At 68.2% G+C, this 108,216-nt stretch carries 116 protein-coding genes and 3 pseudogenes (1 of these 119 running past the window's edge); 50 read left to right on the forward strand and 69 right to left on the reverse strand.

Translation table 11 applies throughout. The annotated features are described in order from the left end of the window. Window positions 1-529: the 5' portion of a SigB/SigF/SigG family RNA polymerase sigma factor gene (locus B0I29_RS19460; RefSeq protein ID WP_111650433.1), read on the reverse strand. 293 nt of this gene lie to the left of the window's left edge; 529 of the gene's 822 nt are visible here — the first part of the coding sequence; the start codon lies at window positions 527-529; its stop codon lies beyond the left edge, outside the window. 264 nt (window positions 530-793) lie between these two features. Here B0I29_RS19460 and B0I29_RS19465 point away from each other — a divergent pair, with 264 nt between their 5' ends. Then, the gene (locus B0I29_RS19465; protein WP_146616818.1) at window positions 794-1,480 is read left to right on the forward strand and encodes a hypothetical protein; all 687 of its coding nucleotides are present in this window, start codon (window positions 794-796) and stop codon (window positions 1,478-1,480) included. A gap of 51 nt (window positions 1,481-1,531) precedes the next feature. Here the strand turns inward: B0I29_RS19465 and B0I29_RS19470 are convergent, their stop codons facing one another. Beyond that, entirely contained in the window at window positions 1,532-2,374 is an 843-nt protein-coding gene (locus tag B0I29_RS19470) for an SDR family oxidoreductase (RefSeq protein ID WP_111650435.1), read from the reverse strand. Between the two features lie 271 nt (window positions 2,375-2,645). On the opposite strand from B0I29_RS19470, the gene B0I29_RS19475 reads away from it, so the two are divergent. Further along, window positions 2,646-3,095, forward strand: a complete 450-nt coding sequence (locus B0I29_RS19475) for a hypothetical protein (protein ID WP_111650436.1) — start codon at window positions 2,646-2,648, stop codon at window positions 3,093-3,095. 6 nt (window positions 3,096-3,101) lie between these two features. On the opposite strand, the gene B0I29_RS19480 is transcribed toward B0I29_RS19475, so the two are convergent. Next, window positions 3,102-3,302: a hypothetical protein gene (locus tag B0I29_RS19480; RefSeq protein ID WP_245972618.1), complete on the reverse strand. Its 201-nt coding sequence runs from the start codon at window positions 3,300-3,302 to the stop codon at window positions 3,102-3,104. A gap of 209 nt (window positions 3,303-3,511) precedes the next feature. On the opposite strand from B0I29_RS19480, the gene B0I29_RS19485 reads away from it, so the two are divergent. After that, the gene (locus tag B0I29_RS19485) at window positions 3,512-5,089 is read left to right on the forward strand and encodes a COG1361 family protein (protein ID WP_146616819.1); all 1,578 of its coding nucleotides are present in this window, start codon (window positions 3,512-3,514) and stop codon (window positions 5,087-5,089) included. A gap of 167 nt (window positions 5,090-5,256) precedes the next feature. Here B0I29_RS19485 and B0I29_RS19490 read toward each other — a convergent pair whose 3' ends face one another. After that, window positions 5,257-5,676, reverse strand: a complete 420-nt coding sequence (locus B0I29_RS19490) for an ASCH domain-containing protein (protein WP_181557890.1) — start codon at window positions 5,674-5,676, stop codon at window positions 5,257-5,259. 420 nt (window positions 5,677-6,096) lie between these two features. On the opposite strand from B0I29_RS19490, the gene B0I29_RS19495 reads away from it, so the two are divergent. Both B0I29_RS19495 and B0I29_RS19500 read left to right on the forward strand, forming a co-directional pair. Next, on the forward strand, window positions 6,097-6,405 hold the full coding sequence (locus B0I29_RS19495) for a DUF7677 family protein (protein WP_181557878.1): 309 nt from the start codon (window positions 6,097-6,099) through the stop codon (window positions 6,403-6,405). 61 nt (window positions 6,406-6,466) lie between these two features. Beyond that, complete coding sequence (locus tag B0I29_RS19500; RefSeq protein ID WP_146616820.1) at window positions 6,467-6,997, forward strand: SMI1/KNR4 family protein; 531 nt, start codon at window positions 6,467-6,469, stop codon at window positions 6,995-6,997. 170 nt (window positions 6,998-7,167) lie between these two features. Here B0I29_RS19500 and B0I29_RS19505 read toward each other — a convergent pair whose 3' ends face one another. The 8 genes from B0I29_RS19505 to B0I29_RS19540 all read right to left on the reverse strand — a co-directional run bounded on the left by B0I29_RS19505 (window position 7,168) and on the right by B0I29_RS19540 (window position 12,758). Next, window positions 7,168-7,605, reverse strand: coding sequence for a hypothetical protein (locus B0I29_RS19505; protein WP_111650440.1), 438 nt, complete (start codon window positions 7,603-7,605; stop codon window positions 7,168-7,170). A gap of 323 nt (window positions 7,606-7,928) precedes the next feature. Next, entirely contained in the window at window positions 7,929-8,393 is a 465-nt protein-coding gene (locus B0I29_RS19510) for a hypothetical protein (RefSeq protein ID WP_146616821.1), read from the reverse strand. Between the two features lie 6 nt (window positions 8,394-8,399). Then, window positions 8,400-8,840: a nuclear transport factor 2 family protein gene (locus tag B0I29_RS19515; RefSeq protein ID WP_111650442.1), complete on the reverse strand. Its 441-nt coding sequence runs from the start codon at window positions 8,838-8,840 to the stop codon at window positions 8,400-8,402. Window positions 8,841-9,015: 175 nt separating this feature from the next. Then, window positions 9,016-9,726 carry a hypothetical protein gene (locus B0I29_RS19520; RefSeq protein ID WP_111650554.1) on the reverse strand — a complete coding sequence of 237 codons (711 nt, stop codon included), beginning with the start codon at window positions 9,724-9,726 and terminating at the stop codon, window positions 9,016-9,018. Window positions 9,727-9,910: 184 nt separating this feature from the next. Then, the gene (locus tag B0I29_RS19525) at window positions 9,911-10,561 is read right to left on the reverse strand and encodes a DUF6518 family protein (RefSeq protein ID WP_111650443.1); all 651 of its coding nucleotides are present in this window, start codon (window positions 10,559-10,561) and stop codon (window positions 9,911-9,913) included. A 623-nt stretch (window positions 10,562-11,184) separates the two neighbouring features. After that, window positions 11,185-11,745 (reverse strand): dihydrofolate reductase family protein, encoded by a 561-nt coding sequence (locus tag B0I29_RS19530; RefSeq protein ID WP_111650444.1) that lies wholly within the window; start codon window positions 11,743-11,745, stop codon window positions 11,185-11,187. 27 nt (window positions 11,746-11,772) lie between these two features. Then, window positions 11,773-12,201, reverse strand: a complete 429-nt coding sequence (locus B0I29_RS19535; protein ID WP_111650555.1) for a (R)-mandelonitrile lyase — start codon at window positions 12,199-12,201, stop codon at window positions 11,773-11,775. Window positions 12,202-12,302: 101 nt separating this feature from the next. Next, window positions 12,303-12,758, reverse strand: a complete 456-nt coding sequence (locus B0I29_RS19540; RefSeq protein ID WP_111650445.1) for a MarR family winged helix-turn-helix transcriptional regulator — start codon at window positions 12,756-12,758, stop codon at window positions 12,303-12,305. 64 nt (window positions 12,759-12,822) lie between these two features. Between B0I29_RS19540 and B0I29_RS19545 the strand changes: the two genes are divergently transcribed. Beyond that, window positions 12,823-13,191: a VOC family protein gene (locus B0I29_RS19545; RefSeq protein ID WP_111650446.1), complete on the forward strand. Its 369-nt coding sequence runs from the start codon at window positions 12,823-12,825 to the stop codon at window positions 13,189-13,191. 4 nt (window positions 13,192-13,195) lie between these two features. Here the strand turns inward: B0I29_RS19545 and B0I29_RS19550 are convergent, their stop codons facing one another. After that, complete coding sequence (locus B0I29_RS19550) at window positions 13,196-14,728, reverse strand: diguanylate cyclase domain-containing protein (protein ID WP_181557879.1); 1,533 nt, start codon at window positions 14,726-14,728, stop codon at window positions 13,196-13,198. A gap of 327 nt (window positions 14,729-15,055) precedes the next feature. Continuing rightward, window positions 15,056-16,339, reverse strand: a complete 1,284-nt coding sequence (eno, locus tag B0I29_RS19555) for a phosphopyruvate hydratase (RefSeq protein ID WP_111650448.1) — start codon at window positions 16,337-16,339, stop codon at window positions 15,056-15,058. Window positions 16,340-16,459: 120 nt separating this feature from the next. On the opposite strand from eno, the pseudogene B0I29_RS46775 reads away from it, so the two are divergent. From B0I29_RS46775 to B0I29_RS46785, 3 genes and pseudogenes are all read left to right on the forward strand, one after another. After that, window positions 16,460-16,585: pseudogene (locus tag B0I29_RS46775) on the forward strand (MerR family DNA-binding transcriptional regulator); the annotation flags it as partial. 98 nt (window positions 16,586-16,683) lie between these two features. Continuing rightward, a complete protein-coding gene (locus tag B0I29_RS46780; protein ID WP_245972633.1) occupies window positions 16,684-17,061 on the forward strand; it encodes a thioredoxin domain-containing protein in 378 nt (125 codons plus the stop codon). Window positions 17,062-17,168: 107 nt separating this feature from the next. Continuing rightward, window positions 17,169-17,330, forward strand: a complete 162-nt coding sequence (locus B0I29_RS46785; RefSeq protein ID WP_245972619.1) for a hypothetical protein — start codon at window positions 17,169-17,171, stop codon at window positions 17,328-17,330. A gap of 33 nt (window positions 17,331-17,363) precedes the next feature. Here B0I29_RS46785 and B0I29_RS19570 read toward each other — a convergent pair whose 3' ends face one another. The 6 genes from B0I29_RS19570 to B0I29_RS19595 all read right to left on the reverse strand — a co-directional run bounded on the left by B0I29_RS19570 (window position 17,364) and on the right by B0I29_RS19595 (window position 23,771). Continuing rightward, window positions 17,364-17,924: an O-methyltransferase gene (locus B0I29_RS19570; RefSeq protein ID WP_111650449.1), complete on the reverse strand. Its 561-nt coding sequence runs from the start codon at window positions 17,922-17,924 to the stop codon at window positions 17,364-17,366. Between the two features lie 63 nt (window positions 17,925-17,987). Beyond that, on the reverse strand, window positions 17,988-18,248 hold the full coding sequence (locus B0I29_RS19575) for a hypothetical protein (RefSeq protein WP_181557880.1): 261 nt from the start codon (window positions 18,246-18,248) through the stop codon (window positions 17,988-17,990). A 111-nt stretch (window positions 18,249-18,359) separates the two neighbouring features. Beyond that, entirely contained in the window at window positions 18,360-19,748 is a 1,389-nt protein-coding gene (gene chrA, locus B0I29_RS19580) for a chromate efflux transporter (protein WP_111650450.1), read from the reverse strand. A 37-nt stretch (window positions 19,749-19,785) separates the two neighbouring features. After that, window positions 19,786-21,240 carry a sensor domain-containing diguanylate cyclase gene (locus B0I29_RS19585; RefSeq protein ID WP_146616823.1) on the reverse strand — a complete coding sequence of 485 codons (1,455 nt, stop codon included), beginning with the start codon at window positions 21,238-21,240 and terminating at the stop codon, window positions 19,786-19,788. 42 nt (window positions 21,241-21,282) lie between these two features. Beyond that, on the reverse strand, window positions 21,283-22,503 hold the full coding sequence (locus tag B0I29_RS19590) for a GAF domain-containing protein (RefSeq protein ID WP_111650452.1): 1,221 nt from the start codon (window positions 22,501-22,503) through the stop codon (window positions 21,283-21,285). Window positions 22,504-22,547: 44 nt separating this feature from the next. Further along, entirely contained in the window at window positions 22,548-23,771 is a 1,224-nt protein-coding gene (locus tag B0I29_RS19595; protein ID WP_181557881.1) for a multidrug effflux MFS transporter, read from the reverse strand. A gap of 20 nt (window positions 23,772-23,791) precedes the next feature. On the opposite strand from B0I29_RS19595, the gene B0I29_RS19600 reads away from it, so the two are divergent. Then, entirely contained in the window at window positions 23,792-24,169 is a 378-nt protein-coding gene (locus tag B0I29_RS19600) for an ROK family protein (RefSeq protein ID WP_146616824.1), read from the forward strand. Between the two features lie 18 nt (window positions 24,170-24,187). On the opposite strand, the gene B0I29_RS19605 is transcribed toward B0I29_RS19600, so the two are convergent. From B0I29_RS19605 to B0I29_RS47800, 5 genes and pseudogenes are all read right to left on the reverse strand, one after another. Then, window positions 24,188-24,367, reverse strand: a complete 180-nt coding sequence (locus tag B0I29_RS19605; protein ID WP_220091361.1) for a Flp family type IVb pilin — start codon at window positions 24,365-24,367, stop codon at window positions 24,188-24,190. A 208-nt stretch (window positions 24,368-24,575) separates the two neighbouring features. Next, window positions 24,576-24,755, reverse strand: coding sequence for a Flp family type IVb pilin (locus B0I29_RS19610; protein WP_220091362.1), 180 nt, complete (start codon window positions 24,753-24,755; stop codon window positions 24,576-24,578). A 255-nt stretch (window positions 24,756-25,010) separates the two neighbouring features. After that, window positions 25,011-25,550 carry a hypothetical protein gene (locus B0I29_RS19615; RefSeq protein ID WP_146616825.1) on the reverse strand — a complete coding sequence of 180 codons (540 nt, stop codon included), beginning with the start codon at window positions 25,548-25,550 and terminating at the stop codon, window positions 25,011-25,013. Between the two features lie 361 nt (window positions 25,551-25,911). Continuing rightward, the gene (locus B0I29_RS19620) at window positions 25,912-26,271 is read right to left on the reverse strand and encodes a hypothetical protein (RefSeq protein ID WP_111650456.1); all 360 of its coding nucleotides are present in this window, start codon (window positions 26,269-26,271) and stop codon (window positions 25,912-25,914) included. Window positions 26,272-26,452: 181 nt separating this feature from the next. Beyond that, window positions 26,453-27,206 (reverse strand): annotated as a pseudogene (locus B0I29_RS47800) (DUF6928 family protein). Between the two features lie 81 nt (window positions 27,207-27,287). Between B0I29_RS47800 and B0I29_RS19630 the strand changes: the two are divergent. After that, complete coding sequence (locus tag B0I29_RS19630) at window positions 27,288-27,815, forward strand: hypothetical protein (RefSeq protein WP_245972621.1); 528 nt, start codon at window positions 27,288-27,290, stop codon at window positions 27,813-27,815. Between the two features lie 66 nt (window positions 27,816-27,881). Next, a complete protein-coding gene (locus tag B0I29_RS19635; protein ID WP_111650457.1) occupies window positions 27,882-28,421 on the forward strand; it encodes a hypothetical protein in 540 nt (179 codons plus the stop codon). Window positions 28,422-28,489: 68 nt separating this feature from the next. Here B0I29_RS19635 and B0I29_RS19640 read toward each other — a convergent pair whose 3' ends face one another. Further along, complete coding sequence (locus B0I29_RS19640; protein ID WP_111650458.1) at window positions 28,490-29,464, reverse strand: aldo/keto reductase; 975 nt, start codon at window positions 29,462-29,464, stop codon at window positions 28,490-28,492. Between the two features lie 118 nt (window positions 29,465-29,582). Here B0I29_RS19640 and efeU point away from each other — a divergent pair, with 118 nt between their 5' ends. The 3 genes from efeU to efeB are packed head-to-tail and all read left to right on the forward strand — an operon-like array spanning window position 29,583 to window position 32,790. Next, window positions 29,583-30,419: an iron uptake transporter permease EfeU gene (gene efeU, locus B0I29_RS19645; protein WP_111650459.1), complete on the forward strand. Its 837-nt coding sequence runs from the start codon at window positions 29,583-29,585 to the stop codon at window positions 30,417-30,419. A gap of 8 nt (window positions 30,420-30,427) precedes the next feature. Continuing rightward, entirely contained in the window at window positions 30,428-31,558 is a 1,131-nt protein-coding gene (gene efeO / locus B0I29_RS19650) for an iron uptake system protein EfeO (RefSeq protein WP_375790643.1), read from the forward strand. Continuing rightward, a complete protein-coding gene (gene efeB, locus B0I29_RS19655; protein WP_111650461.1) occupies window positions 31,555-32,790 on the forward strand; it encodes an iron uptake transporter deferrochelatase/peroxidase subunit in 1,236 nt (411 codons plus the stop codon). The genes efeO and efeB overlap by 4 nt, the downstream gene beginning before the upstream one ends. Window positions 32,791-32,793: 3 nt before the next feature. Here the strand turns inward: efeB and B0I29_RS19660 are convergent, their stop codons facing one another. From B0I29_RS19660 to B0I29_RS19690, 7 genes are all read right to left on the reverse strand, one after another. Then, window positions 32,794-33,762: an aldo/keto reductase gene (locus B0I29_RS19660; RefSeq protein ID WP_111650462.1), complete on the reverse strand. Its 969-nt coding sequence runs from the start codon at window positions 33,760-33,762 to the stop codon at window positions 32,794-32,796. Window positions 33,763-33,774: 12 nt separating this feature from the next. Further along, entirely contained in the window at window positions 33,775-34,587 is an 813-nt protein-coding gene (locus B0I29_RS19665) for an ABC transporter ATP-binding protein (RefSeq protein ID WP_111650463.1), read from the reverse strand. Further along, window positions 34,584-35,618, reverse strand: a complete 1,035-nt coding sequence (locus B0I29_RS19670; RefSeq protein ID WP_111650464.1) for a FecCD family ABC transporter permease — start codon at window positions 35,616-35,618, stop codon at window positions 34,584-34,586. Before B0I29_RS19670 ends, B0I29_RS19665 begins: the two co-directional genes overlap by 4 nt. Continuing rightward, entirely contained in the window at window positions 35,615-36,658 is a 1,044-nt protein-coding gene (locus B0I29_RS19675; protein ID WP_111650465.1) for a FecCD family ABC transporter permease, read from the reverse strand. Before B0I29_RS19675 ends, B0I29_RS19670 begins: the two co-directional genes overlap by 4 nt. After that, on the reverse strand, window positions 36,658-37,695 hold the full coding sequence (locus B0I29_RS19680) for an iron-siderophore ABC transporter substrate-binding protein (RefSeq protein WP_111650466.1): 1,038 nt from the start codon (window positions 37,693-37,695) through the stop codon (window positions 36,658-36,660). Before B0I29_RS19680 ends, B0I29_RS19675 begins: the two co-directional genes overlap by 1 nt. A 97-nt stretch (window positions 37,696-37,792) precedes the next feature. Then, window positions 37,793-39,526: an ABC transporter ATP-binding protein gene (locus B0I29_RS19685; RefSeq protein ID WP_111650467.1), complete on the reverse strand. Its 1,734-nt coding sequence runs from the start codon at window positions 39,524-39,526 to the stop codon at window positions 37,793-37,795. Next, window positions 39,523-41,268, reverse strand: coding sequence for an ABC transporter ATP-binding protein (locus tag B0I29_RS19690; protein WP_111650468.1), 1,746 nt, complete (start codon window positions 41,266-41,268; stop codon window positions 39,523-39,525). Before B0I29_RS19690 ends, B0I29_RS19685 begins: the two co-directional genes overlap by 4 nt. Window positions 41,269-41,415: 147 nt before the next feature. On the opposite strand from B0I29_RS19690, the gene B0I29_RS19695 reads away from it, so the two are divergent. Next, on the forward strand, window positions 41,416-41,925 hold the full coding sequence (locus tag B0I29_RS19695; protein WP_111650469.1) for a hypothetical protein: 510 nt from the start codon (window positions 41,416-41,418) through the stop codon (window positions 41,923-41,925). Between the two features lie 3 nt (window positions 41,926-41,928). Here B0I29_RS19695 and B0I29_RS47465 read toward each other — a convergent pair whose 3' ends face one another. Together B0I29_RS47465 and B0I29_RS19700 are read right to left on the reverse strand one after the other, a co-directional pair. Then, on the reverse strand, window positions 41,929-42,063 hold the full coding sequence (locus B0I29_RS47465; RefSeq protein WP_260329968.1) for a hypothetical protein: 135 nt from the start codon (window positions 42,061-42,063) through the stop codon (window positions 41,929-41,931). Continuing rightward, window positions 42,051-42,431 carry a TIGR03668 family PPOX class F420-dependent oxidoreductase gene (locus tag B0I29_RS19700; RefSeq protein WP_111650470.1) on the reverse strand — a complete coding sequence of 127 codons (381 nt, stop codon included), beginning with the start codon at window positions 42,429-42,431 and terminating at the stop codon, window positions 42,051-42,053. The genes B0I29_RS47465 and B0I29_RS19700 overlap by 13 nt, the downstream gene beginning before the upstream one ends. 55 nt (window positions 42,432-42,486) lie before the next feature. Here B0I29_RS19700 and B0I29_RS19705 point away from each other — a divergent pair, with 55 nt between their 5' ends. From B0I29_RS19705 to B0I29_RS19715, 3 genes are all read left to right on the forward strand, one after another. Then, window positions 42,487-42,885 (forward strand): hypothetical protein, encoded by a 399-nt coding sequence (locus B0I29_RS19705; protein ID WP_111650471.1) that lies wholly within the window; start codon window positions 42,487-42,489, stop codon window positions 42,883-42,885. A gap of 184 nt (window positions 42,886-43,069) precedes the next feature. Next, window positions 43,070-43,627, forward strand: a complete 558-nt coding sequence (locus B0I29_RS19710; protein ID WP_111650559.1) for a Uma2 family endonuclease — start codon at window positions 43,070-43,072, stop codon at window positions 43,625-43,627. 36 nt (window positions 43,628-43,663) lie between these two features. Then, window positions 43,664-44,386 carry an HAD family hydrolase gene (locus tag B0I29_RS19715; protein ID WP_111650472.1) on the forward strand — a complete coding sequence of 241 codons (723 nt, stop codon included), beginning with the start codon at window positions 43,664-43,666 and terminating at the stop codon, window positions 44,384-44,386. On the opposite strand, the gene B0I29_RS19720 is transcribed toward B0I29_RS19715, so the two are convergent. After that, a complete protein-coding gene (locus B0I29_RS19720) occupies window positions 44,373-45,305 on the reverse strand; it encodes a serine hydrolase (RefSeq protein WP_245972622.1) in 933 nt (310 codons plus the stop codon). The two genes, B0I29_RS19715 and B0I29_RS19720, sit on opposite strands and share 14 nt — an antisense overlap. A 179-nt stretch (window positions 45,306-45,484) precedes the next feature. Here B0I29_RS19720 and B0I29_RS19725 point away from each other — a divergent pair, with 179 nt between their 5' ends. Together B0I29_RS19725 and B0I29_RS47470 are read left to right on the forward strand one after the other, a co-directional pair. After that, entirely contained in the window at window positions 45,485-45,823 is a 339-nt protein-coding gene (locus B0I29_RS19725) for a YnfA family protein (RefSeq protein WP_111650474.1), read from the forward strand. Window positions 45,824-45,868: 45 nt separating this feature from the next. Further along, entirely contained in the window at window positions 45,869-45,991 is a 123-nt protein-coding gene (locus tag B0I29_RS47470) for a hypothetical protein (RefSeq protein ID WP_260329969.1), read from the forward strand. Here B0I29_RS47470 and B0I29_RS19730 read toward each other — a convergent pair. Continuing rightward, complete coding sequence (locus tag B0I29_RS19730; protein WP_111650475.1) at window positions 45,984-46,466, reverse strand: NADPH-dependent FMN reductase; 483 nt, start codon at window positions 46,464-46,466, stop codon at window positions 45,984-45,986. The genes B0I29_RS47470 and B0I29_RS19730 overlap by 8 nt on opposite strands. 259 nt (window positions 46,467-46,725) lie before the next feature. Between B0I29_RS19730 and B0I29_RS19735 the strand changes: the two genes are divergently transcribed. Beyond that, window positions 46,726-48,942: an MMPL family transporter gene (locus tag B0I29_RS19735; protein ID WP_111650476.1), complete on the forward strand. Its 2,217-nt coding sequence runs from the start codon at window positions 46,726-46,728 to the stop codon at window positions 48,940-48,942. Between the two features lie 42 nt (window positions 48,943-48,984). On the opposite strand, the gene B0I29_RS19740 is transcribed toward B0I29_RS19735, so the two are convergent. Genes B0I29_RS19740 through B0I29_RS19750 form a run of 3 tightly spaced genes read right to left on the reverse strand, consistent with a single transcriptional unit; the run spans window position 48,985 to window position 50,930 of the window. Then, a complete protein-coding gene (locus B0I29_RS19740; RefSeq protein ID WP_111650477.1) occupies window positions 48,985-49,308 on the reverse strand; it encodes a plasmid stabilization protein in 324 nt (107 codons plus the stop codon). 24 nt (window positions 49,309-49,332) lie between these two features. Next, window positions 49,333-50,571, reverse strand: coding sequence for an RNA polymerase sigma factor (locus tag B0I29_RS19745; RefSeq protein ID WP_111650478.1), 1,239 nt, complete (start codon window positions 50,569-50,571; stop codon window positions 49,333-49,335). Further along, complete coding sequence (locus B0I29_RS19750; RefSeq protein WP_111650479.1) at window positions 50,559-50,930, reverse strand: YciI family protein; 372 nt, start codon at window positions 50,928-50,930, stop codon at window positions 50,559-50,561. The genes B0I29_RS19745 and B0I29_RS19750 overlap by 13 nt, the downstream gene beginning before the upstream one ends. Window positions 50,931-51,018: 88 nt before the next feature. Between B0I29_RS19750 and B0I29_RS19755 the strand changes: the two genes are divergently transcribed. After that, window positions 51,019-51,444, forward strand: a complete 426-nt coding sequence (locus B0I29_RS19755) for a YybH family protein (protein WP_111650480.1) — start codon at window positions 51,019-51,021, stop codon at window positions 51,442-51,444. Then, window positions 51,444-52,061 (forward strand): hypothetical protein, encoded by a 618-nt coding sequence (locus B0I29_RS19760; RefSeq protein WP_111650481.1) that lies wholly within the window; start codon window positions 51,444-51,446, stop codon window positions 52,059-52,061. Before B0I29_RS19755 ends, B0I29_RS19760 begins: the two co-directional genes overlap by 1 nt. Here B0I29_RS19760 and B0I29_RS19765 read toward each other — a convergent pair. Both B0I29_RS19765 and B0I29_RS19770 read right to left on the reverse strand, forming a co-directional pair. Next, window positions 52,051-53,007: a D-2-hydroxyacid dehydrogenase family protein gene (locus B0I29_RS19765; RefSeq protein ID WP_111650482.1), complete on the reverse strand. Its 957-nt coding sequence runs from the start codon at window positions 53,005-53,007 to the stop codon at window positions 52,051-52,053. The two genes, B0I29_RS19760 and B0I29_RS19765, sit on opposite strands and share 11 nt — an antisense overlap. Window positions 53,008-53,017: 10 nt before the next feature. Next, window positions 53,018-53,425: a GNAT family N-acetyltransferase gene (locus B0I29_RS19770; RefSeq protein ID WP_245972632.1), complete on the reverse strand. Its 408-nt coding sequence runs from the start codon at window positions 53,423-53,425 to the stop codon at window positions 53,018-53,020. Between the two features lie 178 nt (window positions 53,426-53,603). On the opposite strand from B0I29_RS19770, the gene B0I29_RS19775 reads away from it, so the two are divergent. After that, window positions 53,604-54,968, forward strand: coding sequence for a helix-turn-helix domain-containing protein (locus B0I29_RS19775; protein WP_111650484.1), 1,365 nt, complete (start codon window positions 53,604-53,606; stop codon window positions 54,966-54,968). On the opposite strand, the gene B0I29_RS19780 is transcribed toward B0I29_RS19775, so the two are convergent. Continuing rightward, entirely contained in the window at window positions 54,965-55,531 is a 567-nt protein-coding gene (locus B0I29_RS19780) for an NUDIX hydrolase (protein ID WP_375790645.1), read from the reverse strand. The two genes, B0I29_RS19775 and B0I29_RS19780, sit on opposite strands and share 4 nt — an antisense overlap. 291 nt (window positions 55,532-55,822) lie before the next feature. Between B0I29_RS19780 and B0I29_RS19785 the strand changes: the two genes are divergently transcribed. Together B0I29_RS19785 and B0I29_RS19790 are read left to right on the forward strand one after the other, a co-directional pair. Further along, the gene (locus B0I29_RS19785; protein WP_111650485.1) at window positions 55,823-56,074 is read left to right on the forward strand and encodes a hypothetical protein; all 252 of its coding nucleotides are present in this window, start codon (window positions 55,823-55,825) and stop codon (window positions 56,072-56,074) included. After that, on the forward strand, window positions 56,074-56,364 hold the full coding sequence (locus B0I29_RS19790; RefSeq protein ID WP_111650486.1) for a hypothetical protein: 291 nt from the start codon (window positions 56,074-56,076) through the stop codon (window positions 56,362-56,364). Before B0I29_RS19785 ends, B0I29_RS19790 begins: the two co-directional genes overlap by 1 nt. 145 nt (window positions 56,365-56,509) lie before the next feature. Here the strand turns inward: B0I29_RS19790 and B0I29_RS19795 are convergent, their stop codons facing one another. The 3 genes from B0I29_RS19795 to B0I29_RS19805 form a co-directional block, all read right to left on the reverse strand. Further along, on the reverse strand, window positions 56,510-57,292 hold the full coding sequence (locus B0I29_RS19795) for a pentapeptide repeat-containing protein (protein WP_111650487.1): 783 nt from the start codon (window positions 57,290-57,292) through the stop codon (window positions 56,510-56,512). 58 nt (window positions 57,293-57,350) lie between these two features. Further along, a complete protein-coding gene (locus tag B0I29_RS19800) occupies window positions 57,351-66,971 on the reverse strand; it encodes a discoidin domain-containing protein (RefSeq protein ID WP_111650488.1) in 9,621 nt (3,206 codons plus the stop codon). 476 nt (window positions 66,972-67,447) lie between these two features. Continuing rightward, window positions 67,448-68,809 (reverse strand): RICIN domain-containing protein, encoded by a 1,362-nt coding sequence (locus B0I29_RS19805; RefSeq protein ID WP_111650560.1) that lies wholly within the window; start codon window positions 68,807-68,809, stop codon window positions 67,448-67,450. A gap of 161 nt (window positions 68,810-68,970) precedes the next feature. Between B0I29_RS19805 and B0I29_RS19810 the strand changes: the two genes are divergently transcribed. From B0I29_RS19810 to B0I29_RS19820, 3 genes are all read left to right on the forward strand, one after another. Further along, window positions 68,971-70,158: a low temperature requirement protein A gene (locus B0I29_RS19810; RefSeq protein WP_111650489.1), complete on the forward strand. Its 1,188-nt coding sequence runs from the start codon at window positions 68,971-68,973 to the stop codon at window positions 70,156-70,158. Window positions 70,159-70,228: 70 nt separating this feature from the next. Beyond that, entirely contained in the window at window positions 70,229-71,314 is a 1,086-nt protein-coding gene (locus tag B0I29_RS19815; protein ID WP_111650490.1) for a pyridoxal phosphate-dependent aminotransferase, read from the forward strand. Window positions 71,315-71,414: 100 nt separating this feature from the next. Beyond that, the gene (locus B0I29_RS19820; RefSeq protein ID WP_181557882.1) at window positions 71,415-71,618 is read left to right on the forward strand and encodes a helix-turn-helix transcriptional regulator; all 204 of its coding nucleotides are present in this window, start codon (window positions 71,415-71,417) and stop codon (window positions 71,616-71,618) included. 8 nt (window positions 71,619-71,626) lie between these two features. On the opposite strand, the gene B0I29_RS19825 is transcribed toward B0I29_RS19820, so the two are convergent. Next, complete coding sequence (locus B0I29_RS19825) at window positions 71,627-73,063, reverse strand: MFS transporter (protein WP_260329970.1); 1,437 nt, start codon at window positions 73,061-73,063, stop codon at window positions 71,627-71,629. Here B0I29_RS19825 and B0I29_RS19830 point away from each other — a divergent pair. Then, window positions 72,960-73,328: a MarR family winged helix-turn-helix transcriptional regulator gene (locus tag B0I29_RS19830; RefSeq protein WP_220091364.1), complete on the forward strand. Its 369-nt coding sequence runs from the start codon at window positions 72,960-72,962 to the stop codon at window positions 73,326-73,328. The two genes, B0I29_RS19825 and B0I29_RS19830, sit on opposite strands and share 104 nt — an antisense overlap. Before the next feature lie 12 nt (window positions 73,329-73,340). Here the strand turns inward: B0I29_RS19830 and B0I29_RS19835 are convergent, their stop codons facing one another. Then, window positions 73,341-73,898: a TetR/AcrR family transcriptional regulator gene (locus tag B0I29_RS19835; RefSeq protein WP_111650492.1), complete on the reverse strand. Its 558-nt coding sequence runs from the start codon at window positions 73,896-73,898 to the stop codon at window positions 73,341-73,343. Window positions 73,899-73,962: 64 nt separating this feature from the next. Here B0I29_RS19835 and B0I29_RS19840 point away from each other — a divergent pair, with 64 nt between their 5' ends. The 3 genes from B0I29_RS19840 (at window position 73,963) to B0I29_RS19850 (ending at window position 76,125) form a co-directional block, all read left to right on the forward strand. Continuing rightward, window positions 73,963-75,000 carry an FAD-dependent oxidoreductase gene (locus B0I29_RS19840; RefSeq protein ID WP_111650493.1) on the forward strand — a complete coding sequence of 346 codons (1,038 nt, stop codon included), beginning with the start codon at window positions 73,963-73,965 and terminating at the stop codon, window positions 74,998-75,000. A 117-nt stretch (window positions 75,001-75,117) separates the two neighbouring features. Beyond that, the gene (locus B0I29_RS19845; protein WP_111650494.1) at window positions 75,118-75,588 is read left to right on the forward strand and encodes a hemerythrin domain-containing protein; all 471 of its coding nucleotides are present in this window, start codon (window positions 75,118-75,120) and stop codon (window positions 75,586-75,588) included. Window positions 75,589-75,681: 93 nt separating this feature from the next. Next, entirely contained in the window at window positions 75,682-76,125 is a 444-nt protein-coding gene (locus tag B0I29_RS19850; protein WP_111650495.1) for a GNAT family N-acetyltransferase, read from the forward strand. A gap of 523 nt (window positions 76,126-76,648) precedes the next feature. On the opposite strand, the gene B0I29_RS19855 is transcribed toward B0I29_RS19850, so the two are convergent. From B0I29_RS19855 to B0I29_RS19875, 5 genes are read right to left on the reverse strand one after another with little or no spacing between them, the layout of a single operon-like run. Further along, complete coding sequence (locus B0I29_RS19855) at window positions 76,649-77,965, reverse strand: DUF58 domain-containing protein (RefSeq protein ID WP_111650496.1); 1,317 nt, start codon at window positions 77,963-77,965, stop codon at window positions 76,649-76,651. After that, window positions 77,965-78,927, reverse strand: coding sequence for an AAA family ATPase (locus tag B0I29_RS19860; protein WP_111650497.1), 963 nt, complete (start codon window positions 78,925-78,927; stop codon window positions 77,965-77,967). The genes B0I29_RS19855 and B0I29_RS19860 overlap by 1 nt, the downstream gene beginning before the upstream one ends. Continuing rightward, window positions 78,924-80,201, reverse strand: a complete 1,278-nt coding sequence (locus B0I29_RS19865; RefSeq protein ID WP_111650498.1) for a DUF4350 domain-containing protein — start codon at window positions 80,199-80,201, stop codon at window positions 78,924-78,926. The genes B0I29_RS19860 and B0I29_RS19865 overlap by 4 nt, the downstream gene beginning before the upstream one ends. After that, window positions 80,198-80,752: a DUF4129 domain-containing protein gene (locus B0I29_RS19870; protein ID WP_111650499.1), complete on the reverse strand. Its 555-nt coding sequence runs from the start codon at window positions 80,750-80,752 to the stop codon at window positions 80,198-80,200. Before B0I29_RS19870 ends, B0I29_RS19865 begins: the two co-directional genes overlap by 4 nt. Further along, a complete protein-coding gene (locus tag B0I29_RS19875) occupies window positions 80,749-81,585 on the reverse strand; it encodes a hypothetical protein (RefSeq protein WP_111650500.1) in 837 nt (278 codons plus the stop codon). Before B0I29_RS19875 ends, B0I29_RS19870 begins: the two co-directional genes overlap by 4 nt. A 44-nt stretch (window positions 81,586-81,629) precedes the next feature. Here B0I29_RS19875 and B0I29_RS19880 point away from each other — a divergent pair, with 44 nt between their 5' ends. Both B0I29_RS19880 and B0I29_RS19885 read left to right on the forward strand, forming a co-directional pair. Then, window positions 81,630-82,073: a response regulator gene (locus B0I29_RS19880; protein ID WP_111650501.1), complete on the forward strand. Its 444-nt coding sequence runs from the start codon at window positions 81,630-81,632 to the stop codon at window positions 82,071-82,073. A gap of 25 nt (window positions 82,074-82,098) precedes the next feature. Further along, a complete protein-coding gene (locus tag B0I29_RS19885) occupies window positions 82,099-83,175 on the forward strand; it encodes a winged helix DNA-binding domain-containing protein (RefSeq protein WP_111650502.1) in 1,077 nt (358 codons plus the stop codon). On the opposite strand, the gene B0I29_RS19890 is transcribed toward B0I29_RS19885, so the two are convergent. The 5 genes from B0I29_RS19890 to B0I29_RS19910 form a co-directional block, all read right to left on the reverse strand. Beyond that, window positions 83,163-83,831, reverse strand: coding sequence for a DUF6882 domain-containing protein (locus B0I29_RS19890; RefSeq protein ID WP_111650503.1), 669 nt, complete (start codon window positions 83,829-83,831; stop codon window positions 83,163-83,165). The two genes, B0I29_RS19885 and B0I29_RS19890, sit on opposite strands and share 13 nt — an antisense overlap. A gap of 15 nt (window positions 83,832-83,846) precedes the next feature. Then, window positions 83,847-84,026, reverse strand: a complete 180-nt coding sequence (locus tag B0I29_RS19895) for a hypothetical protein (protein ID WP_111650504.1) — start codon at window positions 84,024-84,026, stop codon at window positions 83,847-83,849. A gap of 12 nt (window positions 84,027-84,038) precedes the next feature. Further along, entirely contained in the window at window positions 84,039-84,914 is an 876-nt protein-coding gene (locus B0I29_RS19900; RefSeq protein ID WP_111650505.1) for an alpha/beta fold hydrolase, read from the reverse strand. Next, window positions 84,877-85,197 carry a DUF6578 domain-containing protein gene (locus B0I29_RS45790; RefSeq protein ID WP_311733604.1) on the reverse strand — a complete coding sequence of 107 codons (321 nt, stop codon included), beginning with the start codon at window positions 85,195-85,197 and terminating at the stop codon, window positions 84,877-84,879. Before B0I29_RS45790 ends, B0I29_RS19900 begins: the two co-directional genes overlap by 38 nt. A 624-nt stretch (window positions 85,198-85,821) precedes the next feature. Then, complete coding sequence (locus tag B0I29_RS19910; RefSeq protein WP_111650563.1) at window positions 85,822-86,556, reverse strand: TetR/AcrR family transcriptional regulator; 735 nt, start codon at window positions 86,554-86,556, stop codon at window positions 85,822-85,824. A gap of 109 nt (window positions 86,557-86,665) precedes the next feature. Between B0I29_RS19910 and B0I29_RS19915 the strand changes: the two genes are divergently transcribed. After that, a complete protein-coding gene (locus B0I29_RS19915) occupies window positions 86,666-87,400 on the forward strand; it encodes an SDR family NAD(P)-dependent oxidoreductase (RefSeq protein WP_111650564.1) in 735 nt (244 codons plus the stop codon). 24 nt (window positions 87,401-87,424) lie between these two features. Here B0I29_RS19915 and B0I29_RS19920 read toward each other — a convergent pair whose 3' ends face one another. After that, entirely contained in the window at window positions 87,425-88,786 is a 1,362-nt protein-coding gene (locus tag B0I29_RS19920) for an MFS transporter (protein ID WP_111650506.1), read from the reverse strand. Between the two features lie 159 nt (window positions 88,787-88,945). Here B0I29_RS19920 and B0I29_RS19925 point away from each other — a divergent pair, with 159 nt between their 5' ends. Then, complete coding sequence (locus B0I29_RS19925) at window positions 88,946-90,115, forward strand: S8 family peptidase (protein ID WP_111650507.1); 1,170 nt, start codon at window positions 88,946-88,948, stop codon at window positions 90,113-90,115. Between the two features lie 55 nt (window positions 90,116-90,170). Here the strand turns inward: B0I29_RS19925 and B0I29_RS19930 are convergent, their stop codons facing one another. The 4 genes from B0I29_RS19930 to B0I29_RS19945 form a co-directional block, all read right to left on the reverse strand. Beyond that, a complete protein-coding gene (locus B0I29_RS19930) occupies window positions 90,171-90,704 on the reverse strand; it encodes a GNAT family N-acetyltransferase (protein WP_111650508.1) in 534 nt (177 codons plus the stop codon). A 550-nt stretch (window positions 90,705-91,254) separates the two neighbouring features. Further along, on the reverse strand, window positions 91,255-91,692 hold the full coding sequence (locus tag B0I29_RS19935) for an N-acetyltransferase (protein ID WP_111650509.1): 438 nt from the start codon (window positions 91,690-91,692) through the stop codon (window positions 91,255-91,257). Next, on the reverse strand, window positions 91,689-92,759 hold the full coding sequence (locus B0I29_RS19940) for a caspase, EACC1-associated type (RefSeq protein WP_111650510.1): 1,071 nt from the start codon (window positions 92,757-92,759) through the stop codon (window positions 91,689-91,691). The genes B0I29_RS19935 and B0I29_RS19940 overlap by 4 nt, the downstream gene beginning before the upstream one ends. 3 nt (window positions 92,760-92,762) lie before the next feature. Beyond that, the gene (locus tag B0I29_RS19945; RefSeq protein ID WP_111650511.1) at window positions 92,763-93,125 is read right to left on the reverse strand and encodes a hypothetical protein; all 363 of its coding nucleotides are present in this window, start codon (window positions 93,123-93,125) and stop codon (window positions 92,763-92,765) included. 117 nt (window positions 93,126-93,242) lie between these two features. Between B0I29_RS19945 and B0I29_RS19950 the strand changes: the two genes are divergently transcribed. Beyond that, window positions 93,243-93,935: a carbonic anhydrase gene (locus tag B0I29_RS19950; protein WP_111650512.1), complete on the forward strand. Its 693-nt coding sequence runs from the start codon at window positions 93,243-93,245 to the stop codon at window positions 93,933-93,935. Between the two features lie 4 nt (window positions 93,936-93,939). Here B0I29_RS19950 and B0I29_RS19955 read toward each other — a convergent pair whose 3' ends face one another. Continuing rightward, on the reverse strand, window positions 93,940-94,764 hold the full coding sequence (locus B0I29_RS19955; RefSeq protein ID WP_111650513.1) for a substrate-binding domain-containing protein: 825 nt from the start codon (window positions 94,762-94,764) through the stop codon (window positions 93,940-93,942). Between the two features lie 14 nt (window positions 94,765-94,778). Next, window positions 94,779-97,208 (reverse strand): glycoside hydrolase family 2 protein, encoded by a 2,430-nt coding sequence (locus tag B0I29_RS47475; protein ID WP_181557884.1) that lies wholly within the window; start codon window positions 97,206-97,208, stop codon window positions 94,779-94,781. Between the two features lie 50 nt (window positions 97,209-97,258). Here B0I29_RS47475 and B0I29_RS19965 point away from each other — a divergent pair, with 50 nt between their 5' ends. The 9 genes from B0I29_RS19965 (at window position 97,259) to B0I29_RS20005 (ending at window position 105,096) form a co-directional block, all read left to right on the forward strand. Then, window positions 97,259-98,377, forward strand: coding sequence for an ROK family transcriptional regulator (locus B0I29_RS19965; protein WP_111650515.1), 1,119 nt, complete (start codon window positions 97,259-97,261; stop codon window positions 98,375-98,377). Window positions 98,378-98,403: 26 nt separating this feature from the next. Then, window positions 98,404-98,955, forward strand: coding sequence for a hypothetical protein (locus tag B0I29_RS19970; RefSeq protein ID WP_111650516.1), 552 nt, complete (start codon window positions 98,404-98,406; stop codon window positions 98,953-98,955). A gap of 130 nt (window positions 98,956-99,085) precedes the next feature. Next, window positions 99,086-100,468 carry a cellulase family glycosylhydrolase gene (locus B0I29_RS19975; protein WP_111650517.1) on the forward strand — a complete coding sequence of 461 codons (1,383 nt, stop codon included), beginning with the start codon at window positions 99,086-99,088 and terminating at the stop codon, window positions 100,466-100,468. Window positions 100,469-100,546: 78 nt separating this feature from the next. Then, a complete protein-coding gene (locus B0I29_RS19980; protein ID WP_111650518.1) occupies window positions 100,547-101,062 on the forward strand; it encodes a YlcI/YnfO family protein in 516 nt (171 codons plus the stop codon). Window positions 101,063-101,102: 40 nt separating this feature from the next. Further along, window positions 101,103-101,954: a DUF4097 family beta strand repeat-containing protein gene (locus tag B0I29_RS19985; RefSeq protein ID WP_111650519.1), complete on the forward strand. Its 852-nt coding sequence runs from the start codon at window positions 101,103-101,105 to the stop codon at window positions 101,952-101,954. Next, window positions 101,951-102,874: an ATP-binding cassette domain-containing protein gene (locus B0I29_RS19990; protein ID WP_111650520.1), complete on the forward strand. Its 924-nt coding sequence runs from the start codon at window positions 101,951-101,953 to the stop codon at window positions 102,872-102,874. Before B0I29_RS19985 ends, B0I29_RS19990 begins: the two co-directional genes overlap by 4 nt. A gap of 5 nt (window positions 102,875-102,879) precedes the next feature. Continuing rightward, window positions 102,880-103,677: an ABC transporter permease gene (locus tag B0I29_RS19995; protein WP_111650565.1), complete on the forward strand. Its 798-nt coding sequence runs from the start codon at window positions 102,880-102,882 to the stop codon at window positions 103,675-103,677. 94 nt (window positions 103,678-103,771) lie between these two features. Next, window positions 103,772-104,575, forward strand: coding sequence for a nucleotidyltransferase domain-containing protein (locus B0I29_RS20000; protein ID WP_181557885.1), 804 nt, complete (start codon window positions 103,772-103,774; stop codon window positions 104,573-104,575). A gap of 89 nt (window positions 104,576-104,664) precedes the next feature. After that, window positions 104,665-105,096, forward strand: a complete 432-nt coding sequence (locus tag B0I29_RS20005) for a hypothetical protein (RefSeq protein ID WP_146616826.1) — start codon at window positions 104,665-104,667, stop codon at window positions 105,094-105,096. 22 nt (window positions 105,097-105,118) lie between these two features. Here B0I29_RS20005 and B0I29_RS20010 read toward each other — a convergent pair whose 3' ends face one another. The 3 genes from B0I29_RS20010 to B0I29_RS20020 all read right to left on the reverse strand — a co-directional run bounded on the left by B0I29_RS20010 (window position 105,119) and on the right by B0I29_RS20020 (window position 106,475). Next, the gene (locus B0I29_RS20010) at window positions 105,119-105,487 is read right to left on the reverse strand and encodes a hypothetical protein (RefSeq protein ID WP_111650523.1); all 369 of its coding nucleotides are present in this window, start codon (window positions 105,485-105,487) and stop codon (window positions 105,119-105,121) included. Between the two features lie 150 nt (window positions 105,488-105,637). Beyond that, window positions 105,638-106,012, reverse strand: a complete 375-nt coding sequence (locus tag B0I29_RS20015) for a cyclic-phosphate processing receiver domain-containing protein (RefSeq protein WP_111650524.1) — start codon at window positions 106,010-106,012, stop codon at window positions 105,638-105,640. Between the two features lie 133 nt (window positions 106,013-106,145). Continuing rightward, window positions 106,146-106,475, reverse strand: a complete 330-nt coding sequence (locus tag B0I29_RS20020) for a hypothetical protein (RefSeq protein WP_111650525.1) — start codon at window positions 106,473-106,475, stop codon at window positions 106,146-106,148. 187 nt (window positions 106,476-106,662) lie between these two features. Between B0I29_RS20020 and B0I29_RS20025 the strand changes: the two genes are divergently transcribed. Continuing rightward, window positions 106,663-107,280, forward strand: a complete 618-nt coding sequence (locus tag B0I29_RS20025; RefSeq protein WP_111650526.1) for an SMI1/KNR4 family protein — start codon at window positions 106,663-106,665, stop codon at window positions 107,278-107,280. Window positions 107,281-107,300: 20 nt separating this feature from the next. Beyond that, window positions 107,301-107,621: pseudogene (locus tag B0I29_RS47810) on the forward strand (WapI family immunity protein); the annotation flags it as partial. A gap of 42 nt (window positions 107,622-107,663) precedes the next feature. Here the strand turns inward: B0I29_RS47810 and B0I29_RS20030 are convergent. Continuing rightward, on the reverse strand, window positions 107,664-108,014 hold the full coding sequence (locus tag B0I29_RS20030) for a hypothetical protein (protein WP_111650527.1): 351 nt from the start codon (window positions 108,012-108,014) through the stop codon (window positions 107,664-107,666). Window positions 108,015-108,216 lie beyond the last annotated feature (202 nt).

Below are 108,216 nucleotides of genomic sequence, written 5' to 3' on the forward strand. Positions count from 1 at the left end.
CGTTGGCACCTTCGAGCCCTTCCACAACGGCCTCTTCGGTGAGGCCGAGGTGGGTTGCGATGTCGGCCACGGTCGGGGGACGACTCAGCGTCTGCGCGAGTTCCACGTTTGCTGAGGTGATCGCCAGCCGTAGTTCCTGCAGCCGGCGTGGGACCCGGATCATCCACGCCTGGTCGCGGAAGTGGCGTTTCAGCTCACCGAGGATCGTCGGAATCGCGTACCCCACGAAGCCGGCGCTCTGTCCTGGAACGAATCTGTCCACGGCCTTGATGAGGCCTACCGTGGCGGTCTGGACCAGGTCGTCGGAGGGGACGCCGCGGTTGGCGTAACGCTTGGCCAGGCGCTGGGCCATCGGTAGCCAGGCTTCGATGGCCTGGTCGCGCAGGGCCGGGCGGGACGGATGCCCGACGGGCACCGCCAGCATGGCTGTCAGAAGATCGTTGGGGCCGTCATCGCAGTACCGATCGTTCACCGCGGCGGTTTCGGGCTGGGCGAGCCGAGCGCCATGGCCGTTGGACTTCGCAAGCATCGTTCTCCCCCGGCATGCAGCCTTGGTGGATTGCCGGGGTCCGGGGCAGCGGCCCTCTGCACGGGCCACGCCACCAACTTTAATGCCTCTAGAGAGATCTGGCTCAATTGCCGGGCAGGTGTCGCTCATTCCTGCTTCGGCCTGAAGTCGTCGATCGCTACGATCGGCCCGCTCACGTTCCCGGCGCTAAAGTGTGAGACGAGTAGTCGCTCCAGTCCCCGGCGGCGCAACTTCGCGCCGTGCCGCCTTCCGGGGAGTGTGCCGATGATCGCCAGGTGCTGGCCAGTTCTGTGTCCCGACCCCGATGATCAGCAGTCAGCGGCGGTCAGGGATCTGCTTCGCGCGGTTCGTCGGCTCGATGACGGCGCCGCTCTCGACACGGTGGAGCCGGCGATCGCCGAGCACGGCGTGTTGTGCACGTGGGAACGGCTGATCCGGCCCGTCTGGGCCGCCCTCGGCTGCGGTACTGATCCCTCCGCCGCCGAACGCCTTTTCAGCCGATCGATGTTCCAGGCTCTCGCCGTGGTCCGGCAGCCGTGGTCTGCCACCGGGCCGCAGGTGCTCCTCGCGTGTGCAGACGAGGAACATCAGAACCTGCCGGTCGACGTGCTGACGGCCGCCCTGGCCGAACACGGCATCAGCGGATGTGGCTTGGGGCCACGGGTTCCACCCCGGGCAGTGGCAGCCGCCGCACACCGCCTGAACCCGGTCGTGGTGGTCATCTGGTCGCAGACCCGGGACACCGCCGATCCCGTACAGATCAGGTCGTTGTCGATGGACTGCCCCGACCCGGCAGTGATCGCCGCGGGACCGGGGTGGATCACCACGGCACCCACCCGGCTGGCGGCATTCTCGGTCGATGTAACCGCCACGGTGAGCAGAACCCTGGCGCTGCTCGGCAATCCGAGGGCCCAGCCGATCCCAGGACACGGGTACGCCGCCGCTTCCTGAGAACGACCGTCGGACCGTTGGTCGAATGCCCGCCGACGCACGTTCTTCGTGTCAGGCCTCGTCGTAGGACAGCGACGCGGACAGTTCACGGTGCGCCTCGACCTGGCCGCGAATGGCGTCGAGATTCTGCTCAACCCCGGCCATCACATCGGCGCCGGCAACAAACCGCGGCGGCAGCTCACCGGAGCTCGACAACGTGACGAGAGCCCGAGCAAGCTTGGCCGGATCCCCGCCCTGCTGGCCGTTCATGCCCTTCCACGCCTCAATGGTCGCGGCCGTGCGGCCGGCATAATCCTCGATCTCCAGCTCAGGCCAGATGGTCGAAGAACCTTCAACCAGCAATTCCGTACGGAAAAAGCCCGGCTCAACCGCCATCGTGCTGATCCCGTACGGCTCAAGGTCGAACCGCAACGACTCCATCCACCCTTCGAGGGCGAACTTCGACGCGGCGTACGCGGCACAGAACTCCCGCCCAATCAACCCGGCAGCCGAGGTGATCGTGATGACCTGCCCGCCGCGCTGGGCCCGCATGACCGGCAGCACCGCCCGGGTCACGTTCAACGGGCCGAAGAAGTTGGTCTCCATCTGCGCCCGGAACTGCTCCGGACTGATGTTCTCGAAGTACCCGGCGTAGAAGTTCCCCGCATTGTTGACCAGCACATCGATCCGCCCGAACCGGGCAACGGCCGCGTCAACAGCGGCCCGCACACTGGCCGGATCGGTGATGTCGAGCCGAACAGTGAGCAGGTCACCGGCGACCCCGACCGCCTTCTCAACGTTCTCCGGGTTACGCCCGGTGGCGACAACCGCGTACCCGGCCGCAAGCGCCGCCTTCGCGATATCAACACCCAGCCCACGCCCGGCCCCGGTGACCAGCAGAACCTTCTTCGTCATGTCTTTCGTCCCTCACGATCTCGTGGCACCGGATCGGCGCCGCGTTCCAGAGAACGCCTGTTCACGAGCGCGGAGAAGTCACTGCTGAAGGGTGCACCGACAAGCGGTGGGCTGTCAGTACACCCCTCCAGCAGCACCCCGTCACCGCAGCGGCACATCCCGCCTCCCAGCGGCACGTGGAGGGCGTTTGCCTGCGGAGCTTGATGGTCGGACTTGGCAGGACTTTGACGAATCCGGTGTCATCGGTTCGCTGTCTTGTGATCATCGGCGTATGGCTGATCTTGATCGTGGCGATGAGGTTCCGATCGTTGTTGAGGTCGCGGACTGGCTGCGGATCGACGGCGTCATGGACAACGAGCTCCAAGGCCTGCGCGACAAGTGCTGGGAGAGCGAGATTCCGGACCAGTTGAACCCGTTCTGGGTTGAGCTGACAACGCTGGCGGAGAGTGTCCGGCAGGCGGGCAGAGCTCAGCTGCCGGACTGGCCCAAGACCTCGAAGGGCTTCCGTTCCTGGCCGCCTCCCGGCCAGACGCAAGAGATGCGCCTCGGCGCCAGGCAGTGGGGACTGGTCGTGTCGGCTCTTGAGCGCTGGGCAACGTTGGACGACGAGGACGCCGATCAGAAGTCCGCAGAACTTCTTCGCCGGATTGCAGCGACCGTACGCGCTGGCTTCGATAAACCGATTGCCAGGCCGTTCCCGACGATCAGACCCGAGTGGTAGGTCGTCTCAGCGACGATCACCGACAGCCGCTTCAAGACGCAAACCGATCCCGGCGAACACCAGCATCCCAGCGAAGAAATACCCCTCGGCGGGCACGCTGTCCACCACGAGGCCGATGACGGCGACCAGAATCCCCACACCCAGCGCAATACTGCCAAGAATCCGAGCCGTGTCGATCCGTCGTCCCCGCGCATCCACGAACAACACCGTAAGACCACTCCCTGACGCGAAGCAGCAACATCGACATGCACCGATTACCTTCACGGCCCGCTGCCCGCCGGTACAGTTTCTGAGCAGGTTGAAGCTTTGATCGCCGCATACAGCATGTGAGTCTTTGTGTCTTTTGGTAGTTATGAGAGTGAAGCCGCCTCGCGTTGACGCCAGGGGTCACCCGCCTGCCTCCAAACAGAGGACCCATGACTCGGTCACGCCGTCTCGCCGCCCTCACGATGCTCGCTGCGGCAGTGCTCGCCCCGTTCTCAGCCCCGGCCGAAACCACTCCGGCCGCAGCCGCTCCGGCCGGCACCGAAGGCAGCGTCTACCTGCGAAACCTCACGCTGCCCACCAACGGCAGCGCCGTCGAGGAGAGCCTGTTCGTGCTGATGTTCGCGGACGAGCCGGGCTGGGCCGACAGCCTCACTCTCACCATCGACACGACCCAGGTGGGGGTAGCCGACGTGGATGTCGCCACCCAGTCGGAAGGGAAGTGCTCGACCGGCCCCGTCGTCCGATGCGTCATGCCGGGTCCGCACCGCGTCTTCGAGCGTCCCGACGACGGCACCAGCGGCTACATGACATTCGGGCTGGTCTCGCTGCGCCTGACACCCCAGCCGACCGCGGCCGCCGGCGACTCCGGCACCCTGTCGGTCGCGACCACGATCGACGACGGCCCCACCAGCACCGAGACCGCCACCATCCGCATCGGCGAGGGCGTCAACCTCACGGCAGTCGACGACAAACCCCGTTCGGTCACTCCCGGCGGCTCGCTCACGCTCACGCCGAGGGTACGCAACAGCGGCCCGACCGCCGTCGAAGGACTGACCGCCGTCATCAGCACCGCTCCGGGCGTCCTGGCCGGCACCAACTTCGGCAACTGCACCTACGGGTACGCCATCTCCTGCACCTTCGACACGACACTGGCCGCGGGCGCCACCTACCAGGTCGCCGCGCCGTTCACGCTCCGTGTGCCCGGCGACGCGGCAGCAGCCAGCCAGACCTCCATGGACGTGCAATGGCTGACCGCCGCCGAATGGGAGGACTGGCAGGCCGAGTACAGCGCCCTGCCCGACGGCCGGCCGGGCACCGGGGCTGTCCTCGAACTCGACGAGGTCGACGTATCAGCGGCCGGCGTCCCCCAAGCCGACACCGACAACGACGACAACGGCTCCCACACCACCGTGACAGTCGCCGGCGTCCGGCGTACCGACGTGGTTGCCTTTGGAGCGGCGATCCCCGGCAGCGAGGGTGACCACACGCTGAAGGTCGGGCTAGCCAACGAGGGCCCGGGAACGTTGCGGCACCCGCCTTTCATCAACAACGCGCCCGTCGTTCAGGTAACCCTGCCGGCGCCGATGACTGTCGTCACCGCGGATGAACGCTGCTTTTCGGTGTACGAGGGAGATGACCAGCCGGCCGTGTTCCAGTGCAGGTTGGAGTCGATGACGCTGCGGCCCGGCCAGCACCTGACGTTCGCCTTCACCGTCCGCAACACCGAACAGGTGCACAATGAGGAAGGCTCGGTGCAGGTAGCCCTGTTCGAGGACGACGGCGCCGGCGTCGACCGGAATCCCCGCAACAACCACGCCGCCATCAAGGTCACCGCAACCGGCAGCAAGGACGAACTTCCCATCACCGGCCCCGGCGCGACGACAATCGGAGGCATCGGCCTCGCACTCATCCTCGCCGGAGCCACCCTCGTCGCAACACCGCGGCGGCCACAGGCCCTCACCCGCCGACGGAATGCCACGCAAAACCCGGCTCGCGCAGATCACTGAGCACCGGGCCGCTGCAAGGTTCCAGCCGCCATCACGGCCTCCGCCAGCGACCTGATGACTATCGCGGGTCTGCCCAGGAGTACGCCTACCTCGTGCCGCCTGGTCTCCTGCGGCTCGACGGCGGCGTAATCCAGGTCTCGGGGTGTGTGAACTCCGAGGCTTCGGTATCAGAGGTGCTTAACGACGCGGAAGCGTTTGAGCACCGCCTGGGTGTCGTCGGTGATCGTGAAGGTGGGGTTGCCCAGCCAGCCGCGATAGTCCTCGCTGTGCCAGTAGGCCTCATGGTCAACGCGCCACTCGGCCACCGTCATGAAGCCCTCACCCTCGTCGATGGCATGCGCCAGATCGACGTCGCCGACCCGGGCGATGCGGACCTCGGTCACCTCGAGCACGGCGACCGGGCGACCAGCCGAGTCGATCAAAGCCGAGCGACTGCCCACGTTGGGCAGCGGTTCGGGCTCGACCTCGTAATCCTGCAGCAGGCCGGTGGTGCTGGTCTTGCGCCCGTCGAGCACAGCGGCGACCAGCTGGTCGCGCAGCGGGCCGGGAAAGGCGAGTTCGAAGTGCGGCAGCTCGTCGGTCACCAGGCGAGGTTAGTGGGCCACGGCCTGCCTGCGCGCCCCGCTTTCTCCACCCCATAGCGCTTCGAGGCGACTATGCAAAGCGACGGGCAACATCCTCATCTGGCACCCCTCTGTGTCAAGAGCTTCAGCGCAGTCCTAGTGCCTCGGCGCGGGCGCACTCTCATGCCGCAGCGATGCTGATGCGTGGTCGGTTCGAGTAGTCCTGGCGGCTGGTCGGGACCGGCTTCCCGGAGGATCAGACCTGCTGCGGGGAGGGCGGACCAGGGGATATGACTATCTCCGCGGCCCTCGAACCCACGCCGAGGACGTCCGACCCGCGGCTGGTTCGGGCTGCGGTTGCCGTCTATCGCTCACCTGCAGGTGGCGAAGCCTGTGCCGATGAGAGGACGCGCGACGTCTTAAGCCCGGGGTAGGTTTCCCGGCATGGTCCATCACATCGACCACGGCGCGTCGGGCGCGATCCGACGCTTTGCCGGATGGGTGGCGCGTGGCTCAGTCGGCCATCCTCTGCTCGACGGAATCAACTACTGGGACGAGTTGAAGGACTCGCCATCGCAGATGGAGACATGCTTCGCGATCTTCGTCAACGTCCTTGAGCTGGACGACGATGGGATGCCTCTCAACGAGAAATACGCCGAACGCCGAGCCGCTACATGGCTTCACCAGTACTGCACTGGTGAGCTTCCACCTGGTGAGGCCGAGTTGGAGCCATGGGAGTGCGAGCTGTTCTGATCGCGCCCGGACATGCCGATGAGCGGATGTCGTGCTCTGCCGATCCGCATACGATGCACCGGTGACTGACGAGGACCGGGTGCTGCCGAGTGCGCTGGACGAAGCCCACAATCTCGGCTTCTTCTGGGAGCACGACGGGTACGACTTCCAGCCGGACACGGAGTTCGAGTGGTCCGTCGAAACCACCGAGTGGTGGCACGTGTGGACGAACAATACTGCTGCGGGAGACGCGCCGTTCCGGGTCTTCGGAGTCGACGGCAGTGGCGGCAAGGTGGCGTTCTGGGCCCGTGTGCCAGGCGCGTCAATCGAGGGTCAACCCATCGTGTTCCTCGGCTCCGAGGGCGAGATATGCGTGGTCGCTCACGACCTCAACGATTACCTGTGGCTGCTGGCGAACGGCGTCGGGCCACTGGAAATGGTTGACGGAATCCACCGCGATCCGGAGCCCGTCGCGGCGCTTGTGGCGCATGCGCAACGTCAAACCGGCACCTCAGCACGCAGTCTCAAAGCAGTTCTGGACGCCGCTGCTTCCGAGCTGCCGGCCCTGACCGCCCTAATCGAATCAACGGGGAGGCAGGCAAGCCCGATCTGAGCGGCGGACATGCCTCCGTTTCGACTTGGGCTGAGTCCGGATCTGCCGCTGCCCGCCTGCCTGCCGGCCCACCGCCGTCACGACCCGCGGTCGGCGGCGACGAACCGGCGACGTGTCGTGCCGAGTTGAGTACGTTTCCAGGTGCGCCTGGCGGACCTTCACCCCGGTGATCAGCCAGAGAATTTCTCGCGGTTGATGGCTCGCTCCCACTCGCCAATGAAGGTTTCCGCAATGCCGGAGTCCATTCGGCCAGCTTCCACCATGCCAATGAACTCGTTGGCGTACTCAAATTGGAACGATGCGCCCGAATTGCCCGAGAGGCGACAGATCTCACCGACCAGCTCCTTGACCTCTTCCAGGTGGGCACTGTCTACCTGGGGGTCGATCTCATCGCCCCATGGCGGTAGGGCCGTATAGAGCTGCAGCCCAAACCCGACCCAGCGGGGGCTAGAGTCGCCTGACTGATCGAGGACCTGGGGCGGGTCGATTACCCAGTTCCGCCGGCCGGCAAGCCGCTGAGCTGATGAAACCATCGCATCAACGATGGATGCGGTGGAATCTCCCTCCAGCGAGACAACGAGCCGGTCGACGGGATGGTCTTCTCGCACAGAGTCCCTCCAATTGGCCGGATGGCCAAACCATCGGCTTGGCTGACGCCCGCGGAACCGCAATCCAGCCGCATGCGCCAAGCCACCGCAGCGGGTTGGCCGCATGATCTCATAGCGGAAGGCGACGATTTGCCTGACCGAAACCTTCTGGGCCCACAGGTGTACTGATCTGCCGCCGTCCGTGCATGCCGAGCCACCGCGAAGCCATCACGGGTCGTAGCCAGGGGACGTCGTCGCCAACATGTGGCTTCCCGACGAGCGCGGACCTGAGATGGCTCGGCTTGAAGCCTGTCGCTGGTACCCCATCGGATGTGCCTGCTGGATTACAGGGCGATCGGGCGATAGGCCAGCGCAGCGTTGACGATTGCTTCCGCCGTCGCTTCCTTCAGCTCGCTCGGCGGGTGGAAGATCAGGCTGCTCGCGCCCGGCATCACGGTGTTGAGATCGAACGCTGCGATGTACCAGTCGTCGGTGGGGTCGGCCAGAATGTGCCGCACGATCTCGACCAGCTCGTCTCTGGTGACATCGGGCAGTCGGACCGGCGGCGGCGCGCATGCCCACTCGACCAGTTCTGCGCGGTCTGACGCTCCGCAGCGATAGTGAAAGTCATCTACCCCGAAGTTGTGGCCAGTGGTCTGGTTGAGCGTCTCAATTGCGCCGGCGGCGTCCTCACCTCGATCAACGAGCTGTTCAATCTGCAAAATCGTTGTCCAGATCGCGTCTCGCCGCTCAGGCGTAACCGGTCGACGCCGCAACTCGTCGCGCGGTCCTGGCGGTACGGGCAGCACCTTTGCTCAGCTGCCGCCGGTTGCGGCGACGCTGTCCGCTTCGGCGGGACCGACGTGGGCGGCGATCAGGCGCCAGCCGTGGGAATCAGTGTGAATCCAGGTGCGGGTGTAGCGGACCCGGGCGGCAAACGGTACGCCCGCGGTGCTGCCTTCCACCGTGCCGAGAAACCACGTCACGCCGGTGCTGGCGACGACGAGCACGTGGAGGTCCTCCTCGTGGACTCGCGTCATCGACTGCTGGCCGGACCGGTGCAGGTGCAGGTCATCCTGCTTGGAATACAGGTTGCCATCGGGCCCGGTGAAGACGAGTCGGTCGTCGATCAGCTGATCCAGCACCTCAACGTCCGAGGTGAGCTGCGCTTGTTGAAGGCGTCGCTCGGCGTCGCGCAGGGCCGCCACGGGATCGCCAGCGGCGGACTCCCCTGGATCTCGACTCAGGTCGGGCATGATCGGGCCTCTGTTCTGTGGTGTCGGCCTACCTTACTAAGCCAGCCGCTGTGCTGTATGACGATGATCGACCTGGCCGGCGGGAACAGACACGACCAGATCCTCAACTGCCGCTGTAGGCGCGCCTTCTTCAAGCTGTGCTCCGTGCAGCAGGCCGTCGATTCGTCGGTCTCGGTCACACATCGGCGACGGTCAGCCATTCTGCGGAGCGTGGCCGGTAGCCGTACCGTTTCGTCAAACCGTGCACGATGGCAGGCGCGTGAGCGGCGCCGTAAACGACGGCGACCTCGATGTTCTCCCCGCTGCGCTCCTCGTGCAGACGGCAGAGAGCGGACAGCAGCCGATTGTCGCGCTCACCACCGAAGGCAGCCTCGAGTCGTGGCGACCAGTCGGCGAGATCCTCCTCTGCCGCCGAGGGCAGGTCGTTCTGCTCCATCGACCGGGACCAGATCATCCGGGTGCCACCGAGCAGGCGCGTCACCACGATGAAGGGAAGCGCGCACCACATCATCAGCCGGTGCGACAGCGGCACTCGCCGCCAGCTGGCCGCGAAATCCTCGACGCTGACATCCGGGCGTATCACCGGAACGCCCAGCGCAACGTAGTCGATATCCTGCTCGACCAGCTTCGCTCGCCTGTTGAACCGAAGCACCGTGTAGCTGAGCGTCAGCGCACCGACCAGGACCGAGCGCTTCCGCTGGCCGCCGCCCACGCCCTCGACAACGACCACGTCCGCTCCCTTGAGACGGGTGGTCACGGCCGTATAGAACGCGGGCTTCGCCATATGGATCATCGGATACAGCACGAACTGCAGCGCTGAGTCACGACGCCGCAGCCGGATAACCGCCGACCGGACCCCGAATTCGGTCACCTCGATGATCTGCATGTCGCCCTCGCACGGCATCTGAACTGTGCCCGCCATGGTGGCAGCGATCGTCCAGTGCAGACGGCCTCAGATTTCCGCACCCGCTTTGCCGGAAACAACAGACCCAAAGCCACGGACTAAGTCAGCCGGACCACGACCAAACGCACGCCCCGACCAACACTCGTCATATCGCGTAGCAGGCGACTCAGCCGCCCAGCGGACCTCGGCCCGCGCTGGCCGGAGACGTCACAGCACTGCGATTGCGGGACCTGCCTGCGACCAGCACGGCGGCGACTACGGCCGCGGTCCAGACGCTCCATCGCACCGGCTCCGCCATCACGCTCGCCGCCGGTGGCGGCAGAACCGTCGTCTGCAATGCCGCGCCTGCGGGGACGACCAGTGCAGCCACCACCCCGGCCGGACCGGGCAGCCCGATCGAAGCGCCGACAACACCGAGCGGCGGACCGAGCAACACGCTGGCGATCAACCAGAATCGAGGCGCCACGCCCGACCAGGCGCTCCCCTCTAACAGCAGGTCCGCGCCATAGTAGGAAGTGGTGGCGAACCCCAACGCGACACCACCCGCCAGAGCGCCGCGCACCATCCCTGCCGCCACCCGTGCGTGCCGGCTCACCCACCATCCCGCCAGCACGGCCGTCGCCGCCCACGCCCATCCGGCATCCAGGATCAGACCGGCGAACTCCGCGGCATGCGACCAGCCACCACGCTCAGCACTCGCGGTACCGCCCTCGCCCAGCATTTCCGGCACATGGTTGACAACCGCGTCGAGGACGCCCAACAACATCCCCACAACGGGGCCCACCATCCACCACAACCGCCCGCTGCACAGCATCACGCGATCATGGTGCCGGACCCGCCCGGATGACGTCGCCCCGCAGGCAGGCGGACGAAACCGACCAAAATCGGACTAACCAAACTAGCCGCTCCGTGAGCGGTGACCACGGTCGCGGAGGTTGCGTACCGTAGCTAGGCCTGTGCTCCTGCCGAGGAGAGTGTGCCTCGAACCGGCACATGCGAACCGTTGGCGACGCTCGGAAGATGTGCGGCCAAGGCTCGCTCGACCAAACGCATATGCAAACTTTGGTGCTACACCCGCTGCAGATGTGGTTACACCCACAATGATCTCCAGGGAATCGTCACCCGGTATGCCTGCGCAATCTGCCGCTGGGGGGTCATCGGTCAGATCGCCGGCCGTTCCCCTTCGAGCACCACACCCACCCGCTCGCAGACCGCACACCTCTGCGAGCTCCACCAGGCCCTGTCCTCACCATCGTTGACATAGGAGGCCTCTTGGAAATCGTCCCCGCACGAGCAGGCAGTGCCACTCGGCATTCGATGGAGGTGATGCCCCACGTGCCCTGATCTGTCCCGCAACAATGGTCGGCGTCTGTGCTCGATGCGTTCTTGTGCCCGCGCACCCGCACGGGCGGCCATCGACTCTTCCCAGCTACCGCCCATTCAGCGGGCGCGGCGGTAGTGCATGAACACCGCGCCGTTGCGCAGCGGCGCCGCCGAGACCAGCTCGAGCTCGCGCGTGCCGGCCAGCCCACCCTGGTAGAGCGTCGGACCGTGGCCGGCGATCCTGGGGTGCACGAGCAACTTGTACTCGTCGATCAGGTCCAGCCGGTCGAGTTCGGTCGCGAGCTTGCCGCTTCCGAGGAGAACCCCGTCCGGGGTCGCGTCCTTGAGCTTCTGTACGCCCTCACGCAGGTCGCCGCCCGATACGTGATGGCTGTTGGCCCACGTGAAGTCCGTGCGCGTCGACGACACCACGTACTTGGGTTTGGCCTCCAGCTTGACCGCCCACTCGTGGATGGCCGGCGGTGCGTCCTCGTCGCCGCGGGCGACGGCCGGCCAGAAGCCCTCCATCATCTCGTAGGTGACGCGGCCCCACAGCATTGCCCCGTGCTCGTCCATGAGACGGGTGAAGAGGGCATGCGTCTCGTCGTCGGCGATCCCCTCCTGGTGGTCGACGCAACCGTCCAGGGTGACGTTGATGCTGAAGGTGAGCGATCCCATGGTCGGCGAGTCTAACGTCACAACGCGTCAGCCCAGGTCCGACCGGCTCAGGTGCTTGTTGGCAAGTTCGTACTCTTCGGCGCTGACCGGTTCGAGCCACGTGGTCGGGTCGCTGCCGTCCGGCTTGGCTTCGAGCAGGGCGAGATGGCTCATGAAGGTGCCCGAAGCCGCCCCGTGCCAGTGCTCCTCGCCGGGCGGGCAGACGACGGTCTCCCCCGCGTGGATACGAAACGTGGAGCCGTCCCGGGTGCCCACCAGGCCGACACCCTCGGTGACGTGCAAGGTCTGGCCGACCGCGTGACTGTGCCAGTTCGAGCGGGCACCCGGCGTGAACCGCACCAGCGCGGCGGTCATCCGCGACGGACCGGTCCCGCTGTGGATCGGCGTCATATAGACGTCGCCGACGAAAGCCTCAGCGGGCGTCTTCACCGTCGGGCGGACGGGCAGTAGTTCCATGTCGTGCTCCTCGAAGTCAGTGTCCAGGCGAATCCATGGAACCTCTTCGCGCACGCCACTGGGAGTCACTGCCGAGACAGGTACCGCCAGAACACCCCTGATCAACCCCCGCCCGGCTCCCTCAGGGAGCCGATCATGCTCTTCAGACTTCGGTACGCGGCCGCCTGCTCAGTTTCGGACATCGCTCCCAGCATCCTGAGCTCGACCGATCGCACCGCCGCGGTCGCCTTGGCGAGACTTCGCCGGCCTCGTGGCGTGAGCCGTGCCGGCAGAGCCTTCCCGACGGGCGCCTCGGCCGGCCGGGTCACGTACCCGTCCTTCTCCAGGGTCTGCAGCAGGACGTTCATCGACTGCCGCGTGACGAACGCGCCCCGCGCCAGCTCGGAGTTCGACAGGCCGGGGCGCTGCGCCAGCAGTTCGAGGCAGGAGTAGTGCGTCACGGTCATCCCCAGCGGCCGCAGCACCGCTTCCATGGCCGCGCGCAGGGCGCTCGACGCCTCTTTCAGCAGGTAGCCGAGTGAAGTTTCCAGGTCGATGCCGGCGTCGCCTTGACTCATGTCAGCATTCTGACATAGCGTGGTGCGTGTCAGTAAACTGACATGTACCGAAGGAGCAAGCATCATGCCCGTCACCGGACCCGACTTCATCTCCCTGCAGGCGAGCGACCTCGCCGCGTCGCAGGCGTTCTACGAGCAGTTCCTCGGGCTCACGCGCTCCCCGGCGGGCCCGCCGCACGCCGTCGTCTTCGAGACCAAGCCGATCGCGTTCGCCCTGCGCGACATCGTCCCGGGCACCGATCTCGCGTCCGTCGCTCAGCCCGGCATCGGTGCGGCGATCTGGCTGCACGCCACCGACGTCCAGGACATCCACGACGCTCTCGTCGCCGGCGGGCACACCATCGTCACCGCGCCGATCGACGGCCCGTTCGGCCGGACGTTCACCTTCGCCGACCCCGACGGCTACCAGATCACCCTCCACGACCGCGCATGACTGATCAGCTGGTGGCTTCGACGTAACGGTTCTTGCCGGCGGCCTTCGCCGCGTACATCGCGGCGTCCGCCTCGCGCAGGATGTCCTCGGCGTCCACGCCGGGCCGGTTGACCGCGATGCCGACGCTGGCCGACACCAGGGCCGGCTCACCGTCGATGTCGATCGGCTGCTGCACCACGGCGATCACCCGCTCAGCGGTAGGGCGCGCGGCGACATCGTCGATCAGGCCTTCCAGGATGATCGCGAACTCGTCCCCGCCGAAACGCGCCACCGTGTCACCGGCGCGCAGTTCGGTCCGCAGCCGGATCGCGACCTCCCGCAGCACCGCGTCACCGGCATGATGGCCGCGCTGATCGTTGATCTGCTTGAAGCCGTCCAGGTCGATGAAGAGCACAGCGAACGTACGATCGCCGCGCGCGTGCGTGGCAATAGCGTGAGTGAGACGGTCGTAGAACAGCAGCCGGTTGGCCAGGCCGGTCAGCGGGTCGTGAAACGCCAGCTGCTGGAGCTGGGCCTCGACGTGCTCGCGACGGGTGATGTCGAGGCGCAGCGCTGCGGTGGCCCGGTCGACCTGCTCCAGGGCCCGGTTACGGCTACCGGCCAGGCTGCCGATCATGATGGCGAGCAGGATCGTCAGGACGGCTCCGGCGGCCGCGGTGAGCCGGCTCATGCCCCGGTCGGTCGTGGTCAGCAGCCGGTGGGTGGGCCACACCGTGACGTGCCAGCGGCGTTGTCCGACGGAGAGGTTGTGCTGGCGTACCAAAGTGGTGCCGGAGGCTCGGGTGCCCGGGCTGACCGCGGCGATGACGGCACCGGCCTCGCCGGGGTCGGTGAGGCTGACCTGCACGGTGCCGTGCCCGCGTTCGAGCAGGGCCTGCGCCAGGAAGTCCTGACCGCGCAGCCCCAGCAGCATCCAGCCCTTGAACTCGTCGGGCGCCGCCGAGCCCAGCCCGCTGTGCACCGGCACCGCCAGCACCACGCTGCTCTGACGTGACCTCGCGGCCACCGTGCTGTCGCGCAACGCCGGATAGGCGGAACTGATCGCCAGCCGGTTGCTGTGCCGGGCGGTGTACAGCGCGGCACTGATCGGTTCGCTGACGCCCACGTCCGTACCCTGCATGTCGCGTTCGTCGAACGCCTTCTCCAGGATGAGGTATTCGTGCATCGCCTCGCCCGCCTCCGGCTGCAATCGCAGGTCGGGGTTGCCGCGGGCCCGCCAGTACCGCTGCACCGCGCCGGTCTGTGCGGTGACAGCCGGCACGACGAAACCGAGCGCGCTGGCGCCGGGCAGCCGGGTCGTGTCCAGCCCGGCAGTGATCCGGGTGAAGTCGTCGGCACTCAGATCCGACTGGGCGCCGACCGCGTACGCCATGTCGGTGAGCGTCTCGCCGTACCGCGTGACCCGGTCGGTGATCGCCGCGGTGACCTCGCCGGCGTAGCGATCCATGACCTGGTCGGCGTACCGATCCTCACCGGCCTCGACCGTCGCATAGGCGGTAGCGGTCACCACCAGCCCGGCCAGCAACACGAGCACCATCAAGGCCGCGCTGGCCCGGCGCCGCCGCGGGGATGCCGGGCCGCTCACCACAGTCACACCCCTCTGTTCGGCATCCGAGCGCCGTCATTGAACCCGGATCGGCGACGCTTCCGCCGTACCCAAGCTCGCTCTTGATCTTGACCTTGATCTTCATCACAAACCAGACCCTTGGGTACGCGGAAACGATCACGCCATTCCCACGGACACCCGTTCCGAGCGACGTCGCCAAGCAGCCCACCCGAGATGCCGGTGACGATCAGAACGAGCACCGCGGTGGCGGCCGCCCGGCCCGGCAGATCCCACCAGGGCGCCGCCGCCACACCGCGATCACCAGTGCCGACGTCGATATTCAGTGCCGGCGTAGCGGGCGGACCGGCCCAGCTGCTCCTCGATGCGCAGCAGCTGGTTGTACTTGGCGGTCCGGTCGCTGCGTGACAGCGAGCCGGTCTTGATCTGGCCGCAGCCGGTGGCGACGGCGAGATCGGCGATCGTGGTGTCCTCGGTCTCGCCGGAGCGATGTGACATCACCACGCGATAGCCGGCCTTGTGCGCGGTGTCGACGGTCCGCAGTGTCTCGGTGAGCGTGCCGATCTGGTTGACCTTTACGAGGATCGCGTTGGCGTAGCCGCCGGTGATGCCGTCGAGCAGCCGGTCGGCGTCGGTGCAGAAGACGTCGTCGCCGACGAGCTGGAGGCGGTCGCCGGCCTGCTGGGTGAGGTTCTTCCAGCCGGTGAAGTCGTCCTCGGCCATCGGGTCCTCGATCGAGGTGATCGGGTACCGCCCGGCCAGTTCCAGCAGGTAGTCGATGTGTTCGGCGGACGTACGGGTGCGACCCTCACCGGTGTACTCGTACTTTCCGTCGCGGTAGAACTCACTGCTCGCCGGGTCGAGGCAGACGGTGATGTCGGTGCCAGGTCGATATCCGGTGTCCTCGATCGCCTGCACCACGAACCGCAGAGCCTCGTCGGCATCGGTGAACCGGGGCGCAAAGCCGCCCTCGTCACCCACGTTTGTGTCGTGCCCGGCCGCGGCCAGCGAGCGGCGCAGCGTGTGGAACACCTCGGCGCCCATCCGGACGGCCTCGGCAAACGACGGCGCCCCGATCGGGGCGATCATGAATTCCTGGAAGTCAAGTGGATTGTCGGCGTGCGCTCCCCCGTTGACGATATTGATCATCGGGACCGGCAGCAGCCGCGCTCCGACCCCACCGACGTACCGATAGAGAGGTAGCCGGTGCGCCTCGGCCGCGGCCTTGACCACCGCGAGGGACACCCCGAGGATCGCGTTGGCGCCGAGCCGGCCCTTGTCCTTGGTGCCGTCCAGATCGATCATCGCCTGATCGATCAGCGCCTGGTCCTCGGCGTGCAGGCCGGTCACCGCCTCGGCGATCTCGCCGTTGACCGCGGCGACGGCCTTGCCGACACCTTTGCCGTGGTACCGCGCCGGGTCGCCGTCGCGGAGCTCGACCGCCTCGTTCGCTCCGGTCGACGCCCCGGAGGGCACCGCGGCCCGCCCCGTCGAGCCGTCGGCGAGTACCACGTCGACCTCGACGCTGGGGTTGCCCCGGCTGTCCAGGATCTGCCGCCCGAGAACCCGGCTGATGGCCGTCATCTGTGCTCCTTGCTCGTGCCGTCATTGCCGGACGCAAGCCTGGAGGCTGGGCGGGTGTGCTGTCATCGCGACGATCACCATGTTGACCTGTACCCCGGGGTACAGGTTTAGGGTGCCCGCATGCGGGTGGGAGAACTGGCACGCCGGACCGGTACGACGTTGCGGGCGCTGCGCTACTACGAGGCCGCCGGGCTGGTCGTGCCCCGGCGGCTGAGCAACGGGTACCGCGACTACGAGCCGATCGCGGAACGGCAGGTCGCGCAGATCCGCGAGCTGATCGCGCTGGGCCTGACCGTCGAGGAGACCCGCCCGTTCGTCGAGTCGATCGCCACCGACGACGACGTGTGCGCCGCAGCCTGCTCGAAGTGCACGGCGCCCGCGGCGAGGGCATCTGGCTGCGTGACCACCACAGTGAACTGCTCGCCGCCGGAGCCGCCCGGGTCTACGGGCTGTCCGCGCAGTCGACCGGATACCAGCGCGAGCTCGCTCATCGGCTGCGGCTGCCGTACCCGCTGATCCCCGACCCGAAGCTGTCCCTCGCCGCCGCCACCGGGCTTCCGTCCCGGACCGCCGGAGACCTGGTCGTCTACGACCGGCTGACCCTGATCGTCAGCGACGACCTGGTGGAGCACGTCTTCCACCCGATCCCGGACCCGGCCTCACACGCCCTGCACGTGATGCGCTGGCTGACCCAGCAGCATCGCGGATGCGGCTCTCCATGATCCGCCGCCCTCGCGCTCCTGCCGCATGACGGGATCGGCTGCGCCACGCCCCGGCACGGTGGCATGGGAGTGCAAATGCTCTGGCCGTGACCGCTGAGGAGCCCGGAATGTCGTTGCCTGACACCGTCGACGCCGTCATCGTCGACTGCGACGGCCTGCTCGTGGACACCGAGACCTGCTGGACCCGGGCGGAGACCATCCTCGCTACGTTGACCGACCCGTCGCTGACCCGATGGGCCGTCGGCATCAGCGCATCGGCACGCCGCTGACCTCCCGGTTCGTACAGCGCCGCGGCACGGCATTCAGCGGCGGACGGCCAGGATGAACCCGCTGCCCACGGGCAGATCGGTGGTGACGAGGTCGTCGTGCTCGACGAGCGTGCGACGGATCCCGGCGACGATCGCGACATGCTCGGGCTCGGTGTAGCGGCCCGGGTCCATGTCGTCGACGAACAGCACGCCGCCGTCGGCGAGGGCGGCGATGGTCAGGTCCAGGCCGGTCCACTTACCAGCCGGCGCATCCGCGAAGATCAAGTCGAACGTGCCGAGGTCGGGCAGCAGCGCCTCCGCGTCACCGGTGAGCACCTCGAACCGGTCCGGCAGACCGGCGTCCCGCACGGCAGCGGCGAGGTCCTCGTCGCATTCCACCGAGACGACCTGCACGTCACGGCGGTCACCGAGGCCGTGACTGATCCAGGCCAGCCCGGCGCCGGCCCCGGTTCCCAGCTCGAGAATGCGGCCGCCCGGACGCACCGCGGCACTCAGGGTGGCCAGCAACTGCCCGGCGAGCGGTTCGCTGGAGTAGCCGAATCCGGCCGTCTTGGCCCGAAGATAGGCGGCTGCTACCGCGGAGGGTTCAGTCATTCCCGGAGCATAGAAACAGTCGGCAGAGGAATCGCCGCTGATTTCCACGGCCTGAGACAGTCGTCAGTCGGCGGCGGTGAGCAGCCGGACGACCTGGTCGACGTAACGGTGGCGCTCCGCCTCGGCGGCAGGCAGGGCCCCCGGCGCGACGTGCGCCATCTGCGCGTAGCCCAGGTAGGCAGTGACGGCGAGCAGCCCCCAGCGCCGGGCCTCCTCAGCCGGCCAGCCGAGTGCTGCGAACAGGCCTGCGGTGTACTCCACCCGCCGCTCGGTGACCCGGGCGAGCACCGGGGCGACGTGCGGGTGGTCGGCCGCGGCAAGCATCGCCAGGCGGATACCTCGCCGTCGTGCGCCTGGTGCACCCCCTGGTGGTCAGTGCGATGCTGCGCCACGCCGGCCGAACCACCGTCGCCCCGTGGCGTTCCACGGGCAGGGTCACACGCCCGGCAATCCCGTGAGCCCGGCGACCAACCCCAGGACCGCGCACACCCCGAGCACCCGCAACACCGGCCACGACCGCCAAAAGATCAAAACCGCCGCTGCCGCGGCAATTGCCAGGGGTACGGGACGAGCACTGCCGAAGTCCGGAAGAAGCACGTGCAGCGGCCCGAACTCAACCTCCCGCACCGCGCTGAACAGCGTATGCACGGCGAAATACAACCCCAGGTTCGCGATGACCCCGACAACCGCTGCGGTGATGCCGGTCAGCGCCGCCGACAACGACCGATTGCCGCGCAGCCGTTCCACATAGGGCGCCCCGAGCAGAATGAACAGGAAACACGGCACGAACGTGACCCACGTGGTCAGCAGCGACGCCACAACACCGGCGACCCACGGGTCCAGACTGCCCGGATTGCTGTAGGCACCGAGGAACGCGACGAACTGCACCACCATGATCAGCGGCCCCGGGGTGCTCTCGGCGAGAGCAAGACCACGGACCATGTCACCGGCGGACAGCCAGGCGTAGTGCTCGACGGCCCGCTGCGCGACGAACGCCAGGACCGCGTACGCCCCACCGAAGGTGACCACGGCGGTGCCGGAGAAGAACAGACCCTGCTGGGTGTAAACGCTGCCGGCGCCGGTGACCATGGCGAACACCGCGACCGGAAGGAACCAGGCGGCCAGCCCGACGATCAGGATCGTCGCGGTCCGCCGCCGCGACGGCTGCTCGTGGTGCAGCACGTCGTCGGAGATCAACGGCTCAGGTCCCGGCGTCGCCGTACCGTGCCCGCCGCCGGACTCGACCAGCCGCGGCCGCCACCGGTGCAACGCCCAGCCCGCGAGAGCGGCGGCCGCGATCACGACCGGGAACGGCACCGCGAATCCGGCCAGGGCCAGGAACGCGAGCACGGCGAAGACGACCAGGGTCCGGCTGGTCAGCGCCCGCCCGGAGACCCGCCACACCGCTTGCACGACGATCGCCACCACCGCCGGGGCGAGCCCGGCGAACAGCGCGGTCACCACCGTGGTGTCGCCGTAGCCGACGTAGACGGCGGACAACCCGAGCAGCGCGACCACACCGGGCAGCACGAACAACGTCCCGGCGACCAACCCACCGCGCAGCCCGTTGAGCAGCCATCCCACATAGATGGCAAGCTGCTGCGCTTCCGGTCCGGGCAGCAGCATGCAGAAATTCAACGCGTGCAGAAACCGCTTCTGCCCGATCCAGCGCCGCTCGTCGACGAGATGCCGCTGCATGACGGCGATCTGCCCGGCCGGCCCACCGAACGTCTGCAGCGAGATGCTGAACCAGACCCGGACAGCCTGCCCGAACGGCACGACATCACCGGCCGGCAAAGTGGGGGTTTCGGGGTCGGTGGTCACCGCAGCGATTCTCCTGGCTCGCGGTTGATCGCTGCAATCAGCCTCGCTCGGAAACCGCTTCGGCACGCTGCTCGATGTCGGCGGTGATGCGGGCGCGGCCGGCGCGTTTGCTCGCGTACAGAAGCTGGTCGGCGCGGTGCAGCAGCGCGTGCGGACCCTCGCGGCCGTCCCAGCGGGCCAGGCCGGCCGAGAAGGTCTGCCGCTGCGGGGTGACGGCCAGCAGCCGATCGAGCACCCCGGTCGCCTCGGCCGCCGTGCAACCGGAGAGCAGCATGCCGAACTCCTCGCCGCCGTACCGGGCCAGCACATCGCCGTCGCGGACCTGCTCACGCCAGGCAGCGGCGGCGGTGGCCAGGAGTTCGTCGCCGGCCTGGTGGCCGTACGTGTCGTTGTACTTCTTGAAGTGGTCGAGGTCGATCAGGGCGACGAACAGCGGCTGGCCGGTGGCCGCGCTGTCGGCGACCGCGGCGGTCAGGCGTTCGTCCCACTGGCGGCGGTTCGGCAGTCCGGTCAGCGCGTCGTGCTGGGCGAGTTGTGCCAGCCTGCGTGCCTGGGTTTCGACACGGCGCAGCAGCCCCGCCATGCGTACGCCGACCAGCAGGAACAGGGTGACCGAGCAGATGCCGGTGGCGAGCCAGTTGTCACCGGAGTGACCGGTGGCGCCCTGGTAGAGCCCGACGGCCGGCGGCAGCAGGAGGGTCACGATGAGCAGGATCAGCCGGGGCCGGACGAACGCCGGCGGCTGGGACAGCGGCACGGTGAGCCGCCGCATCGACGGGTGCCACACCGCCGCCGCGGCCACGCTGTTGGCCAGCAACGACAGGACGTCGGTGGGCTGGCTCCGCCCCGGCGACGCATCGTCGCCCATCACGAACAGGATGTCCGAGACCGCGGTCAGCAGCAGCGCCACCAGCAGCAACCGGTAACTCGCGGTCCGGGCGCCGGGTGTGGTGACCAGCAGCGAGACGAGAACGAACAGCACGATGTCGCCGGCGGCGACCACGACCGCATCCGTTCTCTGACCCCACGGCAGCGTCGTGTCGGCGACGACCGCATCCAGCATGAAGATCCAGTAGAGCAGTCCCAGGCTGGCCGCCACCAGGCCGGCGTCGATCAGCGCCGTGCGGTCGTGGGCCCGTGCGCGGCCGCGGATCAGTCCCACCAGCGCCCAGCACATCAGCGGATAGCCGGCCAGTTCCAGCGCGCCGCTGACCGGCGACGGCGGCGGATCGGACGTAGCCCGGTCGATGACCGTGCTGGCAAGCCAGGCGGCCAGGCCGACGATGAAGGCGTACCAGGTCCCGGGTTGATCCGGCCGGTGGAAGCGAACGCCACCAACCACCGCGACGACGCAGCTCGCGCCGATCAGGCCGTAGCCGGTTGCCTGCCACCCGGCACCCGCCGGCAGCAGTGTGTAGGCGAGGGTCGCGGCGATGCCGACGACCAGGCACGTCTGCCACGCCGGCATGCCGCGAAGTCGACCGATCGGCACAATCCGCTCATCGGCACCCTCAGCCGCCGGCTGAGTGGGAGGTCAGCGGTTCAGATAGGCCGCGAGCCCACCGAGTTCCTCGCTGGCGATGAACACCGACCGCACGTTGATGATGGCCTCCTCGACATGGGACGGGCACCCCCATGCCGCGTCACCCCACGAGTCCGCGATCTTGATCTCGGCCGGTGCGCTGCATCCGGCGCCGCCGCCGAGCTGGCAGCGTTCCGGATGCGGTTTCGCGGCCAGCGTGGCCGCCGCCGCGTCCATCTGAGCAGCGAGTTCCGCCGCCGCGGCCGCACGCTGCTCGGCCTCCGCGCGCAACTCCCGCTCGGCCCGCATCGCCTCCGCCAGGTCGTCGTGCGCGGCCCGCACCCGGGCCTCGGCGGCGCGTTCGGCCTGCTCACTGTGGTGGCGCTCAATGGCAAGAGCCGCCGTCCCGGCGAAAACCCGGGCCAGAGCGAGGTCACTTTCCTGGGGTACGCGCGGAACCCGGTGATACATCGCGAAGGTGCCCAGCAGACCGCCGTCACGGGCCAGGATCGGCGTCGACCAGCATGCGGCCAGTCCCGCCTGAACGGCCAGTTCCCGGAAGTCGTCCCAGAACGGGTCGGTACCGATGTCGGTGACGATGACCGGTTCCCGCCGGTGCGCGGCGGTCCCGCACGAGCCGACGCCGTCGCCGGTGGCGATCCCGTCGATGGCCTCGTTGTAGAACGCCGGCAGGCTGGGCGCGGCGCCGTGGCGCAGGTGAAGCCCATCGGGATCGGCGAGCAGCACCGAGACCAGGACCTCCTGCGGCGCGAGTTCCTCGATGCTGCGGGCCATCCCGTCGAGCACGTCGGTCAGCGGTGCCTGCCGGGCGATCTGCTCCAGCAGGGCCCGGTGCTCGGCCATCAGGAGCTGGGCGTGCCGGATCTGGGTGGTTTCCACGCCGATGACGCAGATCCCCGGCACGTCGCGGCGCGGCTCGTAGGTGAAGTCGAAGAACGCCTCCCGCGCGCCCAGCTCGACGCGCACGTCACGGCCGGTGTACGCCTCACCGGTGGCGAGAACCTGGTCCATCAGCGCGATGAACCCCTGCTCGTCCAGGGTGGGCGCGAGCTGCGCGAGCGGGATCCCGGTCCGGCCCTGGTCGTCGCCGATGGCGGCGAAGAACGCCGGGTTCGCCGTCTCGACCAGGTGCGAGGGTCCTGAGAGAAGGGCGAACACGGCGGTGGACTGCCCGAACAGCGCCCGCTGATCCTCTGCCGGATCTGCCGTCATGGTGTGCTGCGCCCTCTCGCCTGCGGATGTGTGAAACCGTCAACCTACGGGAGCGTGGCGGTACCCACTTCACGCGGCTCCGTAACCGGCGAGTTGTCCGGGTCGAGGGTGTTCTTGCGCAGGACGATGCTCGCCACCGCCGCGCAGGTGAAGAAGAACGCCATGCACGACGCCATCGTCAGCACGGTCTGGCTGCCGAGCAGGCCGGTCAGCGGGGTGGTCAGCGCGCCGGCCAGGAACGGCAGCCCGCCGCCGAACGCCGACGCGGTGCCCGCGGCACGACGGCCGGCGAACTGGGCGATCGCGCCGTTCGACGGCAGGTACATGCCGAGCCCGGCGGTCATCACGGCGAGGCAGACCCACACCACGGCCAGCGGCGGCCGGTGATCGGTGGCGACCAGCGAGGCGGCGAACAGCGCCAGCACCCCGGTCGTCTGCACGGCGATCGCGCATCGGCGCAGCACTACCGGTCCCGTACGCATGACCAGGAGCCGGAACGTCACGCTCGCGGTGACCATCGCGGTCGCGTTGGTCGCGAAGATGATCGTGTACATCGCGGTGCTGACGCCGAGGCCGTCCTGCAGCACGAACGACGACCCGCCGATGTAGATGAAGAACCCGGCCGTGGTCATGCACTGGACCAGCACCGGAGAGGCGAAATGCCGGTCGCGCAGCAGGTCGGCGGCGCGCAGCCGCAGTTGCGCCAGGCCGCCGGGGTGGCGGCGCTCGGGCGGGAGGGTCTCCGGCAGTTTCAGGTACGCGGCGATCACCATGGCGGCACCGACCGCGGCCAGGAACCAGAACACGATGCGCCAGCTGCCGAACGTGACCAGCACACCACCGATGGCGGGCGCGATGACCGGCCCGATCAGCGACACCGACGACAGGGTGCCGAACATCGCCGAGGCGGCCCGGCCTTTCCAGGCATCGTTGACCACGGCCCGGCCGACGGCCACGGCGGTTCCGGCGGCGATGCCCTGCACGGCGCGTTCGGCGACGAACAGCCAGTCGTTGGTGACCAGCGCACACAGCACGGACAGCACGGTGAACACCACCGACGCCGCGATGATCAGGCGGCGCCGGCCCCGGGAGTCACTGACCGGCCCGGAGAGCAGCTGCCCGGCGGCCATGCCGACGATGAACGCCGTCATCGTCAGCTGCGCCATCGACGAGGTGGTGCCGAGGGTGGTCTGCACGTCGGGCAGCGAGGCGATGTAGGTGTCGGTCGACAGGGTGCTGGTGCCGGTCACCAGCACCAGAGCCACCATGCTCGGCTTCCGTATTAAAGATGACATCACTCAAACTTTCCGTCGGATCCCGTCCCAGTCTCCAGCTCAGCAACGTGCCCGCAGCACGGGGTTACGGTGACTTCCTGGAAATGGGAACCGACGAAGCGTCGCGGATCTTGCATGACATCGGGCGGGCGCTCGGCCGGCCGCTGGCGCACCTGTGCACCTTCCTCGACCCGGAACGCGTCATCGCCGACACCACCATCGGTCCCGCCATCGAACCGATCGTGGCCGGCATCCGCGAGGCCTTCACCACGCACGCGCCCCCGGTGATCGCCCGCGACGTGACGATCAGCCTCAGCCGGCTCGGCGGCGCTGCCGAGCTACGCGGCGCGCTGGAGCTGCCCCGCGAGGCAGCCCGCCGCCCGTCCGTCTGAAGCCTGTCGTTCCGTGCGTCAGATAGCGGCCATCAGCGACGTGATCAGCGCCTCGATGTCCTTGCGGAGGTTCGTCACGGCGAGAATGAGCCCACCGGCGATCAACGCTGCGAGCAGCGAGTACTCAACAGCCGTCGCACCCTCGTCCGACTTGTGCGCGGCGCGGATGTACGAGACCAGCATGCCGATGAACTCCACGATCAATCCCCCAGGTTCTCGCAGGCCGTCCGGCTTGGCGGCCTTGCGTCAGACTTATCGGACCGCACAGCCACTCGTCTGATAGCCAACCGGTTGCCCCGGGTTGCGGATCAGCTACCGACCGCAGAATCCTGGAAACAGACGATCCGCGAACCCTTGGACAAGGATTCGCGGATCAGGTCCAGCTCGCTATATATGTCGAAGTCCGTCAGATGGCGGCCATCAGGTTCGTGATCATCGCCTCGATGTCCTTACGAAGGTTCGTCACCGCGAGAATGAGCCCACCGGCGATCAACGCCGCGAGCAGCGAGTACTCAACAGCCGTCGCACCCTCGTCCGACTTGTGCGCCGCGCGGATGTACGAGACCAGCATGCCGATGAACTCCACGATCAATCCCCCAGGTTCTCGCAGGCCGTCCGGCTTGGCGGCCTTGCGTCAGACCTATCGGACCCCCGAGCCCCTGGTCTGATAGCCAACCGGTTGCCCCCGGTTGCGAATCAGCTGCCACCTCGCGGTGCGAGATCCGGCGCCGGCTCCCTTGTCGGTACGCCCAAAGCCTGCTGATCTTGGCGGCATCGTGATCTGGTGAACCCGCGGTTGTTCGGTGTCTGTCCCCTCGTGGACAGCGCACTCGATCCGCCGTCACGGAAGGCTCGGCAAGGCCGCCAGAACGTCGTCGAAGGCACCGGCATCACACCGGTTGTCTCTCGGCCGTGGCAACTCGTCAGGCAGACCCGCAGCGGGCAACTCCCACCAGACGTGAGCGGCGCCGACCCGCTCGACGGCCTGATACCACTGCCGCAGCGGCTCGATCAGCCGGACATGAAGGTCGAAGTTGCGCCGACGCCGGCCAGGGTCCGTGTCACGACGCCGCCGGAGTTCCCCCTCCGCAGGCACGGAGACCAGCACAAGATCCGCAAACCCGAGCCGTCCCGCCGCCACGGCCGCGCGATGAGCAGCGACCTCGGCCTGCCAGTGCGGCTCGGACACCATGCCGATCCGGGCGAGCGACCAGGCATAGTGCAGCTTCAGCGGATCGTCGTCACAGACCGCCAGCCCACCACGCCGCTCCTGCCGCTCAGCCTCCCGCCACCGCCGTGCGTTGACCTCGCACCAGAACGCGGCCTGTTCGGCAGGCTCCGGTCCCGGCAGATCGTCGCTGCCCGGACCGTACTCAGGCACCGTGTCCTCCGGAAAGTGCCGCCGACACCACGTCGTCTTCCCGGCAGCGCTCGGCCCGGTCACCACCACGATCACCACACCGTTCTACCGCACGCCGCGCACATTTCCGCCGCAGGCTTCTCGTGGAGAACCGCACGCCGACGGCGTTCGTCACCCACCAGCCGACCGCCTCAACCCTGTCCCATAGCCAGCGGATGATCTAGTGCCGCGGTGCTGAGCGCCTCCGTCGCGGTCGTCGGACCGCAACGCATCCGAGTGCTGCGCCTCGGCGTGCCGTTGCTGCTCGCGCTGGATGAACAGCACCAGGTCGCCGTGATCGGCCACAACGGCCGCCAAGAAGGGACCGCCATCCGTCGAAGACTTACCCGCTCAGCTCGTTTTCGAGAGCCGCAGCCCGGCGCTCCAAGTCCGCCGCGATGCCGTCCCAATCCGGGCCATGCATCCAGAGGCTTAGTGCGGCCTCTCGCATCAATGCCGGATCATCAGGCCGCTGGAGAAGCACGAGCCGATAGGCCAGGTTGCGTACCCACACCGGAAGGAGCCCGTCAGCCACGTTCGGACACAACTCGTGCAGCATCGCCAGGATGTCCTCCGCGTCGGCGAAGGTCAGCGTCTCGATGAAGTACCGATCTTCGTAATCCAACGAACATCGCGGCACAACAGCAGGCCGGTACTCGTCGCCATAGCGGCATCGGGCGTGTTCCGTGAGCGTGCTGTGCATGCCGTGGACCTTAAACAGGGCTTACCGACAAATGCGTCGGCGGGGCAGCCCGAAAGGCGACAGAAGGCGACCTCAGGCAGAAGGCACGGCGCAAACGGTCGACCCGGCCCCGATGTTGTGACTTTGCGCCGTCACTCCAACCAGAAACGCACTAGATCGCGTCGCAGTTCTGGAAGTCCGATCAAAGCTCGCCGTCGGCGAGCTCGCGCTGCGTGCCATCGGGCATCATCCGGTAGCGGCGCGCCGGTCTCATCATCGCCACGAGCTGCGTCATCCTGGCATCGCGTTCGGCCTGTTCCCTGCCGGTCGGGTCGGCGACCCGGAAACCGTGCATGTGAACGTCGAACGGATCGATGTCGCCGGGTTCGGGACGACCTTCGAGAATGAACCCGAAGAGTGCACGCAGGGCCTGCCCACCCAATTCCAGCGGGTGGAACGGAAGAGGGTACGGATTCCTCGGAGAGAAACGGCTCGACCGGATGCTCGCCGGCCCAGTACGGCAACTCGAAGTCGTACGGCTCGCCGATGTTCTCCCCGACGCCGGCATCCGGCGAAAGGCTGAGCGAGCGGATGAGCTCACCGTTCTCCCATACCGCGAAAGCAAACCAGTCAGAGCTCGAGTGCATCGCGTGCATGATGATCCGCCGGCCCGCTCCAGCCTGAAGCAGCCGGGCCGGCAGTCGTGATGGGAGATCGCAGACGAGCCGCCGATCGCAGAACAATTCGGCACCGGCCACCACGGCCACGTAACTGGTGTCGTCCGGCGGATAGCTGTAGTCACCGACGGAGCCCTCGCCGATCGGTGTCACCTCGTAGTCAGGATGCAGCTCACGCACCAGGCCGATGACTTCTGCCGAGTCCGGCCGGGCTACTCCGCGCAGGGCCGGCCGCAGATCGCCGTCGGTGAAAGCCAGCAGTGCGGTCTTCGCGCCCATCTGTTCCTACCTCCAGCACGCGTCACCAGCGAGATCCGATAATGACTGGCGTGCCGACCGCCCAGCGCGTCAGGGTGGGGCGTGATCACCATTCAGCGGGTACGCGTCCGGTGGGGCGCGGCGGCGCGCGGGGCGCAGCACGCGAACGCCCGCCGTGGCCTGTCCCGTCCGGCGGCCCTTCCGTCGTTCATGCCGGCCGACGACGTGGTGATCCACGAGGTACTGGCTGATGAGGCAACCCGCTACACGCCCCACGACCAGGTAATCAGCGGCGGAACGGATCGAGCCCGTGACCTCGGCCTGTGGCTGTCGTCAAAGGAATCGGCGCTGGTCGTCGACCGGTTGCCGGGCCATGCCGCATATCCGCGGCAGAGCGGCCCGGCACGCCTCTTCACACTCCTGCCCGGGCAGATCGGCCGCTATCGCGCGAACTTCCGGTACTGGTTCACCACCTGCCCCTGCAATCCGAGCTGGTACTACGAGGACTGGCACGTACTCATCGCCAACGGCGCGATGGAGACCGAGGAGTTCATCTCACGCGAGCCGGACCAGGACGCCGACCATCGAGTCCATCTCTACGGCGGATCGAGACGGCCGGCCCGGCGGTAAGCGAATGCCCGACGTGCACCAAAGTCGATGGTTGGCACGGGCTCGCCCGCCATGAAGAGTGTTCTCATGACGTGCATCGTCGGGATTACGGACGGCAAGGTCGTCACCATCGGTGGGGACTCGGCGGGGAGCGACGGGTGGCACGTCGCGGTGCGGTCGGATTCCAAGGTCTTTCAGGTGGGGCCCTACCTGATGGGCTTCACGACCAGTTACCGGATGGGTCAGCTCCTGCGCTACTCCCTGACCGTCGGTGAGCCCGACACCTGGGACGTCGACCGGTTCATGGTGACCACGTTCATCGAGGCCGTCCGAGAGTGCCTCTCCACCGGCGGCTACGCGAAAATCGAGAACGGCCGGGAAGAAGGCGGCGAATTCCTCGTGGGCATTCATGGCCGCCTCTATGTCGTCGGCGGCGACTACCAAATCGGGCACACCATCTCGGGCTACGCCGCCGTAGGCTCCGGCTACCTGGTCGCCCTGGGGTCACTGCACTCCACCGCCAGGTCGCCGATCAGCAGCCGACAGCGCGCGGTGATGGCCCTCGAGGCGGCGGCCGAACTCACCGAGGGCGTCCGCCCACCCTTCACCGTGGTGCAGTCGGAGTGAAACCTCCGAGCGCAGTCCCGCACCGGTGATGGGTGGAGCGACGTTACCGCGAAATTGGCTACACCCGCTCAGCGTTCGATGGCCTTCATCTGCGCCTCGGTGTGATGCTCGCCCTCGGCAGGGGTCAGCGCGTCCAGCGCCGCGATCTGCGACGCCGTCAGCACGACCGCGTCCGCCGCGACGTTCTCCTCCAGGCGGCTCACCCGCTTGGTGCCGGGGATCGGGACGATGTCCTCACCCTTGGACAGCAGCCACGCCAGCGCGACCTGCGCCGCCGTAACCCCCGCCTCGTCGGCGATCGCGCGCACCTCATCAGCACTACGCACATTCCGTTCGAAGTTCTCCCCGACGAACCGCGGGTTCGTCTTCCGGAAGTCGCTGTCGTCGAGATCGGCGGTGGTCCGGACCGCGCCGGTCAGGAAACCCCGGCCGAGCGGCGAGTACGCCACCAGCCCGATCCCCAGCTCCCGCAGCACCGGCAGCACCTCTTCCTGGTCCCGGGTCCAGAGTGAGTACTCCGACTGCACGGCCGTGACCGGGTGCACGGCGTGCGCCCGGCGGATCGTGGGGATCCACGCCTCGGACAGCCCGATGTATCGGATCTTGCCCTCGGCGACGAGCGCGGCGAGCACGCCCATGACGTCCTCGATCGGCGTGCCGGGGTCGACCCGGTGCTGGTAGTACAGGTCGATGAACGAGGTGCCGAGCCGCTTGAGCGAGCCCTCAACCGCGATCCGGATGTTCTCCGGGCTGCTGTCCATCCCGCCGGGTGCGCCGCCGGTGTGCGAGACGAGGCCGAATTTGGTGGCCAGCACGACCTGGTCACGGCGGCCGCGCAGCGCCTGGCCGACCAGTTCCTCGTTCACGTACGGCCCGTAGACCTCCGCGGTGTCGATCAGGGTGACGCCGAGGTCTATCGCCCGGTGGATGGTCCGGATCGACGCGGCGTCGTCGCTGCCGGCGCCGGTGTACCCGTGCGACATCCCCATCGTGCCCAGGCCGATCCGGCCGACCTCGAGTTTTCCGAGCTTCGCAGTACGCATGCGATCCAGTCTGCCAGCGAAGCGGGTCACCGGCAGCCCCCTGGACTGTTAGGCCAGCCATGCCTAATCTACAGTCTGTAGGAGCAAGGTTAGGCAAGCCTAAACGAGAAGAGAGTCCATGCTCGCCACCTACCTCATCGGCCTGCGCGAAGGGCTCGAGGCCACCCTGGTGGTCAGCATCCTGATCGCGTTCCTCGTCAAGGCCGACCGCAAGGACCGCCTCCCCCAGGTCTGGGCCGGCGTCGGACTCGCCGTCGCGCTGTCCGTGCTCTTCGGATGGCTGCTCAGCTACACCTCGACCACCCTGCTGCGCGACTACGACCAGCGCGAACTCTTCGAGGCGATCACCTCGATCCTGGCCGTCGTCTTCGTCACCTGGATGATCTTCTGGATGCGCCGGGCCGCCCGCTCGATCGCCGGTGACCTGCGCGGCAAGCTCGCCGAAGCCCTCGCAGTCGGCTCGATCGCGGTCGCCGTGATGGCATTCCTGGCCGTGGTCCGCGAAGGACTCGAAACCTCGCTGATCTTCTACTCCGCGGTGCAGGGCGCGAGCATCAACGGCGGCCCGCTGTACGCACTGCTCGGCGGCATCGCCAGCGCCGTCCTGATCGGCTTCCTGATGTACGCCACCGCGGTCCGCATCAACCTGACCGTCTTCTTCACCATCACCGGCACACTGCTCATCCTGGTGGCCGCCGGCATCCTGAAATACGGCGTCCACGACCTGCAGGAGTCCGGTGTCCTACCCGGACTGAACACCCTCGCCTACGACATCAGCGCCACCCTCGACCCCTCGGCCTGGTACACGGCGCTGCTCACCGGCATGTTCAACGTCACCCCGACGGCCACGGTCCTCGAGGTCGCGGCCTGGGTCGTTTACGCCGTACCCGTGCTGTTTCTTTTCCTGCGCCCCACCGGGCGCAAGCAAGCCCTCAAGCCCGTGCCGCAGACCTAGGAGAAATAGTGCGCACAACCCCCCTCGCCGTCACCGCCGTCGCGGCGCTCGGCCTGACGCTGACCGCCTGCGGCTCCAGCGACGCGACGAGTGAAACAAAAACAGGCCCTATCGCGGTCGCCGCGACCGACACCGCCTGCGAGGTCGCGAAGACCGCCGTCGACGCCGGCACCAACGTCTTCGCCATCACCAACAAGGGCCAGAAGGTCACCGAGTTCTACGTCTACGCCGCCGGTGACCGGGTCATGGCCGAGGTCGAGAACATCGCGCCCGGGCTGTCGCGCAATCTGCACGTCGAGCTGCCGGCCGGCACCTACGAGACCGCCTGCAAGCCCGGAATGATCGGCAAGGGCATCCGCGGCCAGCTCACCGTCTCCGGCTCGGCCGCGCCGCTGACCGACGACGCCGCGCTGCTCGCCGCCACCGAGAGCTACTCGCGCTACGTCAAGAGCCAGACCGGCGCCCTGGAGGAGAAGACCACCGAGTTCGTCACCGCGGTCAAGGCCGGCAAGGCCGACGAGGCGAAGGCGCTGTTCCCGATCGCCCGCACCTACTGGGAGCGCATCGAGCCGGTCGCCGAGATCTTCGGCGACCTCGACCCGCGCATCGACGGCCGCGAGGAGGTCACCGAGGAAGGCCTCACGTTCGGTGGCTTCCACCGCATCGAGAAGGACCTCTGGGAGACCAAGGACATCTCCAAGTCCGGCCCGATCGCCGACCAGCTGCTGACCGACGTCAAGGAGGTCGTGCAGAAGGCGAACGCCGAGAAGCTGTCCCCGCTGCAGCTCGCCAACGGCGCGAAGGCCCTGCTCGACGAGGTCGCCGCCGGCAAGATCACCGGCGAGGAGGACCGGTACTCGCACACCGACCTCTGGGACTTCAACGCCAACATCGAAGGTTCCAAGGCCGCGATCGCCTCGCTGCGCCCGGTCCTCGAGGAGCGTGACCCGGCCCTGGTCAAGACCCTCGACACCGAGTTCACCAACGTCGACACCACCCTCGCCAAGCACCGCTCCGGCGACGCCTGGAAGCTGCACACCGACCTGTCGCAGGCCGACCTGAAGGAACTCTCCGACGCCATCAACGCTCTCGCCGAGCCGATCAGCCAGGTGGCCGCTGTGGTCGCCAAGCAGGCATGACCGGAATCAATCGCCGCCGCGCCCTCACCCTTGCCGGGGTGGGGGCCGCCGGCGTTGCCGGCGCAGCGGCTGTCGCCGCAACAAAATTCAAAGGCGACAGCGAGGGTACGCCCGAAGCGGTCCCGTTCTCAGGACAGCACCAGGCCGGCATCGTGACCCCGGCCCAGGACCGGCTGCATTTCGTCGCGTTCGACGTGGTCACCAAAGACCGTGACCGGCTGATCCGGATGCTGAAGGAGTGGACCGCCGCTGCCGCCCGGATGACCGCCGGCCAGGACGCCGGTGAGATCGGCGCGGTCAACGGCATCCCGGAGGCACCGCCGGACGACACCGGCGAGGCCCTCGACCTGCCGCCGGCCTGGCTGACCCTGACGATCGGCTTCGGGCCGGGTCTGTTCCAGCGTTTCGGGTTGAGCGCGAAGCGCCCGCCGGCGCTTGAGGAACTGCCTCGGTTCACCGGGGACACCCTCGACGCCGCCATCTCCGGCGGTGACATCTGCGTGCAGGCCTGCGCCAACGATCCGCAGGTCGCGGTGCACGCGATCCGCAACCTGGCCCGCATCGGGATGGGCGCGGTCAGTGTGCGCTGGTCACAGCTCGGGTTCGGGCGTACCTCGTCGACCACCACCGGCCAGACCACCCCGCGCAACCTGTTCGGCTTCAAGGACGGCACCCGCAACCTCAAGGCCGAGCAGCCCGACCTGCTGCGCGAACACCTCTGGGTGCAGCCCGGCGACGGCCCGGACTGGATGGCCGGCGGCTCCTACCTGGTCAGCCGCAAGATCCGCATGATCATCGAAACCTGGGACCGGTCGTCGCTCGCCGAACAGGAAATGATCATCGGCCGGCGCAAGGGCTCCGGCGCGCCACTCGGCTCCGACGACGAGTTCGAGGAACCCGACTTCACCGCGGTCGGCGCCGACGGCACCGAACTGATCGCCAAGACCTCCCACGTACGGCTCGCGCACCCGGACACCAACGCCGGCGCCCGGATGCTGCGCCGCGGCTACAACTTCGTCGACGGCTCCGACGGCCTCGGCCGGCTCAACGCGGGCCTGTTCTTCATCGCCTACCAGCGCGATCCGCGGACCGCGTTCATCCCGGTCCAGCGCAGCCTGGCCGCCAACGACGAGATGAACGAGTACGTCCGCCACGTCTCCAGCGCCCTGTTCGCCTGCCCACCCGGCATCACCGCCCCCGACGACTACTGGGGCAGCGCCTTGTTCTCCTAGACGTCACCACCAGTAGTTGTCCTGCGGGGTGTAACCCTTTTCGAGGTCGGCGATCTCCCCGCCGGACAGCTCCAGGTCCAGGGCGGCGACGGCGTCCTGCAGATGGTTCGGCTTCGTGGCGCCCACGATGGGGCAGGACACCACCGGCTTGGACAGCACCCACGCCAGGGCGACCTGCGCCATCGGGACCGCCCGGGCCTCGGCGACCTTCTGTACGGCGTCCACCACCGGTTGATCGGCGTCCCGGTCGAACGCCGTGGCGACCGCGTCCGACGACGACCGCGCGGTCTGCTGACCCCACGGCCGGGCCGCGCGGCCCTTCGCGAGCGGTGAGTACGGCGTCAGCCCGACACCCTGATCGAGGCACATCGGGATCATGTCCCGTTCTTCCTCGCGTTTGAGCACGTTGTACTGGTCCTGCATCGCCGCGAACGCCGTCCAGCCGTTCACCACGGCGGCATGCTGCATCTTCGCGAACTGCCACGCCCACATCGACGACGCACCGAGATAGCGCACCTTGCCCGCCCGGACCAGCCCGTCCAGCGCCGCCATGGTCTCCTCGACCGGGGTCTCGTCGTCGAAGCGGTGCACGTAGTAGACGTCGATGTAATCGGTGCCCAGCCGCCGCAGCGACGCGTCCACCTGCTCCAGAATCGCCTTGCGGGACAGCCCGCTGCCGCCGGGGCCGTCGTGCATCCGCCCACTGACCTTGGTGGCCAGCACGATGTCCTCGCGGCGGGCGAACCGCGTGATAGCCCGCCCGACGAACTCCTCCGACGTCCCACCCTGATAGACGTTCGCGGTGTCCCAGAACGTCACCCCGAGCTCGACGGCCTGCCGGAAGAACGGCGCCGCGGCATCCTCGTCCAGCGTCCACCGATGCATGCCCGCCGCGGCATCGCCGTAACTCATGCACCCCAGCCCGACCCGGCTCACCCTCAGCCCGGTCCGCCCCAGCCGCGTGTACTCCATGCCCCTATCGGATCACACCGCCGTCGACGACACGTGGTGGCGGCCGATCGGCAGCATCAGCGGTTTCCCCGACACCGGGTCGGTGATGACCTGGCTGTCCAGGCCGAACACCGCCCGTACGCACTCCTCCGTCAGCACCTCAGCCGGCTCCCCGGTGGCGTGCAGACCACCACCCGCCAAAGCGATCAGGTGATCGGCGTACCGGGCCGCCATGTTCAAATCGTGCAGCACCATCACGATCGTGGTGCCCCGGGCCGCGTTCAGATCAGTGAGCAGGTCCAGCACCTCGACCTGGTGGCTGACGTCCAGGAACGTGGTGGGTTCGTCGAGCAGCAGCAGGTCGGTCTGCTGGGCGAGCGCCATCGCGATCCACACCCGCTGGCGCTGGCCGCCGGACAGCTCGTCGACGGGCCGGTCGGCGAGATCCGCGGTGTGGGTGGCATCCAGGGCTGCGGCCACGGCCACGTCGTCGTCCTTGCTCCACCGCGACAGGATCCGCTGGTGCGGGTTGCGGCCGCGGCCTACCAGGTCGGCGACGGTGATGCCTTCCGGCGCGATCGGTGACTGCGGCAGCAGGCCCAGCGTGCGGGCGAGTTCCTTGGCCGGCATCCGGTGCACTTCGCGGCCGTCGAGCAGCACGTGCCCGGCACGGGGTGCGAGCAGCCGGGACATGGCCCGCAGCAGCGTCGACTTGCCGCAGGCGTTGGCGCCGACGATCGCCGTGATCCGGCCGGGCGGGACGAGCAGGTCGAGGCTGTCGATCACGATGCGGTCGGCGTACCCGACGGTCAGTTTTTCGACGGTCAGAGAGTGAGTGGTGGTCACAGGGATCCTCCCGCGCGGTTCGTGCGGACGAGCAGAAAGATGAGGTAGGGCGCGCCGAGCACGCCGGTGATCACGCCGACCGGGAACCGGGTGTCGAACGCGAACTGGCCGATGAAGTCGGCGACCAGCACGAGCAGCGAGCCGACCAGCGCGGACGGGATCAGCAGCGAGCCGCCGGGGCCGACCAGGCGCGCCGCGATGGGTCCGGCCAGGAAGGCCACGAACGCGATCGGGCCGGTGGCTGAGGTCGCGAACGCGATCAGGCCGACTGCCGCCACGATCGAGACCAATCGGGTACGTTCCAGTCGGGTACCGAGCGCCGCGGCCGTGTCGTCGCCGAGTTGCAGCATCGTCAGGTTGCGGGCCTGGGCGAGCAGGATCGGGCCGAAGACGAGCAGGGCCAGCAGCACCGGCACGGTCTCGTCCCAGGTGGAGCCGTTGAGGCTCCCGTTGAGCCAGCGGGTCGCCGCCTGCAGATCCCACTGCCCGGCCTGGTTGAGGATGTACGAGGTGGCGCTGTTGAGCATCGCGGCGATCCCGATGCCGATCAGCACGAGCCGGGTGCCGGCCACACCGTCCTTGAACGACAGCAGGTAGATGAGCAGCGCGACCCCGAGCGCGGCCACGATGGCGAAGATCGAGACGCCGGTCTCGTCGAGGCTGAGCACGATGATGGCGAACGCCGCCGCCGCGCCGGCCGCCGAGCTGATCCCGATGATGTCCGGGCTGGCGAGGGGGTTGCGCAGCATGGTCTGGAACGTGACACCGCCGATGCCGAAGCACAGTCCGGTGACCAGGGCCAGCACCGCGCGCGGCAGCCGCAGCTCACCGACGGTGAAGGAGGCGCCGGGCACGGTCTCGCCGAGGATCACCCGCAGCACGTCGCCGGGTGGGTAGAACGTCTGCCCCACCATCAGTGAGACGGCGAAGATCGCGGCAACGGCGATCCCGAGGGCGGTCAGCACGGTGTGCCGCCGCCGGTTGCGCCGGACCCGGCCGCGGGTGACCGCTTCAAGGGTCGTGGTGCTCACAGCTCCCGCACTTTCTGCCGGCGGACGATGGAGATGAAGAACGGTGCGCCGATCAGGGCGGTGATGATCCCGGCCTCGATCTCGTCGGGCCGGTTCACCACCCGGCCGATGACGTCGGCAAACGTCAGCAGCACCGCGCCGGTAAGGGTGGCGAACGGCAGCAGCCAGCGGTGGTCGAGGCCGACCAGCAGGCGGCACATGTGCGGGACGATCAGGCCGACGAACGCGATCGGCCCGGCGATGGCGGTGGCGGCGCCGCACAGCACGACCGCGCCGAGGGCGGCGGTGGCGCGGATCAGGGCGACGCGTTCGCCGAGGCCGGCGGCGAGGTCGTCGCCGAGCGCGAGGGAGTTCAGCGGCCGGGCGCAGAGCAGGCAGATGACCAGGCCCGCGATCAGGAACGGCAGGACGTTCCCGATGCTCTCCCAGGACGCGCCGCCGACTCCGCCGACCTGCCAGGACTGGAAGTTCTCGGCGACGTCGCCACGCGGCAGCACGACCGCGACGACCAGCGACGCCAGCGCGGCGGAGGTGGCCGCCCCGGCCAGCGCGATCTTGAGTGGGGTGGCGCCGCCGCGGCCGAGGGAGCCGACGCCGTAGACGAATACCGTCGCGACGGCCGCGCCGGCGATGGCGACCCAGATGTACTGGGTGGCGGTGGACAGGCCGATCGTCGTCATGGCGACGGCGATCGCCAGCATGGCGCCCATGTTCACGCCGAGGATGCCGGGGTCGGCGAGCGGGTTGCGGGTGACGCCCTGCATCACCGCACCGGACAATCCGAGAGCCGCGCCGACCAGGACCGCGAGGATCGTACGCGGGATGCGCTTGACGACCGCGGCCTGATCGAGAGTGTCGTTGGCGCCGCCGAAGGCGGCGGTGATGTCGTCGAAGCCGACAATCCGGGAGCCGAAGGCGACCGAGGCGAGCATGACCGCGACCAGCACCGCGACGACGACCAGCAGCCAGGCCAGGCGCACCCGGGCCGGGCGTCGCAGCAAGGCGACGTCCGGCCCGGACGGAGTATCCAGTTGCGTCATCAGATCTTGTCGGCGGCCTTGCCGAGCAGGTCGACGTAGTCCTTGAGGACGAACGAGACGGCCAGCGGCGTCGGGTTGGCGGCGGTCGCGACCGGGGTGCTGCCCGGCAGCGAGACGAACGAGCCACGGGCGATCGCCGGGATCTTGGAGAGCAGCGGGTCCTTCTGCAGGGTCGCGAGGGTGGTGCCCTCGGCGTCACCGTAGGTCACGATGATGTCGACGTCGCTGAGGTTCTGGACCTGCTCGGCGCTCTGGGTGAGGCTGAACTCCTCGGTCGCGGCGGACGCCTTCTCGATGCTCGCCGGGTGCTTCATGCCGAGGTCGGTGAAGAACTGCGCGCGGGTGTCGTGCGTGGTGTAGAAGCTGATCTTGCTGAGGTCGGTGGGGTCGATGTGGGTCAGGAACATCACCGACTTGCCGGCCAGCTTCGGGTACCGCGCGGCCTCGTCCTTCATCTGCTTCTCGATGGTGCCGATCAGCTTGTCGCCCTCGGCGGCAAGGCCCAGGGCCTTGCTCTCCAGCTGGATGCTCTCGCGCCAGGACGTCGACCACGCGGTCTTCGGGTACGCGACAACCGGCGCGATCTTGCTCAGCGTGTCGTAGTCCTGCTGGGTCAGCCCGGAGTACGCGGCCAGGATGACGTCCGGCTTGGTGTTCGCGACGCCTTCGAAGTCGATGCCGTCGGTCTCGTCGAACAGCACCGGGGTCGGCGCGCCCAGTTCCTTGAGCTTCGCGGCGTCCCACGGCAGCAGGCCGTCGCCGTCCTCGTCGCCGAAGTTGGCCTTGGCGTACCCGACCGGCACGATCCCGAGGGCCAGCGGCACCTCGTGGTTGGCCCAGTTCACGGTGGCGACGCGTTCCGGCTTCTTCTCGATCGTGGTGGTGCCGAAGGCGTGGGTGATGCTGACCGGGAAGCTCGCCGCGGCGCTGCCGGCGGTGGCGGGATCGCTCTCGGTGTCGGACGATTCGCCGCAGGCGGTGAGCGCCAGGGCGGCCGTGACGGCGACGAGTCCCGTCAGGAACCGGTTTGCACGCATGAAACTGAACTCCCATTCAATAACTGGTAAGGCAAACCTAACCTAACAGTCCGATGAACAGGCTTCATGATCGACTCCTGCCCGCTGGCGGTATGCCCTAATTGCGGGCGGACCAGGCCGCCCAGAGCTGGGCATAACGCCCGCCGCCGACGACCAGCTCGGCGTGCGATCCACTCTCGACGATCTCGCCGTGTTCCATCACGATGACCCGATCCGCCGACGCCGCCTGGGTGAGACGGTGGGCGACTACCAGCGCGGTCCTCCCGCGCAGCACCGCCATCGCCGCCTGCTCCAGATCACGCGCTCCGGCGCTGCCCGCCTCCGCCGTCGCCTCGTCGAGGACCACGACCGGCGGGTCCAGCAGCACCACCCGGGCCAGCGCCAGCTGCTGCGCGCGGGCCGCGGTGAGCTGATGCCCGCCGTCGCCGACCACGGTGTCCAGGCCGTCGGGGAGCTCGCGCACCCAGGACAGCGCGCCTACCCGGGACAGCGCCTCGGCCACCTCGTCGTCGGTGGCGCCCGGCCGGGCCAGGCGCAGGTCCTCCACCAGAGGGCCGGCGAACACGTGCGTTTCCTGGCTGACGATGGCGATCGTGTCGGCGGGCAGGTCCGAGACGGCAATGCCGCCGATGGAGGCGTACCCATGAAGGGGGCGCAAGATGCCCGCGGCGAGGGAGGCGGCGGTGGTTTTGCCTGCGCCGGTGGAACCGACGAGCGCAACCGTTTCGCCGGGCGCGACCCGCAGGGAGACGTTGCGCAGCACGGGCGCGGGACCGCCGTAACTGAAGGTGACGTCGTCGAGGACGAGGTCATGGCCAGCCGGCCGGCTTCCCAGTCCGCGAACTTCGATGTCCATGTCGAGCACGCCGACGAGCCGGGCCAGGCTGGCGCCCGCGTCCTGCGCCTTGTCGAAGGTGACCATGAGCAGGGCGATCGGGCCGAACAGGCGGTGGAACAGCAACGCGGCCGCGGAGACCTCACCGACCGTGACGGCACCCGAGCGGGCGAGCACAAAACCGACCACCAGGACGGCGCCGAGGCCGGCGAGTTCGGCGCGGTGGATCCGGCCGATGAAGCGGGTGTAGAGCGCGAAGACGCCGATCGATATGTCGCGGGCGCGGGCCGACGCGGTCTCGATGCCGGCGAGGTGCCGATCTTCCAGGTGGTAGGTGTGGACCGTGCGGGTGCCCTGCATGCTCTCGACGAACAGCTGGGATCGTTCGGCGATCGCGACGCGTTCCGCGGCGTAGGACGGTGCGGCGCGCGGCAGGTACCAGCGCAGCCCGATCACGTAGAGCGGCACCGCGACCGCTCCGGCCAGACCGAGCCGCCAGTCGATGCCGGCGATCGTGGCGAGGCTGATCACCGACAGCAGCACCGCCGAGATCATGCCCGGCAGCACGTCCGTGACGGCCTTGCCGATCGCGGCGATGTCCGCGCCGACCCGCGACAGCAGATCACCGCGCCCGGCCCGATCGAGGACCAGAGCGGGCAGCCGCAGAGCGGTCGCGACGGTGCGTTCACGCAGGTCAGCAAGGATCCGCGAACCCAGCCGGTTGATCAGATATCCGCCGAATCCGGTCGCCGCGCCACCCACCACCGCAGCGATCACGATGGTCACCCCGACGGTCACGATCGCGCCGATTTCGGCGCCGGCTCGGACTCGATCAACAAGCAGACCCAGAGCGTACGCCGGAACGACTGACGCCGCGGCGGCCAGCAATCCGGCGGCCAGGGTGAACAGCGCCTCACGCGGCCGGGAGCGCAGTTCCGTGGTCAACCAGGCCCGGGTCTCGCGCGGGCCGGCGATCGGCAGCAGCTGATCGGTCATCGCAGTACCGTCCGGCGGTAGGAGTCGTCGCCGGCGACGAGATCGGCGTGCACGCCCTCGGCGGTGACCGTGCCGTCGCCGATGACGACGACTCGGTCAGCGGCGGCGAGCAGAGCCGGGCTGCTGGTGATCACAACGGTGCTGAACAGGCTTGCTGCCCCGGCCTCGCTTTCTGTCCCGGCCCCGCTTTCTGTCCCGGCCTCGTTTGCTGCGCCGTGCCGCAGTGCTCGGATCCCGCCGGCGATGGCGTGTTCGGTGACCGCGTCCACGGCGGTCGTCGGGTCGTGCAGCACCAGCAGCGGCGGCTGGGCCAGCAACGCCCGGGCCAGCGCGACCCGTTGCCGCTGGCCGCCGGAGAGGTTCGCGCCGCGTTCGGCGATCGGCGCATCCAGGCCGTCCGGGTGCAGGTCGGCGACCTCGTCGGCCGCAGCGGCCCGCAGCACTTCGGCGAGCCGGTCACCGCCGTCGTCGTGGACGTCGATGTTGGAGGCGAGCGAGCCGGTGAACAGGTCGGTGCGGTGCGGTTCGACGTGCAGCAGGCGGCGGGCCCGGGCGCGGTCGACGGTTTCCAGGGGTTCACCGCCGAGCAGGATGTCGCCCTGATAAGCGTCGGGCACGGCCAGCAGCCGCATCAGCGCTTCGGCGTCGGAGGGGCGTCTGGCGACGACGCCGACGAACTCGCCAGGCTTAATGTGAAGGTCGAGACCGGCGAGCGAGCCGTGCGTGACCCCGATCAGGCGAAGATCGCAGCTCAACGAATCAGGGTCGGCAACGCCGTCCGGCAGGATCAGCCCGGCCTGCACCACCGACGCGACCCGGTCGGCGGCGGCGCGTGCGGCGGCGACCCAGCTCGGCACCACGGCCAGGGTGCCGAACGGTTCGATGAGGAACTGCGCGGACCCGATCACCGTGATGAACTGGCCGACCGTGATCCGGCCGGTCAGCGCGAACCAGCCGGCCGCAATGGCGACACCACCGGCGAGCAGGGTGCTCAGTGTTGTGGAGGCGCCGAGGTACGCGTTCTGCGTACCCGATGCTCGTAATGTCGCGGCGAGTGACTCGCGGCTGACCAGCCGGTAACGCGCGGAGGCCGCGTCCTGCACGCCGATGCCCCGCAACGGGCGCATCCCGGTGACCAGGTCGGTGGCGAGCGAGGTGGCCCGGCCGGCCTGGTTCTGCTGGTCGGCGACGCGGCGGGCGATCAGCGGCGCGGTGAGATTCAGGATCGCCAGTACGACCGGCGTCGCGACCAGCACGATCACCCCGAGCGGCGCCGAAATGACCAGCAGCGTGATCGCGCTGACCGCCACGGCCAGCACCGCGCTGGTGATCCGCGGAATGTGATCGAGGAAATAGGACGTCAGGTCGGCGTCCGTGGTGGACACCGTGAGCAGGTCACCGGCGTGCCGGTCGGTACGCAGCCCGCGTGGGTGCAGGATCTGCGCGGCGACCTCGACCCGCAGCCGGTGGCCCTCCTCCGCGATGGCCCGCTGCAGGTGCCGCGCCCCGAAGCGGTAGGTGACCGCCAGCACGAGGTACGTCACCGCGAGCACCGGGATCCAGATCAGCAGCGCGGTCAGGTCACCGGGGCCGACGGCCTGATCGACGATCACGCCGATCACTACCGGCACGAGCGCCGCGCAGATCTGGTAGATGCCGGCCAGGCCGGTGCCGGTCCAGAGGTGCCGGCCGTTGCGGGCGACCGCCCGGCGCAGGATCGCGGTGCCGGGTGCCTTCAGCATTGCTCGACAAGCCCCTAACTAAAAGATCAAGTTAGGTCAGCCTAACTCCTTCGCTGATCAGGTGCCGCACCCGTCTCCTGCTGCTCCTTCATCAACTCCGGCGACATCGGGGGCGCGCGGCCGACCAGTCGCCCTAACCTGATGAACATGTCGTACGTCGCCACCCGTGACGGCCGCAAGAACCGCAGCGCCGCACACCGGGCCCCATCCGTCCCTGACCGGATCGACGACCTGCACGGAAGCAGCATCGGCGTCCTCGAAGTGCCCCACCACATGGCCTGCGGCCACGCCAGCCGCCGCCAATACGAGCTCGACGATCCCATCCAGCTCCGGCACGCGTACGAACAGGTGCTGTGCGAAGCAGCGGGCTGCGCCGAGGTCGAGGACCTGATCAACCCGGCGCTGCTGCGCCGGGTCTGGCGCGACCTGCATCTGCCATCCCGGGTACGCGAGGCGTGGGAGACCCAGCACCCCGGCCTGCGCCGCACGATCAACCGCACGCCGTCGTCGGCGTCGGCGTCGGCGTCGGCGTCGGCGTCGGCGTCGGCCGAGCCCACCAGCCGGGTCAGCACCAACCGCCCGGCCAAACGCGGCTCCAGCCGCCCGGGCCGGTTCCAGATCGTGCGACCGGCAGCGAGGGTCAGAACTGCCGCGTGAAAGTCATGTCGCCGGCTCCATCGCGGCGATCTGGGCCTTTTCGAACGCGAGCGCGGACGCCGCCGTGTGCAGCCGCCACACCCGGGCCCGACCGGGCGTGGTCAGCTCCACGGCGGCGTCCATCGCTACGGCTGCCACTCACTCCATCGGACCACCCGGATACGCAGAAACGGCCCCGGCGGAGGCTGGCTTTGATACTGCGGGTACCGCCCGACCAGCGCCGGCTCCACCTCGTCGACAACGTCGGCAATCCCGTCGGCCCGCACCCACCACAACTGCGACCAGTCATCGTCGTAGAAATCAGCAAGCACACTGACCCGAGGCTGGTGTGCGATGTTGGTAAGCCGCTGCAGCCGCCGATGCCGCTTGGGCTTCCCGTCGACGGCAGTGTGAATGACGTCCCCGACCAGCGCGAACACGATCGGCACCAGATGCGGCGCCCCCTCAGGCGTGACGGTGGCGAGCCGCGCCACCCTCACCGAGGCGAACCGCTCGGCAGGCGTCATCAAATCATCACCGCGGGAGGATGCCCAAGGTTGCTCACCCACCAAGGCTAGTTCGATGCGGCGCATCCACCCGACCCACGTGGTAGACGTCTTCGCCTACGTGACGGTGCTGAACCTGGCAGTCGAATACATCCCCGCCGTGATCAGCGAAGGCTTCACGTTGTCGTTGCTGACCGCGCTGCTGCTGAAAATCGCCCTGGAGCTGGTCCTGCTCCTGAAACAACACATCCTCGGCCGCATGCGCGACGCCACCACCAGAACCGCCAAGGTCGTGTCCGGGGCGGCCCTCTGGACAGTCGCCGCAGGCAGCAAGTTCGTAGTCCTGGAGCTGGTCAACCTCATCTTCGGCGACGCGGTGAGCCTGGGCGGCTTCTTCTCAGTGACCCTGTTGGTGGTCACCTTGCTGCTGACCCGCGCCGGCGTACGCCGCCTACTCGCCGACGTCCCCACCTGAACGCCTGCGGGACCAGCGCTCAGCGTTCGCAGGTCTCCGCAAGCGGAAGCTACAGAGGTTCGGATCCCCAACTGGCAGGTCAGTTCTCCAGGGCGGTGTGCCGCTTTCGAGGACGCCGTACCACCTGAGCTCCCCTACCCTTGGGAAGGCATCTTCTTGGTGAGCCGTTGGGGTGACGTCGTCGATGAGCGTTGGGGTGGTTGACCACGTCGGTCCATGGACCGAGGACGAGTACTTTGCGCTCAGCGAGACGACGGACCGGATCGAGCTGATCGACGGGAGCCTGGTGGTCAACCCCGTACCAAATATGAGCAATCAGCGCCTCTCCCGCCGCCTGGCGAATGCGCTGGAGGAAGGCGCCGCGCCGGCCGGGCTCTTCGTGTACGAGGCGATCAACGTCCGGTTGCACACCGGCCGCATCGTCATTCCAGACCTGGTTGTGGTGGACCTGGACGAGGAGGCCGTCGCGGCGGACGCTTCCCGGGTGCGTCTGATCGGTGAGATCGTTTCGCCGAGCAACGCTGCCATGGACCGGGTGCTCAAGATGCAGCTCTACGCTGCTGCTGGCATCGAGTGGTACCTCCTGGTCGAACACGAGGCACCGGATTCGCTGACTCTGCGGCTCAACCGCCTCGACGACCAGCACTACGTCGAGGAGAGTGTCGTGAAGACCGGTGGGAGCCTGGCCTCCGAGCGTCCGTTCCGATTCGAACTCGACACCCGGACTCTCGTCCGTCGCTGACAGGCACGGCCTCCGACGCCTGACATACCCTGTGGCATGGTCATCGACGGGGTTATCTTCGACTTTCACGGCACTCTGGTCGACGGCGGTGACCCCGATCGCTGGGTCGCTTCGGCCCTGCGCCACCTGGCCGAGTCGGGCAAGACCGCACCGGAGCTGACCGGCAGCGAGTTCAAGTCCCTCAGCGACCACCTCGATCACATCTGGCAGCACGCCCACACGATCGACCCGAACAGCGACCGCGACCTCGACCACGCCCGCCACCACGACGTCTTCACCAGAACGGTCGCGCTGCACCCCGGTGTCGAACCCGAACTGATCGAAGCCCTCTACGCGGTCATGCCCGACCAGTGGTTCCCCTTCGACGACACCCTGCCGGTGCTGAAAGAGCTGAAGGCCCGGGGCACCAAGGTCGTGGTGCTGTCCAACATCGGCCTGGACATCCGCCCGCACCTCACCCGCACCGGCATCCTCGACCTGGTCGACGACGTGATCCTGTCGTTCGAGGTGGGTCTGGTGAAGCCCGATCCGGCCATCTTCGCCCACGCCCTGGAACTGCTCGGCGTGCCCGGCGACCGCACGCTCATGGTCGGCGACAGCGCCCGCGACGACGTCGGCGGGGCCGCTCTGAGCATCCGGACGCTGATCCTGCCGCGAACCGAAGGTCCCCTGCACGGCCTCGACTCGGTGCTGCACCTGGTGGGCGCCACCAACAACAACGCCACTGACGGCGCCCACCAGGGGATCAGCCTCCGCTGACCGGGTGGAACGACTTCGGCAGCGACCTCGGCACCGCCGACCGGGCTGCCGGCGTCACCACCGGCAGGCTGTCGAACAGCACCCGGCCGATCTTCGCGTGCGCCTGGACCGCCGGGTGCGTGGCGCCGTAGTTCTCCGGCTCACCCAGACCCTCGGCGAACATCGCATAGGTCAGCAGCGGCACCCCGTCCGCGCTGAACATGATGCCCGCCTCGTGCCGGGACTCGCCGAGGTCGTTGAAGTCGGCGCCGTACTTCGTGGCGACCCGCTCCCGCTCCTTCGAGGACATCACCCGGCGTACGCCGTCGTGATATCCGTTGAGCCAGCGGGTGACGCTCAGCAGGAAGTCGCACGACTCCGGCTTCAGCAGCGTCTTGGTCGCCAGCCGCCACAGCAGGTCATGCATTTCGCGAGGCGTAGTCGTACCCAGGTAGAAGCGGTTCGGGTTCGCCACCGGAATCACCCGGGTGTGCACAAAACCCTTGGCCGCCAGAATCTCGTTGATCTCCAGGGCCGGCACCACGCGGCCACACATGCGTACCGCGGTGTTGTCGGAGACAAGGAGCATCGCGGTCAGGAAGTTACCGACGGTGATCTCATCGCCCCACACGCGGTGCAGGTGATAGATGCCCGAGCCGCCGAGGATGATGTCCGCCGGCAGGTCGAGCTTGGTGCCGAGCGTGAGCTCGCCGCGGTCGATCTTGTCCATCACCGCGGTGGCGACGGCGAGTTTCTGCACGCTGTAACCGAAGGTGACGTGATCGGCGTCGTCCTCGATGATCGGCGTCAGCACACCGGCAGCGTTCACCGCGGCGATGTGCGTGTGCCAGACCCCGCCGGCCTTGGCCTTCTCCTTGTTGTACACCTTCCGGATGCTCGCCGGCCCGCCCGCCGCGGCCTGCGCTGGGCTGCTGCTCACGCCGACACCCGCGGCCGCCGCCGCAGCACCGAGACCGAGTGCGGAACGTCGGGAAATGCTGCTTGACATCGTTCTCCCTCAATGGACGATGAGCCACGCGGCAAGGTACACCATGCTTCAAAACCGCCCACATCTCCGCACACACGGCACCCCTCTCTCGATCTAGTAGGTTGCCAGGCGTGACGATCATCCGCTCGCTGCTGCTGTTCGTGCTGGCCGCGCTGGCCGAGATCGGCGGCGCCTGGCTGATCTGGCAGGGCTGGCGGGAGAACCGCGGCCTGTGGTGGATCGCCGCCGGCATCGTCGCGCTGGGCGCCTACGGTTTCGTCGCCACCCTCCAGCCGGACGCCAACTTCGGCCGCATCCTGGCCGCGTACGGTGGCGTCTTCGTGGCCGGATCCCTGGCCTGGGGCATGGTCGTCGACAAGTTCCGCCCGGACCGCTGGGACCTCATCGGCGCCGCCATCTGCCTGATCGGTGTCGCCGTGATCATGTACGCCCCGCGCACCAGCGCCTAAGAAGTCATACTTCACCCATGGGCTATAGAGAGTTATGATCGCGGCATGAGCAAACGGCTGTGGGATGCGTTCCTCGACGCCCTGATGAGTCTCGCCGAGCTACCACCCGAACCCTGCGCCCTCGAACTGACCGACGCCGCCCGCAACCAGCGCAGCCTCGCTAGCTGATCAGCGCGGCCGTGTAAAGCTCGGCCGCCGAAGCCGGATCGGCCAGCTCAGGGCCGATCGCGGTCAGGCCGAAATCTACGACGTCCGCGCCGAGATCACTCAACAGCCGCGCCAGGAACGCCTCGGCGACATCCGCCTGCGCCTGCAGGTCAGCCGTGACGACCGGGATGGCGAGCACCCCGGCGAGCGCGTTGGCCGGCAGCTGGTCGAGCAGCACCTTGAGCACCCCGGAGAAGGTGCTCCGGTACGCCGGGGTCGCCACGATGAGCACGGTGGCGTCCTGCAGTTCCAGCAGCGCCTCGCCGGTGGCGGCGTCGCCCGGGACCAGCAGGCCCGGGCCGAGTTCGGAAACGTCGACGATCACCGCGCCGGTGCCACCGCGGCTCACCGCGAGCCGTTCCCCCAGGGCCGTTGCCAGCTGCAGCGTCCTCGACCCCGGATGGGGATGGCCGGAGAGCACTACCACATCCGACATACGGCCCACCCTCCGATCACTACGGTCACCGCAATCATCACGCCACGAGCCGGCCAATGCTATTCGTACAATCAGCTATTACTTTGCGTAGTCATGCGGCCTGCCGCGCATAACGCGGACGCGGTACGCACCACCCGAGCCGTGACGACGGATAACGCACCTGCGGTACCCGCGGATGCCGTGCCGGGTTGACGACGCGGACCCCCTGCGGCCGCGAATCTTGAGGGACCCCCGACATCTACCGAGGAGTCCTGTCTCAATGGCTACGTACCTGTCCCGGCTCGGCGCGTTCAGCGCTCGCCATCGGGTTCTCGTCTTCGTCGTCTGGGGCCTGATGCTGGCCGTCGGCATCGTCGGCACGGTGACCGGCATGAGGTTCAGCGACGGCGGTTTCAGCCTGTCGAACACCGAGTCCGGCCGGGCCCTGGAGGTCATGCGGAAGCAGTTCCCGGCCACCGCGACCGACGACACCCAGGGAACGCTGCAACTGGTACTCACCGCCCCGGACGGGCAGAAGATCACCAGCGCCGCCAGCAAGAGACTGGTCGCCACCGCGATCGACGGCGTCGCCGGCGTGGACCACGTGGCGTCGGTCAGCAAAACGCTCGTGTCGGCTGACGGCACCACGGCGGTCGCGACCGTCACCCTGACCGGGCTGACCGACGACACCGACACCGAACCGATCTACGAGCAGGTCCTCGCGGTCGCCGATCAGGCCCGCGACGCCGGTCTCGGCGCCGAGGTCGGCGGCTCGATCGGCGACCAGACCCCCGCGCAGAGCCCCGCCGAAGGCATCGGCGCGATGATCGCGTTCGTGATCCTGATCGTCACGTTCGGATCGCTGGTCGCGGCCGGCGCCAACATGATCGGCGCGCTGCTCGGCCTCGCGACAGGGCTGCTCGGCGTCTTCGCCCTCTCCGCCTGGCACCCGATCGGCGCCACCACACCCACCCTGGCCGGCATGATCGGCCTCGCGGTCGGTATCGATTACGGCCTGTTCATCCTGGCCCGGTTCCGCACCGAGCTGCGCGAAGGCCGCACCGTCGACGAGGCCATCGCCCGTTCCATCGGCACCGCCGGCTCCGCGGTCGTGTTCGCCGGCGCCACCGTCGTCATCGCGCTGGTCGGCCTCGCCGTCGTACGAATCCCGTTCATCACCGAGATGGGCGTCGCCGCCGCGGTGACCGTGGCCACCACCGTGCTGATGGCGCTGACCTTCCTGCCCGCACTGATGCGCTCGATGGGATACCGGGTGTTGTCACGCCGCGAACGCCGCCTGCTCAAAGCTGGGGTTCCGCTGCGGGAGCAGGCCACCCAGCGGGCGCAGCGCCGCTCGTTGCTCGACCGCTGGATCCGCACCGTGGTCAGGGCACCGCTGCCGATCGCCGTCGTCGCGATCGCCGCACTCCTGGCACTCTCCCTGCCGACCTTCTCTCTCAAGACCGCGCTGAGCACCCCCGGCGGCGAGGACCCGGACAGCACCCAGCGTGCCGCTTACCAGTTGATCGCCGACAAGTTCGGGCCCGGTACGCAGGGCACCCTGATCGTCCTGGTCGAGGGCGACAGCGTCGCCGACAAGGTCAACGCGGTCACCACCACGATCAAGGGACTCGACGACGTCGCGTCGGCCACCGCCGCCGGCGTCAGCAAGGACGGCAGCACCGCGATGATCCAGGTCGTCCCGGACAGCGGACCGATCGACGACGCCACCCGCGACCTCGTCCGCGACATCCGCGACCACGCCGGCGACGTTGCCGGGGTAACCCTCGCCGTCACCGGTTCCACCGCGATCGACATCGACATCAACGACAAGCTCAACAAGGCGCTCATCGTCTACCTGATCTTGGTCGTCAGCCTGTCGCTGGTTCTGCTGGTGATCCTGTTCCGGTCGCTGCTGGTACCGCTGGTCGGCACCCTCGGATTCCTGCTGTCGCTGGGCACCGCGTTCGGCGTGACCGTCAAGGTCTTCCAGGACGGCTGGGCCGACGCGCTGATCCCCGCACCCTCCGGCAACCCGATTTTGAGCCTGCTGCCCATCCTGATCGTCGGCATCCTGTTCGGTCTCGCCATGGATTACCAGGTCTTCCTGGTCTCCCGGATGCACGAGGCGCACGCCCGTGGCCTGAGCCCCGCCGACGCGATCGTCGACGGATTCACGCGCACCGCGGTGGTCGTCGTCGCGGCCGCCGCGATCATGGTGGCGGTCTTCGCCGGATTCGCCACGGCGGTGTCGCCGTTCGTCGCCGCGATCGGGTTCGCCCTGTCCGTCGGTGTGCTCGCCGACGCCTTCATCGTCCGCATGATCATCGTCCCGGCCGTGCTCAAACTGCTCGGCAACGCCGCCTGGTGGATGCCCCGCTGGCTCGACCGCATGCTGCCGAACATCGACGCCGAGGGCCGCGCGCTGGAAGCGGCCGACCAGCCGGGCCGGCACCACACCGGCGAGGACCTGCGCACCCCGGCCGGAGTGCGCTGACCAACGCCCCCAGCGACCCGAAAACCCCGAGCGGCGCTCGCGTCAGTGCGCGAGCGCCCTCTCCAGCTCGGCCTTGCTCATCGCCGACCGGCCTTTGATGTTGCGTTTCTTCGCCTCGTTGTAGAGCTGTTCCTTCGTACGCCCCTGAGCCCCACTGTGCGACCGCTTACCACCGCGATGCCCGGAGGAGACATCCTCGATGGACAGGCGACTCGCGGTCTTCGATTCACCGGCGCGGGCTCGCTCCTTGTTCACCGTGCGCGCGGCGATCTCGGTCGCCACCTTCTTCGGTACGCCCCGCTTCTCGGCGCTCTCCTTGATGTGCTCGTACTGACGTTCACGCTTGGGGCTGGATCCTGCCGGCATGGCTACCTCCTCGATCGAGCCGGTTCACGCCTGCTGGGATTTCCCGTCCTCAGGGCGGTAAACACCAGGCCGCAGCCGCGCGGCCCGCGACTCCAGATAGCGCTGCTCCGGCCCGCTGAGCGTCAGCCGCGCCGCCAGCCGGTACTGCTCCCGCGCCTCGTCCCGCTCACCGGCCATCTCCAGCAGATGCGCGCGCACCGCCGCCGTCCGATGATGCCGAGCCAGCGCCGGATCCCCGGCGATCTGATCCAGATCGGTCAGCGCCACCCGCGGGCCGTCGACCATGGCCCGCGCGACGATCCGGTTCAGCGCCACCATCGGGCTGGGGGCGAGCGCGTGCAACATCCCGTACAGAAGAAGGATCTGAGGCCAATCGGTGAGCTCGGCGCGCGTCGCCTCATCGTGAACCGCCGCGATCGCGGCCTGAAGCTGGAACGGTCCGATCGGTGCGTGAGCGAGCGCATGGGTGATGATCGCGACGCCTTCGGCGATCGCAGGCGCGTCCCAGCGCCGCCGGTCCTGTTCCGCAAGCGGGACCAAAGATCCACCCCCTTGGGTACGCGCGGAGCGGCGCGCGTCCGTGAGCAGCATCAACGCGAGCAATCCGGCCACTTCCCCGTCGTCGGGCAGACGCCGGTGCAGCTGCCGGGTCAGCCGGATCGCCTCCCGAGTCAGCTCGACCCGGTTCACGGTGTCGCCGGAGCTGGCCGTGTGCCCCTCGGTGAAGATCAGGTAGAGCACGTGCAGAACCGCGTCGAGGGGCGCTCCCGGCGCGGGCATCTCGAACCGGGCGCCGGTGTCGCGGATCCGCTGCTTGGCCCGGCTGATCCGCTGGCCGACGGTGGCCTCGGGCAGCAGCAACGCCCGCGCGATCTCCGCGGTGCTGAGCCCGCCGACCGCCCGCAGCGTAAGCGTGACCTGGGCCGGAACGGTCAGCGACGGATGGCAGCAGAGCAGCAGCAATGCCAGTTCGTCGTCGCCGCGGACCTGCGGCTCGGGATCGTGCCGGACCGCCTCCTCGCGACGCCGGCGTGCCGTCTCGGAGCGCAGCATCTCCACCCGGCGGCGGCTCGCCACGGTGATCAACCAGTGTCGTGGCTGCTCCGGAACGCCCTCCCGCGGCCACTGCTGAGCGGCCGCGAGCAGCGCCTCCTGCACCGCGTCCTCGCAGGCCTCGAAGTCGCCGTAGCGGCGCACCACCGCCGCCAGGACCCGCGGTGCGCACTCACGCAGCAGATCCGGCAGCGCGGTCACAGGTCCCATTCGCTCATATCGAGGACCGGGCGCACCTCGACCCGGGTGTACCCGGCGTCCGGCGTCCTCGCGGCCCAGGCGACCGCCTCGCCGAGATCCGCGACGTCGATCAGATAGAAGCCGGCCAGATGCTCCTTGACCTCGGCGAACGGGCCGTCCGAGGTGATCGTCTTACCGTCGCGTACCGAGACCTGGGTGGCCAGGGCCGGATCGCCAAGGCCTTCGCTGGCGACCAGGACACCGGCGTCGCGCATCTGGTCGGTCAGCCGCAGGTGGCCGAGCCCGAAGTCGGTCCGCTGCTGCTCGGACAGCGTCTCCCAGACGGCGAGCGACTGCGGGTTCGACTGGATCAGGATCACGTATTTCATGGCACTCCTCCGATTTCTTTTACCCATCTTGTAGAAGCTGGCTGCCTCGGCTTCGACATGATGGGTAAAGAGAAAGGTAGGACCTGTCATGGACGAGATCCGGGACGTCATCCTGAACAAGGCCGCGCTACTGCAGAAGGGTGACGCCGAAGCCATCCTGGCGCACTACGCGCCGGCCTTCGTCGAGTACTCCCTGGCCCCGCCGCTACGCCAGCCCGGCGACAGCCGCGATCCGGCCCCGCTGCGCGCCTGGATGGCAACCTTCGAGGCACCCCCGCGCCGCGAGGTCACCCAACTGGAGATCACCACCGACGGCGACGTGGCGTTCGCGACCAGCCTCGACGCGATGACCGCGATCCCGCGCGGCGCGACCGAGCCGTTCACCCTGTGGTTCCGGGTCACACACGGCCTGCGCCGCATCGACGGCCGCTGGCTGGTCACCCACGAACACGAATCGGTGCCGTTCGAGATGGACGGCTCCTTCCGCGCCTCGATCGGCCTGACCCCGACCTGATGATCGTCTGGGTGGCGTCGTTCCCGCGCTCGGGCAACACCTTCCTGCGGATCGTGCTGCACCGCCTCTACGGCATCCGCACCTCGACCGTCTACGACGTCGACGGTGTGGCTGCCCGCCTCGGCCCCGATCTGATCGGGTTCACCGAACGCCCGGGAACGCTCGCCACCCTCCGCGCGGACACCGAACCGCACTTCATCAAGACCCACCGCCGGCGCGACACCGACGTGCACGAGAACGACCCGAGCCGCTACGAGCCCGAACTCCGCACCAAGATCCTGCGCCAGTCCCCCACCGGAACCGGCAGCTGGGGCGCCAACGTCCTCAGCTGGCTGCACCCGCCGGCCGCGCACCGGATGGTGCTGCGCTACGAGGACCTGACCAGCGATCCGATCCACCACGTGACCACGATCGTGTCAGCGCTGGCACCGGCCCTCACCCCCGTGATTGATCCCGCCATCCCGTCGATGGACGAGCTCCGGTTACGCGACGACCGCTTCTTCCGCCGAGGCCACACCGGCTCCCACCGCGACGAGCTGCCACCGGAGTTGCACGAACTGTTCTGGTCCCGAGCCGACAACCGCGAGGCGATGCACCTGCTGGAGATCAGCCGATAGTGCGCAGCGGCGTACCGGCCTGCCACGCCGCGATGTTCTCCACGATCTGCTGGAACCAGCCCTGATAGGTCCGGTCGGTGACATATCCGAGGTGCGGCAGCAACACCGTGTTGGGTGCGGCCCGCAGCGGATCCCCGGCCGGCAGCGGCTCGGTGTCGAAGACGTCGAGCCCCGCACCGGCGATGGAGCCAGTGGTCAGCGCGACAGCAAGCGCCGTCCGGTCGACGATTGGCCCCCGCGAAGTGTTGATCAGGACAGCCGACGGTTTCATGGCCTTCAGCTCGGCGGCGCCGACCAGTCCGATCGTACGATCGGAAAGCTTGAGATGAACGCTGAGCACGTCGCTCTCAGCGAAAAGCTGATCCCGGCTGACCAGAGTGGCGCCCACCTCGGCGGCGCGTTCGGCGGTGAGGTTCTGACTCCAGGCGATCACCCGCATGTCAAAGGCCCGCCCGATCCGCGCGATCTGACTGCCGAGCCGCCCCAGCCCGAGTACGCCCAGCGTGCTCCCGTTGAGATCCGTGCCGACGGTGGTCTGCCAGCGACCGGCCCGCAGCGCCCGGTCCTCGGTGACGACGTTGCGCTGGACGGCGAGGATGAGCGCCCAGGTGAGCTCGGCGGTGTTGGAGCTGACCGCCGAGCCGGCGGCGGTGGTGCCGCAGACGGTAACGCCCTGCTCTTTCGCGGCGGCCAGGTCGATGGACGCGTTGACCATGCCGGTGGTGATCAGCAGCCGCAGGTCGGGCAGGTCGCGCAGGAGTTCCGCGGTGAACGGGGTGCGTTCCCGCATAGCGACGACGACCTGTGCGCCCGTCAGTGCGTTGACCAGGTCGTGGTGGTCGGCGAGGTGCTCGTGCAGAACCTCGACCTCGGCGTCGGCAAGCGTCTCGAAAGGCCCGTAGGCCCGCGCCACCCGCTGGTAATCGTCCAGAACAACGATCTTCATGGGGTTCAGCCTAGGGCCAGAGCAGGAGTTGGCGGTGGTGGCCGAAGCCGTTGCGCAGGTAGAAGTCGACAGCCCGGCGCCCGGAGTGGACGGTGACGTGGAGGAGTGCTTGTCTGCGGGCTTCGGTGAGGATCGCTTCGATCAGTGCGGAGCCGATGCTCTGGCCGCGATGTTCCTCGCGGACCATGACCGACTGGATGTCGCCAAAGCGGCGGTCCAGGTCGCCGTTGCCGGGCACCCGCTCAGCGACGAGCAACCAGGCACAGCCCACGATCTGCCCATCGACCTCGGCGACGAAGGGCAGGTGGGTTTTCGCGTGAGCAGCCATCCAGTCGGTGAACGCGGGGAGCTGGTTGGGCTCGATGTCCCGCAGCTCGGCGAGAGCCACCACATCGTCCACACCAGCCATACGCACCATCACCGCCGGAGTTTAAAGCCCACCCGCAGGTCGCCGCCGCCATGCGCGGGCCGGTCTCGGCCATCTGATCCACCCTGTTGTGTGACCACCGGAAACGTCCTATTGAGGGCTATGGTGTCCGGTGAGCCCGGTTCGGATAAATGGACTCACCGTTCATCGGAGTCGTTGGGGGTGGCCGATGCCGCGACGGATTGTTGTTGCCCATCCCGACTTCGGCCGCAAGCTTAAAGAACTGCGTGAACAGCACGGATTGTCGCTGCGCCGACTCGGCGGGATGATCCATTGTTCGCACGGCCATCTGTGGGATCTCGAATCGGGGACCAAACGGCCGAGCCTCTCCGTCGCGGTTCTGCTGGATCAAGCGCTTGGCGCCGCCGGGCAGTTGTCCGCCATGGTCTCCGAAGTGTCAGCCGACACCGATGCCCGGCAAGTCACCTTCGAACCAGCGGTGGTGTCCACGCCGTCCGGGCTAGAGTTCGCGCCGGACTGGCGGCATGGCATAGATGTCGCTGTTGATCTTTGGCGAGGCGATATGCAGCGGCGGAACCTTCTTCGGCAGGTCGGCTTCAGCGCGACCGCCTTCCTGCCTGCGGCGATGCGATGGCTGATGTCGTCACTCGACGAGCGCCCGGCCGGCAACGGCGAGCGGCTGATCGGGACTGCCGACATCGAGACCGTGCGCCGGATGACCTCCACGTACCGGACGCTGGACAACCAGTTCGGCGGCGGCCACATCCGCGACAGCCTGATCCGGTTCCTCAACGCCGAGGTCACCGAGCTGATCAACGGCCGCTACAACGTGGCGACCGGACGCCAGCTGCTGTCCGCGGTCGCGGAGACGACGCAACTGGCCGGCTGGGCCTCATACGACGCCGGGCTGCACGGGCTGGCCCAGCGATACCTGATCCAGGCTCTACGCCTCGCGGCGGGCGCTGGCGATCGAGCACTGGGCGCGGAGATCTTGGCGGCGATGAGCCACCAGGCCGCGTTCCTGCGCGCGTCCGGCGAGGCGGTGGATCTCGCCAAGGCCGCCAGCCGCGCGGCGGCCGAGGCGGGTATCGCCGCGATCGAGGCGGAATCAGCGGTCCTCGAAGCACAGGGTCATGCTGTCGGCGGCAACGAAAAGGCCTGCGCAGCAGCGCTGAACAGGGCCGAAGCGATCTTCGAAAAGGCCGACCGCACCAGCGAGCCGCAGTGGATCGGCTACTTCGACGAGTCATACCTGGCGGCCAAGTTCGGACACTGCTTCACTGCCCTGGGCAGAGGCGACATCGCTACCCGGTCGCTCGACATGGACGGTCGCCAGTACGCGCGTGGACGGCAGTTCAACCTCGTCCTGCTCGCCGTGGCACACGCGCAGAACGGTGAGCCGGAGGAGGCCGCACGTGTCGGTATCGATGCCGTCGAGGCCGCGGAAGACCTGCACTCAGTACGCGCCCGCGACTACCTGACCGACCTCGCCGACCGGCTCTCCAAGCATGTCGGTCTGCCCGCGGTGCAGGACTTCACCGAGCGGTCCCGGCCGGTCCTGGCGAGCGCTTAAAGTTTGCCGGTCGCCTTGCGCAGCAGCAGGGCGAGCAGGCCGGAGACGGAGCCGGCACCGACGATGGTGCCATCGTCGATGTGCTGCTGGATCTCGTCGAGCGGAATCCAGCCGAGTCGCTCGGCTTCGTTGATGTCCGGGGCCGCGCCGGTGAAGTCGGCGCCACGGGCGAGGTAGACGATGTTCTCCTGGTCGATGGTGCCCACCATCGGCTGAAAGCTGATCAGCTTCTCGATGCTGCGCGGCCGCCAGCCGGTTTCTTCCTCGACCTCGCGTGCGGCACAGGTCATCGAGTCCTCGGCCGGATCGAGGTAGCCGCCGGGCAACTCCCAGACCCAGCGGTCCACGATGAACCGGTGCCGCCACATCATCAGCACGCGTTCGTCGTCGTCGAGCACGATGACCATCGCGGCGGCCGGGATGCGCAGAACGTACTGCTCGAAGCGAACGCCATCGGGTAGCTCCACGTCCGCGATGCTCAGCACCGCCCGCCGGGTGTCGTCGACGACGCGTTCCCCGTGGATGGTCCATTCACTGGCCCTCTTCGGCTCAACGCTCATCAGCGCACAGTAGCCGTACGCCCTCCAAGTTGTACTCCGACACCTGGCGCGTCGGCTGACAGCGGCTGACGCCTGTCGCCTTCAATTCCGGGTCATCGGGCCGCCACGCTGTGACCGAGACACCTGGTGAAAAGCAGCGAAGCCCTTGCATCGAGATCGGGCACGCGGTCCCGGCCGCACCACGACAAACCTGCGGACCGACGGGCGGACCACCGTGACAGTACGTCGCAGGCTGGCGTGCCCTCGACATCACGAAAGGCAGGACATGGCGACGACCACGAAAGGTGAACCCGAGTGGTGGCGATAGCGGCGACGAGCGCGCTCCTGGTGGGGTTTCTCGCCGGCCTGATCAGTTTCAAGGTCAAGAGCCGGTGGTGCCCGCGCTGCGGCGCAACGACCACCGTCGACCTGCCCGCAGCGACTACCCTACCGCACCCGCCGAACACACCGAGCTGGGCGACGCTGCCGACGCAGTCCTACAACCAGGTCGGGCGGGCAGGAGCACTCACCCCGGCTCAGCGCCGACGCGCGAACGGTGGCCATTGATGCTGGTCCCGAGGACGCCACACCAGCCCGACCGGCCGGCGTGGGACTGCCTGGCCTGCGGTGAGCCCTGGCCGTGCGCACCTGGCAAGGTCGAGCTGGCCGAACAGGGCGTGGTACATCGGCGTTCGCTGCGGCTCTATCTGGAGTCGTGCGTGATCGACATGATCGACGACCGCGCCGACGGGCATCACACCAGCGGCCGCGACGACGCGATCTACGACCGCATCCTCGGCTGGCTCGACGCATCCCAATCTGATCCGGCCGACCGTGCGACAAGACGGGCGGGCTGACGATGCTCACGAGGCACTATCCGCCCGCAGTGCTCGTCCACCTACCCGAGTGCGTGGAGGGATCCGAGATTCCGGCGTGACGGCATCGTCCCGATGGTCACCGTGGAACGACTCGAATCCAGGTCGGTCATTGACAGCGGCCCTCCTATGACCTCGCACCCGCGGCGACGTCGCGGAGCAGGCTCGCGGCGAGCAGCACCTCGGGCGGGACGACCTTGCGCCGCTCGAAGTCCTTGGGGCGCAGCAGCAGCTGCGCCTGCCCGGCGCCGATCTCACGTTCGAGCATGTCCTGGAGGAAGGACTTGGCCCGAACCGCCTCTTCCGCCTGGTTGTGCTCCAGCCTGGCGAGGGCGTGAAGCACGGCCGTCTCCGCATCCGGCAGGTAGACGTAGTCGTCGCCGGCCGGGAGTTTCTGGGCGCTCAGGTCGACTCCCCGGCGGAACCAGACCTTGATCAGCTCGGCGCCGGTGAAGTCGTTGCCACGGATCTCGTTGTGCTCGCGGAAGACCAATTCCCGGTATCCGGAGGGCTCGGGGCGGCCTTGCCGCGCCAGGACCGACAGCACGATGTCGAATCGGTCCTGCGGAGTGCTCGGTGCGCCCTGCAGCTCGAGGCCGGTGATCCGGCCGGTGAACGAGCAGTCGATGAACTCCAGATAGTCGGCGTTGATCTGGCTGAACCGGACGTTGCGGAAGGTGCAGCCGGTGAAGCGGGCGAAGCCGCCGAGCGCGGCGAACGACGCCCGGTCGAAGGAGCAGCCGAGGTAGTACGACTGCTCCGTGCCCGCACCGAGCGCCGCGTGCCCCAGCTTGGTGCGGTCGAACCGGCAGTTCTCGAAGGTGGAGCCCTCCGCGCTGAACTGATCCAGCGCCAGGCCCGAATAGTCGGCTCCCACCACGTGTTCGTGATCGACGACGATCCGTTCCATGCTCCACCCCTCGTCCCTGCCGGTGACCGTCACTGTACTGAGCGCGGACGCCCGGCTGTCATGGTTCGAAGTCGTACTTCGTGTTCACGTTCCAGCCGTAGAGCGAGTATTTACACGATTTGTAGTTCGGGTCGTAGCCCGGTTTGTCCTTCCAGTCGTCTTCGCCCTTGTTCTGGTGTTTCTTCAACTCGCCGCGGGTGGTCAGCTCGACCCAGGTCTTGGTCCAGGTGTCATAGAAGTCGACACCCTTGGAGGCGTTGTAGAGGAATCGGCCCGGCTGGGCAGCGTCCAATGCGTCAAACGTGCGCTTATGGACGATATGACCGCGGGCGTACCAGATTAGATAGAATTTGCCCTCTTCTTTGATCCTATTCCACTGCCCGGGCGTGATGTCGCGATCGATGCTCTTCGTGCCGGCGTCGGCGATCTGCTGGGCGACCTCCTCGATCAGCTGGCGAGGATCACCGTCGTCGCACTTCGGGTCGCCGGTGCCGGTGGTCTCGCTGACCGCCTCCGCCGCCGCCGCCGCGACGACGGCCTGGTTGGCCGCCTGGTTCTCGTCGGCCTCCGCGACGACAAGCGACGGGATCCGCACCCCGGCCGCCACGTTCGAGAGGGTGTTCTTGGCGAGTTGCCCGGCCGGGAGCAGAGCGATCGGCGCGGCCGCCGCCGCGACATGGCTCAGCGTCTCCCCCATGCTCGGCAGCACCGCCGCCGGCAGGGTGATCGCCGGGGTGGTGGCGGGCACCGTGGCCGCGGGGGTACCCGCCGGCGACTGCACCACGACGGGGGCCTCGATACCCAGCGCAGGCGCGGCAATCCCCGCCACCCGCACGTCGGTCGCATAGGCGTCGTACACCGCCCAGATCGCGTTGATCGCGGACACGCCGGCCTGGTGCAGGCCGTCGAGCATCGCGGTGACACCGGCGTCGCCGAGGGCGTACAGATCGGTGATCGACTTGTACGCCGCACCCGACTCGACCCAGTAGTCGACCGCCACGTAGGCGACGACGGCCGTTACCAAGTACCCGACGGCCATGCCGATCGGGATCACGCAGAACCCGCAGTGGCCGCTCGGGTCGTTATTCGTGATCGGGTTGGCGTTGCCGTACGCGTACCTGTTGGTCTGCGCCGTCGGATCCGGGTCCAGGGTCAGCGTGTCCCGGGTGGTGAAGCCCGCCTGCGACGGGCTGTACCAGCGGGCCATGGCGTTGACATCACCGGTGACCGGGTCGGTCCAGCCACCCTGGAATCCGGTGGACAGGGTGCCGCTGCTCGCGGCGACCTCGCCGTACGGCTGGTAGCTGCGGCTGGCCAGGACCTCGCCGGTACTCCCGCTGATCGCGGCCACGCCGTCGCCATGGATCGCCTCGTCGACTAGCTGTCTGGCCGGGTCCGAGCCCTGCTGCTCGGAGAACGCCTTCCCGGCCGGATCCCGGAAGATCGCCGCCTCACCCGATCCGGTCGGGACCTGCACCGGGTTGTTGGACAGATCGCTGTAGCTGAGCGCGATGCCGTTGCGCTCCGCCAACCGGCCGAACGAGTCGTACTTGTACGAGACGGTGTGTCCCGGCGTGGCCACCTCGACCGGTTTGTCGAACCCGTCGTACCGATACGTGGTGGTGGCACCGCCGAGGCTGGAGCTCAGCAGGTTCCCGCCGGCCGACCAGGTGTTGACCAGGTCGGCCTCACCACCACCGGAGGCGCCGGTGAGCTGGTTGCGCTGGTTGTAGGCGTAAGTGCGGGTGCCCTCCTGAATCCGGTTGGAGGCCTTGTCGTACGCGTACATCACGGTGGTGTTGTCCGGTCCGGCCCAGCTCGCCAGCCGGCCGAACAAGTCGTACGTGTAGCTGTTCTCGCCGGCACCCGCGCCGCCCGTGGTCTTACGGGACGTCACCAGATCGTCGAGGTCGTAGGCGTACGCGGTGCTGAGAGTGGCGGCGTCGCTGGGGTTCTTCACGGTGTCCGTGGCGAGCCGGCCCAGCGTGTCGTAGGTGAATTCCCGCAGCACCGCCCCGCCGCCGTAATCGATCACCCCCAGGTTGCCGACCGAGTTGTAGGTGTACCCCGCCACCCGCGAGGTCAGCCCGTCGGTGACCGTGGACAGCCGGCCCGCCGCGTCGTACCCGAAATAGCCGGTGCCGGCGGCGTCGGAACGACTGGACAGGTTGCCGTCGCCGTCGTACGTGAAGGTGGACGTGCCGCCCCCGTCGACCGAGCTCACCAGCAGACCCCGGTCGTTGTAGGCGTACGACCGCTGCGTACCCGGTCCGCCGACGGCGACGGTACGGCCCGCCTCGTCGTACTCGAAGGTCCGCGAGGCGGCCTGCGCCGTGCCGCCGGACGCCGTCTCCTCGACCATCCGGCCGAGATCGTCGTACTGCCGGGTACGGCTGACGCCGTCCGGAGTCAGCTCAGCGACCAGCTGGCCACCGGCGTCGTAGACCGACCGCCAGGTCCGGGCCGAGGCAGCCTCGGTGCCCGGCTCGCGGACCGCAACCGTCGCTCCCCAGTCGTTGTGCAGGTAGTCGGTCGCGTTGCCTCGGCCGTCGACGACGCGCGTCCGCCGGCCCAGAGCGTCATATCCGAGAGTGACGACGATGTCGTTGCCCGAGACACCCTGCTGGGTAACGATGGCCGGATCCGGTCCGGGACCGTACTGGTACTGGGTGACCCGGCCACCCGGGCTGGTTACCCGGAACGGCCGGCCCAGCGCGTCGTACTCCAGCCGGTTCGTGCGCTGCGCCGCCGACAGGACCCCGCTGCTGACCCTGTGGTCCGTCTCGGCCAGCAGGCGGCCGGCCGCGTCGTACCGATAACCGACCGCCCTCTGTTCGCCGACGATGACGGCGCTGATCCGGCCCTGTGCGTCGTATCGCTGTTCGGTCCGCAGGTTGGTTCCCTGGATCGTCAGGGTCCGCTCGCCTGCCTTGTTGTACTCGTACCGCGTGGTCCGGTCGTCCGGTGAGGTGACGCTGGTCAGCAGGCCGGCGTCCGAGCGGCCGAGCTCGGTGGTGAAGTACGCGGTCCCGCCGCTGGTCCGTTCCGCCTCGGTGCTGGTGATCTGGTGACCGAGGTCGTTGTAGGTAGCCAGGGTCCGGCTACCGCCCGGTTCCGCGGTCTCCAGCAGTTCACCGGCACGGTCGTATCCGTACCGGGTCACCGGAGCCGGCTGCGGCCCGTCGTCGTCCGGGTCCTGGCCGGTGATCGCGATGACCCGCCCGTACTTGTCGTACGTGCGCGTCGTGCTCCGGTTCAGCCCGTCGGTCACCACCTGCGGCTTGCCGGCAGCGGTGTAGGTGGTCGTCACGGTCGGGGCGATGGTGGTCCCGGCAGCCGGGGCGTACGACGGCAGGGTCGTCGACGTGACCCGGCCCAACCCGTCGTACCCGGAGCTGACCGTCGCACCGTGTGCGTCGCGCACCTGGGTCACGTCGCCGAACGTGTTGCGCCCGTATGTGGTGACCGGGGTGACCCCGGCGGTGCTCACCCCGTCACGCCAGACCGTGCGAGCTGCCTCGGTGCTCGTCCGCAGGTGCCCGAGGGCGTCGTAGGTGTGATCGGTCGCCACACCGGCCGCGTCGACCGACCGGCTGACCAGCCCTCGCACGTCACGGACCTGCTCGGTCACCGACGGCGTGGACGACGAGCCGGTGGTGTCCACCGAGGTCTTGGTCAGCTCACCGGCCGCGTTGTACTGGTAGGTCGTCTTCGCGGCCTGCTGCCCGGACCTGTCGTACTCCACGGCGACCCGGGACACCAGGCCACCCCAGCCGTTGGCCGGCTGGCTGTCGCCGACCCGCACGTACACGGTCTTGCCCTTGGCGAGCTGCGAGGTGAGGTCGAGGTTCCACTGGGCCCGGTTGGAGCCGTTGCGGATATCGCCGGTCTCCTTGATGACGTCCGTCCAGGTCTGGTTGTCCGAGCTGAACTGGACCAGGTACTGGTTGCGGACCTCCAGGAAGAGCCGCCCGGAGACGGTGTCGGACGGGAACACGAAGCGGTAGACCATGGCGTTCGTACCGTCCGCGTACCGGCTCCCGCCCTGGTCGATCAGCGAGCCGCCCGCCGCGTACAGATAGGGGGTCTCGACCGGCCGGCCGGTGATGAAGGTGAACCCGTTGGAGCTCCGCTCCGAGGCGATCGAGCCGTCCGCGGCGAAGGTCCGCACCGTGGTACGCGCCAGCCCGCCCGCGTCGAGAGTCTCCCGGTTGCGCATCCCGGCGTCGTCGTAGTCGTAGTCCTCCACCACGCCGCCGGCGCGGGTCACCCGGATCACGTTGCCGCCCGGGTCGTACTCGTAACGTTCCAGCTCGGTGCTGGACGCCACCGCACCCGTCGCGTCGCGACGAACCCGGCTGGCCGTCTCCTGCTGACCGTCGTTGTGGTACGTGTACGCGGTCTCCCGGCCCATCGAGTCGACCACGGAGGCGAGCTGCCCGGCCGGGTCGTAGGAACGGGCCTCCAGCACCAGACGGGTGCTGACCGGGTCCATCGGGTCGACGTTCGCACCCGTGGCGACAGTCTCGACGAGCCGGCGCGCGTCGTCGTACCGGTACTCCAGGATCAGGCCGCCGGCCTGGGTGAGCTTGGCGATGTCACCGGCGGTGTTCCACTCCGTCCGCTCGACCGCGAGGTCCGGCGTGGTCGTCGTCTCGACCCGGCCGGCCGGGTCGTAGGTGTAGCTCCACACCCGCGACGGATCGCCACCCGTGGTGTCCTTGAGCCGCTTCACCTTCAGCAGCCCGGAAGGCTGGTACTCGTACTCGGTCTGCTGGGTGTTCGTCTTACCGGTCACCGGGTTCGCAACGCCTGGAGCGGTCTCGGTGACCACCCGCGACATCGCGTCGTAGGCCGTACTCCAGGTGCCGTAGGTGACGGTCGCCCCGCTGACCACCGCGCTCTCGGCACGGCTGATCCGGCGCCCGAGCAGGTCGTACCCGTAGTTCTCGATCAGCCCGAGCGGATCGGTGACCCGGGCCAGGTCGCCCTTGGCGGTGTACGCGTGGGTGGTGACGCCACCCAGCTTGCTGGTGATCTGCAGCGGGAGACCGGCCGGCATCACACCACCGCCGACCGCGGTCTCCGTCCCTGCCGTGTAGGAGACCACCTCGGTGGGCCGCGACGACGGCCCGGCCGGCAGTGGATAGGTGATCTTCGTGGTACGCCCGGCGGTGTCCAGCTCGTAGATGATCCGGTTGCGCTCGTCGCCGTCCCAGCCGTTACGGGTGCCGGTCTTCCAGGTGATCCGGTCGTTTCGTGGGTCAAGCGGGTCGGCCGTGTTCAGGTAGTAGCCGTAGTTCTTCCACCGCCACAGGCCGGACTGGAAGACCGCCTCGGCGGTGAGGTTGCCGCGAGCATCCCGGTAGAGGAACTTGGCGCGCCCGTTGGCATCGGTGTACTTGATGATGAAGCCGTTGGCGTCGTAGTCCCACTTCTCGACGCCCTCGTCACTCATCCGCTCGGTGAGCCGCTCACCGCGTAACAGGTCGTAGGTGTAGGTGACGGTGTCGCGGCCGGTCGAGGCGAGTGCGACCTTGCGTACCCCGTCGCCGAGAGTCGGCTGGGTGACCGTCCAGGTCGCGCCCTCCCGGTCACGAACCGTCGCGAGCCGTCCCGAGTTCGTGTTGTAGGCCAGCTGCGTGGAGACGTAGGCGTTCGGCTCGGTGACGCTGCCCAGCCGCACCGAAGCGGTTCGCGCCGCGTAGTGGGCGGAGACCTGCAGGGCGCCCAGCGAGTGCCGGTAGACCGCCACATCGTCGATCTGGCCGGTGAAGGGCAGGTAGCCCGTCGATCCCCCGGCCCAGCCGGAGGTGTATCCGTTGCCGATCGAGGCCTTCGCCATGTCGGAGCGGTACACCTGGTAGCCGCTGATCCCGCCGACGCGCACGCCGTCGAGATAGACGTCCTGCTTGTCGAGATTCACCGAAATCACCGCGTGGTGCCAGGCACCGTTGTCCACACGGGCAGCCGACACCACCTGGGTTCCCCCGGTGGCCCAGACCCGGCCGTGCAGTTTGCCGTCGGTGCCGACGTACAGCCCCGGGCTCCAGCGCTTCGGCGTGGTGCCGAGCGCGCTGTTCTGTTCGCCGTAGAGCACACCGGTCATGCCGGACGCGGCTTTGAACCAGAGCTCAACCGTGAACGACATGGTCGAGGTCAGCAGGTTGTCCGGCAGTTGCATGGAGGCGTTATTCGCGGCGTCGAAGAACACCGCCTTGTCACTGGTGCCCTGCAGTGCACCGGTCTGGTTGAAGGTCACCTTGCCGTAGGTGCCGTTGAATTGGCCCGGCTTGGTGGCCGTCAGGTTCGCCGCGGTGCTGCCGGCCGACTCGGTCATCGGCCAGTACGCCGTCGGGTTGTCGTCGAGGACGACCGAGCGGTAGTGCGAGGAGGCGGACCAGCCGTATCCGGTGCAGGCGTTCACCGCCGAGCACGCCTTCGTGAGGGTGTTGCCCGAGTACGTGTACGTCCACAGGGGTTGCGCGCCACCGGTCAGCGGCGCGTCCGCCCGAACCTCGATCACCTTGCCGTCGGCCCAGGTCAGTGTCAGCGACCGGCCGCTCGTTACGTCGGTGACCTTGGAGACCCGGCCGGCCGTGTAGGTGAACTGCTGCACCCGGCCGTTCGCGTCGACGATGCTGGTCAGGTTCCCCAGGTCGTCGAAGACCCGCTTCTCCCCTGAGCTGTCGCGCAACGTCCAGTTGGCGGTGCCGCGAACCAGCGAGACGGACTTGCCGAGCGGCGAGGTGTAGGTGCCGTTGGCGTTCTTGCCGAACCGCACCTGCCGGCCCGACTCCTGGGTGACCACGACGTTGCCGCTGCCGTCCGGGTCGGCGACGACCACCTGGTCCAGCGGTGTGGACCAGCCGGCACCGAACGCGCCGCTGTTCCCGTTGACCTCGAACTCGTAGATCCGTGTCGCGCTGTCGGTGGTGCTCGACGTCGGTGTCGTCACGTTGAGCCGCACGTACCGGGCGGTCTGCGCGGTGATCGTGTTGGTGGTGACGGCGGCGGTGTTGCCCGTCACCGTCACCGCCGTCGTCCACGTGCTGCCGTTCGTGGATATCTGGATGTTGTAGGCGCTGGTGTTCCAGTCCGCCGCCTCGCCGTTGGAGCCGGCGTGGCGGATCACGAACGACCGGACGGTGCGCTTCGCGCCGAGATCAACCTGGAGGTAGGCGCCGGCCGCCTTGGAGCACCATTTGTCGAGGGTGCTGCCGGTGACCGCCTTCTCCGGGCCCTCGGTGGTCGCGCAGGCTGCCGAGCCGGTCGCCGCCCGGCCCAGCGCGACATTGTTGTCCGGGCCGCCGCCGCGGTAATCCTGTGAGTTGTAGGTGCGGCGGATCTCCAGTGGTGGTCCCGGGACCGGAACCGCCGCGTCGACCACCGAGGCGGAGTAGTTGCCGGCTTGCGGGTTCACACCCGGCACGTCGGCGTCGGTGGACGCCGCTGCCAGGTGCGCGGTGACCGCCGGCTGCGCGATCACCGGCGTCAGAGCGTACGGACCTTCCAGGTAGGTCGCGTTGGCGCCGTCGTAGACCGCGACGTACCAGAACGCCGTCTTGCCCCAGGCAAGCGAGGCGGCCGGGACCGTCCACGTCGACGACGTGATCCAGTTGGTGTTGACACAGCCGGTGGGAGCGTCGACGGTGCCGCCGTTGCACAGTTCGAACCAGTAGTTCGGCACGCCGGGCGCGTTGTCGGCGTCGTAGTACTGCGCCCACAGAGTGGGGCGCAACGTGGCGACCTGGGCGTTGTTCGGCGGATGATAAGAGAGAATCTCCGGTGGCGAGGCCGGCAGCACCTTGAACGAGAACGTCGCTATCGGTACGCCGAAACTGCTCGCCAGCCCGTTCGGGCCGACGAGATCGATCTTCGCGGTGTAGGTACCGGCGATCAGAGGCTGCACCTGCAACGTGAACGTGCCGGTCTCCAGGTGATCCAGCGTGGTGCCGGGCTTGATCATGCGGAAATCGAAGAGCTGGCCCGCGCTGTTCACCACGTCGACGGTGACGTGATAACCGTTGGTCGGTGTCCAGCTCGCCGCGCCGACGTTCTTGGCCCGGATGTCGATCTCACCGGCTGTCTGCGGGGTGACCGGCGGGTCGAACACCGCGCTGGGCAGCGAGAACGAGGCGGCCGCGTCGGCGAACGCGATATCGATGAACGGGTAGTTGCCGGTCGGATTCTCCCCTGAATAGAACCACTTCTCGGCGCTGCTGCTGGTGTTGGAGGCACGCAGGGTGAAGCCGTAGAAATCGTGGTTCTTGTCGAGCAGCTCGGTCATCTCGGCACGGTCGAGCGTGATCGTCTCGTATCCGGCCGCCTTGCTCGCGCAGTTGCCGCCCCGGTTGAACGACTTCTGGCCGATCGAGTCCGCCGAGTCGTACGCCGGGCCGGGCCAGGTCGTCCCCTTGCCGGAGAACTGGGACCACGACTCGGTCACCGGATAGACGGTCACGTTGGCGGCCGTACAGCTTGGCGCCCAGTTCTGATAGAGGCTCAGCGAGGCGCCGACGATGTACCGCTGCTCCAGCTCACCGACGTGGATGAACTGCAGGTAGGTGGCGGCCTTCTCGACGCCGCCGTTAGGGGTGCCGACCTTCAGGTAGGTGAAGGCACCGTTGTCACGTTTGGCGAAATAGCTGCTGGAGACGAAGGTGTCCTGGAACGCGGGCTCCCGCATGGTCAGCGGCGGGTCGACCGTGACCGGGAACCGTCGCTGAGGATCACGCAGCCACGCGCCGTCCAGCGTCACCTCCAGCTGCCAGCCGGTGCCGTCCGGAACGATCCGGTAGGTGACGCCGGTGGAGAGCACACCCGAACCAGTCCTCGGATCCGGCGTCGAGTCGTACATGAAGCCCGGCGGGATGCTGGCCCGCACCTCGCCCGTCTCGTCGCGCAGGTCCACCCGGCCGGTGTTCGCCGGGATCTCCGGAGTGAGGCCCTTGAGCTGCATCGGGAACAGGTAGCGGACGGGCGCGGCCGCGGAGTGCAGGATCAGCTCGTCCTTGAAGCCCTCCTTGGTCGCGGTAAGCACCAGGTCGGTCTCCGGCAGCACGCCCGGATAACGCACCTCAGAGCCGGAGGCAGCCCCGGTGACCGGCTCGGCGCCGGCCAGGCCGAAGGAGGCCTCCAGCCCGGCGGCCACGGTCATGCTTGCCAGCCGCTCCGCCGTGACCTGCCCGGCGAACGAGACGTCCGCCGCCGCGACCGGACGCAGCCGGCCGTCGGCACTCGTGGTCAGCGTCGTGTCGATCGGCACCATCGCGCCGCTGTCGTCACGCGCATAGGTCGCCCCCGCGAAGATCCGGGCCGTCTTGGTCCCGTCCGGGTTCTCGAAGACGGTGGAGGCCTCGGTGCGTTCCTCTACCAGCTCGGTCGATCGGCCCTGCTGGAAACCGGTCACCGCGGCGCTTTCCTGCTGGATCGCGCTCGCCGGCTGCTCGGCGTCCTCGGCGGCCGGAGAATCCGACTTCGCCCGGAGCGGACGGGTGCCGGGAGCACAGCCGAGACACTGAGCGCCGCCCACCGTCGGCGGGTCGGGGTAGGCCCGTTCCTTGCCGACCGTGTTCTTTACGTGCGACGGCAGCTTCGGATCACCGGACGGTTTCGAACCCCGCGCATCGGTATCGCTCGCGGACGCCGAGTGGTCCGTACCTTCGGCAGAACCCATCGCCTGAGCAGGATGGGTCCGTGATCCACCGATGCCGGGCTCAGCCGCGGCCGGCTGCGGAGACGCCGTCAAAAGGGTCGCGGTCAGGACCGCGGCCAGGCCTCCGGCGAGAAGTCTCCGAAGAGAGAAGGACACACCAATGCGGACATCCCGACTATCCACGACAGACCCCAGCCCCCGAAAAGATCTATGGTTAGGCCGGTGATCATGCAGCAATGTATTTCCATGCACAAGATCGTTCCCGAAGCTGGATTCGCCGGGCCTGGTAACGCCCTGATAAACAGCTGAGTCTCGGACTCTGGTCTCTCAATCAACCGACTGCGGTGGCGAACTCGCCGCGCACCAGCCAGCCCCGCGCCTGACGCGACGCGGCGGATCGGCCACCAAGGATGGCGGCAATCATCATTGCAAGCCGTCGGAAAGCCGAACGGCTTCCATCATTCAGGACTAAACGGACGTCTCGTCATCTGTCGAGTTCAAACGGCCACCCGGGACCACTGCTGGTTCGCACCACTCCCACAAGCGAACTGCTGAATATCCGTCCCATCAATAGTCCCCGACCCAACCACATCAAGACACTTCCCACTATGCCGCGCCACCAACCGGAAATAACTCCCGATCGCCTGCCACTGCCACTGCTGATTAGCGCCCGCCCCACAACTCCACTGAATAACATTAGCGCCGTCAGCACCCGACCCCGACGAAACATCCAAACACTTCCCGCTGTTCTGGTTCACGATGTTGAGATAACCACCACCGACATCCCGGAACTCCCAGCGCTGATTATTCCCACCATTCCACGCATACTGCTTGACCTCAGCCCCGTCAGCAACCGAGCTACTGACAACATCTATAACCCGACCACTGTTGCGGTTGACAACACGCTGATAACTGACCGGATTACCGACAACAGTGCCCGCCGCAGCGTCAATAGTCACCGTCGGATACCAGTTCAAACTCATACTGGTAGCACTCGGAAAACTAATCGGCAACCACACATACGACGAATCATTGACCGGCCCACCCCAGGCACCAGCCCACCGATCTCCCATGTAGAGATAGCTGCCACCAACCTGAAGCACGAACGTAGGCTGCGACCGGAACGTAGTCCCGTCACCGGTGTTGGTCCATCCGCTCCAGGGCCCACCAACACTAGACGCAGTCGCATACTTGGCCTGGTTAGGACTCCACCCCGTAGCACCCGAGGTCAGCATGAAATACGTGCCCCCACGCTTGAACAACGCCGGCGCCTCCCGGTGCGCGTCATTCCAGAAATTTCCGACAAGCGACGCCACACCCAGATAATCACTGGTCAGCCGATAAATATGCAGGTCATAGTTCTCATCCGCGGCCGAGATCATGTATCCGGTAGAACCGTCCACAAACAACGTGATGTCCCGGGACATATGCGAGCCCAACGGCCGGAAACTACCATGATACGTATAAACGCCGTCCACAGTAGCCGATGACGCCACCGCCGCCCGCGCCTCGCTGTAATCCGTACCGTTCTCCTTGTGCATCCACATCACATAACGCCCGGTAGCAGCGTTATAAACAACCTTGGGCCGCTCAATATTGGCACCCTGCAACTCACCAGCAGCCGCCGGCGTCAGCACGTTGTTACGAAACTCCCACGTACGCAGGTCAGTCGACCGATAAACCGAAACCGCTCGAAAAGTGTTATCCGAGTTCCGGTTCTCCCCGAACCAGTAATAATACGAACCAACCTTCAGCACCCCACCACCGTGCGCATGCAGAACATTGCCGGAGGTGTCGGCGAACTGCACACCATTGGTCACCGTCACAGGAGCCGCCTGCGCCGGCCCGGCGGGCAGCATCACCGCAGCGATGAGCACGAGCACGGCCACGAGAACCCTCACCGCACACCTCCGTTAACATCGATGAAACTGAATGTTAACGTAACCACGGCTAGACCGGAGGCGTCAACGCCCAGGCCACGGTCATCAGGCATGCTGCTCCCCATGGAACGGCAAACGACATGACCAACCAGGAACGACGCGGCTGGCTGACCCCGATGCGGGCCCGATCAGCCGACGAGGGCCACCGGGCGGCCACTCCCCTGGAGTTGCTCTTCGACCTCTGCTTCGTGGTCGCCGTCGCGCAGGCCGCGCTGCCGCTGCACCACGCGATCACCGAGAACCACGTGGCGCACGGCGTCGGGGCGTACCTGATGGTGTTCTTCGCGATCTGGTGGGCGTGGATGAACTTCACCTGGTTCGCCTCGGCCTACGACACCGACGACGACGTCTACCGGATCACCACGCTGGTCCAGATCGCCGGCGCGCTGGTGCTGGCCGCCGGCGTCGAGTCCGCGTTCGAGGGCGGCAACTACACGACCATCACCCTTGGGTACGTGATCATGCGGCTGGCCCTGGTGACCCAATGGCTCCGCGCCGCCCGCAACGATCGGCAACGCCGCCGCGTGGCCCTCAGCTACGCCGCCGGCATCACCATCGTCCAGGTGCTGTGGTTGATCCGGCTCGCGCTGCCCGACTCCTGGTCGGTGCCGCTGTTCGTGCTGCTGGTGGTGGCCGAACTGCTGGTACCCGCCCTGGCCGAACGCGCCAAGGGCGGCCCAACCACGTACCACCCGCACCACATCGCCGAGCGGTACGGCCTGTTCACCATCATCGTGCTCGGTGAGGCCGTCGCCTCGGCCACGATCGCCGTGCGCACCGGCGTCGACGAGGGCGAGCACCTCGCCGAGCTGGTCACCCTCGCCGTCTCCGGCCTGGTCATCGTGTTCGCGCTCTGGTGGCTGTACTTCGAGCGCCCGGCACACCGGCTGCTCACCACGCTGCGCACCTCACTGCTGTGGGGGTACGGCCACTACTTCATCTTCGCGGCGGCGGCCGCCATCGGCGCGGGCATCGGCGTCGTCGTGGACTACGACATGCACCACGCGGAGATCTCCGGCACGGTCGCCGGGTACGCCATCGCGATCCCGGTGGCGATCCTGCTGGTGCCCATCTGGCTGCTGCACGTGCGACCGGTGCAGACCGGCGCCGGCCTGGCCGCGTACCCGGTCACCGCCGCCCTGGTGCTGCTGGCCCCGTTCGGTCCGGCACCGGTCACGGTGATCGCCGTCCTGCTGGCAGCACTGGTCGCCATCACTGTGGCTTCGGCCCGCCGTACAGCGGGAGCCGCCGAGCCCGCGCAGCCCTGAGGGCACCGGCGATCCAGCAGAACGGGATTGGCTCTGCCCATCGTCGCCGGCGCGGCCGACGATGGGCAGTATGACCACCTTCGCACCGAGCCCGATGACCGCGCTGATCGACTCCACCGTCCGGTACGACCTGGCCGAGAGCACCTGCCCACCGGTCCGCCTCGGTGACCTCGCCGAACCGGACGAGCTCGCGGCGGTCCCGATGGGTTACGGCACCACCCGCGGCGACCTCGCCCTGCGCGAGCTGATCGCCGCCCGTACCGGCGTGACCGCCGACCAGGTGCTGGTCACCGTCGGCGCGATCGAGGCGATGTTCCTGCTGGCCCAGGCGGTCTGCGAACCGGGTGACCGGGCCCTGCTGGTCACACCGTGCTTCCCGCCGGCACGCAGCGTCCCGGAAGGGCTCGGCGCGAAGGTCGACCTGATAAAAGCGTCGTTTGACGATGGATACCGTCTCCCCCTGGAAGAGATCACCGCAGCGCTCGGGCCGCACACCAAGCTGGTGTCCCTGGCCTCGCCGCAGAACCCGTCCGGCGTCATGTTCACCGAGACCGAACTACGTGACCTTCTCAATGCGGTGCGCCGGCGCGCACCCCAGGCGGTGGTCCTGGTCGACGAGATCTACCGCGAATCTTCGTACGCAAAAACACCGGTCCGACCGTCGGTAGCCACCCTGTCGCCCGGCCTGGTCACCTGCTCGTCGATCTCCAAGGCGCACGGCGCACCCGGCCTGCGCATCGGCTGGCTGACCGTGACAGATCCCGCCCTGTACACACAGCTGCGCGAGGCCAAATTCCTGACCACGATCGCCTGCTCCAACCTCGACGAATTCCTCGCCACCCGGGTGCTGAGCCGCAGCACCGAGATCCTCGCCGACCGCGCCGCTTTCCTGGCGCCGGCCCTGGACGAACTGCGCGGCTGGGCGGCGAAACAGCAGGTCGAGATGGTCGTCCCGGACGGCGGGCCGCTCTGCTGCCTGCGCCTGCCCGCCGGCGTCGACGTGCCTGCCTTCTATCGCCGGCTGGCGGAGCTGGACACCCGGGTCGCGCCCGGATCCTGGTTCGGCGAGGACGACCGGATCTTCCGGGTCGGCTTCGGGCACCTGCCGGCTGACGAGTTCCGTACCGCTCTGGAGAACCTGAGCGCCGCACTCTGACGACCGGGGTCACTCCTTGCGGGGAATCGACGACCGAAAACGTGCCACGCCTACGACTAGTTGTCGCTTACTACTTGGTATGGGACTAGCCTCGGCGGGCATGAACAACGTGGTCCTTGTGGGTGCGGCGGAGATCCGGTCCTGGCTGCGGGTGTCCCGCCAGCGGGCATATCAGCTGATCAGCCGGGACGATTTCCCCGAGCCGTACCAGGTGTTGCGGATGGGCAAGGTCTGGGATCTGGCCGAGGTGGAGCGCTGGATGCGCGTCCACCGCCCCAACGACGCGGGTCGCGTCAAACCCTGACCGCGCCGTCACGCCACGGGCACCGGCGAGGTGTCGTGCGAGTCAGCACGCGCCTTCTTCGGAAACGCGAAGGTCAGCGCGAGGAACGCGACCAGCAGCACCACCAGCACCACCAGCACCGTCAGCGTGTGCCGGAACGCCTGCTCGGCGCTGCCGGTCGTGATCCCGTCGAAGAACACCGAGCCGAAGATAGCCACGCCGATCGAGCCGGCAATCGACTGCACCGCGGTCAGCACGCCGGACGCGGAACTGATCTCGTCGTCGCGGACAGCCGCCAGGATGACACTGAACAGCGCGGCGATGACCACGCCCGAGCCCATCCCGGCGAGAGCGATGCCGGGCACGATGCCCCAGATCGAGAACGGCCCGTCGTGGCCCAGCTCGCTCCAGAGCAGCGCCGCCCCACCGAGCTGGATCACCGCGCCCAGCTGCAGCACCACCCGCCCGAGCCGCTCGGCCAGGATCGCGCCGCTCAGAGCGCCACCGACCGCCGTGCCGATCGCCACCGGCAGGTTGCCCAGCCCGGCTTCACCCGCGGTGAAGCCATGACCGATCTGCAGAAACAGCGTCAGGACGAGCTGCGTGCCGATCAATGCGCTGAAAAACAGCGCAATTCCTACCAAACCCACCGTGTACGCCCCACGGCCGAAGATCGTCGGAACAACCAATGGGGTACGCCCACCGGCCGCCCTCCCCCGCTGCTGCAGCCCGAATCCGACGAACCCGGCCAGCCCGGCGGCGATGCTCAGCCACGTCCACAGCGGCCAGTCGCGTTCCTGGCCGAAGTTCAGCGGCAGCACCAGCAGCGCTGAGGACGCCACGACCAGGGCCGCACCGGTCAGGTCGATGCCCACCGAGCGGTCGCCGGGCCGTTTCGGCAGGATCAGCCAGGACACGATCAGCGCGGTAACACCGATCGGCACGTTGATCAGGAAGACCGTGCGCCAGCCCCAGCCGAACAGGTCCGCGGAGATCAGGCCGCCGCCGAGGACCGGCCCGATGATGCCGCCCAGCCCGAGCACCGGGCCGAACACACCGAACACCTGGGCGAGCTCCTTGCCGGAGAAGTTCTCCCGCAGCAGGCCTAGACCCTGGGGCAGCAGCATCGCCCCGGCCAGGCCCTGCGCCAGGCGCAGCACGATCAGCGATTCGATCGTCGGCGCCGCGGCACACAGCGCCGAGGCCAGCCTGAACGCGCCGAGGCCGAGCAGGAACATCCGGCGCCGGCCGTACCGGTCGCCGAGCCGCCCGCCGATGATCAGCCCTGCGCCGAGGGTCAGGGCGTACCCGCCGATCACCCACTGCAGGCCCAGCGGGGATGCGCCCAGCTTCGAGCGGCGGATGGCCCGTGACCTGGGCGTCGACCTGCCCGGCCTGGAGGCGATGGACCACCTGATCTCCTCCGGACCGACCAGTCCGACCGATCTGGCCCACCGCCTCGACATCTCCACGGCGGCGACCAGCCTGGTGCTCAACCGCCTCGAGTCGGCCGGCCACATCCGCCGCGACCGCCACCCCACCGACGGCCGCAAACTCGTTGTGACCGCTTCCGACGACTCCGCGAACGAGGCCAACCGCCGGGTCGCGCCCCTGATCGACGGCGTCGAAGCCCTGGTCAGCTCATTGTCCGAGCAGGAGAGCACCACGGTGCTCAAATTCCTGGACGCGCTGATCCAGACCTACGACCAGGCCGAGGCATCCGCAAAATAGGCCGCCGGCGCATCACGCCACGAGGCGCAGCACCGTCCGCTCGACCGCCGCCTGCCAGTCGCCGCCGACCTGCCCATCGAACGCGAGCTGGTGCAGGATCACGCCGTCCAAATAGTCGAAGACGGCCTCACAGTCACCCTCCGGGTCGGCCGAGCCGATCTCCCGCAACCACGTCGCCGCCCATTTCCGCAGCTCCCGTGCCGACTCGGCGAGAGGATCCCGCAGCTCCGGGCGCAGCGTCGCCTCAAGGAACAGCCCGTACCGGGCCACCGTGACGGCGCGTTCCGGACCGAGGGCGCGCTGCACGTACCCGATCAGCCCCGCTGCCAGCTCAGCCGTGTTCGCCGGGCGTACAAAAGTGGTTATGGTCTCCCACCCGATGCGATCGCGTTCCGCGAAGCGTTCCACCACCGCGCTGATAAGCGCGTCCCTGGTCTTGTAGTAATTCGCGGTCGACCCGTAAGGCATCGACGCCGCGGCATCAACCGCGCGGTGGGTCAGCGCTCGCGACCCCTGGTTACCGAGGACGCCGATCGCGGCGTCGAGCAGTTGTTCGCGGCGGGATGGCACCGCGTCACCCTACCGCTCACAACACCTGTTGTCGAAAAACAACAGATGTTGTAGCGTCCGACGCATGGAAATCATCGGTGGTGGCATCGGCGGACTCAGCGCCGCGATAGCACTGGCCCGCGACGGGCACAAAGTCACGCTCCGCGAGCGAAACGCGGCGCTGCCCAGCACCGGCACCGCACTCGGAATGTGGCCGGCCGCGCTGCGGGCACTCGACGAACTCGGTGTCGGCGACCAGGTCCGGCGCACCGGGAGCCGCCAGCAGGCCGGTGCGTTCCTGCGCTCGGACGGCTCACGGATCGCCACGATCGACATCGCCAGGCTGCGGAAACGCACCGGCGACGACGTCTACCTGATCTCCCGGCCGGCGCTGCTGGCGATCCTGCACCAGGCCGCAGCCGACGCGGGAGCGGATCTGCGTTTCGGCGAGCCGGTCTCCTGTCTGGACGAGACAGCCGACCTCCTGGTGGTCGCCGACGGCGTGTTCAGCCGCACCCGCGACCGCCTGCTCGGCCCGGCCTACCAGGCGCGATATTCCGGCAGCACCGCCTGGCGCGGAACCATCGAGGACATGCCGACGGCGGAGTTCGCCGAGATCTGGGGACGCGGCGCCAAGTTCGGCGTGACACCGCACGAGGGCGGCCGCACCAACTGGTTCGCGGCGGCCGCAGCGCCCGAAGGCCGCTTCGAGCCGGGCCACGAGGTCGCCGCACTGCACCGCATCTTCGGCGACTGGGCAGCGCCGGTCCGCCCGGTACTCGACGCGATCGAGGAATCCCGCATCCTGCGCCACGACATCTACGTCACACCACCGCTGCCGTCGTTCGTGCACGGCAACGCCGTCCTCATCGGCGACGCCGCGCACGCGATGAACCCCGACCTCGGCCGCGGCGCCTGCGAGGCCATCATCGACGCGGTCACCCTCGCTGCCTGCCTGCGGCAGCAGAACGGCCCACTTTTGTACGATCGAAGCCGCCGCCCCGCAACCCAGCGACTGGCCCGGGTGGCCGCCATCGCCGCCCGGATGACCCGGATGCGCCACGCCCTGCCGCTCCGCAACGGCCTGCTCAAAGCGAGCATGCTCGCCGGCCCTCCGAGCTAGGCGCGGCGTCGCCGGGTAAGCTCCTCGGCAGCGTCGCGTGCCGGTGGCAGACCGTGTCAGGCATGGAGGCGCCGAACCGAAGGAGACCGACCGTGTCGTCGTGCCCTTCGTCTTCGCGTGTCTGACCGCGAGACGACCAGGCTGGTGGCCTGGGCCCAGGAGATGCGCTCCACGCACGCCCGCCTGCGCGAGGCGTTGCAGCTCACCCGTGATTCCCTCGATCACCCCGGCGCGACCGTCGCCGCCGTCGGCGATCTGCTGCTGTACTGCCGCGGTTTCTGCGCGGCCCTCGACGGCCACCACCGCGCCGAGGACCGCACCCTGTTCCCCGCCATCGCCGCGGCCCGCCCGGATCTGCGCCCGGTGCTGCGTGCCCTGGAGCAGGACCACTCGATGATCGCGTACCTGCTCACCGGCCTCACCGCCGCCGTGGACCGCTCCGCGGCCCCCGACGAGCTGCACCAACATCTCGACGGCATCGGCGCCATCATGGAGAGCCATTTCCGGTACGAGGAACGCCAGCTCCTCACGGTGCTGGAGTCCCTGAACCTGCCGGCCGCCCGCGAGGAGGCCCTGGGTCCTCTGTGAACGTTCCCTGAGCCGGCCATCGATACGACCGTCAAGTGTCCATCGATGCTGTCCTTTAGATCGCCCATCGATGTGGTCCTTTAGGCTGGCCGCATGCAGATCCGGCTGTTCCGGCCCGAGGACGCTCCAGCCGTGTCCGCCGTCATCCGCGCGTGCCTGCGCGACGTGAACAGCCGCGACTACCCGCCCGACGTCATCGACACGATGTCCGCCCACTTCGACCCGGCGCGCGTCCAGGAGCTGGCCGCCCGACGCGAGATGTTCGTGGCCGAATCCGACCAGATCCTCGGCACGGTCTCCCGAGACGGCAACAAGGTCTACACGATGTTCGTCCGCCCGGACCAGATCGGCAGCGGCATAGGCCGCCGGCTGATGACCCACATCGAGTCCCTGGCCGCGGCCGAAGGCTTCGACCACATGGAAACCGGCGCCAGCATCACGGGCCACGGCTTCTACCAGCGCCTCGGCTACACCGACATCCGCACGAGCGAAACCACCTTCGGCCTCAACTACATCCTCCGCAAGCCCCTCCCCTGACCCGCACCCAGCAGCCCAAAGCGACCGCCAGCGCCAGCCAGCGCCCGACGGCTGTCGCTCACGGCTGCCAGCTGTCACCCACGGCGACCACAACGTACAGCCGAATTCCGACTGGTCGCGTCCGGCTTGTGCTTACGGTCGCGTACAGGCCGAAACAACGACCGCAAGCACAAGCCGGCCGCCGAACAACGCCACTCAGCTCAAGCCGACCTGCCGCAGCCCACCAGCACGACCAGACCCGCCGCCCACAACCCACCAACCCGACATCCAGGCAACCAGCGGTCCCCACGCAGGCAATACCCGCCAAGATCCCAACCCGCTGTCGCGCACGGCTGCCAGCTGCACGCCATGGCGACCACAACGTACAGCCGGATCGCGGCTGGCGCTCACGGCTGCCGGCTGCACAGCGTGGCGACCGCAACGTACAGCCGGGCTCTGGCTGCGGGCCGGCTCGCGCTTGTGGTCGCGTTTCCGGTCCCAGCACGACCACGAGCACAAGCCGGCCGCCCGCAAACCCGGTGCTCTAGAGGCGGCCTGTTGCCTTGAGCAGCAAGTACACGTCGGCTACCTTGCCGGCGAAGTCGCCCGCGTCGGCGTCGACCACGATCGCGCCGAAGCGGCTCAGCACCTCGCGCACCCGGTCGCGCTCGCTCAGCACCCGCTGCGCCGCCGCGGCCGCGTGCACATCGAACGCCCCCGGCGACGCAGGCAACGACACCAGCCGTGACACCGACGGATCGCGCACCCCCGCCACCACCACCTGATGCCGGGCCGTCAACCGTGGCAGCAACGGCAGCAAACCCTCGACGATCGGCGCCGGCTCCAGCGCTGTGAAGATCACCACCAGCGACCGCTTCTGATCACGCCGGAGCAGCGACGTAGCCAGCGCCGACCAGTCCGTCTCGACCGCGGCCGGCTCCAGCGACGCCATCGCGTCGATCAACCGGCCGAGCGAAGCCTGCGAGGAGGACGACGACAACGACGAGCGCACCACGGCATCCAGCGCGAACAGACTCACCCGGTCGCCGGCCCGAACCCCCAGCACCGACAGCAGCAGAGCAGCGTCGATCGAGGCGTCAAGACGTGGCGCGTCCCCTACCCGGGCAGCCGACGTCCGACCGGTATCGATCACACACACGACCCGGCGATCACGTTCCGGCCGCCACGTCCGCACCATCACGTCGTTGTGCCGCGCGCTCGCCCGCCAGTCGATCGACCGCACGTCGTCGCCGATCACATACTCCCGCAGAGCATCGAATTCGGTGCCGTGCCCGCGCCCGCGCGTGACCGACGAGCCTTCGACAACGCGCATCCGAGCGAGCTTCTCCGGCAGAATCCGGCGCGACGGAAAATGCGGCAGAACCCGCAGAACCCACGCCGGGGAGATCGCCGCGTTCCACTTGCGGCTTTTTTGTCGGTACGCGACACCGAACGGCCCCATGGACCGCACAGTGACCCGGACAGCGGGCCGATCCCCGTGCCGCACCGGATTCAGCTTGGTCACGAGATCCTGATGCGTCCCCCGGGGCAGAAACACGTCATGCCGCGACGGCCATGCCCCGGCCGACGGCACCCAGCTGTCCCGCAGATGCAGCCGCAGCGGCCGCCGCCCGGCATTAACAACGGTGAGCGAAACGGTGGCGGTCCCGCCGAGCCACACCGTGCGATCCCCCGACCGCGACAGCCGCACCGCGGTCAGCGGCCCGGCGACGGCGATGTCGAGACCCGCCACGCACACGGCGAACCCGAGCACGATCAGCAACCCGATCCACGGGGCAGGCAGCAGCGCGGGAAGCGGCACCCCGGCGAGCAGGATCAGCGCGAACCGGCGGGTGACCATCAGCGCGGCGCGGGCACGGCGGCGAGCACCCCGGCCAGCACCGCCGGCACGGTGGCGCCGTCGAGCTCGGCGTCGGCACGCAGGCGTACCCGGTGGCGCAGCGCCGCGATGGCGTACGCCTTCACGTCATCCGGCACCACGTAGTCCCGCCCGGACAGCCACGCGTACGCCTTGGCGATCCCGAGCAGGGCGGTCGCTCCACGGGGTGACGCGCCGAGTTCCAGCGCGGGCGTCTGCCGCGTGGCCCGGCACAGGTCGACGATGTACGCGAGAACCGGCTCCGCCACCGACACCCGCTGCACGGCCGCCCGCCCCGCCGCGAGGTCGGCCGGCCCGGCCACCGGGGTGATCCCGGCCGCCTTCAGATCACGCGGGTCGAAGCCGTGATGGTGGGCCCGGAGCACGTTCAGCTCGTCGTCGCGCTCGGGAAGCGGCACGGCCAGTTTCAGCAGGAACCGGTCCAGCTGTGCCTCGGGAAGCGGGTACGTTCCCTCGTACTCAATGGGGTTCTGTGTGGCCGCGACCAGGAACGGCTGCGGGAGCGGCCGCGGGGTTCCGTCGACGCTGACCTGGCGTTCCTCCATGGCTTCGAGGAGCGCGGCCTGGGTTTTCGGCGGCGTGCGGTTGATCTCGTCGGCGAGCAGCAGGTTGGTGAAGACCGGTCCGGGCCGGAAGTTGAACGCCGAGCTGCGGGCGTCGTAGACGAGCGAGCCGGTGACGTCGCCGGGCATCAGGTCCGGGGTGAACTGGACGCGTTTGGTGTCGAGGGCGAGCGCCGCCGCGACGGCCCGCACGAGCAGCGTCTTCGCCACTCCGGGTACGCCTTCGAGCAGCACGTGTCCGCCGCAGAGCAGCGCCACCATGACGCCGCCGACGACCGCGTCCTGTCCGACGACGGCCTTGCCGACCTCGGCGCGCAGCCGGCTCAGGGCGAGGCGGGCCTGTTCGGATTCGGCGGTCACGACGGTTCTCCTTCAACGATTTCATCGAGTTCATCAGGCCGGCGCATGACGTCATGCACCAGCTTCTCCACGTTCTGCGCGGCCGCCACCAGGGCCGTGTCGTTCTGCGGCGCGGGCCCGTCGAGCACGTCGCGGACGTGGTCCGGTGCGAGGCCGGCCCGTTCGGCGATCTCGTCGCTGGTCGCATCCGGCGGCAGGCCGAGATGGTCGGCGAGCCGGCGCCGGGCCGCGGTCCGCAGGATGTCCAGCGTCGATCGGCGGGCGCGGGCCCGCTGGTAGAGGCGGGCGTGCCCGAGCATCGTCTCGTGCGCGGGTACCCGGGACGGCAGCGGTTCGGCGACCGGGGTGCCGAGCCGCCGGGCGGCCGCCGCGGCGAACGCCAGCAGAGTGATCGCGATCAGCGCGAGGGCGGCCCAGAACGCTGTGGGGAACGCCTCGGACAGCGGCGGTTTCGGCGGTTGCCCGCCACCGGCGGCCGGCGGCAGATCGGTGGGCGGGACGGTCGGGCCCGGCGTGGCCTGCGAGTCGCCGGTCGGCTGCTCAACCGGTGAGGAGGGATCGGAGCCGGAAGGCGACGGCTCCGGTTCGGCGTTCTCCCGCTGGTGCAGGCTCAGCCAGACGACCCGGTCACCGCCGAGGACCGTGGTCGCGAACTCCTCGTTGGCGTGCTCGCCGATCCGGTCGTTGCGGAACGGGTCGGCCGCCCCGACCAGCACGATCGTGACCGGCCCGTCGGTGAACGCGGCCAGCCCGCCGCCGAAGCAAACGGTGCCGTCCGGTGCCTCGTACCGGTGGCGCAGCACGGCGGCCGGGCCGGGCAGCGGGATCGTGCAGCCGGCGCTGACCGCTTTCGCCGCCCAGCGGGTACCGGTGTGGTTGACGTTCCAGCCTGTCCGTTCCAGATCACGCAGCTCGGCGCCGGCCACGACGATCCGGGTGCCGGTCGGCAGGCTCACCGTTCCGATCAGATTCTGCAGGTCGACAAACGCCGGCGCGGGCACGAACAGCGTCGCGCCGGGGCTCTTGCGTACCAGATCAAGAGCGTTCTCCGACGTCGTCGCCTCGTCCACCGCGACGCCGCGCGCGCGAAGCGCGGCGGCGAGCCGGTCACTCCCGGTGCCTTCACTCGCGCCCGGGCTCAGGTACGCGGGATCGCCCGGATCCGCCTGTTCGAGGCGGTGCACCAGCAGCGTCCCGAAGACCAGCACGCTGAGCAGCGCGAACGGCAGCACCACCCGCATCCGCCGATGGGTGAGCGGGTTCCAGAAGCTCACCGCGGACCGCCCAGGGACGAGCGGACCTCGTCGGTCAGCCGCCGCATGTGCTCGTCGTGGGACGGGCCCGCCTCACGCCGGCCGTACCAGACCTCGGAGAACAACGCGGCCGCCGCATCCATGGCCGGTGCCGCCACCGGCTGGTTCAGCGCGGTCACGTCGGCGAGCTCGGCCACCGTGGTCCCGGGCTCCGGGGAGACGACGCCGGCCCGGGTCAGGTCGATGACGGTGTCCCGCAACCGCTGACGGATCGCCTCGTCGTAACGCCCCTCGGACGCGAGGACGTTGGCATCCGGTTGGAAACTCGGTGCTTTCACGCGTACCGAAGGAGGCTTTTGATCGGAATTTGACGTTGACTTCTTCCGGCGGCGGCGAGGTAGGCGCGGCAGGGCAGGCAGCCGGAACGACGGCCAGCGGCGGGGGACCCAGGCCGGAAACGAGTACCAGAGCACGGATCCGACCAGCGTGATCAGAAACAGTCCGAGCAGCAGGGTCCGGCCCGGGATCACGTCGAGGACGTCGGCGATCCACGCGTCGTAACCGCGGGTCATGCGGCGTCCACCAGCGCGGACGAGCCGTCGCCGCCACGCGCGCGTTCCCGTGCGATCTCGATGTCCAGCCCCTCGGTCCGAATCCGCGCCTCCACCAGCAGCACCGCGTCCAGGCAGGCGAGCGCCGGATAGGCGACCGTGTTGGCCAGGCCCCAGGCGAGCGGGACCACCCAGGCGAGCACGGTATTACCAACCGTCCACCCGGCCTGCGAAGCGACCATGACCCACGCCGTCCCGAGCGCGAACCGCACCATGAACCAGGTGAAGTACGCGAGCAGCCGCAGCAGCGCCGGCCGCACCCCGTCCCGGACAGCGAGCCGCGCGGACCGGCCGAAAGCGGCCAGCGGCCCGGACACCCGGTTGAGCGTGAGCGCCGGCGTCGCCATCCCGATGAGTCCGTAAAGGATCAGCCACGGCACGAACCCGACATAGGCGCCGGCCGCCGCGATCAGCCCGGCGACGACGGCGACCACCAGAACCGGCAGCGGCCGGGTGCGCGCCCACAGGTCCCGATGCCGCACCGGCCGGCGCAGCAGAGCGGGCCCGGCGGCCGCACCCGCATAGGCACCCAGCAGCGCGATGATCGTCGCCTCGAGCCCGAAGCCGACCGCCGTGATCAGCCACCAGCCGCCGAAATCGCCGAAGTCCGGCATGAACGTGGGTGCGTCGAGGCCGGCGCTCTCCCGCATCCGGCCGAGGATCACCTGCTCGGCGGCAGCGAGCGGCCCGGCGAGGGCGACCAGCGGCAGAGCGCGCTGGCGCAGCAGGGCGGCACCGGCATCGAGGAGTTCCCCGGCGGTCATCGGCCGCATCGGCAGAACTTCGGGCGCCATGGCGGCAAATCCTAGGTGATCACCCTGCGATATTGTCTCCGGCTATGTCCGGGCTCTCGAGGTTGCAGCACATCCTGGTCGTCGACGACGACCCGGCGGACACCATGATGATCGAGGAAGCCCTGCTCGGCGTGGACATGCCGCCGGTCGTGCACGCCGTCGAGGACGGCCGCGAAGCGCTCGACTTCCTGCGCCGACGCGGCCGGTACGCCGGCGTCCCGCGCCCCGATCTGGTGCTGCTCGACCTCAACATGCCGCGGATGGGAGGCCACGAGGTGCTCCGGGACATCAAGAACGACGACGACCTGAAGAGCATCCCGATCGTCGTGCTGACCACGTCGACGGCAGCACCGGACATCACGGCGAGTTACGCGACGCACGCCAACGCTTACGTCTCCAAGCCGATGGATCTGGATTCGTTCGAGTCGGCGATCCGCAAGATCAACCACTTCTACAGCGAGATCGCGATCCTTCCGGCCGATTCCTGACCGCAATCGCGGCTAGCGTCGGGGTGTGAATCGCCGCGCTCTGAACCGTGCCACCCTCGCCCGGCAACTGCTGCTGGAGCGCGCCGATCTGAGTGTCCCGGAGGCGCTGACCCGGCTCGGCGGCCTCCAGGCGCAGACCCCGCACACCTGGTACGTGGGGTTGTGGAGCCGGCTGCGCGACTACTCCCCCGTCGAGACGTCGGCGCTGCTGGAGGGCGGCGAGATCGTCCGGATGGCGCTGATGCGCTCGACGATCCACCTGGTCACCGTGGACGACGCGCGGTGGCTGCGGCCGCTGGTCGAGCCGGCGATCATTCGCAGCACGATGGGCGCTTTCGGCCGGCATCTGCGGGAGCTGGACCGGGCGCAGTTGGTGTCAGCTGCCGTAGCGGCATTGGACGAGCGCCCGATGACCTTCAGCGAGCTGGGCAAGGCCCTCGCCCCGTCGTTCCCCGGCCGTGATCCGAATGCCCTCGCACAGGCCGCGCGGATGTGGATGCCGCTCGTGCAGATGCCGCCGCGGGGGATGTGGGGGCGTAGCGGGAAGGCGGCGCATGCTCCGCTGGCTTCCGGGCTTGCTGAAAAGCCGCCGCAAGATCTTTTCCTCCGCTATCTCGCCGCCTTCGGCCCGGCGACGGTACGCGACGCCCAGCAGTGGTCCGGCCTCACCCGCCTCGCCGAAGTCGCCGACTCCCTGCGACCGAAACTGATCACCTTCAAGGGCGACGACGGCCGTGAGCTGTTCGACCTGCCCGACGCACCCCGGCCGGACCCGGACACCCCGGCGCCGGCCCGCTTCCTCTACGACTTCGACAACCTGCTGCTGTCGCACGCCGACCGCACCCGCATCACCGGCGACACCGACTACACGGCACAGGGCTGGGGCGGCGACAACAACGAGCAGCCCCGCTCGATCCTGCTCGACGGCTTCGTGGCAGCGACGTGGCGGATCGTCGTCAGCCGGCGAGAAGTGGTCGTGACCATCCGCCCGTTTCGGGTTTTACGCGCTACCGAGAAAGCCGCCATCGAAGAGGAAGGCACCGCCTTGGCGCTCTTCCACGCCCCTGCGGCCGACCCGGCGATCGTTTTTCAGGCCGGCTGAATCTGGCCCGACACCCGCTCGATTCGCCCCTGCTCGTCGAACTCCACCCGCATCTCGCTCCCGCCCGGGTGATGACCCACCACCAACCCCGGACCGTCCTCACCGATCGACCATCCCTGTTGCTCCAAGAACGCCAGCAGCATCGCCCGGTGATCCACAGGGAACGCCTGAATCACCTGCCCGAGCACCAGAAACGCCCGTTCGGGCGACACCGGCTCGATCAGTGCGGGCGGCAACCCCTCCACATGGAAGAACACCGCCCCGCCGTCATAAGGCCCCCGGTAATAACACCGGCCCGTCAACCCGGACGCGATCAACGCCAGCCGCGCGCCATCAGCCCGCTCCAGCGGGAACGACGCTTCGGTCAACTCGGTCACGCCGGCATAGTCGCCGTACCCTCGAAGCCACTCGCTCAGATGGACCACCTGCGCCGGCAGGTTGCTGCCGGTGTTCGCCCAGGCCCACAGCCAGGTCCCATCCCCATGGCTTTCGGTGCCGAGCAGCTGAACCGGGTAGCGCAGATCCTCGCCGAACGTCGCCACGCCCTCGGTCAGATCAAGCTGCCAGTCACACTCCCCGATCAGGTCGGCGAGGGCGAGCTGCCGGGCGAAAGCGGTGGCCACATGCTGGGTGAACAATTCCTCGAATCGCGACACCCGGTCACCCTATGGCTAGGGCCGCGGCTGCTCCGCCTCGCTCTGCAGCAGCTGCCGCAGCGCCGCGACCTCGTCGGCGAGCGCCAGAACCGCATGCGCATGCGCAGCGGCGATCACCGCCGGAGTGCCCGGCAGCTTCCCGGACACGCTCGCCAGGAGCTCGTTTGCCAGATGACGGTTACTCGCCTGCGCCATCCCACGAGTCTCTCATCCGGCCACAAACGCCTTGATCCGGTCGGCCACCCGGTCCGGCGAATGCACCGGCAGATCATGCGACGCCCCCGGAACGATCTCCACCGTCGCCGCCGGCATGACCCGAGCCAGTCGCTGCGCGACTTCCTTAGCCGGATAAAGCGCGCTTTTTTCACCCAGCAAAACCAGCGAGGGTACGGTCACCGCCCGGAGATCCTCATCCCCAAGCGGCGTGGGTACGGGTAACCGGCGCCGGAATTTCATCGTCAGAGGCAACAGCGGCATCAGCTCGTCGTCACGCAACGTGGCGTTCCTCACCGGCCCAGCGAGCCGGCGCCGCACCGGCCGCGGACTGATCCCGGCCAGCCCACCGGCGATGAGCCAGATCCAGAACCGCGCCCCGATCGCCCCGAACCCACCCGGATCGAGCAGGGTGAGGCTGGAGGCTCGGCCGGGATACTCAAGTTCATAACGCAGTGCCGCCCACCCGCCGTACGACATTCCGACCAGATGCGCGCCGTCCAGCCCGAGCCCATCCAGGGTCTCGTCCAGGCAACCGACAACGTCACGCTCAGTGGCGATCGCCCGAGTCTGCCGGGCCGCACCGGGCTCACCAATCGGGTCAAGAGCGATCACCGGGTTCGTGGCGCCGAGGTCCTTTACATAGTGGTACCAAGTGACTGCGTTCCCACCGGCCCCCGGCAGAAGCACAATCGGCGTGCCGGTGCCGGCGCCGCTGCGATAGGCGACGGCCGTCCCGAAGCTGGTCTCCACCGGGATCGGGGTGTCCGCACCGGGCAGGAGCCGGACCAAGGCTTGGCGATAAGCCCCGTCGAAACGCTCACGGGCGCCCTCAGAGGTGAAGCCGCTGATCCCGTCCGAAGGGCCCATCGTGCGAACGTATCAGGTCCACAAGATAGCCATCGAAGCGAAGCTCATCAGTCTCTTCCGGCCAGCGCCCGGCGTGGCCGAGGGGTGCGAGGATCGCCGTCCCGGGGTCGAGCGCCCGCTCCAGCCATGCGAGATCAGGCTCCTTCAGTTTCCAGGCGACCTCATCACCGACCGCGAACAGCTCCCCGCAACACTGCAGCTGCCACCCCTCCATCCAGATCCTGATGGCCGTCGCCTCCGGCTGGGCCCTGGCCCCGGCAGGCTGGGACCGAGGCTTCGTCATCTCCGTAGCAGCCCTACTGGCCCTGCTGCTGACAGCATTCGCCCTGCTCGCAACCCCCACCCACCCCACATCCCACAACAAGTGTGTCGATTAGGGGTTCCCCACGCCCCCAAACTCAACACACACACCACAGGCAACCCGCCCGTGTCGACTTCAGGCTCCACACGTACCCAAAATCGACACGCACACCGCAAGCAACCCGCCCGTGTCGACTTCAGGTGCTCTATGCACCCAAAGTCGACACGCATCAGCGGGCCGCTCACCGCGTGTCGACTTCGGCCCCCGCCGACCGGCAACCCGGACGCCATCGCCGGGTGACCCAACCGAGCCGTAGCCCAGCCACGTCACCGCACCCTCACGACGTGACCGAACGACGGCCGAAGGGCACGAGCCGTAGCCCAGCCCTGTCACCGCACCCTCATAACGTGGCTGAACTACGGCCCAGGGGAACGAGCCGTAGTTCAGCCACGTAATCGCAGTCCCATAACAGGGCTGAGCTACGGCTCGGCGCTTGGCAACGAGAGACGCCGGCACCAGAACACGCCGCGGCCCGCCAACTCAGCGCGGCTGCGGGTTCGCAAGCGCCTTGCGAGCCACACGTATCGGGACGAAACCGGCTGGTCCTCAGGCGCGCCCGTGCGATGCGGGATCAGCGGTGACCGCACCTGCGCCGGCCGCTGCCGCCGCCGATGTCGCCGGCGCCGATGCCCGTGCCGCCGTCGGTGCCGCCGCCGATGTCGCCGATGCCGGTGTCGGCGTCGGTGCGGGTGTCGGCGTCGGTGCGGGTGTCGGTGTTGTGGGGATGGCGTTGGCGACCAGGACTGCTGCGATGGCGGCCGCAGTGGACAACGTCTCCGCGTTCAGGACGCGGGTACGGGCTGAGGCCCCGTCCAGCAGCAGCGCCAACTGCTCGCCGAGCTGTTCCGGCTCACGAGCCCCGGCCTCGCGAGCCGCCTCGGTGAGCCGCGCGGCGAAAGCCACCTTGTAATCGCGAGCGTAAACCCGCGCCGGGTGCTCCGGGTCGGGGATCTCGACGGCCGCCGCGATGAACGGGCACAGCGGGGCGTGCACCTCGAACACCGCCAGCAGCCGCTCGCGCGGTGTCAGGTCGGCGCGGTCGAAGACCTCGGGCAGGACGTCCGGGTCGAATCGGCGCAGGCACTCGGCGATCAGCTCGTCCTTGCCGGCGAAGTGCTGGTACAGCGTCCGTTTGGACACCTCGGCCGCGGCGCAGAGCTGGTCCATGCCGGTGCCGTTGATGCCCTGCTCGCGGAACAGCTGCTGGGACGCGCTGACGATGCGCTCCCGGGCACCCCGGCCGCGGCGCAGCCCCCGCGGCCCCTTCTCCACCTCTGTCACCCGCCCAGCGTAACCCACTCGGGTACGACTCAGTGTACTTAGCTTGCGCCCGATCGAACCGGCAGCTACGTTAAGTACGCAGATCGGTGTACATAACGAAGGAGTGCTCGTGGGCAAGCTCGATGGCAAGGTCGCAGTGATCACCGGCGGGACGAGCGGGATGGCGCTGGCCGGTGCGAAGTTGTTCGTTGACGAAGGAGCTCACGTCTTCATCTCGGGCCGGCGCAAGGACGCGCTCGACGAGGCCGTCGCGCTGATCGGCCGCAACGTCACCGGCGTGCAGGCCGATTCGGCCGACCTCGACGACTTGGACCGCCTGTTCGCGACGGTCAAACGAGACAAGGGCTCGATCGACGTGCTGTGGGCCAGTGCCGGGACGGGTGAGCAGGGCAGACTCGGCGAGATCACCGAGAAGCAGTTCGACGACGCCTTCTCGCTGAACGCGCGCGGCACGCTGTTCACGGTTCAGAAGGCGCTGCCACTGTTCAACGACGGCGGCTCGATCTTCATGACCGGGTCGAACGCGTCACTGCGTGGCTACCCCGATTGGAGTGTCTATGCGGCGAGCAAGGCGGTGCTTCCCGCGTACGCAAGGGTCTGGGTCTCTGAATTGAGGGATCGCAAGATCCGGGTGAATGTGCTGACGCCGGGCCAGGTCTCTTCGCCGATGATGGAGTCGGTGATGGACGCGCAGCTCAAGGCGCAGTTCGAGTCGGTGATTCCGCGGCGGGAGATGGGCCGTCCCGAGGAGATCGCGTCGGTCGCGTTGTTCCTGGCGTCGGACGACTCGAGTTACGTCAACGGGATGGAACTGGTCGCCGACGGCGGCACTACCGTCATCTGAGCGTGCCGCCGACCGCATAGTCCTTTAAGCAGAATCGGAGACGGGGTCGCTGCCCAGCGCCGCGGCCGCGTCCTTCTGATAGGTCCGCTGCCCATCGAGAACGATCAAGCTGCCGATCACCAGCGGCAGCAGAACCACGGTATAAGCCCACCTCAGCGACCCGGTGGCGTCCGACGCCAGACCGATCAGCCACGGACCCAGCGCGCCGCCGAGTGTCACCAGCAGCTGCAGCACCGCGAAACCCAACCCCCGCCGATGGGCCGCGACCACATCAGCATTAGCGGCGGTCAGGTTGGCGATGGCCGCGGCGAACCCGACGTTCGCGAGCGTGAAGCAGATCGCCTGCGGCACCAGCACCGGCACACTGATCGCCCCGGCCAGGAACACCGTGCCGAACAGCAACGCCCAGCCACCGATCGCGACCCGGCGCTCGTGGAGACGGTCGCCGAGCCAGCTACCGGCGAGGATGCCCCCCACGATCCCAACCAGCCCGGCGCCGCCGCCGACAGCGGCCGCCGACGCCTCGGCGAGACCGAACTCGCGGGTGTAGAACGACGGCATCCAGAAGAACAGCCCGCCGAGCCCGAAGAACAGAATGCTCAGTCCGACGATCACCGACCGCAGAGTCCGGATCCGGAGCAGAATCGCCAGCTGCACCCGCATGGGCGCGGCCGGCTCGACGACAGAAGCCGCGGGAGCAGAAGACCCCCCGCTGTACCACCGCGACAGCCCGTCACCGACCCCGCGCACCGGCTCCCGGACCGTCAGCACCAGCAGCGCGATGATCACCCCGGGCACCGCGACCAGGAAGAACCCGGTACGCCACCCGACAGTCTGCGCCAGCGCCCCACCAGCGATGACCCCGATAGGCAGCCCGGCGAAGTACGCCATCCGCTCGTACCCATAAGCCCGCGCCCGCCCGGGCCCCGGATAGAGATCCCCGAGCAGACTGGACGACGGCGGGTTGTACAACTGCCCGGCCGCCCCCAGTAGAACCCGGACGGCGAACAGTGTCGCGTAGGTACCGGCCAACCCGGTGCCCACGGTCAGCAACGCCCAGACCGCGACCACCGCCGAGATCGTCCAGGTCCGTTTGCCGGTGTCGGCCAGCTTCCCGGCCGGCAGCAGCAGCACGATCGCGGCCAGCGCTCCGGCCGTGGCGATCGCGCCGCCCTGGCTGTCGCTGAACCCGAACTCCTCCTGGATCGTCGGCAGTGCGCCGGCCAGCAGGTTGTACTCAATCCGGTCGATAGCGGCGACGAGCGCCACGCAGATCGCCGGCCACCAGCCGAACGGTGCGGCAGTGCCCCGACGGACGGCGACCGGGGGACGCCCCGGATAGGCCGTCACCTGCTTGATCTGCTCGGACTCTTCGGTGATCGCCATCCCGGCACCCTACCCAGAAGAAACAGCGTTTCGCTAGAGGATACAGAGCACATGGAAGCAACAACTCCCTATCAACACCCTGACGAATCGTTGATCGTCGATTAAAAACAGGCCCCTAGCTTCATTGGCAGGCGTCAATCCCAGCCACTGGAGGAACCGATGCGACCCACCGCCACCCGTGCCGCCGCCGTCCTGGTCGGCACCGCTCTCGCCGTCGCCGTCACCCCGTCCGCCGCCGAGGCCACCGGCACCGTCCTGAACGCGGACAGTCCCACCGCGATCGCCGGCACCTACCTGATCACACTGAAGGACGGCAACCAGATCGACCGGTCCCGCGCCGACCGGCTCGCTCAGCGTTACGGCGGCGACGTCGGCCGGGTCTTCGGCCACGCGATCGAGGGTTACACCGCCACGCTCACCGCGCGTCAAGCTGCGCGGCTCGCCGCCGACCCGTCGGTCGCCACCGTCGAGGCAGACCAGACGGTACGCGTAACCGACACGCAAACCTCCGCCCCGTGGGGCTTGGACCGCATCGACCAGCGTGCCCTGCCACTGAGCGGGACCTACACGTACGGCCCGAGCAGCGGCGTCACCGTCTACGTGGTCGACACCGGCATCACCATCGGCCACCAGGACTTCGGCGGCCGGGCCAGCTACGGATACGACGCCGTCGACAACGACGCGGTGGCGCAGGACGGCAACGGGCACGGCACGTTCGTGGCCGGCGTGGCCGCGGGCAGCACGTACGGCGTAGCCAAGAGCGCCAGCGTCGTCGGCGTGCGCGTGCTGAACAACAGCGGTTCGGGCACCACGGCCGGGGTGATCGCCGGCATCGACTGGGTGACGGCGAACGCGGTTCCCGGCCGCTCGGTGGCGAACCTCAGCCTCGGCGGCGGCGCCAGCACCACTCTGGACGCCGCTGTCCGGCGGTCGATCACGGCCGGGATTCCGTATGCGATCGCGGCCGGCAACTCCGGTGTGAACGCGGCCAACACGTCGCCGGCCCGGGTCACCCAGGCGCTGACGGTCGGCGCGACCGACCGTAACGACGCGAAGGCGAGCTGGTCCAACTACGGCTCGGTGCTCGACCTCTTCGCGCCCGGCGTCTCGATCACGTCGGCGTGGCGGACCAGCAACACCGCCACCTACACCGGCAGCGGCACCTCGTTCTCGTCGCCGCACGTGGCCGGCGCCGCCGCGCTGTACCTGGCCGCCAACCCCGGCGCGTCGGTGACCACGGTGAACGCCGCCATCGTGAACAACGCGACCACGGGCGTGGTGACCAGCCCGGGCAGCGGCTCCCCGAACCGCCTGCTCTACGTCGGCTGACGATCGGCACTAGGCCCGGCCGGAAACGGCCGGGCCTTTGCGCGTACCAAAATGATCAGGAGCGAAGCTCGCGGATGATCTCCGTGCCGGACCCGATCGGGGTTTCCGGGTCGAGGGTGATCCGCTGCGTTTCGGTGAAGCCGGCCTTCTCCGCGACCTTGCCGGACGCGACGTTCTCGGCGTCGTAACGGATGATCACCCGCTCGATGCCCGGCAGCGTGAGCGCCACCCGCGCGAGGACCCGCACCGCCGCGGTCATGTGCCCGCGCCCGGCGAACGGCGTCCGCAGCCAGTACCCGATCTCCAAAGCCCCTGGTCCGGGCCGTGTCATCAGGCCGATCGAGCCGATCAACTCACCGATGGTCGTGAAGATCGCGTAGTTGAACTCGTCGCCCTTGGCCCAGCTGTCCACCGACCGCTCGATGTAGGCCATCGACTCGGCGAAGTCGTAGGCGTCGGTCGCCCACGGCAGCCACGGCTTCAACTCGGGCAGCGACTCGGTAATCGCGGCGGTCAGCTCGCCGGCCCAGTTGGGCTCCCAGCGCTTCAGAACTAGCTGACCGGCATTGATCATCTCGGGCGGTTCCATGCCCGATAGCTTCCGATGCCCGCCACCCGCACGCAAACCCATTTGCCGGGGTCGGTACGTTGGCAGTTATAGCGGTCGATGCATGCCAGCCGCCGGCACCAGCCCGGCGGCGACGGGCGAGGAATACCGGCGGGCCCGCCAGGACGATCAGGTTTGTCCGATGGGAACTCTGTCAGCGCGTGCGTTGGCACCCGTCCGGCTCCGTCAGCTCGTGCCGTATAAAGCCGCGCGGCGTCAACGTGCCGGGTGAATGCTGAAATGAGAGCGCGGCGCGGGTGTCAGATCTTGGAGTCGCCGGGGCGAGCCGTAGCTCAGACATGTCATCGGGGTCCCAGAACAATCCTGGGCGACGGCTCAGGCCGGCGAGCCGTAGTCCAGACCTGCTATTCAGGGTCGATGACGTGTCTGAGCTACGGCTCGCCCGCGACAAGCCCGCCACCGAGCAGGCGATACCGCCGGCCCGGAGAACCCGCGCTCACGGCGGTGGGCGGTGAAGTCGCCGAAACGACGAGTTATGTCCGTGCGAGCCCTAAAGCACCGCTCCCTAGCCTCAGCGGTACCGGACGACCTCGAACGGCCACCGCTCGGCCAGCCAGTCGCTCACCACCACGGTCAGCGGCTCGTCGGACTCAGCCCGGTCGGCCCGCACCCACGACGACACCACCACCTCAACACCCTCACCAGGTTTGAAGTAGACACACCCGATCACGTCACCGGTTTCCGGGTCGAGCACCGAATACGCGAAATCCACCCGCCGCGCCGACCGATCAGCGTGGCTCTCCAGATCAGCGAGGTTCGCGGCGAGCGACATCCCGCCCACCGGCGGCCAGCCACGGTCGAAGCCCGGCGTCCCCCGGATGTGCTCGATGCTCCCCATCCACGCCGTGTGATCAGCCTCGTTGTGCTCCGGCCCCAGCAACTCCAGCCGAAACCCACCGGCGACATACACCTCCGGCACCGCGAACGACTCACCGACCAGCGCGCTCATGAAGCCCTCGGACGAGTACGAGACAGCACGATCTCCCCCTCACCGCGATACACGTTGATCTGCGGCGTCTGCACGACCTTCCGCCCCAGCATCAGATCCCGGGCGTGATCGTAGGCCTCCCGCACCGTGACATACCCACGCCCCAGCCGGTCCGCAGCGCCGTCGCGCAGGCCGTCGAGCAGCGCCGACGTGAAGATCGACCCGTCGTCCCGCTCCCCCTCGAACGCCATCTGCGTCGCGCTCGACGCGGTCAGCACCACCCGGCCACGCCCGCCGAGCAGGGCCGCGGCCGGCACGTCCTGGCCCGCTTTAGCCCGGCCCGCCGCACCGCTGTAACAGGTGTCCAGGATCAGGATCTGCCGCGTGGCCCGGCACCGGTCGAGGACGTCGGTCAGCCAGTTCCAGGAGATCGCCGTGGAGAGCGGCCGGTCCCGCTGGGTGTCCTCGGCAGCGAAATAGAGCCGCCCGGCATCATCGAGCAGCCCGTGCCCGGACAGATAGATCAGAGCCACCTCGACCGAACGCCGCGCGGACAGAAAGTCGTCGATCGATCGGCTGATCTGAGCATGGCTGCCGTTCTCCACCACGGTCCCGGCGAATGCGCCCAGCACCGGATCTCCGAGAACCTCGGCCAAACCGGCGGCATCAGTGGCGGCGGCGCGCAGCCGCGGAAGCCCGGCATCCTGATAACGGGAGGTCGCCACGATCAGCGCATGCCGGTCAGCACCAGGCGAACCGAAATCCGTCGAGTCCCGGGAAGAGTCCCGAGAAGAGTCCCGAGAGGAATCCCGAACGGGCGGCCGCACGGTTTCCGCCCACCTCTTGAGCGCCAGATTCCCCGGACGGTCCTCAAGAATCGCGTCGATCAACGACTCGAGCCAGCCCTCACTCCGCGCCGCCTGAATCAACTGGAAAACGACCACCGGGAGCGGATTGCGCAGGTCGACGACGTTCGACAACTGCCGGTCGAGACCGTAGAAAACCAGACGCTCAAGCCCATCCGAACCGGGATAGGCATCCAGAACGGCCGTCTGGAAATCACGCAACTGCACACCGGAGAAACCCATGGGTTACTGGTCGAGGCTCTTCACAAAAGCGTCAACAAGCGCTTTTCGCTCCGCCTTCGTGAAGTTCGTCCCCTCGATCCGCTTGCCGTCGATCTCCACCGCGATCTCACTCGGCTGCCGGCTCAGCCACGACGCCACGATGTCCATCACGGACTGCACGACGATCGGCCCGAGGGTCACCACGAGCGTGCCCACCGCCAGCACCTCGCCCGCCTTGGCCCCACCGGGCAGCACCCCGCCGTCACCCCGGACGACGTCCTCCACATCGGCCTCGCGGATCTCGGCGAGCAACACCCGTGTCCGGCTGTCGATCTCCTCCTCGTCCACCCCGGAGCCCACCACCTGAATGGACAGTTCGCTGGTCATGGCCGCACTTTACTCCAGCGAAACGATCTGTCCGCTGTCGCGCAAGCGATAGTTCACTGCGATCCATCGATGTCCGGATGCAGGATGTGTCGTCACCCTTCGATGGTTGGAGATGTCATGCTGCACACCTCGCTCCGCCGCCGCGCGCTACTCGCCGCAGGTGGAGCTCTCGCCGGGTCGCTCACCCTGCCCGGCGCCGCCTCGGCCACCACCGCCAAGGCTCCGGAAACACCCCGCGCGGCCCTGGAGGCGATCTTGGCGGGCAACCGGCGCTTTGCCGCCGGTCACCCGCGCCACCCCCATCAAAACCTGGCGAGGGTACGCGAAACCGCCGCCGGCCAGGACCCGTTCGTGATCGTCCTCGGTTGCGCGGACTCCCGGGTCTCCCCCGAGGTGCTGTTCGACCAGGGTGTCGGCGACATCTTCGACAACCGGGTGGCCGGCAACATCGTCGACGACCTGCTGCTCGGCAGCATCGAGTACGCCGTCGAGGAGTTCGTCCCGCCGCTGATCGTGGTCCTCGGCCACGAACGCTGCGGCGCGGTGGCCGCCACCCTGAACGCGGTCCGCACCGGCGGCACCGCCCCCGGCCACATCGCGGCGATCGTGGCGGCGCTGACCCCGATCGTCACCCCGTACGTGAACGACCCGGACGGCGTGGAGAACGCGGTCCGCGCCAACGTCCGCGCCCAGGCCGAAGCCCTGCTGGAGACCAGCGACATCGTCCGCGAAAGCGTCGAGGCCGGCCACACCGCGGTCGTCGGAGCCCGGTACGACCTGGAGTCCGGCCGGATCACCCTGGTCCACTAGCCGTTCAGGCCGGGGCGGGGCCGGTGCTCTCCCGCAGCTGGATGCGGACCGCCGGGCCCGCGCGATCCTGCGGCGCCGCGCCGCCGAGCGCCGCCAGGATCGCCTCGCCCAGGATCAGGCCGTGCTCGTGGACGTTCTTGCTCAACGCCGACAACGGTGGCGTCGCCAGCTCGCACAGTGGCGAGTCGTCACAGGCCAGCAGGCTCATCGCGGCCGGGACCGGGATGCCGGCCCGGGCCAGCTCCTGCTCCGCCGCGACCGCCATCACGTCGTTGTCGAAGATCACCGCGGTCGGCCGTGGATCCGCCGCGAGCAATGCCCGGATGCCCCGCACGCCTGACTCGGAGCTGTAGTCGCCTTCGACTTCGGTGACGCGTACCCCAGCAGCCGCCGACATGGCGGCGGACCGCTCAGCGGTGTGGATGAGGGTCGTGGGCCCGCTGACCCGCCCGATGTCGCGGTGACCGAGAGCGATCAGCGCATCGATCGCCGCCGCCATCGCGGCAGCGTCGTCGGTGATCACCCGCGAGAAGAGTGCGTCACCCCGGCCGGCCAGTACCGCGGGCAGCCCGAGCGCCGCCAGATGCCCGGGCCGGACGTCGCGATGAACCAGGTTCACCACGACGACAGCGGAGACCGTGCGACCGGCGGCCCATCGGTCATAGGCCGCGAGTTCCGCCTCCCGATCCGGCACGACCAGGAGCAGAACCGAGGTGCCGTGCGGACCGAGCGCCTCCTCCATGCCGGCGATGAGCTCCATGAAGAACGGCTCGACCCCGACCTGATCAGCAGCCCCACCCGCCAGCACCAACCCGACCAGCCCACTCACCGCGGCCGCCCCGATCAGCCGGTCAGGGAGTTCGCTGAGCGCAGCACCTCGGGCGCCGCGAACGCGGCGGGGTCGAGGGTCGCCGTCGTCGTGACCGAAAACGTTCGGCTCTCGCCGGGCAGCAGATCCACGAGCATCTCGTCGACAACCGCGTCCGGCGCGAGACGATCAACCAGAAGAGCAAGATCCCTTGTGTACGCCGACGCGCTGACCGTCACCTCATATCCGGTATCCACGGCCCGAACGCTGACCTCGACCGGCGACGGATCGAACGCCAGGTCGTAGTCCTCGGCGAACAGATGCGTGGCCCGCAACGACCCGGCATCGGCGACCAGAACCGTGCGGGCCGGGTCGCCCACCGGCAGCGGTTCCCCGACCGGGATGAGGCTCACGCCACGCGCCGGCACCTCGAGGTCGGCCCAGCGCTCCTCGACGACCTTTCCGTCAAAGCCGATGAGCCGGATCTGCGCACGGGACTCCCAGCGCGCATCACTGTCGTTGACAGCCGCCAGCACCGGCCCGCCATCGCGCACCACGAATCCCAGCGCCCGCGGCTCATAGGCGGCCCGCAACGCGTACCACGCCGGTTTCAACCGGCCGGCCCCGTCGACAACGGCCCACGACGTCACCGGCCAGCAGTCGTTCAGCTGCCACAGAATGCTGCCCATCGTCCGCGGCGCATGCGACCGCAGATGCAGCACCGCATGCCGGGTGGCCCGCGCCTGATTCAACTGTGCGGCCCAGTGCCAGTCCCCGAAATCGTCCGGCAGCCGCATGTGCCGCGTAATCCCGGCATCAAGCTTCGCGTTGCCACCCTCGGCCTTCTGATGCAGCAGAAACGCCGCCGAGTCCTTCCGCAGATCCGCGGCATCCAGCGACGACTCCAATGTCGCCCACGCCGGCGGCGCCTGCCAGCCGAACTCCGAACAGAACCGCGGCACGAACTGGTCGTGGAACGTGTAGTCCTCCCGGTTCCACGCCTCCCACTCGTGCCGTGTCCCATAACGGTCGTCATTGGGATGCGCCTGCGACGACAGCGGGCTCGACGGACTGCCCGGGTGATAGGGCCGCGTCGGGTCCAGTGCGGCCAGCAACGCCGGGAAATCCTCGTAGTAGTACCGAGCACCCCAGGTCAAATCGCCGAGAGCCTCTTTCCAGCCCCAGTCCTCGTGACCCCAGATGTTCTCGTTGCCGCCATTCCACAGAATCAGCGACGGGTGCGGAACGAGCCGGGTGACGTTCTCCCGCGCCTCGGCGAGAATCTCCGAGCGAATCGGCTCCTCCTCCGCATAGGCCGCACAGGCCAGCGGAAAGTCCTGCCAGACCAGAATCCCCTGCTCGTCACAGACGTCGTAGAAATCGTCGCTCTCCCAGATGCCGCCACCCCACACCCGCAGAAGATTGGCGTTGGCGAGAGCCGCGCGGTTCACCGCGCGCTCCAATGTGGTACACGTGATCCGGGTCAGCAGATGATCGTCGGGAATCCAGTTGAGTCCCCGCACAAAGATCGGCTGATCGTTGACGACAAGGGTGAACGCCGACCCGTGCTCATCCGGCGTCTCGTCAAGCCGCACATCGCGGAAACCGACCCGCGAATCGAAACGGTCCAGGATGTCGCCCTGATACAGCAGCTTCACGGTGATCGGGACGAGGGTCTGGTCGCCGTACCCGATCGGCCACCAGAGCGGGGCGTCCTCCACGTCGATCTCGACCGTTCCGGAGCCGGCCGCGGCGGGCAGCGGCAGGCGGCGCCGGCCGTGCTCGCCGACGTAGATCTCGGCGACCAGGTTCACGCCGGCGGCCCGCTCGACGTCGACGACCACGGTCAGATGGTCACGGGTCGCCAGCGGGCGGACGGCGGTGATCCGCGCGGTCTGCCAGCGTTCCAGCCGGACCGCTTTCCAGATGCCGGCCGTCTGCAGGTCGGGACCCCAGTCCCAGCCGAACGAGCAGGCCATCTTGCGCACCGCGTTGAACGGGTGCGGGTACGGCCGGGGCCGCTCGCCGATCTCGTCCTGCAGCCGCTCGGCGTACTCAAGGGCGGACGCGAACCGCACGGTGAGCGTCTGGTCCTCGCCGGTGACCAGCGCGCTCACGTCGAACCGGTACCCGCGGTGCATGTTCGCCGTCCGGCCGATCTCCACGCCGTCCAGCTCGATGGTCGCGACGGTGTCCAGGCCGTCGAAGACCAGGTCGAGGCGCTCCCCCGGCGCGGCCGGTTCGGCGCGCAGCACCGTGTCGTACCGCCAGGAGGTCCGGTGGAACCAGGCGAGCGCCCCCTCGTTCTCGCCGAGGTACGGGTCCGGGATCAGACCGGCGTCGAGCAGATCGGTGTGCACGGTGCCCGGGACGGTGGCGGGCACCGTGCGCTCCGCGATCTCCGGCGGGACCGGTCCGCCGGTCGCGCGGACGGTCCAGCCGGTGTGTAGCTCGGTCTTGCGCATACCCATATTCTTAAGCTGCTGAACTAAGCCCGTCAACGAGGGGGTCCGTCATGGTTCGCTCGGCCAGAGGACGGGCACGGGAGGCGATCCTCGACGCGATCCGGGCCGCCGAGCCGCTGAGCCGTGTCGAACTCGCCGCCGCGACCGGGCTCACCGAGGCCGCCGTCTCCATGACCGTACGCCGCCTTCTCGACGACGGCTTGGTGATCGAGGACGGCCGCAAGCCCACCGCCGGCAAACCACGCACCCTGCTGCGCCTCGATCCGGGCGCCCGGATCGCCGTCGGCGTCCACCTCGACGCCGGCGTCGCCACGTTCGTGCTGACCGGCCAGACCGGCGGCATCATCTCCCGCCTGGCCCGCCCGACCAGCACTCCACCGACCGCCGACGAGCTCGCGGCCGGCGTCGCGGTGCTGCTCGCCGGCTCCGGCGTCGACGCGGCCCGCTGCCAGGGCATCGGCCTGGCCGGCGCGGCGGCTTCTCCCGCACCCCATGACGAAGCGGATGAACTCGGTGCGCGGCTGGCCTCGGCGACCGGGTTGCCGGTAGTGGTGGAGAACGACGCGACCGCTGCCGCGGTCGGCGAGCACTGGGTCGCCCGGCTCGGCCCGGAACGGGCCTTCGCGGCCCTGCACATGGGCGGCCGGCTCGGCGCCGGCATCATCATCGAAGGCCGGGTCCTGCGAGGCGGTGAGTTCGGCCATTTCTGCGTACGCCCGGAAGGCCCCGAATGCTGGTGCGGCTCGCGAGGTTGCCTGGAGGCGGTGGCCGGTCCGCGTACCCTCGTCGCTCTGGCGTCGGCAGATGCCGCGGCCGCGGCAGAAGCCGGACTCGCACGCACCTCGCGGGGTGTGTCTGCGGACTTCGCGGCGATCGCGCGCGCGGCACGCGCCGGAGCACCCACCTGCCGCGCGCTGCTGGAGGAGTCCGCGGGGTACGTGGCGGCCGCGGCAGAGTCGGTGGTGAACCTGCTCGACCTGGACCTGGTCGTGCTCACCGGAGCGGGATTCGCGGCGGCGTCGTTCGTGTACGGCCCGGCCATCCAGCGCCGCATCGCCCCCGCCGACAGCCGCACGTGGCACCGCGCGGTGACGGTGACGGTGTCCCTGGCAGCGTCGACCGCGTCGGCGACCGGAGCAGCGGCGCTCGTGCTCCAGCCCCCCACATAGGATCGATCTTTCCTAGGATCGGCCGCATGACGTCTGATGCCCGACCAACCGGACTGGTCACCGGATGCCTGGTGGCGATTTCGTTCGGGACCGTGTTCATCCTGGTCAACAGCGGCGGCCTGTCCTCGCCATGGCCCCTGATCATCCGGTTGGCCGGGGTGATCGCCGCGGTGGCCCTGCTGGTGGCGCTCTTCCGCACCGTGCGGACCGCGGCCGCGCCCGGCACCGTCCCGGATGTCCGCGGATTCACCGACCGGCGCTACTGGCTGGTCGTGGCCGTCGAGGTGATCGCGCTGTTCGGCGGCCTCTACGTGATCAACGGCGTGCTGGAGCTGAACGAGGTCTCGGTCGCCTGGGTGGCCACTGTGGTCGGTGTGCACTTCTTCGCCCTGGCCTGGGCATGGCGGATGCCGATGTACCACTGGCTGGGCGCCGTGATGACGGTCCTCGGCCTGGCCGGTTTCGCGGCCTGGGCCCTGACCGAGTCGGCGGCGACGGTTGGGCTGATCGCGGGGGTCGGCTCGGGCGTGGCGCTGTTCGGCATGGTGGTGGCGGCGCTCCGGCAGGCCCGGGGGTGACCGTTTCACGCGTACGTTCGGGGGATTTTTAAATGGCTTAAGTTTCTCCCCTCCGGACGTTGACAGGGGTGGATGCCTCGGCGCATGTTGGGAGCGCTCCCGAATCCTGCGTCCCCCAGGAGGAATCCCCATGAGATCGAAATGGTGGGGCGGCTTGGCCGCTCTGCTCACCTGCGCGGCGGCCGTCCTCGTCGCCGCACAACCCGCTCAGGCCGCCACCGGCTTCAGCGTGTCCGGTACGACCATCGTCGATGCGAACGGCAGTCCGTTCGTGATGCGCGGCGTCAACCACGCCCACACGTGGTACCCGTCGCAGCTTTCGTCGTCACTGTCCGGCGCCAAGGCCCTCGGGTCGAACACCGTCCGCGTCGTGCTCGCGAGCGGCCAGCGCTGGACCAAGAACGAGGCGTCCGACGTCAGCAACGTGATCAGCCAGTGCAAGGCGAACCGGCTGATCTGCGTCCTCGAAGTGCACGACACCACCGGGTACGGCGAGCAGTCCGGCGCCGCTACCCTCGCCCAGGCCGTGGATTACTGGATCTCGGTGAAGTCCGCGCTCGACGGCCAGGAGAGCTTCGTCATCCTGAACATCGGCAACGAGCCCTACGGCAACGGCACTGCCGCGTCGTCCTGGACCGCCGACACCAAGTCGGCGATCACCCGGCTGCGCACCGCCGGATTCCAGCACCAGATCATGGTGGACGCGCCGAACTGGGGCCAGGACTGGCAGTTCATCATGCGTGACAACGCGGCCTCGGTCTTCGCCGCCGACCCGAACCGCAACACCGTCTTCTCCATCCACATGTACGGGGTGTTCGACACCGCCGCGGAGATCACCGACTATCTGGGCCGGTTCCAGAGTGCCGGGCTGCCGGTGGTGGTGGGTGAGTTCGGGTTCGACCACTCGGACGGCAATCCGGACGAGGACACGATCCTGGCCACCGCGCAGGCGCGCGGAATCGGCTATCTGGGCTGGTCGTGGAGTGGCAACGGGGGCGGCGTCGAATATCTCGACATGGTCACCAACTTCAACGCGGCCGCACTGACGACGTGGGGCCAGCGGATCTTCAACGGTGCCAATGGCATCAAGGCGACGTCGAAGGAGGCGACCGTTTTCGGAAGCCAGCCGTCGTCACCGGCGCCTTCATCGCCTTCGCCCTCGTCATCGCCTTCGCCCTCGTCATCGCCTTCACCCAGCACTCCCCCTCCGTCTGGTGCTTGCACCGCCACCTACGCGGTCTCCAACTCCTGGCCCGGCGGCTTCCAGGGTGCCGTCACCGTGAAAGCCGGCTCGGCCGCGATCAACGGCTGGACCGTGACCTGGACCTGGCCCAACGGCCAGCGCTTCAGCAGCACCTGGAACGCCGCGATCACCACCTCCGGCGACACCGTCACCGCCCGCAGCCTCGGCTACAACGGCTCACTGGCGGCCGGCGCGTCCACGAGCTGGGGTTTCACCGGCACGTTCACCAGCACCAACACCGCTCCGACGCTCGCCTGCACCACGCCCTGATTTTCATGGAGCCATGGTGGTGCCAAAATGGCACCACCATGGCTTGCAGTGGTGCCATAGCTGTGCCACAGTGGTGTCATGGACTTGACCACGTACGTGAACAACCTCGGCCGGGAGTTCGCCTCCCTCGCCGAAGCCGGCGGCGAGGACTCCCGCGCGCTGGTCGAGCGCCTGACCGGGCCGCTCGAATCAGCGATCCGGATGACGCTGCTCGACGCCCTGTCGGCCGCCGCCGACGAGATCACCCAGGACCTGGCCCCGGGCTCGGTCGAGGTCCGTCTCCGCGGCCGCGACCCTGATTTCGTGGTGACTACGCCCGCTGTTCTGGAGCCCGCCTCTGCCGCTCCGGCCTCTCCCGCCTCTTCCTCCGCGGGCTCCGAGCCGCCGATCTCCGAGGACGGCCCCGCCGCCCGGATCAACGTGCGCCTTCCCGAGCAGCTCAAAGCCTCGATCGAAGAGGCCGCCGCCAAGGAGGGCCGCTCGGTGAACGCCTGGCTGGTCCGCGCGGCCGCCACCGCTCTGCAACGCCCCGAGCGCGACCAGCCTGCCGAGCCGCGGAAGGCCAAGCAGGGCTTCACCGGCTGGGTCCGCTGACCTCCATCTTTTGAGAGACCCGACAACCGTGGGGACAACCATGCCCATTTTCGACACATCCGAGCCGATTTCCGTGGCGGTCGACCTCAGCGTCGGCCACGTGACCATCGCCGCCGGCGACCGCGTCGACACCATCGTCGAGGTCCGCCCGAGCAACGAGGCCAACGACTCCGACGTCGAGGCCGCCCAGCAGGTACGCGTCGACTTCAGCACCGGCACGCTGCGGGTCACCGGCCCGAAGCGCGTTTTCGACTTCTCCCACAAGACCAAGTCGGTGACGGTCTCCATCGAGCTGCCCGCCGACTCCCGGGTGACCGCCGAAGTCCAGCTCGGTGACCTGCGTGCCACCGGCCGGCTCGGCGAGTCCCGGTTCAAGACCGCGGCCGGGCACGTCTCGGTGGAGCAGACGGGCGCGCTGCGCGTACGGACGTCAGCCGGTGACGTCACCGCCACCAGCATCGCTGGCGACGCGGACATCGCCACCGGCACCGGCCGGATCACGGTCGGCGAGATCGACGGCAATGCCGTACTCAAGAACTCCAACGGCGACACCACGATCGCCGCGGTGACCGGGACGGTGCGCGTACGCGCCGCCAACGGCGACATCACCGTGGAGCAGGCCGGCGCCGGGGCCGACGCGAAGTCGTCCAACGGCAGCGTCCGGCTCGGCTCGGTGGCTCGCGGGTCGGTCGTGCTGGAGACGGCACTCGGCAACCTGGACGTCGGCATCGCCTCGGGCACCGCGGCATGGCTCGACGTGAACACCAGCTTCGGACGCGTACGCAATCTCCTGGAGAACTCCCCCGGGCCGGACGCGACCGACGAGACGGTTGAGGTCCGCGGCCGCACCACGTACGGCGACATCACCATCCACCGAGGAGGCGAACGATGATCGAGGTGTCCGGGCTTCGCAAGGCGTTCGGCGAGCACACCGTGCTCGACGGCATCAACCTGACCGTGCCGCACGGAACCGTGTTCTCGCTGCTCGGCGCGAACGGCGCCGGCAAGACCACCACCGTGAAGATTCTGTCCACATTGCTCGGTGCGAACGCCGGCGAGGCCCGGGTGGCCGGACACGACCTGGCCCGGGATCCGGACGCGGTCCGTGCCGCGATCGGCGTCACCGGCCAGTTCTCCGCCGTCGACAACCTGCTCACCGGCGCGGAGAACCTGACGCTGATGGCGGATCTGCACCACCTGCCCCGGGCACAGGGCCGCCGGCGCGCCGCTGACCTGCTCGACCAGTTCGACCTGGCCGACACCGGCAAGAAGCCCGTGTCGACGTACTCCGGAGGCATGCGGCGGCGCCTCGACCTGGCGATGACCCTGGTCGGCAGCCCGCAGCTGATCTTCCTCGACGAGCCGACCACCGGCTTGGACCCGCGCAGCCGGCGCAACATGTGGCAGATCATCCGCGACCTGGTATCCGGCGGCGTCACCATCTTCCTCACGACGCAATACCTGGAGGAGGCCGACGAGCTGGCCGACCGGATCGCGGTCCTCGACCAGGGCCGGATCGTCGCCGAGGGAACCCCGGACGAGCTGAAACGCCGCATCCCCGGCGGACACGTCCGGCTGCGCTTCGCCGAGCCGCAGAGCCTCGACGCGGCGATGGCGGTCCTGGGCCAGGCATCCCGCGAGACCGACACCCTCGCGCTGCGGGTCCCGAGCGACGGCAGCCTGCGCGCCCTGAAGGACTTGATCGGCCACCTCGACGACCGCGCGATCGAGGTGGACGAACTGTCCGTGCATACCCCGGACCTGGACGACGTGTTCCTGGCCCTGACCACCGTCTCGTCGAAAGCTAGGTGATCACCATGACCACCCAGGCTCTGCCCTTCTACCCGTTGCGCGACTCGGCGACGATGCTGCGCCGCAACGTCAAACGGATGCTGCGCTACCCGTCGATGACCCTGCTGCTCATCGGCATGCCCGTGGTCTTCCTGCTGCTGTTCGTCTACGTCTTCGGCGGCACGCTGGGCGCCGGCCTGGGCGCGGCCGCCGACGACGGCCGTTCGGCCTACGCCAACTACGTGGCCCCCGCGATCATCCTGATGACCATCACGTCCACGGTCCAGGGCACCGCCATCGCGATCGCCACCGACATGACCGAAGGCATCATCACCAGATTCCGCACCATGCACATAGCCCGCGTCTCAGTCCTGACCGGCCACGTCGTCGGCGCCATGATCCAGGCAACGATCGCCGTCACGATCGTGACCGGCGTAGCGATGCTGGCCGGCTTCCACCCCGAGGCGGGCCTGCTGGAATGGCTGGCAGCGGCAGGGTTCCTGCTGGTCGTGGCGTTCTCCCTGATCTGGCTGGCGACCGCCCTGGGCCAGGTGAGCGACAGCGTCGAGACCGCGAGCAACCTGCCCATGCCGCTGGTCCTGCTGCCCTTCCTCAGCAGCGGCTTCGTCCCCACCGACTCGATGCCGGCGGGCCTGCGATGGATAGCCGAAAACCAGCCCTTCACTCCCATCATCGAGACCCTGCGAGGCCTGCTCATGGGTACGCCCATCGGCAACAGCTGGTGGATCGCGTTGACGTGGTGCGCGGTGATCGCCCTGGGCAGCTACGTCTGGTCAAAGCACCTGTTCAACCGCGAATCGTGATGTGTCGCAGGTGCCCTCACATGCCGAAGAGAGGGCGCAGATCCGTAGCGCAAATCGCTTGCAACGCCGACCTCCAGGGGTGAACGTGGCGACTGTGACTGACCAGGTTGATGCGCTGCAACTGCCACCCAGCCTCTCTTCCGAGCACCGGGACGTACTCGCAGACTTGGTGCGTCGCAACGAAGCGGACTACGGAGAGAATATCGTGGGACTGGTCTTGTCCGGCTCAGCAGGTCGAGGCATGGCGACGGAGAAATCGGATCTCGATGTCTTCACCGTGCTCGCCGACACCGGTGGCCGCGGACCCCAGACGAGCCGTTCCGCGGCGCTGGACGAGACCATCGTCGCGATCTCTGACCTGGAGCGGGTGCCGTCATTCGGCACCGAGGGATGGTGGTACCGCTGGTCATTCGCTTGGGCGCCGGTGTTGTTGGATCGCACCGAAGGGCGGTCGGCATCCGCGCTTCATCGGCAAGCCACGGTCACGGCCGACGAAGCCGCATCGATTCTCGTCAAACATGACCGGCTCGACGGCTGGCTCAATTTCGCCTACCGCGCTCTCAAGAACGACCGCGACGGACGCTCGCTGGAACGACGTCTGGACGCCGCAGAGTCGGTGCCTTGGCTCCTGGATGTCATCTTCACCTTGGAAGGACGGGTGCGCCCGTACCACAAATACCTTCCCTGGGAACTCCGCCAGCACCCCCTTACCCTCTGGCGCGCCGAGGAACTGCTCGCCTTGCTGACCGCCACCCTGGATGGCGACCCATCGGCGATCCGCGCGACTTTCCAGCGTGTCGAAACGTCGTGTGCGGCATTCGACAGTCAGGTCGCGATCCCCGTACTCACGCCTGTCATCGAAAGCTGGGGCGACGAGTTGCAGATTCTGAGGGACTGAAACGACGCGGCTCGGGCGCGTGGCATCGTGGGGATCAATAACCGTGGGAGGGTGCCCACGCCGCCGCGCGACCGCTGGGAGAGGTGAGCATGGTCGAGGCGCGTACCGTTCGAACCTTGGTGGCCGTGGCAGGCTTTCTTGTCCAGGAGTTCGTGGAGGTGCCGCATCTGCCGTCCCCTATGGCGGCGTGGAAGCCCTTCATATTGGCCTCGGCTACGCCATTGATGCGGATCTCTTACGACGACGCCGACCATGACGATCAGCTGGATCGCGCGTGGTGGGACCTCAGCTCACACAGCGGCACGCTTGACTCAGCCGGCACGGTATTGCTCTCTGTCGAGGGGGCAGGTGGCCTACCTTGGCTGCAGGCTCAGGTGAGTAGGAAGCCACCGCGTGCTAGCGCGATTGGATTGCCCGGCCATGACATCGGGTTTGTTGCGTTGTCAGTCGATGGCGAGGCCAGCATTAGGGTGACCAGCGAGGAGTGGGAAACGTGGATTTTCTCCAACCCGCCCCCGTGAGCGATTGCTAAGCAAATGGATGTCAGCTGCGGAGTCTGCGCCAACCCTGCGTGACGAGATCAGCGAAGGCGATCGCCGCGAGCGTCCAGCCGGCAATTCGTAGCACCAGGTTGTTGTGATTCGCGGCGAACCCGAGGCCGACGACGACGTAGGCGAGGTCGGCCCACCATGGGAACATTCCTCCGCTTCGAGGGGCAGCAGTCACCTGCTTGAACGGATCCCGGCCGATCGCGCTGTCAAACGCCGTACCCAACTGGATTCGGCTGAACTCGCCGCGTCGTACCGCGTCGGCGACCTTCGGCATCACGTTTGCTGCGTTCGCCAGTTCGGCTTCCGAGAGGGTGGCTGCCAAAGGGCGTGGCGGACCGGTCCGCAGGGTCAGCTCGACCATCCCGCCAGCAATCCCCGAGACACCCCACACATCATCCTGGAGATAGTCCCATCGACAACTTTCACGGCGATCCGGCACGGTAGAACAGTAACGTCCCTTGGCATCCACTACCGGCTACGGAGCGGCTTCCGGTCAACGCGACACGTCAGGTCATCCAGTGGGGTCGAGTCCGTCAACGTAGCCCACCGCGGGATCGCCAGCAGCGACTCGGACCGGATAGTTCCAGCGTCTGAGGGCCTGCGCCATTCTCGCGGCGCCTGCGGGATTGGCTGAGTGAATGATGACGACACCGACGTCGAAGGGCTGGCCCTCGAAGGCAGCCTGTTCAAGGATTTCCACGACCGGCCAGATGGTGTCATCGTCGCCCAGATCATGGTCGAGCCAGAGCTCATCGATCCGGCGGCTCCGGTGACGGTCGAGAAGCTTGACTCCAGTTGAGCTTGTGCGAGCCACCTCGGCCGGCCGGGCGTCAACGAATGAACGTAGATCGTCGACAAGGATGATCACCGACTTGCGGTCCGTCATCGCACGATGATGCCTGGTCCTTCGCCGCGCCGCGATCGAATACCCGGACATGCCGCTGAGAGTGCTGGTCCACCCACGGCACCGGATTATCGCTGGCATTGATCACGCCGAACGAGCGGTCGCCCGCTTGAAATCATGAATTGCTGCGCAGGTCAGTGACCTTGCGAGGCCGGTAGCGCGTAACGGCGATGACGCACAGCAGGGCGGGCGCGAAGCTGATAGAGAACCCGAACTCCGGCCCGACCAGACCGTCCGGGCCGGCGAACCCTGTGGCGGCGCTGATCCACATGAACGCGACAAGCAGCATCGCAGATCCGAGCAGGAGCCAGAACATGCCGGCTTCGCCCGCATTCCGCCATGTCCGCCCCGTGGCCTTCACGATCGGGTTCTCGCCACGGAGCAGGACCAGGATGCCCCGGCTGAGCAGGGCTAATCCACCCAACCCCGCGATGGCGATCTCCACAATGTGTTCCACGGACGTAGCGTAGCGATTCTCAGCCACCTAATCGCCGCGCACGTGTCCCAGAGCCGATCTCCACAGCCGCGGTCGACTCACTCTCTTGCCGCTGATCGGGCGGGCGTCGTAGGAGGGTGCCGTAACGTTCGTGACCGCCAGATGGCGTTCGCGTCGGCGGTCATAGAGTTGCTGCGTGGCGACCGTGACAGAAGCCTGGATCCGGATAGAGGGCTGGCTGCACCAGCACACCCCGAGAAGCGGCGCCCGACTCGCCGGCCCGGCGACGTCTGACCTGATCATGGCTACGGAGGTTCAGACAGGCGTAGCTTTCCCGGCAGAGCTCGTCGAGTCCTTACTACGCCACGACGGTCTGATTGAACAGGCAAACCTGTTCCCGGAAGCAAAGCCGCTCGCCGTCAAGGAAATCAGCGAGCAGTATGAGATCCGGATGGACATCGCGCCTGACGTTGACGGCTTCACGGTCCATGCGCCCAGCGCCGAGCCTTGGTGGCACGAACTCTGGCTCCCGTTCGGCGATGCCGGTTACGGCCTGCAAGTCATCGACATGCGACCTGGACCGCGCTGCGGACGACTAGGTATGGCGGCGACTTCCAATCCTGCGGACTTCTCAGATGGCTGGCCGTCCTTGAGCGCCTATCTGACAGCGATCGCGGACGCTCTCGAACAAGGTGGCACCGTAGGCAAGTGGCATCCGTACGTCGTCGAAGACGAAACGCTCTGGTGGGACTTGGCCGGGAGAACGGAAGTCAATGGCGAACCACTCCGGCCAGCGCCTTCCACCGGTTCATAGCAACGTCCTCTTCTGCCGCGATGCGTGCTCGGTGCGCCGTAGGTGGTCTGCTGTGTCAGACTGCGCAGGTGCACCTCAGCGACACCGGCGGCACCCACCTGGAGCTGCGTGTCTCGGGATACCAGTTCCCCGATGCGGAGGATCCAGGCCAACGGTTCAGCTGGCATGTAATCGAGGGGAATGCCAAGGCCGGCGGTGCCTCGTGGAGCTTCCGCTATCCAGCCCTCACCTGCGACGAGACGCCTCGAGTTTCGGTCTGGCTCCGGAAGATCGCCGATCGGTTGCCTCCTGCGAATGCCCCCGGAACTTCAACCGGCAACGCCGACACTCTCACTTTCACAGAGCCGAATCTGGCATTTGCTTGCACCGGCAGCGACCACTTCTTAGCCACGATCGGGATCAGGCGTTATCGCTGTATCCCGACAAACCCACTCACTGAGTATGTGCGGCAGCCCGGGTCGGTTGGGCCGCCAGCCGTCAGCCAGGGCGTGACGGATGCTGGCTTCAACGGTGGCCGGAGTGACCGGTCCGCTCGGCAATTGCATCCAGTTGCTCGGGTGTGCGAATGGCATCGTCACCACCAGCGTCGAGCCCGTAGCTTCGGCAAGGCCGACGGCGAAGGTGAACGCCGACCAGCCCATTGCTTGGCAATAGGTCGGTTTACGACGAATCCGCCAGCGATACGAAACGCCATCAACAGCGATCCGACGCGAGCCTTTGGTGCCCAGCGTCATCGTCAGCTCCCCATCGCGGCGACGTTCGGAACGCTCAAAGTACTAGGGAAGCCGTGGGTGCTGCTACCGACTTCGGCCTGGCAAGCCAGCCGGCTAGGTTCTGTCCCGCGGATCATGTCCGTCAGGGACCGCGCGTAGCCAGTCAAGCATCTCGACCAGGTCGAGGGTGGCCTGGTAGTTGACGCCGAGTTTGTCGAACCTG

The sequence above is a fragment of the Actinoplanes lutulentus genome (genome assembly GCF_003259845.1).
GTDB lineage: Bacteria > Actinomycetota > Actinomycetes > Mycobacteriales > Micromonosporaceae > Actinoplanes > Actinoplanes lutulentus.

Coding starts and splice junctions, on each gene's coding strand:
- B0I29_RS19635 (WP_111650457.1), top strand. CDS start 27,882: ATGACGTGCATCGTCGGGATTACGGACGGCAAGGTCGTCACCATCGGT.
- B0I29_RS19575 (WP_181557880.1), bottom strand. CDS start 18,248: ATGCTTGCCGCGGCCGACCACCCGCACGTCGCCCCGGTGCTCGCCCGG.
- B0I29_RS45790 (WP_311733604.1), bottom strand. CDS start 85,197: ATGACGAAGCCTCGGTCCCAGCCTGCCGGGGCCAGGGCCCAGCCGGAG.
- efeU (WP_111650459.1), top strand. CDS start 29,583: ATGCTCGCCACCTACCTCATCGGCCTGCGCGAAGGGCTCGAGGCCACC.
- B0I29_RS19690 (WP_111650468.1), bottom strand. CDS start 41,268: ATGCTGAAGGCACCCGGCACCGCGATCCTGCGCCGGGCGGTCGCCCGC.
- B0I29_RS19730 (WP_111650475.1), bottom strand. CDS start 46,466: ATGTCGGATGTGGTAGTGCTCTCCGGCCATCCCCATCCGGGGTCGAGG.
- B0I29_RS19485 (WP_146616819.1), top strand. CDS start 3,512: ATGACTCGGTCACGCCGTCTCGCCGCCCTCACGATGCTCGCTGCGGCA.
- B0I29_RS19980 (WP_111650518.1), top strand. CDS start 100,547: ATGGACTTGACCACGTACGTGAACAACCTCGGCCGGGAGTTCGCCTCC.
- B0I29_RS19920 (WP_111650506.1), bottom strand. CDS start 88,786: ATGGCGATCACCGAAGAGTCCGAGCAGATCAAGCAGGTGACGGCCTAT.
- B0I29_RS46785 (WP_245972619.1), top strand. CDS start 17,169: ATGTCGTTGCCTGACACCGTCGACGCCGTCATCGTCGACTGCGACGGC.
- B0I29_RS19970 (WP_111650516.1), top strand. CDS start 98,404: ATGACGTCTGATGCCCGACCAACCGGACTGGTCACCGGATGCCTGGTG.
- B0I29_RS19465 (WP_146616818.1), top strand. CDS start 794: ATGATCGCCAGGTGCTGGCCAGTTCTGTGTCCCGACCCCGATGATCAG.
- B0I29_RS19880 (WP_111650501.1), top strand. CDS start 81,630: ATGTCCGGGCTCTCGAGGTTGCAGCACATCCTGGTCGTCGACGACGAC.
- B0I29_RS19805 (WP_111650560.1), bottom strand. CDS start 68,809: ATGCTGCCCGCCGGGCCGGCGCAGGCGGCTCCTGTGACGGTGACCAAT.
- B0I29_RS20010 (WP_111650523.1), bottom strand. CDS start 105,487: ATGGTCGAGCTGACCCTGCGGACCGGTCCGCCACGCCCTTTGGCAGCC.
- B0I29_RS19660 (WP_111650462.1), bottom strand. CDS start 33,762: ATGGAGTACACGCGGCTGGGGCGGACCGGGCTGAGGGTGAGCCGGGTC.
- B0I29_RS19755 (WP_111650480.1), top strand. CDS start 51,019: ATGGACGAGATCCGGGACGTCATCCTGAACAAGGCCGCGCTACTGCAG.
- B0I29_RS19950 (WP_111650512.1), top strand. CDS start 93,243: ATGCTGCACACCTCGCTCCGCCGCCGCGCGCTACTCGCCGCAGGTGGA.
- B0I29_RS19740 (WP_111650477.1), bottom strand. CDS start 49,308: ATGCCGGCAGGATCCAGCCCCAAGCGTGAACGTCAGTACGAGCACATC.
- B0I29_RS19870 (WP_111650499.1), bottom strand. CDS start 80,752: ATGACCCGCGGTTACGACGCGTGGATCGCCGACGTCCTCGACGTGATC.
- B0I29_RS19825 (WP_260329970.1), bottom strand. CDS start 73,063: ATGTCGAGGCGGTGGGCCAGATCGGTCGGACTGGTCGGTCCGGAGGAG.
- B0I29_RS19855 (WP_111650496.1), bottom strand. CDS start 77,965: ATGGTCACCCGCCGGTTCGCGCTGATCCTGCTCGCCGGGGTGCCGCTT.
- B0I29_RS20030 (WP_111650527.1), bottom strand. CDS start 108,014: ATGACGCTGGGCACCAAAGGCTCGCGTCGGATCGCTGTTGATGGCGTT.
- B0I29_RS19945 (WP_111650511.1), bottom strand. CDS start 93,125: ATGACCAGCGAACTGTCCATTCAGGTGGTGGGCTCCGGGGTGGACGAG.
- B0I29_RS19900 (WP_111650505.1), bottom strand. CDS start 84,914: ATGGGCCCTTCGGACGGGATCAGCGGCTTCACCTCTGAGGGCGCCCGT.
- B0I29_RS19530 (WP_111650444.1), bottom strand. CDS start 11,745: ATGGGATCGCTCACCTTCAGCATCAACGTCACCCTGGACGGTTGCGTC.
- B0I29_RS19965 (WP_111650515.1), top strand. CDS start 97,259: ATGGTTCGCTCGGCCAGAGGACGGGCACGGGAGGCGATCCTCGACGCG.
- B0I29_RS19620 (WP_111650456.1), bottom strand. CDS start 26,271: ATGCACAGCACGCTCACGGAACACGCCCGATGCCGCTATGGCGACGAG.
- B0I29_RS19685 (WP_111650467.1), bottom strand. CDS start 39,526: ATGACCGATCAGCTGCTGCCGATCGCCGGCCCGCGCGAGACCCGGGCC.
- B0I29_RS19745 (WP_111650478.1), bottom strand. CDS start 50,571: ATGGGACCTGTGACCGCGCTGCCGGATCTGCTGCGTGAGTGCGCACCG.
- B0I29_RS47470 (WP_260329969.1), top strand. CDS start 45,869: ATGAGCAAACGGCTGTGGGATGCGTTCCTCGACGCCCTGATGAGTCTC.
- B0I29_RS19790 (WP_111650486.1), top strand. CDS start 56,074: ATGCTGGTCCCGAGGACGCCACACCAGCCCGACCGGCCGGCGTGGGAC.
- B0I29_RS19990 (WP_111650520.1), top strand. CDS start 101,951: ATGATCGAGGTGTCCGGGCTTCGCAAGGCGTTCGGCGAGCACACCGTG.
- B0I29_RS19710 (WP_111650559.1), top strand. CDS start 43,070: ATGAGCGTTGGGGTGGTTGACCACGTCGGTCCATGGACCGAGGACGAG.
- B0I29_RS19535 (WP_111650555.1), bottom strand. CDS start 12,201: ATGGAACTACTGCCCGTCCGCCCGACGGTGAAGACGCCCGCTGAGGCT.
- B0I29_RS47475 (WP_181557884.1), bottom strand. CDS start 97,208: ATGCGCAAGACCGAGCTACACACCGGCTGGACCGTCCGCGCGACCGGC.
- B0I29_RS19810 (WP_111650489.1), top strand. CDS start 68,971: ATGACCAACCAGGAACGACGCGGCTGGCTGACCCCGATGCGGGCCCGA.
- B0I29_RS19760 (WP_111650481.1), top strand. CDS start 51,444: ATGATCGTCTGGGTGGCGTCGTTCCCGCGCTCGGGCAACACCTTCCTG.
- B0I29_RS19765 (WP_111650482.1), bottom strand. CDS start 53,007: ATGAAGATCGTTGTTCTGGACGATTACCAGCGGGTGGCGCGGGCCTAC.
- B0I29_RS19705 (WP_111650471.1), top strand. CDS start 42,487: ATGCGGCGCATCCACCCGACCCACGTGGTAGACGTCTTCGCCTACGTG.
- B0I29_RS19820 (WP_181557882.1), top strand. CDS start 71,415: ATGAACAACGTGGTCCTTGTGGGTGCGGCGGAGATCCGGTCCTGGCTG.
- B0I29_RS19715 (WP_111650472.1), top strand. CDS start 43,664: ATGGTCATCGACGGGGTTATCTTCGACTTTCACGGCACTCTGGTCGAC.
- B0I29_RS19495 (WP_181557878.1), top strand. CDS start 6,097: ATGGTCCATCACATCGACCACGGCGCGTCGGGCGCGATCCGACGCTTT.
- B0I29_RS19570 (WP_111650449.1), bottom strand. CDS start 17,924: ATGACTGAACCCTCCGCGGTAGCAGCCGCCTATCTTCGGGCCAAGACG.
- efeB (WP_111650461.1), top strand. CDS start 31,555: ATGACCGGAATCAATCGCCGCCGCGCCCTCACCCTTGCCGGGGTGGGG.
- B0I29_RS19550 (WP_181557879.1), bottom strand. CDS start 14,728: ATGGTGCTCGTGTTGCTGGCCGGGCTGGTGGTGACCGCTACCGCCTAT.
- B0I29_RS19750 (WP_111650479.1), bottom strand. CDS start 50,930: ATGAAATACGTGATCCTGATCCAGTCGAACCCGCAGTCGCTCGCCGTC.
- B0I29_RS19600 (WP_146616824.1), top strand. CDS start 23,792: ATGACATCACTCAAACTTTCCGTCGGATCCCGTCCCAGTCTCCAGCTC.
- B0I29_RS19895 (WP_111650504.1), bottom strand. CDS start 84,026: ATGGCGCAGGCGAGTAACCGTCATCTGGCAAACGAGCTCCTGGCGAGC.
- B0I29_RS19770 (WP_245972632.1), bottom strand. CDS start 53,425: ATGGTGCGTATGGCTGGTGTGGACGATGTGGTGGCTCTCGCCGAGCTG.
- B0I29_RS19875 (WP_111650500.1), bottom strand. CDS start 81,585: ATGGCGCCCGAAGTTCTGCCGATGCGGCCGATGACCGCCGGGGAACTC.
- B0I29_RS19995 (WP_111650565.1), top strand. CDS start 102,880: ATGACCACCCAGGCTCTGCCCTTCTACCCGTTGCGCGACTCGGCGACG.
- B0I29_RS19775 (WP_111650484.1), top strand. CDS start 53,604: ATGCCGCGACGGATTGTTGTTGCCCATCCCGACTTCGGCCGCAAGCTT.
- B0I29_RS19695 (WP_111650469.1), top strand. CDS start 41,416: ATGTCGTACGTCGCCACCCGTGACGGCCGCAAGAACCGCAGCGCCGCA.
- B0I29_RS19545 (WP_111650446.1), top strand. CDS start 12,823: ATGCCCGTCACCGGACCCGACTTCATCTCCCTGCAGGCGAGCGACCTC.
- B0I29_RS19985 (WP_111650519.1), top strand. CDS start 101,103: ATGCCCATTTTCGACACATCCGAGCCGATTTCCGTGGCGGTCGACCTC.
- B0I29_RS19680 (WP_111650466.1), bottom strand. CDS start 37,695: ATGCGTGCAAACCGGTTCCTGACGGGACTCGTCGCCGTCACGGCCGCC.
- B0I29_RS19815 (WP_111650490.1), top strand. CDS start 70,229: ATGACCACCTTCGCACCGAGCCCGATGACCGCGCTGATCGACTCCACC.
- B0I29_RS19800 (WP_111650488.1), bottom strand. CDS start 66,971: ATGGGTTCTGCCGAAGGTACGGACCACTCGGCGTCCGCGAGCGATACC.
- B0I29_RS19975 (WP_111650517.1), top strand. CDS start 99,086: ATGAGATCGAAATGGTGGGGCGGCTTGGCCGCTCTGCTCACCTGCGCG.
- B0I29_RS20015 (WP_111650524.1), bottom strand. CDS start 106,012: ATGACGGACCGCAAGTCGGTGATCATCCTTGTCGACGATCTACGTTCA.
- B0I29_RS19795 (WP_111650487.1), bottom strand. CDS start 57,292: ATGGAACGGATCGTCGTCGATCACGAACACGTGGTGGGAGCCGACTAT.
- B0I29_RS19540 (WP_111650445.1), bottom strand. CDS start 12,758: ATGAGTCAAGGCGACGCCGGCATCGACCTGGAAACTTCACTCGGCTAC.
- B0I29_RS19840 (WP_111650493.1), top strand. CDS start 73,963: ATGGAAATCATCGGTGGTGGCATCGGCGGACTCAGCGCCGCGATAGCA.
- B0I29_RS19935 (WP_111650509.1), bottom strand. CDS start 91,692: ATGAGCGCGCTGGTCGGTGAGTCGTTCGCGGTGCCGGAGGTGTATGTC.
- B0I29_RS19940 (WP_111650510.1), bottom strand. CDS start 92,759: ATGGGTTTCTCCGGTGTGCAGTTGCGTGATTTCCAGACGGCCGTTCTG.
- B0I29_RS20005 (WP_146616826.1), top strand. CDS start 104,665: ATGGTCGAGGCGCGTACCGTTCGAACCTTGGTGGCCGTGGCAGGCTTT.
- B0I29_RS19930 (WP_111650508.1), bottom strand. CDS start 90,704: ATGGAACCGCCCGAGATGATCAATGCCGGTCAGCTAGTTCTGAAGCGC.
- B0I29_RS19520 (WP_111650554.1), bottom strand. CDS start 9,726: ATGCAGATCATCGAGGTGACCGAATTCGGGGTCCGGTCGGCGGTTATC.
- B0I29_RS19590 (WP_111650452.1), bottom strand. CDS start 22,503: ATGACGGCAGATCCGGCAGAGGATCAGCGGGCGCTGTTCGGGCAGTCC.
- B0I29_RS19735 (WP_111650476.1), top strand. CDS start 46,726: ATGGCTACGTACCTGTCCCGGCTCGGCGCGTTCAGCGCTCGCCATCGG.
- B0I29_RS19700 (WP_111650470.1), bottom strand. CDS start 42,431: ATGACGCCTGCCGAGCGGTTCGCCTCGGTGAGGGTGGCGCGGCTCGCC.
- B0I29_RS19925 (WP_111650507.1), top strand. CDS start 88,946: ATGCGACCCACCGCCACCCGTGCCGCCGCCGTCCTGGTCGGCACCGCT.
- B0I29_RS19515 (WP_111650442.1), bottom strand. CDS start 8,840: ATGCCCGACCTGAGTCGAGATCCAGGGGAGTCCGCCGCTGGCGATCCC.
- B0I29_RS19470 (WP_111650435.1), bottom strand. CDS start 2,374: ATGACGAAGAAGGTTCTGCTGGTCACCGGGGCCGGGCGTGGGCTGGGT.
- B0I29_RS19850 (WP_111650495.1), top strand. CDS start 75,682: ATGCAGATCCGGCTGTTCCGGCCCGAGGACGCTCCAGCCGTGTCCGCC.
- eno (WP_111650448.1), bottom strand. CDS start 16,339: ATGACGGCCATCAGCCGGGTTCTCGGGCGGCAGATCCTGGACAGCCGG.
- B0I29_RS19475 (WP_111650436.1), top strand. CDS start 2,646: ATGGCTGATCTTGATCGTGGCGATGAGGTTCCGATCGTTGTTGAGGTC.
- B0I29_RS19640 (WP_111650458.1), bottom strand. CDS start 29,464: ATGCGTACTGCGAAGCTCGGAAAACTCGAGGTCGGCCGGATCGGCCTG.
- B0I29_RS19675 (WP_111650465.1), bottom strand. CDS start 36,658: ATGACGCAACTGGATACTCCGTCCGGGCCGGACGTCGCCTTGCTGCGA.
- B0I29_RS19830 (WP_220091364.1), top strand. CDS start 72,960: ATGGCCCGTGACCTGGGCGTCGACCTGCCCGGCCTGGAGGCGATGGAC.
- B0I29_RS19595 (WP_181557881.1), bottom strand. CDS start 23,771: ATGGTGGCTCTGGTGCTGGTGACCGGCACCAGCACCCTGTCGACCGAC.